Raw genomic sequence first — 109,859 nt, 5'->3', positions numbered from 1 at the left:
AGTAACTTTTAATACATTTATTAATTAAGCAAAACTTCTACGTTTGCAAAATTGGGAATCTTATTCGGAAAAAACAAATCTATTTTTTCTTGTTTTTTTCATGCGAACAATAATGTGTTTACTTTCAATGACTTATGTATTTGTTGTCGGACACAGTCTGCTTACCCTCTCTTGCAATTTTATAAGTATTTGTATATTAATGTTTTACGTGCTTGAAATTAGCAATTTTCTCATCTTTGTACGTTTGTACGGGAATATTATTTCGGTTTATAGATAGACATTTGAAGAGCAATCTACTTTCTTTTGAAAGCTCCTTGTTATTTAGATAAAATCTATATAACAAGAATTTGCTACTTATCTTTCTTGCCGAATAATGAGAAGTGAACGTATCGTTTCGGATGCTCTTTCAGGTCCTCTAATAAGCTGGCTGCATTTTCTGTTGTAGCGTTCAGATTATTGTATAAAGTCGGGTCGTTGAAGAGCAGACCGAGCGTGTTATCTTTGCTGTTTAATTTTTCTGTAAGTATTTTTACGTTAGCCAGTGTTTCGTCTATTTTTTTGAAAGTGGCTGCATAATCTATCTCTTTCAAATTTCCGCTGATGACCACAAAGTTGTCTCCGATGGTATTCAGTTTACTTGTGAGTTGGGGAATATCGTTGCTCATTAGTCCTTTCACCTGTGAACTGACTACTGCCAGGTTGGCGGTTGTTTTTTCTATTGAGTGCAGTGTAGCAGGAATGCTCTTGTCACCTAAGATATTGTTCAGGGAGATGAGGATAGAGTCCAGCTTAGGCAGCATCTCTTCCACTTTCGGTATCAGTTGTGCTGCGCTTTCCATCATTCCGTTGTTTAGTGTGCCGGGAATGGTATCTCCTATGGCATATTTTTCACGTGGGTTGTTTGCCAGGAGAATATTCATACGTACGCCTCCCATAAGTTCGGATACGAGTTCGGCGGTACTTCCTTTAGGAATTCGCAGCTCGGTGTCCAGTTCTACTTCAACAATCACATTTCCGGGTTTGACATAATCATAATAGATGTCACGTACAATACCTACACGGACACCGTCGGCAAATACCGGGCTTGATTTAGTGAGTCCGTTTACGTTTTCAAATTTGGCATAGAAATAGCTGGAAGGCTGAAACATGTGTATACCTTTCAGCCAGTTGATTCCATATATAAGCACACATAGTGCAACGATACCTGCAATACCTATTCTGACTTCTTTTGTAATGTACTTCATTTTATCTTTTTATTTATTTTTTCTTTTCTTGAATTCGGCAATCGCTTCATTGATGTTCATTTTCTCTCCATTTCGGAAAGCGATGATGAAGGCATCCTTGAATTGTGCCGTAATGGTGCGCTTCGTACGCAACACCTTGTTGTAATCGGCGGAGGATCCATACGTGTATTTGTATATTCCCCCTTCCTTATAATAATCTACGTCTTTCAGTCCTTTCAGCCGTTTGTCGTTTTTGGCGAGAGGCTTGGAAGAAGTGAGTATCTGTATCTTGAACGTAATTTCACTGTCATTGGTTGCGCTTTCTGCTACAATTGGGCGCTTCGGTGCTGTTTTTGCTGTTGCGGCAGGTTTGGTTTTTGCTTCGGCTAGTAATTCTTGCTGTTGAGGAGCTGTGTTTACGCTTTCAGTATCCTTTTGGGCAATTTTCGGGGCGTTGTCTTCTTCCTGCTCGGTTGGGATAATCGTTTTGCTGACTCCCGTAAGGCGTAACTCATGTTCTCGTTTGTAATTCAGGAAAGCCCGGTAAATACCTTTGGCCATACTTCCGGCCCCTTCTTCGGAATTCAGATAGCGTTCTTCTTCCGGAGTAGAAATAAATCCCAATTCTATTAGAATGCTTGGCATCGCACTTGCTTTTAAGACGAGGAATCCTGCTTGATGCACTCCCCGGTCTGCCCGTTTACAGGTTTGGCGGAACTGTTTTTGCATCAGCGAGGCCAAGTGTACGCTCTGTTCCATATATTTGTCCTGCATGAACTCAAATATAATATATGATTCGGCAGAGTTCGGATTGAAACCGGCATATCTTGTTTTATAATCACTTTCGTAGAGGATAACGGAGTTCTCCCGCTTGGCAACTTCCAGGTTAGCGTCTGATTTGGCCAAACCTAGCGTCCAGGTTGAAGCCCCTTTGGCTGTACGGTTGTTTGCCAGTGCGTTGGTGTGAATGGAAATAAAGAGATCCGCCTTTGCGTTGTTTGCAATTTCTGCCCGCCGGTCCAAAGGAATAAATACATCTTTGCTACGGGTGTAGATCACTTTGACGTCGTCGCAGTTTCTCTTGATTAGATTTCCCACTTTCAGGGCAACGTTCAGATTGATGTTTTTCTCTTTCGAGATTTTGCCTATAGCACCAGGGTCATGTCCACCATGTCCGGCATCGATAACTACTACGAAATCTTTCCCCCATAAGTGGTTGGTACATGAGGGTAGAAAAAGTAGCCAGAGGCAAATGAATATGTATAATATGTACGGTCTATTCAGTTTCATATCTATAATACGGTGCAAATGTAGTAGAAATTTGTAGAAAACTCATGATTTGCCATTAAGTTTTGTGTTTTTTTCGGTTTAATGATAGCTTTTTTCCCGAAATCTCCGTTACTTTGTGCTTCGAAGTTAAAATGTACGACGATGCTTAAGTTTTTGAAGAATTGGACGTTACCTATTGCTATGCTGGTAGGTGCTGCAGGTTATCCGCTGTTTATCAGTCTTTCTTTTCTGACTCCCTATCTTATTTTTACAATGTTGCTATTGACCTTCTGCAAGGTATCTCCTCGTGATTTGAAGCCTAAACCTCTCCATATGTGGTTGTTGTTGATTCAGATTGGCGGGGCGTTGGCTGCTTATCTTTTGCTTTATCGCTTTGATAAAATAGTAGCAGAGGGAGTGATGGTTTGTATAATTTGTCCGACGGCTACAGCTGCTGCGGTGATTACTTCCAAGTTGGGAGGGAGTGCAGCCAGTCTGACCACTTATACATTGATAGCAAATATTGGAGCGGCTATTGCTGTGCCTATTCTATTTCCTTTGGTGGAGGTGCATCCTGATGTCACTTTTTGGGAAGCGTTTCTTGTTATTTTGGGTAAGGTGTTTCCGTTGTTGATTTGTCCTTTTTTGGCTGCCTGGTTGTTGAGCAAGTGTTTGCCGAAAGTACATCAGAAGTTATTGGGTTATCATGAACTTGCTTTTTATTTGTGGGCTGTATCTTTAGCTATCGTAACTGCGCAAACATTGTATTCCTTGCTCAATGACCCGGCGGATGGTTTTACGGAAATCATGATTGCTGTCGGTGCACTGATTGCCTGTTGTTTGCAGTTCTTTTTGGGGAAGACAATCGGCTCGATTTATAATGACCGTATCAGTGGTGGGCAAGCACTTGGGCAAAAGAATACAATTCTGGCTATTTGGATGGCGCATACTTATTTGAATCCATTGTCTTCTGTGGCTCCCGGTTCGTATGTGTTATGGCAGAATATAATCAATTCGTGGCAGTTGTGGAAAAAGAGAAAGAAAGAGATAAAATAGTGAATAATTAGGGATTATATGATTACTATAAGGGTAGCTTTAAATACGGATATAGAGGAAATTCAGTCTCTATATCGAAACACAGTGTTAGTGATAAACAGGCGTGACTATTCACAGGCAGAGGTTGAAGATTGGGCATCGTGCGGAGATGATCTTTCTAAAATAGAGGATATGATAAAGACTCACTATTTTATTGTAGCTGTTAATCAACGGTCACAAATCGTTGGTTTTTCATCTATTACGTCTCAAGGCTATTTACATTCTATGTTTGTTCACAAGGATTTTCAAGGTAAGGGTATTGCCACGATGCTTTTGGAAGAAATAGAACGGTATGCAATTACAGCCGGCATTGTGCGGATTACATCCGAAGTGAGTTTAACAGCTCGTCCTTTCTTTGAAAAAAAAGGTTATGTAGTAGAGGGAGAACAAAAGCGCAAAGCGAATCAGCTTTCTCTTACTAATTTTAGAATGGCAAGGGAGGTGGCTAAAATTAAGTTATGATGGTCGTATTCCTGCTTGTGGTGTCTTTTGTGGGGGGGGCCATATATACGAGGGAAAAAAGACTTTGCAGAGGAGTCGAGCTAAATAGTTCTCGCTGTGAAAAATGCAAAACATTTATAATAAAAAGATTACAGGTTGAGTTTAGTACGTTCCTTTGTTTATATATCCAAAACGGACTAAACTTCTTTGTCCTGACAGCAAGATAGGTGCTGGTGAAAAGAAAAAATACCTTTGTTTTCTTTTCGCTAGCATTATTTTTGTACTTTTGTCGCATATAACAAAGCGCAAATGGGTATAAATCAGAATTATAGAGAAGCAGTAAAGACCATAAAAGAAGCTATCCTACGCAGCCAGTACCGTGCAGCCGCATCGGTGAACAAGGAACAGCTATCTCTTTATTACGGCATCGGACGTTACGTGTCGGAAAATTCTCGTACAGGCTTCTGGGGGAAAGGTGCGATTGAACAAATATCTTCTCTGTTGCAAAAAGAATTGCCGGGGCTAAGGGGATTTTCAGCAACAAGCATAAGAAATATGCGTATTTTTTATGAGGAGTGGGATAAGGTTTTAAATCATCCGCCGTTGGCTGATGATTTGGTGTTGAATGAAAAATTGCTTCTTGTAGAAATTCATCAGCCACTGGCTGATGAATTTAACTGGTCAGACTTCCTTTCAATCGGCTTTAGTCATCATACCGAAATAATATCCAAAGCTAAGACTTTGGAAGCAAGGCTGTTTTATATACATGAGTGCGCCACTCGCTATTGGAGTAAGTACACTTTAAGGGATTACTTAAAAGCAGACCTGTACAGCCATCGGGGAACTTTGCCTAACAATTTCGCACAAACATTGCCTGATACTAAGCAAGCTTTAAAAGCTGTTTGTTCATTTAAAGATGAATACTTGCTTGATTTCATCAATGTGGAGGAACTGAATGAGCAAGAAGAGGATTTGGACGAAAAGATAGTGGAAAAGGCAATTGTCGCCAATGTGAAGAAGTTCATCATGACCTTTGGGCAAGATTTCAGTTTTATAGGCAATCAATATCGCATGGAGGTTGCAGGTGAAGAAATGTTCATTGATTTGCTCTTTTTCAATCGGGAGCTTAATTCCCTGGTCGCGGTCGAACTTAAATCCGGAAAATTCCGTACATCTTATTTGGGGCAGTTGAATACTTATCTATCCGCCTTAGATACATATATCAGAAAGCCGCATGAAAATCCCTCTATAGGAATAATTCTTTGCAGGGAAATGAATCAAACCTTTGTAGAGTTTGCAGTTCGTGATTATAACAAACCGATGGGAGTTGCTACATACCGTGCGTCCAAGGATATGCCGGAGCGACTTCGTAACGCTCTGCCGGACATTGAGGATTTGAAAAAGCTATTGTAAGGAAAAAGTCTTATTTATTTTTTGGGCAGGTAATTGCCTTTTGTTACTTTTGCACACGAAGCCCACCACTAAACGAATTTCTTCGTTTTTTTGTTATTATTTTGTTACCCACTGTTAGTAATAGGTGGGCTTTTATTTTGATAATCAGGTTTGTATGCTATTATATATAATGTGGAAGAATATTATTAATTCGTGGCAGTTGTGGAAAAAGAGAAAGAAAGAGACTGAGATTTCTGCATAATACTAAAAAAACTGGGATTGAAATTAAGGGCAAATGTGATGGAGCAAAAGATATTTGAAATAGAAGACTTAAAAGAACTGGAAGAATTTTTGCAATCCCAATCAGAAATAGAACAGTTGCGCGAACGCTTGTTTGCCAAGTTTCTGAAATATGCGGATTATAAAAATGCCGGAGAATGGAATAAAGCCGTTCGTCTTTGCGAGAGCCTGGCTATTATCGGCTGGGGAAATCACGAACCTGTCGAAGCATTGAGAGGGCAATTCTTTAATGGAAACCCCGCGACTTGTTTTCAAAATAAATTTGGAGAAACTCGTTTTGTCGATGCCATTTGGTCGAAAAGAGTCAACGGTTTTACTATGGAGCAGGGAAGAACAAGCTATTGTTCGAGTCCTGACGACCCGAATCAAAAGCAATCTGTGTCTTGGAAATATGAGATAAAGGAAGATATACAAGATATAAGACTTGAAAGCCAGCGAAACTGGATTCCTAAAAATCCGGTTTGGATAAGGAGGACAATTGATAACTGTTATGAAAACTCCAAAGCAGTAATCGAGAGTGTTGATAAAGAATTGAAACCGGAGTTGGATAGAAGGATGCGCCCAGAGATGTACGGACGTACTATTAATCGAATTATAATTAATTGTTCGTATAGCTATTATGATCATGACCATTGTAAAACAAACTATATCATTGCTGATGAAAAGTTGAAATTGAAACAAAAAGATTTCTATCGGACATTGCTCACTATGTTTACCAGGCAAGAAATAGAGAAGAATGGATATTATCTTCGCAATCGTTTTGAATTTGGACCATTCAGGGCAGATACCGGGAAAATTAGAATCGGACTATGCCTTGAGAAAGAATTCAGTGAATTGAGTCATGCCAAACAGAAATCGAAGCTAAGCGAATATATTCTGCTTGCTCTGAACCATGTTACCAACAAGCTGAAAAAGAAGAAGCTGGATTATGACTTTGACTTGATGCTTGAAGATTTTAATTCAATACTGGCTGAGTGGAAAGCATGAAAGATATTATAGAGTTATTATGCTTTGATGATATTATAATAACATGGAAGTAATCTTTTGTGTCAGTTATATTTTAGAATTGGTTTTGTTATCTTTGCGCCGAAATATTGTAACATACAAGAAAACAAAACATGAAAAATAAAGCTGTTGTAGTCGTTGTTTTCTGCAAGAAAAATATGACGAACAAGGTCGGTCAATTGACGAGCGACCGGGATTTGAAATACTCTATAAAGATTTTCAGGACTACGAATATGATGCGAATGGCAACTGGATTGAAACAAAGAATTTCAAAGATTATGTTGATTCAGGCACAGGACTCGGGCATATACTGAAACCTTATGTGGAGCGTGTCTTTACTTATTACGAAGAATAAAAACTTTAAATAGTTAGAGTTAAGGATTACCCCTAGAGTAGAAAACAACTATCATAACTCTCATTCTTTTTGCTAATATAGTTATTATCTGATGAATAAGAATGATAGATGTTTCTGAAATTTTGTATCTATCATATTTTCTTCATGAAATATGGGTATCTATCATTCTTATTCCACTGTTTTTGCTGTTTAATCTTTCATGGCATTAACCCGCACATAAATTTTATGACTGCCGCTTCCAATGGTGTCAAGTACTCCTTCCTTCACCCATCCGTTCAATTCATTCAGTGCTTTGTTCTTTAGTAGTCCCGTTAGTTGCGTATACTCTTTGCGTCGTATCATCGGTCGTTCATCCAGAAATTTCTCCAGCCTGCGCCGGCGTTCTTCCACCGGAACTTCGGCGGAATGTGCAAATCCCGACTTCGCTTTTTCCACAAATCCGCGAACCTTCTTTCGGAAAGAAGATGATGGACGAAAATTTACATTATCGAAATAAATGGACTGTGCATGTATCTCTTTGGCATCCATCACCGGGCGTGCTTTTAACTTGGCTGAAAAATATCCAAGGTTCCCCAACTGGACGTGGTGTCCGCTGACTAAATATTCGGATATTTTATTTTCAATAGCTAGCTGAACTCCTTCAATGTCTGCCGGTGTAAAACTGGAAGCTTGAGCGATCTCTTTTACAATTTGTTGAAAGTCGATGGTTCCGTTCGATACGATGCGGGGATATAACGGCTGTTCGTCTTCGTCTTCTTTCGAAGACGGCTTTTTGCGAAAATCATACTTTGCGTACATGTCTTTTCTATTATGGGTTAATGTAGCTAAAATGCCTTTTGAAAGGCATTTTAAATCTTGTTTTGCAGCAAGATAACCTACAATTGCAGCTTGGATAATCAACTTGAATCAGTCGCTTTTCTTAGGCACACATTCGTGGGCTGTAGAGCCCACAGATGTAAACTGTACAGCCCGCATAGGTGGGCTGTACGGCACACTTATGCGGGCTGAAGTCTTACTGCCTGCAAAGATACATTATCCTGCCTTTATTCGCAAATTTAGTAAGCATTATTTCTATAAAATAAAGTCGTGTGGCGTGGCAAATAAAAGCGGTGAAATTTGTTTGGGCGAAGAGCATGTTGTATCTTTGTATGGCTGTAGTGCAGCTTTCCTTTTACTGGAAATAATAATAAAAAAAGATGAGAATAACATTAGTCAGAGACGATGGCAAGGTAAAAACCTTACGGACGTTGAAAATGGAGCTCCTTTTGGAGCAGATGAAAACGGAAGTCAAGGCGCAGCCCGTCTCAAAGATGAGGGAAATATTGCGGTATACTCTTCCGGGAAATTCGATTGAAGAGGTGCGTAAAGTTCCCAAAGTGATGCCTGCCGCAGCTTTTGTCCGTAAAGAAGGGGTAATGACCCTGAATGAATATAACGGCATAGTGATGATGGAGGTCAATGATCTTTCGGGAAGAGCGGAAGCAGACGAAATAAAGGAACTGGTCAAAGAGTTTCCGCAAACATACCTTGCTTTCACCGGCTCTTCTGGCAAATCAGTAAAGATATGGGTACGGTTCACCTATCCGGACGACTGCTTGCCGACTTTACGTGAGCAAGCGGAACTTTTTCACGCGCATGCTTATCAGACGGCTGTGAAATATTATCAGCCACAACTTCCTTTTGATATCGAACTGAAAGAACCGTCGCTCGAGCAATATTGTCGGTTGACATACGATCCCGGACTTTATTTCAATCCGAAAGCAATGCCTATTTATATGAAGCAGCCCGTCGGTCTTCCGTCCGAAGCGACTTTTATCAAACGAACGCGAGAAACCGATTCTCCTTTGCAGCGAATGGCACCCGGATATGAAAATTATGAAGCATTATCAGTACTTTTCTCCGCTGCATTCAACAGGGCGCTCGAAGAACTGAACGGATATCGGGAGGGAGACGATCTGCAACCGTTACTGGTGTGTTTGGCAGAGCATTGTTTTCGGGCAGGTATTCCCGAAGAAGATACTGTGCGGTGGACAAGGGCGCATTATCGGCTCCCCTCGGATGAGTTGCTGATTCGCGAAACTGTGAAAAGTGTCTATCGTTCCGCAAAGGGATTCGGCAAGAAGAGTAGTCTGACGACCGAACAGCTCTTCGCCATGCAGATGGACGAGTTTATGAAGCGTCGTTATGAATTTCGATACAATACGTTGACCACGGAAGTGGAATATCGCGAACGAAATAGTTTTAATTTCTATTTTCGTCCGGTAGACAAGCGGGTGCTGGCGAGTATCACGATGAATGCCATGTATGAAGGGGTGAAAATGTGGGATAGGGACGTAATCCGCTATTTGGATTCCGATCATGTGCCTGTTTATCAGCCGGTGGAGGCTTTTTTGTATCATCTGCCTCACTGGGATGGTAAAGACCGGATTTTGGAACTGGCTAACCGCGTTCCCTGTGATAATCCGCATTGGGCGCCGTTGTTCCGTCGGTGGTTTTTGAATATGGTTGCCCATTGGAGGGGAATGGATAAGAAACACGCCAACAGTACGTCACCTTTGCTGATTGGCCCGCAGGCATATCGGAAATCGACTTTTTGCAGAATGCTTCTTCCTCCTGCTTTACAGGCGTACTATACGGATAGCATTGATTTCAGTCGGAAGCGGGACGCGGAGTTGTATCTGAATCGCTTTCTACTTATTAATATGGATGAATTCGACCAGATTAGTCCTAGCCAGCAGGCTTTTCTGAAACATATTCTGCAAAAACCGGTGGTGAACACACGTCGTCCGAATGCTTCGGCGGTGGAAGAGCTTCGCCGGTATGCATCGTTCATTGCTACGAGCAATCATCGGGATCTGTTGACGGATACTTCCGGTAGTCGTCGTTTCATCGGTATTTATATGACGGGAGCTATAGATGTGTCGCGTCCTATTGATTATGAACAGCTTTATGCACAGGCGTTGGAGCTGCTTTATCATAATGAACGTTATTGGTTTGATTCCGAAGAAGAGGCTATCATGACGGAAAACAACCGGGAGTTTGAACAATCACCTGCTATCGAACAATTATTTATGGTTTATTATCGCGGGGCGGAAGAAGAGGAGGAAGGAGAATGGCTGCTGGCTATCGACATTCTGCGGCGGATTCAGAAAGCGAGTAAGATGACATTTTCTGCCAGGCAGGCTTCTTATTTCGGGCGTATCTTGCAGCGGCTCGGAGTGAAATCTAAACGGAAAACGTATGGTACGTATTATCATGTTATACCTTTGGAGGTAGAATAATCAAGTATGATAGATACCTCGTTTTTGATGGTCTAAGTATGATAGATACCGGAAATAATAGTTGTCTATCATACTTATTCTTTTAATTATAAGTGGTTTATAAAAATGAATGAGAGTATGATACTAGTTTTTTTACTTATAGAGAAGATATTTTTTTCTAATCTCTTTGTAATCCTGTAATTCTTTTTGCCAACTATTCCGGATAGCCTCTTCCGATTCCCCTTTGAGGATAGCCTTGCGTACGCTGTCAGTTCCCATCAGCAAATCAAACCATCGGGCACGGGAGAAGAAGGCTGCGTTTTCACCGGATAAGCGATAAAAGTTCAAGAAGTAGCGAAGCGTAAATCCATTCACATCGGTTACATTCCGGAGATCTTCCCCATAACAGGTGATACCTTTGTGCATTGGATTTTTGTCAAAACCGGGTAAGGAGCGGGGAGTAAAAGTGAAACTTCCGTATTTCTTATTAGGTGCGCCCAATACCTGGAAAGGAAAAGTTGTTCCTCGTCCCACGCTGATACGGGTGGCTTCAAAAGGACAGAGTGAGGCGTACAATCGGATAGACTGGTCGTTCGGGAGGTTGGGTGACGGTTTGATGGGAGGTGAATAAGGTTCTCCATGTTTCCACCCGATCATTGGAATTACCTTTAATGAACAAGGATTTTTCTTGTTGGCAATCCATCCTTCTCCGTTTATCATCTGTGCCAGTTCGCCGATAGTACATCCGTGAAGTACAGGAATGGGAAGCATGCCGACAAAGCTCCGGTAGGCAGGTTTGAGTATCGGACCATCCACATAGTCGCACGGATTAGGGCGATCCAGTACAATCATTTCTTTCTTGTTCTCTGCGCAAGCTTCCATCACGTAATACATCGTGCTTATATAGGTATAAAAGCGTGCTCCTACATCCTGAATGTCGAATAAGATCACGTCAACATCTTTTAGTTGGGTGGCAGACGGCTTTTTGTTATCACCATAAAGCGATACGATAGGAATACCGGTGCGGGAATCTTTTCCGTCTTTCACCGTTTCACCCGCATCTGCATTACCTCGGAAACCATGTTCGGGGGCAAATACTTTGACGATTTGAACATTTCTTTTTAATAAGACGTCGAGAAGATGAGTTTGCTTTGCCCCTACAACGGAAGTGTGGTTGACTACCATTCCGACGCGTTTTCCTTTCAACAACGGTAGGTATTGATCCATCTGTTCTGCTCCCGTGACAATTTGACTGTTTACACGCATTGGAAACAGCATAATGAACAGAAATATAAGAATGAAGAAAACTCTAGTTTGCATATCGGTGATTTTTTTTGTAATATTGCACAAAAATATTAATTTCTCGTCAAGAGAGCAAAAAATAAAGCACATGAATCCATACGAAATCATTGATAAATATTATCCGGAGAATACGCAGCAGAGACAAATATTAGTAATACACAGTTTGGCAGTGTCCGGAAAAGCAATGAAAATGCTGGATGCTCATCCCGAGCTACGTTTGAACCGGAGCTTTGTGAAAGAAGCTGCTCTGTTGCATGATATTGGTATTTTTCAGACCGATGCTCCAACCATTCAGTGTTTTGGTCCCAATCCTTATATCGCTCACGGATATTTGGGAGCAGAAATCTTGCGGGCGGAAGGTTTCCCCCAACACGCATTGGTGTGTGAACGTCATACGGGAGCCGGACTTTCATTGGAAGATATCATTGCCCAGCAACTTCCCGTTCCTCATCGTGAGATGTTACCCGTCACTTTGGAAGAACAATTAATTTGTTTTGCGGATAAATTCTTTTCTAAAACCCATCTGGATGAAGAGAAAACAGTGGAGAAAGCCCGGCAAAGTATTGCAAAATATGGTGAAGAGGGTCTAAGTCGCTTTGATAGATGGTGTTCTCTCTTTTTTATAGCACTAAAAAATAATTAAATAACGAAGATTCTGACTCATATTTGATGAAGTTTGCGTACTTTTGCCACTTCAAGCGTAAACTATTAGTTAATGGCGCCATTGAAAGCAAAAATACTTATATCATTCATACTGCTGATTGTCTTACTGATGCTTCCCGATGAGGCTACGTCTCAGCGTCGAAGAAGAGGAATGATTGCCTCCAATACCGCACAAACGGATTCCCTTCAGGGAAATGATTCGTTGAGAGCAGATACGGTAACGGTACGCATTGATTCCATCGCACCGGTAAAGAAGAAACAACCACTCGATGCACCGGTTGTTTATGAATCCAACGACTCCACTGTCTTTACTTTGGGAGGAGCTGCTACACTTTATGGTAGCGGAAAAGTTAATTATCAGAACATCGAACTCGCTGCGGAAGTTATTTCGATGAATCTGGATAGTAGTACTGTGCATGCATACGGTATCAAGGATACTACCGGAGTGGAAAAAGGTAAACCGGTATTTAAAGAAGGAGATACCTCCTATGATACGGAAACCATCCGATATAATTTCAAAACCAAGAAAGCGGGAATTACCGATATCGTCACCCAGCAGGGAGAAGGATATGTGACCGGAAGCAAGGCGAAGAAAGGAGCTAATGATGAAATTTTCATGGAGCATGGGCGTTATACAACCTGCGATCATCATGACCATCCTCACTTCTATATGCAGTTGACGAGAGCTAAAGTGCGTCCTAAAAAGAATGTGGTGACAGGACCTGCCTATCTGGTAGTGGAAGATGTGCCTTTGCCGTTGGCCGTACCGTTCTTTTTCTTCCCATTCTCCAGCAGTTATTCTTCCGGTTTCATTATGCCGACTTATATGGACGACTCCAGTCGTGGTTTCGGTCTGGCAGAAGGAGGATATTATTTTGCCATCAGTGATATTATGGACTTGAAGATGACGGGTGATATCTTCACGAAAGGCTCATGGAGATTATCCGGATTGACAAATTATAATAAACGCTATAAATATTCCGGTACGCTGCAAGCGGACTATCAGGTCACTAAGACGGGAGATAAGGGTATGCCGGACTATACAGTTGCTAAGGACTTTAAGGTAGTATGGAATCATCGCCAGGATGCTAAAGCCAGTCCGAACAGCACATTCTCCGCTAGTGTAAACTTCTCAACCAGTAGTTACGAACGTTCCAATATCAACAACCTTTATAATTCGCAGTTGTTGACTCAAAATACCAAAACATCAAGTATCAGTTATTCTCGTAGTTTCCCTGATATCGGTCTGACCTTATCCGGAACCACCAATATCGCACAGACGATGCGTGACTCTTCGGTTGCAGTCACTTTGCCTGACTTGAATATTACATTAAGCCGTCTGTTTCCGTTCAAACGCAAGAAGGCGGCAGGAGCTGAACGCTGGTACGAAAAGATTTCCATTAGTTATACGGGACGTCTGACAAACAGTATCCGTACAAATGATAATCATCTGTTTAAAGCCGGAATAAGTTCATGGGAAAATGCGATGAATCATAACATTCCTATCAGTGCTACTTTTACGTTATTCAAATATTTGCAGGTTTCTCCTTCGGTCAATTATACAGAGCGTTGGTATACTCGTAAGATCAATCAGCAATATAATGAGGTCGATCATAAGTTGGAGGCATTGCCGGGTGATACCCTGAACGGTTTCTACCGGGTATCCAATTACTCGGCAAGTTTGAGCTTGAGTACGAAAGTGTATGGTATGTACAAACCTCTTTTTGCTAAAAAGAAAGAGATACAGATTCGTCATGTAGTTACGCCGCAAGTAAGTCTTAGCGGTGCTCCGGGATTCAGCAAGTATTGGGAAGAGTATACCGATTATAATGGCAATACGCAATATTATTCTCCTTTCACCGGTCAACCTTATGGTGTACCTTCGCGGGAAGGATCGGGAACAGTCAGCTTCTCTATTTCTAATAACTTAGAGATGAAGTACTACGATGCAAAGAAAGATACACTTAAAAAGGTTAGTCTGATTGATGAATTGGGAGCAAGTATGTCTTATAATATGGCTGCCAAAGAGAGGCCTTGGAGTGATTTAAGCATGAACCTACGTTTGAAACTGACTAAGAATTATACGTTCAACATGAACGCATCGTTCGCTACGTATGCTTATACATTCGATAAAAGTGGTAATGTAGTAACCAGTAACCGTACAGAATGGTCGTATGGTCGTTTTGGACGTTTCCAGGGATATGGTTCTTCTTTCAATTATACCTTCAATAATGACACATGGAAGAAATGGTTCGGTCCGAAAGAGGGGGATGAAAAAGGGAAAGATAAGAATAAGTCGGAGGATAGCGATGATGAGGAATCCGATGGAATGGAAGGAGATGGCACTACGCCTAAGAAAGTAGAGAAAGCACAGGCTGACCCGGATGGTTATCAGGTATTTAAGATGCCTTGGTCATTGAGTCTTAGCTATTCGTTTAATATCCGTGAAGACAGATCGAAGCCTATCAACCGTTATTCCATGCGATATCCTTATACGTATACGCATAATATCAATGCAAACGGAAATATAAAGATTTCTAATAACTGGTCGCTCTCGTTCAACTCGGGCTATGATTTTCAAGCTAAAGAGATTACCCAGACTTCTTGTACAATATCCCGTGACTTGCACTGTTTCAACTTGTCCGCCAGTCTTTCTCCTTTCGGACGTTGGAAATATTACAATGTAACAATTCGTGCGAATGCAAGTATTCTGCAAGACTTGAAGTATGAGCAGAGAAGTCAGACGCAAAGTAACGTTCAGTGGTACTAGGATAAATTGAGAGTTGAGAATTGAGAATTAAAAAATAAGAATAAAGTGCAGGGTATTAAATTCGGGTGCTTTAATGAGATTGAAAAAGGGACTGTCTGGCAAGTTGAAGACAGTCCCTTTTTTATGTTTGAGCCTCAATGTTTATTTACCAATTGATTTCCGTTTCTCCGTGTGCTTTCAGATAATCGTTTGTACGGCTGAAATGTTTGTTTCCAAAGAAGCCGTTGTAAGCAGAAAGAGGAGAGGGATGGGCGGAAGTGAGTACCAGGTGTTTGTTACGGTCGATAAACGCTCCTTTCTTTTGAGCGTATGATCCCCACAGGATAAATACCAGATTTTCTTTTTCTTCTGCCAAAGCACGGATTGCAGCATCAGTAAATGTTTCCCAGCCACGGTTCTGGTGTGAACCAGCTTGGTGAGCACGTACGGTCAGCGTAGCGTTGAGCAACAATACTCCCTGTTCTGCCCAGCGAGTCAGATTTCCCGTAGCAGGGGCATCAGTGCCAATGTCGGCTTTAATTTCTTTAAATATGTTCACTAATGAAGGAGGGAAAGGCACCCCGTCGTTTACAGAGAAACAAAGGCCATGTGCTTGTCCCGGTCCATGATAGGGATCCTGCCCTATAATCACAACTTTCACTTTATCAAAAGGACAAAGGTTGAAAGCATTGAAGATCAGTTTTCCCGGAGGGAAAATCTGATACTGGCTATATTCGCTTTTGACGAAATCGGTCAGCGTGCGAAAGTAGTCTTTGTCGAATTCTGGTTCTAAATGAGCTTTCCAGCTTTCTTCAATCTGTACGTTCATAGTCTATTATATAAGGTGTATATCAAGTTCTTCACATTCTTTGCGCATATCTTCGGGCCAGATACTGGCTTGTATTTCTCCGATGTGAGCTTTGCGAAGGTAGAACATACACAGGCGGGACTGTCCGATACCTCCTCCGATAGATAGAGGGAGAGTGTCATTCATCAATCGCTTGTGAAAATAAAGTTCCAGCCTTTTTTTCTTCTTTTTCTTCTTTCAACTGACGTTGCAAAGCTTCTTTATCTACACGGATTCCCATGGATGACAATTCGATGGAGCGTTGCAGTACATCGTCCCACAGTAAAAGGTCACCATTCAGTCCGGGCAGATCGTTCAGTCCTTTGGTGGTGTAGTCATCGTAGTCTGGTGCACGTCCGTCGTGCTTCTTGCCATCACCAAGTTGACAGCCTATTCCTATGATAAACACAGCTCCGTATTTCTGACAGATGGCGTGCTCGCGGCATTTAGGTTCCAGGTTCGGATAAAGCTGGCGCAATTCCTCTGAATGAATGAAATGTAGCTTTTGTGGCAGGCAAGGTTTGATTTGCGGATACATTTCATATACCATATATTCTGTGCGGATCATAGCCGCATAAATACGGTTGACGATTTCCTTTAGGAAGTTCACAGTCCGGTCTTCATTGGTGATGACACGTTCCCAGTCCCATTGGTCTACGTAGAGAGAATGCAGGTTGCCCAGTTCTTCGTCCGATCGGATTGCATTCATATCCGTATAAATACCATATCCCGGTTCAATGTGATAGTCAGCTAAGGTCAACCTTTTCCATTTAGCCAATGAATGAACCACTTCGGCTTGCGCATCGCCCAGATCTTTGATTGGGAAAGAAACAGGTCGTTCTATTCCGTTCAAATCATCATTGATACCCATTCCTTTCAATACGAAAAGAGGGGCAGTCACACGTCTAAGGCGCAGTTCGGATGACAAGTTTAATTGGAAGAACTCTTTTATTTGCTTGATTCCCAGCTCGGTCTGTTTGAGGTCGAGTAGCGGCTTATAGTTCTTAGGTTTTATCAAGTAACTCATAGGTTTGTTAAATGTTAATTGTCGGCAAAGATAGGAATAAAATTGATATATGTAATGGGTATTGTCTAAAAGATTGTCAATTTGATAAAGTAAATGCTCTAAAGCATTTCAAAATAACAGTCTCCTAATATAGGGAAGTACCTTAAGAACTATAAAAAAAGGAGAATCATTAGGAAGATGAGAAGATTTTTTATACTTTTGTCCTCGCATTTAGAAAGAATGGCCCCGTAGCTTAGTGAATAGAGCGTCAGATTCCGGTTCTGAAGGTCGTGCGTTTGAATCGCACCGGGGTCACAGAAAAATCCCTTGATAATCAGTTGATTATTGAGGGATTACTGTTTTCTTATACCTTGGATAATTAGAACTAGATGCAGGATTTAGCCCTTGTAATTGATTTTTGTTGGTCTATTGTTGTTCCCAATAATTCAATATAACATGCTGACTATCAAAGCAGAAGTCTTAAAATCTAAGCAAAAAGTTGATAAAACCTATAACGTAAAGATTAGGCTAACCTACAACAGAGAGGTTAAGAGGTTGGCTACTCATATCTTTGTAAGAGCAGAAGACCTGACTAAGGACTTCAAGTTAAAGAACCCTAAGTATATCAAGGAAGCTGACAGATTGGTCAGATACTATGAAGACTTATGTATGGGGCTTCCATTGGAGGCTTCCAATTTAACCTTAAGTGATGTACTTGATTATATCCAGAAAGAGAAGGAGAAGAATACTCCTATTGACTTTATCCAGTTCTGCAAAGACTGGTTAACAACTACAGAGGTCAAAGGTAAGAGGAATTATCAAACTACCCTTAATACCTTCATTGCCTTCTTAGGAAAGGATAAACTGAATACCAACCAAGTTACCAAGTTGTTAATGATGGAGTTCATGGAATACCTTCACAAGAAAAGGGCTAAACAAGTAGCAGAACTTCAGAAAAAAGGAAAGAGAATACCCTCTAACAGAATGGTATCACTGTATACTAGTAGCATCAGACATCTATTCAATGAAGCTAAGAAGAAGTATAATGATTATGACAGGAATCTCATTAGGATACCTAACTCACCTTTTGAGAACTTGGTGATACCAAAGCAGGAAGCAACTAGGAAGAGAGCATTATCAGCAGAGTTAATTAAGAAGATATGGGAGTTACCCTATATCATTAATGCTAATGGCAGGGAAAGGTTATGCCCTTTTAACCTAGCTAAAGATTGCTTTATCCTTTCTTTCTGTCTTATAGGAATGAACTCTGCTGACTTGTATAACTGTAGTGAACTGGAAGATGGTTCAATTACCTATTACAGGACTAAGACCACAGACAGGAGACTTGACAAGGCTAAGATGAAGGTAGATGTTCTTCCTATCCTGTTACCTTTAATGAAGAAGTATGAAGACTACACCCAGAAGAAGGTGTTTTGCTTCTATCACCTCTATTCTACTTTCAAGAACTTCAACAGAGCCATCAATCTTGGGTTAAAGCAAATTGGCAAAATACTGAAAGTGGATGATTTGGAATACTATGCTGCAAGGCACTCATGGGCTACATTAGCTGTTAATAAAGTAGGTATAGATAAGTATACAGTTCATGCTGCCTTAAATCATATTGATGAGGCTATGAAAGTCACTGACATCTATATTGAAAGAGACTTCAAGATAGAGAATGAAGCTAACAAGAAGGTGGTTGAATATGTGTTTGGTAATTATAGTGAGCTGCCTAGTCCAGAAGTGAAGTAAGTTTAACATAAAAGAGCCTCTGTAGTTGATTGAATTATGGAGGTTCTTTAGTATATTTGTCTCACTTACTATCTATAATTAACATTAAACAAAGTGAGACATGAGCATGAAAGACAAGTAACCAAAGGAGGTGACAGAACTAGACAATAGTGATGAGCTAGTTAAAACTGACGATAAGGCTAATCAATCAGAAGCTATAATCCTAGTAGATGTTACCCCTGCACCTAAAAAGGAACCTAAAGAAGATCAGCCTTCAATAGTTGAAAGTCAACCGGAAGAAGTAGTACTAAATACCTATGGTGACTTGCATGATACACCTGTAGAATATAGGGAATTGTTATCCTCTACAGAAGTAAGCGAAGTTAAAAGCATACCTCAAGATACAGTATAACCAGCTTGGATAACTTACTGTTTGGCAGAGCACCAGAAGTAATAAGAGAAGAGGTTGGTGACTCCTTCTGGAATCTGGCTGACTTCATAGCTAAGATGCCTCATGGTATAGTCGATAAAAAGATACCCGGCATTGGAGCTACTACCCTTGAGATAAACTCAAAGAGAAACTCAATCATAGTCTTTCCTACTAAGGCTCTGGCTTATGGTAAGCACTCCAAGCATCCTAATACATTATATGTAGGAAGTGAAATCAAAGGAGAAAGCAAGAAGATCACCAACCAACAGATTGAAGAATACCTGACTAAAGATGGATATAAGAAATTATTAGTAGTAGCAGACAGCCTAGGTAGGCTATTAAGCATCATAGGAGAAAAGAACTACAAAGACTATTTCCTCATGGTTGATGAGATTGATGTTCTCCAGACTGACAATAACTTCAGACCCCAACTGGAGAATGTGATTGACTACTATTTCAGCTTCCCTGTAAAGAACAGATGTATGGTAACAGCTACCATGAAGGAGTTCAGTAATCCACGCTTAAAGGGTGAATGTAGATTTCCTATAACATGGCAATATAACACCCGTAGAGATGTGACTTTATTACATACAAATAATATCACACAAGTTATTATTGAAGAGGTGATCTCTCACCCAAAAGGGAAAGTACTTATTGCCTATAATTCCATACTCCAAATAAGAAATGTTATATCAGGACTGGATGAAGAGACTCGAAAGGAATGTGCAATATTATGTAGTGAGGCGTCTATAAAGGAAGCAGGAGAATACTTTGCACCTAAGCTAGGCGAGAATGATACCTTACCTGCTAGAATTAACTTTGCTACCTGTTGCTACTTCACAGGTATAGACATAAAGGATAAATACCATTTAATCACGGTGTCAGATGTAAGAAGAAACCACTCTATGTTGACGACAGACAGGATGACACAGATACATGGTAGATGTAGAACAGAGAATGGAGTACTAAGTGAAACTATCATATATAACACCGTAGGGTATGTATTAATAATGGAAAGCATGGAAAGTTACTCTGCCGCCCTTATAAATAAAGCCAAAAAAGTAATCAAAGTGCTAGAGTCAGCAGATGACATAGCACAAGGTGATTATACACTAACTGACCTGTTCTCAATAGTTAAAGAAGCCATAAGAGAGAAGGCACAAGAAAGAATTGCAGGGAATGAGCTAATCAATTTGACTAGAAAGGATGTATTTGGAAAGGATGTACCTGCCTACCTCAACATAGACTACATCATTGAAAGAACCGAATTGTATGCCTCATACTTTATGCCTGAAACACTGAAAGAAGTGCTAAGTAAACAGGTTAATATCATTAGCTATAACTCCCTCACTTATGATGTCTCTCCGGAGCAAAACAGCATAGAAAAGATTAATAAGGATGCACAGGAGAAATTAACAGACAGTTATATTCAAGAAGCCATAAATAACATCAAAGTATTATCAACCACAGGGCAGCTAAATGATAATATCATAAGCCATGAGATTAGGCATAGCAGAAGCAAGGTGAAGATATTCTATGAGAGATTTAGTAGGTTATACAAGTATGTTGACCTTGATAGCCTGCTGCATCAACTATGGGAGATTAGAACAAGTAACAGTGTAGCTTTCAAGAACCTTAATAATGCAGTCATATACTGGGCACTAGATGAAGACCACCCATTCAAGGTTGTTATAAAAAGAGGCTTTACCCTTAATAGAAGTTATTCAGCAAATGAGATACAAGAGATATTAATTCCTATAGTCCAGTATCATCTACATAAGGTACTGAAACCTAGAAAGTATGTAGCTTTATTGAAAAGTATATATGCCACAGACAGGACATCTAGGAACAAGTATATTATCAGAGAAGAGAATCCAAGAGGCTTTAGAGAGCATACTGGCAGGATAGCTGCCAAGGAGAATGATTTGTTAAATTTATTTATTTTATAAATTTCCCATCATAATGGAAATAATTCTTATATTTGTAGACTTATATAAATGTTATGGATAATCTATTTAGTTTTAGTATATTAAGTGGCATAAGAGTTTCTCCTAGAAGAAGAGCCAGTGTTGCCTTTATGGCTCTTGCAGGTAAAGGGCACAGAAGAAATATAGTATTACCTGTAGGTTTTGACCTTGATACTCATCTGACCCAGTATCCTCCAGAGGAATATGGATTTAAATCCAGTTTAAGATTCACTAGGGACAAAATATACTACTTTCTTGCTTTACTGGCTACTATACCTGCAAGGAATAAAGACTTAATAGATGAAGATGGTTGGGTTCCTATCACTATCGGTTATATCAAAGATAATATTAGAGATATTATTGCTTATAAGGATTACTTAGTTAGTACTGGTATTCTTGAATGTTATCCCCAATATATACCCGGAGTAAAATCTAGACAGTATAGATGGAATGAACTATATATTCAGTCAGGTTTTCATATTTGTAATGTAATCTGTAGTCATGAGGAAGATGCTTACTTTATTCAAGAAGAGAATGATGAAAAGCTTATTGAGCTACCTTACTTATATCATTGGTATGAAGAGAAAAGATTATCTATTAACCCTATAGTGAATCAGTATTCAGATGGCATTTTGCAATATAAGATGGAAGACAAAGAGAGGTGGAATAAGAACAAGAATACTAATAAGCTAAAACATCCCCTTGTGCAGTATATGGCAGCTCTAATAAACATAAATAAAATGGAGAACCATAGATATGAAGTACATATAGACAGCACAGTCCATAGACTACATTCTGTAATCACCAATATTGAAAAGGACTATAGGAATTTCCTCACATATAATGAACAAGAACTAGTCAGCATTGATATAAGTAATAGCCAGCCTTACTTAGCCTGTGTATTACTTAAACCTGAATTCTGGAGTATAAGAAATGAACTCTCATTAAGTCTATATTCATTGCCAGAGGACATTCAGAGAACCATTACTACTGTTGCTATACCTTTGAAAGTAGAAAAATTCTTCCAAACATGCAGTGAAGAAGACTTTGAACAGTACCTTGATATAGCTTCTAGTGGCAAAATGTATGAAACAGTAGCAGAAGTATGTCAACATAGCCTACAGAAGTCCATTAGCAGAGAAGAGGCTAAAGTGCTCATGTTTTACTTATTCTTTTCCAATAATCAAGGGCAGAGTGATGATACAACAATTAATCAAATGAAGAAGATATTCAGTACAGAGTTATTCCCCAAAGTAGCAGAACTGTTCAAGATTATCAAGCATAGATATAAGGATGTTACTATTGATAAACAGCATAATAGATTAGCCTGCCTATTGCAATCAATAGAGAGTGAAATCATTCTCCACAGATGTTGTAAGAGGATATGGGAAGAGGGTAATCATCAAGTTCCAGTGTTTACTATCCATGACTCCATTGCTACAACAGTTGAACATGTAGAATGGGTGAAAAGTATCATGCAAGAGGAACTAACTAATGCAATAGGAGTATCACCAAGCTTAACTGTTGAACATTGGAACTTAAGTAAAGTGAAGCATCCTAATATACTTCAAAGAGTAGTACAAAAGTAATCATAAAAGTGAAGAAATACTCAATACCCCCTTGTTTTCACACCAGAAGGCAAGGGGATCATTGTATCTTACATATATAAATAATGACTGTTTTTACTGTCCTTGCCTACCATATAGCTTAATTTTTTTTTTTGATTTTTTTCTTCAACTTGACTTCCATGAGTGCACCTTAAGTCACTTAAACACCCTCCCCTTACCTTAAGAGTGGGATATTCCCCCTCTGCAACAATGATAAAATAACAATTATGGAAAAGCTAAAATTCTTAGAGACAATGACAGTCAATGAGTTCAAGGCTCAAAAGGGGGTTAACAAGATTGAAGTAAAACAGAACCCTCACACAGGTAAGTGCTTCTTTGCCTATGGCTGTGAAACTGGTGCAGTAAGTGACAAGTTCCTTAATGGAGAAGTAACCAATCCTGTAATCTCTCAAGTATGTTCACCAGATACAGGTGATATGTTCTATATGTTGCACCAAAGAGGTGAAGGTGGAGCTATGACGCTAGCTACCCTATGACAGCTACCAGATTAACCATAAGGAGGCAAGCTTATTAGAGCTTGCTTCCTTTTTTCTTTATAGATTGTATACATCAACAATTAACATTATTCAGATATGTTGAACTTACGAGTTTCATCCAAGAAGCAAGCTAAAATTAAGCTTGCATTACAAGGCTGTGCAGGTTCAGGTAAAACCTACTCTGCATTGCTATTAGCTTATGGACTATGTGGTGACTGGACTAAGATAGCCATTATTGATAGTGAACATGGAAGTGCTGACCTTTATGCTCACTTAGGTGCTTATAATGTATTAAGTCTAAGTGATAACTTTACACCTGAAACTTACATGGAAGCCATTGGTATATGTGAAGATGCAGGCATGGAAGTTATCATCATTGATAGCATCTCACAGTGTTGGGATAACTTGCTTGAATATCATGCAGGATTGCAAGGAAACAGCTTCACTAATTGGCAGAAGGTGACACCTAGAATTAATGCTTTCATGCAGAAAGTATTGCAGTCTGGGAGGCATATCATTTGCACTATGAGATGCAAACAGGACTATGTTCTAAGTGAAAAGAATGGTAAGATGATACCAGAGAAAGTAGGACTTAAAGCAGTCATGAGAGATGGCATAGATTATGAGTTTACCATAGTCTTTGATATCAACATGAAACATCAAACTATTGCATCCAAAGATAGAACTAACCTCTTTATCAATAAACCAGACTTCACTATAACACCGACTACAGGACAGATCATATTAGATTGGTGTAATGATGGTGTCAATCTGGAGATGATAAGAAATAAGATTAACAGTAGTAAAACCATTGAAGAATTAACTGCTATCTATCATGCTTACCCAGAATGGTATCAGCAGCTAACATCTGACTTTATGCAAAAGAAAGCAGCACTTCAGGTACAAAAGAATCAACCAACTATTAACTATACCCCGAATTACATTAGATATGGAAATAATGCAGTTGCAGCCAGTCAGAGCTAATCTGATATACCCTAATAGAAATAAGGTAGATAATCCTTATATTCAAACAGTAGAGCCGATGGAAATCATCAACACAGGTATTACATCAACAAATCCTGTAGAAGCTGAACCAATAAGCACCAGAGAAGGTAAGAAGTTACCCTTTATTGAAGCTAATACCAAGGAGGTTACCATGCAGCACCTCAAGGAGGAATGTATTACACCTGTATTCTCTAAAGACAATGAGGTTACTATCTCACACTCCAATTTCATTGAAACTGTGTGGGAGGCAGCTAATAAGGTGTTCTCCAATGAGACCATAGAGGAACCTGCCATCAGGGTAAGCCATGTCATCAAAGGTAGAATACCGGAAGCCATCCATAAGCCTGTGAACCAACTATTAGAGACAGATAAGACCATTTACTATGAGAGAATGATGTTCTGTTTTGAAATACCTACCATACATGAGGACATAGCAGGTAATAGATTGAATCTTACTATTGGTGGTGTAAGAGCCTATAACCATGAGAACCTGTACAGCAGGAAAGGTGCAGAGAAGTTCAAGGTATTCATTGGATTCAAGAATCTGGTCTGCTGTAACATGTGTGTCTCCACTGATGGCTACAAGTCAGAGTTAAAGGTAATGAGCACTGTTGATTTATTCAGCTTAGTGATAAGACTGTTTCAGGAATACAACATAGCCAAGCACTTGTATTACATGTCAGCCTATAAGGACAGCTATATGAGGGAGTCTCAATTTGCCCAGTTCTTAGGTAGATGCAGATTATATCAGTTCCTTCCTATGGACCTAAAGAAGAAGCTACCACAGATGTTAATGACTGATACCCAGATAGGATTAGTTGCCAAAGCATATTACAATGATGATAACTTTAGTACTCTTCTGGATAGCAGGGAAATCAGTATGTGGAATGTATACAACTTACTAACTGGAGCCAATAAGAGTAGTTATATTGACAACTTCTTGGACAGGTCACTTAATGCCACCCAATTGGCAGAAGGACTTAATAAGGCTTTATATGGTGAGAATGAATATAGTTGGTTCATTAATTAGTGCATCTTATGGACAGTATAATGAATGTAGCAGAGGTGCAATTGAGCTATAAAAGCAATGTCAAATCATCAACTAGATACAAGATAAATAGCTCACAAGATGCCTATGAACTATTGGTAAAGTACTTCCCTGATGATACAATAGAATACAAGGAAAGCTTTAAAGTAGTGCTACTTAATCAGTCTAACAAAGTACTAGGTATAGTATCTATTTCAGAAGGTGGAATATCTGCAACCTATGTAGATGTAAGGCTAATACTACAAGCTGCATTGCTGGCTAATGCAACACAAGTAGTACTGGCACATAATCATCCTTCTGGTAGCATAAAACCTAGTACTCTGGATGATGTCCTGACTGAAAAGGTAAGGAAGGCAGCAGAACTCATGGAGATTCACATAATGGATCACATAATCTTAAGCCCAGAGGAGAAATACTACTCATACCACGATGAAAGGAGGTTATAACAACCAACCTTCTTCTTTCGGTTAATACTCCCTACCATTTTATACCATTATGATGGGAAATTTACCCGATCTCACTTTCTTATATATAATATATAAGAAGTAAGTGAGCATCAATGGCACTTAATAATATGGTATAACTGCAAATGTAAGCTGTGTTTCATTGCATCTGTTAAGGGGAATTAGTTGCAAAGTGAAGGAAGGCTATTAAATAACTTCACCCTTGAGGTGTGACAAAGTAAGTGAATATGAATCCCATCCAAAGTGAGTATGTTGATATACATAAGTCCACAATAGTTTGTGATATTCTTTATTATTACAAGTATGATACTTAAAGACTAGGAGGTTAACACCTCTTACATTGTGTTTTATTGTTGTTGATAGCTCTGGTTCTTTATGAACTAGGGCTTTCAATTAACATGTACAATATAACAGTAACCACATTAATAACAACCAACCTTTATTTATCAACAAGGTATATAGAAAGTGAACAATTAGCCCTACCTTTGCACATAAGGATATAGCTCACACCTATGGTTCTAATATGATTTTAAAGCTATTAAATTATGGCTGTCAGATGATGATTTATTACTGAAAAGTTATAACTTTGCAGTTGTATTAATTCAATGAATGCTAATGAAATAGAAGTTAAACTAAGACATATTAGAAAAGAAGTGTTTGCTTCTTACTTGTGATAGTCCTAAAATTACCACCTTGAAGACTAACAATCACAGCAGTAAGGAAGTGGATACTCATACCATATGGTGTGGGCTTCCCTTATATTGTGTGATTGTAGGTGTGTGGTAATACCTTGGACTCCCAATAAGGTTAGGCTCACACCTTCTTTTTGTAGTATGGCTACAAAAGGAAATACCATGAAATATTACTATGTACTATTACTACTATTAATTGCTGTCTCTTGTAACAGTAACCAGCACCAGTCTTCTACAGATCAAGATTCATTGCCCAAAGGTTGGTATGATGATACACTTACCCCCTATACAGGCAAAGATAAAGCTGAAAAGAATATGATCAGCCAAATGAATACCTACAATCAAGCCTTGTTTAGAGGAGATATAGACAATGCTTCTCTATACATATATCCTGATGTTATTAAGTACTGTAAGAAGTACTATCCAGAATTATCTGATAGAGCTATTATACGAACCTTATATAAGGATATGTCAGAAATATATCACACTTTAAAGACCACTTATGATGAGAAAGGCATTGATTACAACATCATAGTTAGTAACATAACTAACAGGGTGACAGATAAGGAGTATATGATTATCACATTTGAAGTAGTAGGTATACTTACACAAGGAGAAAAGTGTCTCCATGACACCCCAGAAACTAATATAGGTATATCATATAATAAAGGTAAGAATTGGACTTTCTTAGCTCTCAATGATGATGTTCCCAATATACTAAGAATGAAGTTTAATGAAGAGATAATTAACAAAATAATGAACTACTAAAATTTAAGATTATGGAACTAATGGATTTATTTAGGAAGCAATCCAGAGAGGAAGCTTTGAGAAGTAAGATTAGACAAGGATTTGAAGATTCAGTCATGGATGTTATCAGAGAGGGAGCAGCAGATTCTCCTATGGGAGGACTAATTGTCAAGACAGCCATTGCCAACTTCTATCAGAGAATGAAGTCTAGTGAACTTAGGGACATCTGCCTAGAGACTAGAGTTAATTTTCAGGATATACTTGATGAAGAATATCAGAATGCACTCCGTAAATATCTGGAGGAATAAGTTATGTGGTGGATAATAGTTATAGGAATAGTAGTCATTATGTTAATTAGATTTGCAAATGACTCCAATAAACAAGCTAATGCAGTGATAAAACAAGGGGGGATGAGGGTCAAATATAAGACTTTGGTCAATTATCTTTTAAAACAAGACCCAAATGCTAAAATAACCCAAGAGACTAACACACTTATTACTATAGGTCTATATGGAATAAGTGGTTCAACTGTATTCATTATTAGTCAAGCTTATGGACAAGTTCATATTCAATGGAAAGCAAATAGTAATGTATTTGGCAACCATCAGCTAGAATGGTATTTTAATGAGTTTCTTGATCAAACTAAGATGATAGAAAAGATAACAACTGACTTAACAACGTATCAAACTAATATGATGCAGAAATTTAAATAACATGAAGTTCCTCAAGAAGCTAGTAGGTAATAGCAAAGATTATGCTAAGATGGCAAATGCCGTTGGAAATGTAAAAGCTATATTAGATAATATTGAACAAAGTTACACTGCAGATAAAGAAGTCTTTCTCATAGCAGCATGGATTTGTAGAGTAGGCATTATAGATATTATAGAAAAGAATAACTGGACAATGAATTATAAGTTACTTGTTCGGATTAATGGCTGTAATGTTAGCATTACTTTTCATGAAGCATATTTGATGACTATTGGTAGACTATCTATAAAGGCAGAAGAGCAAAATAACGAAATTAAAGAATGTGTATTGAGTGTGCTTGAAAAAAGAGATTGGTTCTATCAAATAGATGCCATAATTCCCGATGAACAAAGGAAGTTATTTCAATAATACAATGAGCTATCCCCTATCATTTGGGATAATGAACATAGGACTTCCTGTGATTCCTGTAAAGGTAAAGGACAAATACCTTAGCTTTATTTTGGATACGGGAAGTACTTGTAACCTAATAGACAGTAATGTAGTAGAATATTTCAAGGATATAGTAGAACCTGTTGGTGACTACTATATAAGTGGAATAGAAGGAACTAAGCACAAGGTAGACATTATTACTCTACCTTTCACTTTTGAAGGTCAGACATATAAGCCTAAGTTCTGTGTTAAACCATTACTTGATGCTTTCAAAGGTATTGAGGATGATAGCGGAATACAAGTGCAAGGTTTACTAGGTACTGACTTCTTACTGGAGAACAAATGGAGTCTCAACTTTGATAAACTAGAAATAACATATTAACAAAAGTATTATGAGTAAAGTTTTTTTATTTGCAGTTATAATCCTACTAAGTATAGGATGTAGTAAAAATGATGAGAATGAACCATTAACAGATTATCCTCAAATGTCTGATCCAGATGATGTTTGTTCAGCAATGGATGATATAGAGTTTATGAGGTACTGTTATGAGAACTTTGATGTTAATAAAGATGGTAAGGTATCACCTATTGAAGCTCAAGCTGTGACAACTATCAGCTTTGGAAATAACAACACTGATGGTATAGTAACCAAAGTCAAATCTCTAAAAGGAATACAATACTTTACTAATCTGACCACATTAGAATGCAATATGTGTATTCTAAAATCACTAGATACCTCAAAGAATACGAAGCTAACTTCACTAAAATGTATGAATTGTGCTTTAACAGAATTGGATCTTTCTCAAAATAAAGCCTTAATTCATTTAGAGTGTGGTAACGATTACATAATAAATGAAGAAACATTGCTAGAGAGCCTAAATACAATTCAGGAGTTAAATTTATCAAACAACAGTAACTTACAACAGTTAAATTGTAAACTCTTAATATACCTCACTAATCTCAATATATACAATAATAAGGACTTAAAGATATTGAATTGTAGTAGTACATCTCTTTCTGAATTAGATATATCCAATAATAAGGACTTAAAGATATTGAATTGTAGTAGTACATCTCTTTCTGAATTAGATATATCTAATAATTCAATATTGGAAGAATTAGATTTCAGTTCTAGCATAAAACTTTTAAAAATTACCAACAATATTGAACTAAAAAGAATATACTGTCATGATTCAGAACTTACCAACTTAGATATATCTAATGCTCCCAAATTGGAAGAGGTATATTGTTTTAATACCAAGCTTACTCAATTAAGTATATCTAATGTTCCTAAATTGAAAAAGTTAAATTGTTCTTTTTCAGAACTTACCAACTTAGATATATCTAATGCTCCTAATTTGGAAGAATTAAGTTGTTTTCATACCAAGCTCACCAGCTTAGATATATCCAAATGTGCTAACTTGAGGAGTGTGAATTGTTATTCCTGCCCCTTATCAAGCATAATAGTCAGGAGAGGACAAGATCTCTATACAATATTCGGCAGCACACTGGGGGGAGTAAATATTCAATATGTTGAATGAAAGACACTCGTAGCTATCAATAGATTAAGTACTCTAGGGTAATTACACTCATACCCTATTAGTTCTAACATATATCAGTATGGCATAGAGCAATATACCTACCTCCATTAAAATAAGAAAGGTATTTGATGAACCAAATAGATTTGCTACATTTGCATTAACCACTTTAAATGATTAAAGCATGGAAAGAACCTATATTAATGAATTCCACAAGCAATGGATAGAGAGTACTCTCAAGTCAATAGCCTCTTGGCAGAAGCAGCCAATCTCATTAGAAGAGAAAAAGAAGCAGCAGGAAATGTTGAACCAACAGAAGGCTATAAGAGAAGGCAAGTTGAAGAGCTAAAGCTATTTGCTACTCAACATGACTTATGGATTAACATTAACTCTCTCCCTTTATCTTACCTTAGTAAAGGTGGAGAAAATGAAGTATTCACAGGTCATGAAGATGTTGTATTCAAGTTAAACAACTTTGAGTATGCAGGTGAAGACATTGAGAACTTCTTTATCAGAATAGAAGCACATAATCTATTCTTTAGCAATGTCACCTATCAGATGATTGGCTTTGCTTATAACAGTCAGCATGAGTTTTGTGCCGTGTTAGTTCAACCTTATGTCAGAGCTAAAAGAGAAGCTACAGAGGAAGAAATAGCAGAACATATGCAAGCATTAGGTTTCGAGATGGTTTATGAAGATGAATTCCACAATGCAGAGTATGAGGTCTTTGATGCAGTGCCTAACAATGTACTGTATGGTATTGATGATAAGCTCTATTTCATTGATACTCAAATCAGACTAAGACCTATTGAGATAACATTTTAAATAAATTTAGTTATGAAACAGAAGCAGGAAACTTAGCACCTCTAAGTGCTATTGGTAGTATGGTACTAGCATACTAGTAATGCTACCATTGTTGGTCTATAGTTGTTCTATAGGCTGTTAAGAGAAAGTATAAACAAACTAACAACTATTAAAGATAAGGGTGTTACTATGCCTGATTCCGGTTCTGAAGGTCGTGCGTTTGAATCGCACCGGGGTCACAGAAAAATCCCTTGATAATCAGTTGATTATTGAGGGATTTCTGTTTCTACTCCTGTGTGAATAAGGCTGGAAAACTAGCTTAAAGTCCATTGAAATGGATCGTTGTTGGCTAATTGTTGGTGTAAATGAAGACCTAACATGCTGACATTCAGGCTGGAAAATAGAAAGAGTAAAATGAAAAGCTTAGTACACATATCTGTATAACTTTTGAGGGCATTTCATTCTTAGTATTCTTTCTTTTATCTCGTAAGAGGTTCTGTTATTAGTCTTTCTTTGTATAAGAGTTACAAACTAATCGTCTATTTGGGTCATCCGGAAAATCCGGATTAGTTATTTGATTATAAAATTCCCAGTCTCTTTCAAGTCTTTGGGCTACATCTATATTGGCCGTATGGCAGATGTATTTTTTATTTGCTACATCCAGAATACCATAGGTAAGAATATCCTTTTCCTTTCCCTCCTTATTTTTATATACGCTTTTGACCAATAATATCTTATATTTTCCGTCTTCCCGAGTACAGTATTCTTTATTGGTTTCAAGAGTATATGTACCGGAGACATCTGTAAAATCATTGGAAGCCATTTCTACGATAATCTGTTTGGGCTCTCCTGTTTCCGGAGTGTCTGTTGAGTCATCGTTGCATGCGGATAGCAAGATGACGGATAAGAATAATAGTTTAAGTAATTTCATCTTTATATTTTATTTGTTTTTGATCCTTTTTTTAGTCCAGTATATTTAATTGAAATTATTTATAGTGCAAATGTACAGTTTTTGTATGATATAAAAGCGGTAATGGATAAAATAAATATGTTTCATATTCTTGATATTTAGATTAATAATCCTTGGATAGTCAGTTGTGTATTTTACTTTGCATTTTCTCAAACACAGTTAGTTATTATTGTATGTAGTTGTATAATTTAGCCTAAATAGAAAGAAAAAGTTGATTTAAATAAAATATTTCTTGTGAGAAATGCTAACTTTGTAGATATGAAAAAGTGAAGAACAATATTCTGTAGTAGTATGTTCATAGCTTTCCAGATGTAGACATTTGACGATAAATTATATTAATCCCAATAAATATAAATAAGAATGGAAGAAGCTAGAAAAAAGAAATGGGCTAGTATTGCACTGGTTATCGGAGCTATTGGTTTTATCATTATTGTGATTTACTTTACAGTTATTTCAAGTCTCAACATGTAAAACAGATCATTATGGCATTGAAAAATTAAAGCTTGGACATTTCGTTTGAATCTGTCCAAGCTTGTTTTTTTATGATTCCGGATGATTGACCGGCCTTATGGTAACGCTTTCTCTTTAGCTTCTTGAAACCTGAAGTCCCTTATCAGAAAGAGTCATTTCTACAAAACGAGCACGAGGATTAGGGGCTTGTTCCGTTAGTATCCGTCGGATTTGTCCGGCTGCTTGCGGGTCTTTTGCTACCATATATAAATAACCGCCGCCACCTGCACCGGGGAGTTTGTATCCCAGGGTGTAATCCTTGATTTTCTCAATAATGGCTGCTACTGCCGGTGGATTGGTTCCGCAATCTAATGCCTGATTCTGTATCCAGGTTTTGCCGACCAAACGACCGAAACTTTCGAAATTACTACGTAAAATAGCTTCACTCATATCCATTGCATGAGCTTTCATTTCGGCCAGCAAACTTAGATGCGGACCGGAATTGAGGAACATGGAACTGACAATCTCTGCCAAAATACTTTTAGCAGTACGAGTAATTCCCGTATAATATAACAGATGACAGTCGCGGTAATCAGGATGAACAAAGAGCTGATCGGGTAACCAGCGTACTAACGGATTCTGTTCGAAACCTGCTTCAGATTGAAGCAACTTAATACCGGAAAAGACACCGCCATATTGGTCTTGCCAACCTCCCCCTGTGGTCAGGAGCTGTTCTAATACTAATGTGTAACTGCATATATCATTTTTATCCCAAGCCAGTCCGCAGAAATCATTGATTGCTCCGAGCACGGTAGATGCCAGTATGGAACTGGTTCCCAAGCCAGAGCCTGCGGGAATAGCAGCCAGTAGAGTAATTTCGATTCCTGAACCGAAATCTTCCAGCTGTTTAGCTAAAGAAGGATAAGATTCCGTAGAGAATGCCGGTGCAAAGCCCGCCAATGTAAGGGCGGCTTTCGGGATGGAGAATGGAGAACCTACCTTTTTATAATCTTGCAGTTCCTCGTAATTCCTTATCACTTCCATTGCACCCATGTCGATAGAGCGAAGAGTGATGTGATATTCCTTGCAAGGTTTCACATATACTTGTAGCGGCGGTTGGCCGTTCAGCTCGATAGCAAGATTTACAACACTTCCTCCTGAATAAAGAGAGTAGGGAGGTGTGTCTGTCCATCCTCCGGCCACATCAATACGCACAGGACTGCGTCCCCATACGATTTGGTCGGAATAAACATTGAGTATGGGATGACTTTTACGTTCGCTCATTATCCCCAATAAACCGTCGCGAAGCAGTTGAAAAGCTGCCTGTTCCTCTTTGGCACAATCCTTGTTTTCACGTAGTTTCATGATACGTGCACGAAGCATCCGGTTGTGTATCCGTAACATGGGGGCGGCATCTTCTTTCAATACGTCAGGCATATCTAAATTGAAACGTACAAATTCATTTGCGGCATCCAGCAAATCGAGTTGATAGAACACACTCTTCTCATAATTGGCTGCCAGTCCTTTCCAGTTCTCCTTGCGGAAAGCATTGCGCTGTTCGTAAAGACGCTTGAGGTTGGCGCTTGCGGATATTTCGTCTGCAGAAACTTTCTCTGCTTTCAACCAAAGTTTTTTCCCTTCTTCCAGTCGTGGTTCCGAGGTCATCCAGCGTACTAATATGCCTAAATCTTCCACAGAAGCTACTTTAGGGAAGATAGATGCCGATTGTAAATCATCTGTACGCCCTTTTATATCCTCCCAGGTAATTCCTCTATCTTCCATCCAACGGGTAAAAGGAATATTAAGATAAGTAGTCGTTATTTTGTCCAACGCTCCTTTGAATACATCATCCAATCCATACGGACGCGCAACAAACTCATTCTCACCGATAGGAATAATGTCGATGCAAACCCCATCCGGCAAATTGATGCTCCACTGATTTTCAGGAACTCCTGTAATGATCTGGCGGGAACCTAATTTCCATTCCTTTCCCACATGGCTATTCTCAATCCATAAATTGGCGTTGTCGGCAGAAAGAGAAATTTGTGTGATGGAATTCTGTATAAAGATAGCCGGATTCGGCTTTACTTTCCGGTGCATGATTCTTCTTTGGTCCCGTACCTTATCCTGTATGGCTAAAGTAGAAGAAATCAGTTCGTGACTTGTGCCGTAATGATAGAATTCTCCACCCGGCAACGGCAATATAGCTACGGACAACTGATTGATTTCTTCATCTTCCGTTTTAGGATGCTCTCCCAAAGCCAAACCATAGTCCGAGTATAAGTCATAATAAGTAATATCCTTCGTACCTTCTTTCAACGACCGTTTCATCAATACTTCTATGGCGCGGTCACTCAAAATCCAAATGCCGATATCCATCAGGAAAAGATGAGTTTTCGACAATCCTTCCAACTCTTCCAGAGAAGGTTTCTGCAACATGAAGTCGAGCACCTCCGGTTTTTTCCGGTCGGAAACAAACACGCCATGATGAGTTGCCAATGACGGATTCACCCACAGCCCGTAGCACACTACGTCTGCGTTCGGAATATCCTGAAGCGGTTTTTCCGAACGGATATATACATCTCCGCTAGCAATCAGCGTATTCAGACCGGCCGGAGCCTGATTCATAATCCTTTCATAGAGCGGGAGCTGCAATGACAACAGATTCTGTCCCAGCTTTTGTCCTCTTTCCCAACTGAAGATCGGGATAGGAGTTAATATTTTGCCGGAAGGACCGTAGCTGGGTAGCCGACGGCTTTGTCCGCCTGCATGGAGCAATATTCTTTTTTCATGTCCTATCCAGTTGCTGAAAGACTCTTGTGGAGCGAATGCCTGATGGCAAGCTTGCAATAACCATGTAGTTCCGCCGCCGGAGCCTAGTTTGCTCCCTATGGGGTCTGATGTACAAAACCAATCGGTATGGTTAACTTCTTCCAGTTCGTGGAAGCAATGGATCAAATTGGGTGGTAAAGATAATAACTTTTGCATAGTAGAATCTGCGTTGGCTTAGATAGAATCTAAGCGAATTAAACTCCCGTAAAAATACTATTTATATTCCTGCTTTTCAATATTTTTCTCCTGTTTTGAAGAATAAATTTTCTTTTCAGCTTTTAGATGTCATTTTCAGTCATCATGTCCCAGGTGTCATTAAGTGCCTGCATGGATGGAAATAATAAATCAGCCCCGGCATCCAGCAACACTTGCCCGTTCAAAGGACCCGTATTGACTGCTATGGTGAAAATACCCGCGTTGTGTCCGGCTTCCACTCCTAACGGAGCGTTTTCTACAACAACCGCTTCATCCGCTTTAATCCCTCCTTTTTTCAAAGCCATCAGATACGGTTCGGGATTGGGTTTGCCATATTTTACATCGAACGCTGTAACCATCAGTTCTTTGTGAAACATTCCCGGATAGTGGTGTTCCAACCGTTCGAGCAGGGATAACTGACCGGAACCGGTGACCACCATCGGAATCAGACCGTCCTTCTTCACTTTTTGCAGCAACTCCCATGCACCGGGCATAGGCTTTGCTTCAGGATATGAATTGAACAAAACACTTTTCTCCTGATAGATGCTTTCTATTTCCTCCTGTGTGGCTTCTCTACCCAATTCACGTTGAAAAACAATATTGATTGTAGAGGCTCCTGTCCGTCCTTCATGCATATATGCTTCTTCGCGACTAAGAGTGAGCCCATGAGATTTCATTACTTTGTGCCAGGCTTCCGAATGGTAAGGCATAGAGTCAAAAAGTACGCCGTCCATGTCAAACAGGACGGCTTTCAGTTTCTTTTTCATACTTTGTACGTTGCGGAATCTTTTTAAGATAATATTTTATTTTTCTATAATCATTTTCTTTAGATCGGACTGGGGGATAATCACATCATATTGTTTTCCGGAATCCTTACCGATATATCTGTAAGCAATGTTTTTATTGTTCTCCACACAGGTTTTTATGAATATCTGGGTGGCAGGATCGGTCTGACTTGCCAGCGTTGACACAATACCCTCTTTCACTTCTGCTGCGTTTTCTTCAATCTGGCTGATAGGACACAACTTTTCGTCCACACTGCATATATAAACAACCGATTCACCTATGACTTCGATCTTTTCGACAATGACCTCTTCACTGGCCTGCATTGGAAATTGCAGATTCGCCATTTTCAGTTGCGCTTCAAGCTTTGTCTGTCCGCTTTGTGCCGGGTCGGCATTTGTGTTGATCACCTCTTTCAATTCTTCGGCAGTAAGTTCGCAAACCGCTTGCTCGCCCGACTTATTTCCTACAAATATCATGTGTAATCCGGAATTACACTGAGCCATCAACTTCAGCATTTCCTTTACATCAGCAGCCGGATTCTGAAACATCATTTTGATCGATGATTTCATGCTTTCCGGATTATCTTTCAATATCTTAATATTGGTAATTTCCTCGTTCATGTTGAGAGTGTACACTACGTTATCTCCGTCGTAGATGATGCTGGTAATCTTGCCGACTTCCCCCATGTCCAGCGGGCACTGTTTGTTGGCTATCCCGATCACAGTTTTGAGTTTGGCTTCCTGACAACCGGTCATGACTATCATTAGCAATGATATGCTACATAGTAGCATGAGTCCATTGGACTTCTTTAATAAATTTCCTGCCATTCTATTTGTTTTTTAAGTTTGATTCGCTTCATCTACAACTGTATACGAGGCAAAGATAACGATAAAAAATGAGAGATAAATTAGAAAAGGAAGATAGTTGTAAATGATGCTCCCAAGCGATTAACTATATAATTATTTGCTGTTTAGAGGAATATGTGTATTTTTGTAACGTTATAAACTCGACGATAGCATGAAAAAGAGAGTATTATTGTTGCTACCATTGTTTTTAGGTGCCTGCTCTGATAGTGGAGAAAGTCCTGTTATCAAGATAGAAAAGCTTTATGCAAAGATCGAATCGGACGGTGAAAATACCAGTTCCGGTGAAAAGGACTATGCGAATCAGAGGGAGGAGTTGCCGGCCTTGAAAGTGGGAGATGAAGTGAAAGCCTTTCTGCTTTTGGATGGAAATGGGGCAGAACTGAAAACCTTTAAACTTCAGAATGACGATGAAGTGGATACTAAACTCTTTTATGAGCAAACAGAAGTATCTACGGAGGGAAACTTGACGGATGTGGAGAAAGGACAGCTCCGTTTTAAGGATGGGGTGTCAAAGGCCAGAATTATGGTTATGGCGACCATTAAACAAGTCGATAAGAACGGTGATGTAAAATTAGAGTTCTATCTTTCTTCCAAAGCCGAATGTGAAGGAGCACAGGAAGAAATCGGCTTGAAGACGAAAGCCGAAGATGATAAATAAGAGTAATAATAAATAATGAACGGTGAACAAATCCATGCATATAGCATAGTTGTTCACCGTTCATTGTTTATAGTTTACCGTTTATAAAACGTTCTTGATTTATAGTTTTGCACGGATTGCTTTGGATTCCTCTTCATAACCCGGTTTGTCCAGCAAGGCAAACATATTCTTTTTGTATGCTTCCACACCCGGTTGGTTGAATGGGTTCACGCCCAGCAAATAACCGCTGATACCACAAGCCTTTTCGAAGAAATAGAGCAGACCACCGATGTTGTATTCGCTCAATTCCGGAAGTACGATGCGCATATTAGGTACACCACCGTCTACGTGAGCCAGTTGTGTTCCCAGTTCGGCCATCTTGTTTACTTCGTCCACACGTTTGCCGGCTAAGAAATTCAAGCCGTCCAGATTTGCTTCGTCAGAAGGAACTTCCAGTTTGTGGTTAACCTTCTCTACTGAAATCACAGTTTCGAAGATAGAACGTTCGCCTTCCTGAATCCATTGACCCATAGAATGAAGATCTGTCGAGAAATCTACCGATGCGGGGAAGATACCCTTATTATCTTTTCCTTCCGATTCTCCGTAAAGCTGTTTCCACCATTCGCTTACATAGTGCAGTTTCGGGCAGAAGTTAACGAGGATTTCGATCTTCTTGCCATTTCTGTACAACTCATTGCGGGTAGCAGCATAAATAGCAGCCGGGTTTTCAGCAAATGCAACGTCCGATCCGCATACTTTTTCCATATCGGCAGCACCGGCAACCAGTTTGTCGATATCGAATCCGGCTACTGCGATAGGCAGCAAGCCAACCGGAGTCAGTACAGAGAAACGTCCGCCTACGTTGTCAGGGATGATAAATGTTTTGTATCCTTCTTTGTCAGCTGTAACACGGGCAGCACCTTTTTTAGCGTCCGTCACAGCAACGATTACTTTCTTTGCAGTTTCCTTGCCGCGCTGATCTTCACATTGCTTTTTCAGCAAACGGAAAGCAAGAGCAGTTTCGGTAGTAGTTCCTGATTTAGAAATATTGATGACACCGAATTTCTTATCTTTCAGATATTCAGTCAGTTCATACAGATAATCTTCGCTGATATTGTGTCCTGCATAGATCATGACAGGAGCCGTTTTCTTTTCCTGTAGCCAAGTGAAGCTGTTAGACAAAGCTTCGATTACGGCACGGGCACCCAGATAGCTGCCACCGATGCCGGCAACGATTACTACTTCACAGTTATCTCTTAATACTTTTGCTGTAGCGTTCAGGTCGGCCAAGTGTTCTTTAGTGATAGAAGAAGGCAAATGCAACCATCCTAAAAAGTCATTACCTTTGCCTGTACCTTTTTCAAGCATTTCCTGTGCGGCTTTTACTTCAGCTTCGTAAGCAAAAACCTTTTCTTTGGAGATAAATCCAAATGTCTTTTCAATGTTTAAACTAATCATATCGTTCTTGTTTAAAGATTATCTAAAAGAGTCAGTCAGCAATTTAATCTCGATCATTGGTGAGATACGTTCGTACAGGATGTTGTACACGGCGTCCAGTATCGGCATATTGACATGATGATGCTTATTGATTTCTTTGATACATTTCGTACCATAGTAACCCTCTGCAATCATTTCCATTTCAATTTGCGCACTCTTCACGGAATACCCTTTACCTATCATCGTTCCGAAAGTCCGGTTACGGCTGAAGTTGGAGTAACCGGTCACCAATAAATCCCCCAGATAAACAGATTCATCCACGTTTCTGTTCAACGGATGCACCGTGTTCAGGAAACGGTTCATCTCCTGAATGGCGTTAGAGATCAATACAGCTTGGAAGTTATCGCCATATTTCAGTCCGCTACAGATACCGGCAGCAATGGCATACACGTTTTTGAGTACCGAACTGTATTCGATACCCGCCACGTCATCACTGACAGATGTTTTGATGAAGCTGCTTCCCAGACGACGTGCGAAGATACGTGCTTTGTCTTTATCAGGGCAGGCGATAGTCAGGTAGGAGAGGCGTTCCAAAGCCACTTCTTCTGCGTGGCAGGGACCTGCAAGGACTGCTATGTTTTCTGGTGGCACACCATATTCTTTTGTGAAGTATTCCGATACAATAACGTTGTCATCGGGTACGATTCCTTTGATAGCGGTGATAATGAACTTATCCTTAATCTTCATTTTCAGCTTTTTCAGATGTGCTTTCAGATAAGGCGAGGGGGTGACAAAAATCAGTGTATCGGATTCTTTCACAATATCATTGATATTGGAACTGAAGTTGATACGCTTTGTGTCGAATTTCACCCCTGTCAAATAGGCCGGATTATGTCCTAATCGTTTAAAATCGGCGATGCGGTCGTCTCGTCGCATATACCAATTAATAGAATCTTCCTGCGCCAGACACATCTTTGCGATGGCTGTGGCCCAGCTTCCTCCGCCCATTATCGCTATCTTACCGGGTAGTTTCATTTGTTTAATTAAAAATTAAGAATGAAGAATGAAGAATTATGAATGAAAAGCCGAAACGATTCTCCATTCTTAATTCTTCATTCTTAATTTATTTAAGTTTATTTATCCACTCGGTCACGTCGTTTACGGACGGATTGGTCAGTTCTAATTTATATTTCTTGTTAATGCCGCAGATATCCTGGTGTAGCTTCTGCGGATTAACATCTTTCATGTCGGCAACTGTGTTGTAACCGGCTTTTTGAATCACCGGAACCCAGTCTTCTGCGATTCCCAATTCCACATATTTGGCAGCAGCGTCTTTTTTCACTACTTTTTCCGGGCGCATTTGCGGGAAGAACAATACTTCCTGAATGGTAGTCTGTCCGGTCATTAACATCACCAGACGGTCGATACCGATACCGATACCCGATGTAGGAGGCATACCATATTGTAAAGCGCGCAGGAAGTCCTGATCGATAATCATCGCTTCGTCGTCTCCCTTGTCGGCCAAACGCATTTGTTCTTTGAAACGTTCTTCCTGATCCAGCGGATCGTTCAATTCCGAGTAGGCATTAGCCAGCTCTTTACCGTTCACCATCAGTTCAAAACGTTCGGTCAGTCCCGGTTTAGAGCGGTGCATCTTGGTCAGCGGAGACATTTCAACCGGATAATCGGTGATGAAAGTCGGCTGGATATATGTGCCTTCGCAGAATTCTCCGAAGATTTCATCAATCAGCTTGCCTTTACCCATCGTCTCGTCGATTTCTTCCATTTTCAGTTCCTTGCAGACTTGGCGGATTTCCTCTTCGCTCTTGCCGTTCAGGTCATATCCTGTCTTCTCTTTGATAGCGTCCAGAATAGGCAGACGGCGGTAAGGAGCTTTGAAGTTGATGGTTTTTCCGTCAACCACTGTTTCTGTGCTACCGTTCACTGCGATACAAATACGTTCCAACAACTTTTCGGTGAAATTCATCATCCAGTTGTAATCCTTATATTGTACGTAGAGTTCCATACAAGTGAACTCCGGGTTATGGGTTTTGTCCATACCCTCGTTACGGAAGTTTTTACCTATTTCATATACACCTTCAAAACCACCTACAATCAGTCTCTTCAGATAAAGTTCTGTTGCGATACGTAGGTAAAGATCCATATCCAGTGAGTTATGGTGAGTGATGAACGGGCGTGCGCTTGCTCCACCGGCAATAGATTGCAGGATGGGAGTTTCCACTTCCGTATAACCGGCTTCGTCCAAAGCATTGCGCAATGTTTTCACCACAGTGGCACGTTTCAGGAATGTTTCTTTGATACCGTCGTTCACTACCAGGTCCACATAGCGTTGGCGATAACGGAGTTCGGGATCTTCAAAAGAGTCATAAGCTACCCCGTCTTTGTACTTAACGATAGGCAACGGTTTGATAGACTTTGCAAGTACAGTCAGCTTCTTAGCATGGATACTGATTTCACCCATCTGCGTGCGGAACACGAAACCTTCGATACCGATAAAGTCACCTAAGTCGAGCAGGCGTTTGAATACAGAGTTGTACAGTTCCTTGTCTTCTCCCGGGCAGATATCATCGCGGGTGATGTACACCTGAATGCGACCTTTAGAGTCTTGCAATTCAACGAAAGATGCTTTACCCATCACGCGGCGGCTCATGATACGACCGGCTACGGAAACTTGGCGTGGCTCCTCATCGTCTTTAAATTCAGCTTTAATATCTGTAGAGAAAGCATTGGTTACATACTCTGCTGCTGGGTACGGATCAATACCCATCGCACGAAGCTCATTCAGGCTGTTGCGTCGAATGATTTCCTGTTCACTTAGTTCTAATATATTCATTTCGTTACGTATTAACTCAATTTTGGAGGCAAAAATACGAAACTTTTCTCATATATCCTGTAATCCATCTCTTTTTTGTATCTTTGCCGCCTCAAACTAATAGGTATGACAGGACAAAAGACACCCACTGCGTTGGGTACGGAAAAGATTGGGAAGCTTTTAATGCAGTATGCCATTCCGGCAATTATCGCCATGACGGCGTCTTCTCTTTACAATATGGTAGATAGTATTTTCATCGGTCACGGGGTGGGTGCGATGGCTATTTCCGGGTTGGCGTTAACTTTCCCGCTAATGAATCTTGCCGCGGCTTTCGGCTCACTGGTCGGTGTCGGTGCGGCTACATTGATTTCGGTGAAGCTGGGACAGAAAGATTATGATACCGCACAGCGGGTTTTGGGAAATGTGTTTGTATTAAACCTTATTATAGGTATTTCTTTTACGGTAATTGTTCTTCCTTTCCTCGATCCGATACTTTACTTTTTCGGGGGAAGCGATGAAACGGTGAAATATGCCCGTGAATTTATGCAGGTTATCTTGCTCGGAAATGTGGTTACTCATTTATATCTGGGACTGAATGCAGTGCTCCGTGCTTCGGGCCATCCGCAGAAAGCGATGATGGCAACAATAACGACAGTGATAATCAATATATTGCTTGCGCCATTGTTTATTTTTGTATTTGACTGGGGAATCCGTGGGGCGGCTACGGCTACGGTTTGTGCACAGTTGATCGCATTGGTCTGGCAGCTTCATTTGTTCTGCCGTAAAGACGAGCTGATACGGTTGAAAAAAGGTATTTTCCGTTTGAAACGGAAAATCGTGCTGGATTCATTGGCTATCGGTATGTCTCCCTTCCTGATGAATATGGCTTCTTGTTTTATTGTGATTCTGATTAATCAGGGATTGAAAGAATATGGAGGTGATTTGGCAATCGGTGCATTCGGTATTGTCAATCGCATCGTCTTTGTCTTTATTATGATTGTGTTGGGATTGAATCAGGGGATGCAGCCTATTGCGGGATATAATTTTGGTGCGAAGCTCTATCCCCGTGTGACGAAAGTGCTGAAAGCAACCATTTGCTGTGCTACTGTAGTGACGACGATTGGTTTCCTGATAGGTATGTTCATTCCGGAAATCGTATCTTCCATCTTTACTTCGGACGAAGAATTAATCAATATTGCTTCTAAAGGTTTTCGTATTGTGGTATTTTTCTACCCGATTGTTGGTTTTCAGATGGTAGCTTCCAACTTCTTCCAGAGTATCGGAATGGCAAGTAAAGCCATTTTCTTGTCGCTGACGCGGCAGATGTTATTTCTGGTTCCCTGTTTGTTGATTTTGCCTCATTATTATGGACAAATAGGCGTTTGGGCCAGTATGCCTGTGGCAGATTTGGCGGCTAGTCTTATATCCGGAGGTATGTTGTGGTGGCAGTTCCAGCAGTTTAAGAAAGTAGCTTAATACATAGGATAGTAAAAGCCGGTTATTGAAAAAATCACTCAATAACCGGCTTTTACTATTGATACATTGTTCACATTTAGTAAGCACCTGACAATTTATATAATTCGCTTCCTGCCAATAAGAAAGCACCTACGCCATATACATCTGTTGCATCGAATCCGGCAGCTTTGGGTGCGGCACCAACAGGTTGTATATATCCCAACTTTCCATCAGAATGAACAGCTTTTACCAATGATTGCCAACCTTTTTCAAGTACAGGTTTGTAGGTTCGTTGGGGCAGGTAGCCATTACGGATTCCCCAGGCAATGCCAAAACACATAAAGGCAGAGCAACTATTTTCGGGCATATTATACGAATCAGGATCTAGTAAGCTGGTACGCCAGTCCCCGTCTTTGCATTGAGTTTTACGAACTGCTTCCGCCATTTCAGTAAATAGCCGGATATAGTAGTCACGTGAAGAACAGTTGAGAGGCAAATTGTCAACAATAAGAGGAAGTCCGGCAAATACCCAACCGTTACCTCTTCCCCAGAATTGTTTACTACCATTTTTCTCACGGAGGGGAATTCGTTTATTATCTCTATAAAAAAGATGTTCTTTCTTGTCATATAGTGAGTCTACACACTCTCTATATTCACTGTCCATATAATTCAGAAAGATTTTATCTCCGGTTATCGTGTATAGAGCCGCATAAACCGGAGGCGCCATAAACAAGGCGTCCGACCATGACCAACGTTCCGTTGTTCCCACGGCATCTGTCTTTTGTAGCGGAGCTTTCGAAGGATGGGAAGCCACATAATAAGCGCGTTCCATTACCGGTTGTAGCATACGCTTATCATCAAATCTGCGATACATCTCGATGAAAGCCTGCCCTACACAAATGTCGTCGGCATGATATACACGGTTCCACATATCCCAGTTATGTCTTTCACCAATAGTGCGGATAAAATCATAGCAGGACTGATTTCCGGAGACTTTTCCCCATTCAGTCATTCCGCGATATAAAGCGCCGTTTGTCCAGTCTAGTGGATTATGTTTTACTTCGTTGTGATGGCTAATTTGCCACTCGGATACGGCATTACAAACTTTAGTAATATCTTCTTTTTCCATCTTTGATGAAAAAAGCTGTTGAGCATTCAGGGTGCAATTTATTGATACTAAAAATAAGGCAAGAATCTTTTTCATTTATCATCTATTTTATCGGGGTTCTATAATTTTATTGCTTTATCCAATTTTACATCCGGATTACCTGACCAAATCTTTTTCCCTGTCCATTCCGCATAAGGGGCACTCCAGAATTCATCAGTGGCGGGAAGTCCCAATGCTGTGAATACAGTAGAGCATAAATACAGGCTACCAGTAGAAATGTATCTTTCAGCGATTGAAGGTTGATGTCCGGCAAACCCTAAAGTCAGCCATCCATGTTCGTCGAAATTTCCTTTTATAGCCAGATGTCTTTTTATGACAGCTGTTAGTCCGCATCGGACTTGTGCTTTAGTAATGGTAGTTGGCAGCAAATCATTTAGGGCTGCCAGTGAAAGTATATGGAAAGTTCCAAAACGATATGCTATAGAGCGTCCGGTTACAGGATATGCTCCATCCGGAGAGATCATTCTTTCCTGTTGTTCCGCATATCGGGAGAAACGTTGCCGTTCTTTTCTATAGAAGTCGACTTCGCCTTTACTGTGTTTTTGCATGATTTCCAGAACGTCTAAAAGCATTGGATGAATGACAAAACTATTATAGTAGTCTATATGTAGATTTGCTCCGTCACCATACCAGGCATCGCCTTTGTACCATTCCTTGAATCGCATGACAGCATACTCAATAGGATGCATATTGCATTTACCTGTTAATTCCAGCAAAGTAGCTTCGACCATAGCAGAAAAGAGTAACCAGTTGCTTTCTACCGGTTTAATCTTACTTACCTGTTGTAAGGCGTTTAGGATATTCTTTTGGGTTTCAGATGATAGTTTACTCCATATTTGTTTCGGAGAACGCAATAGTCCCTGACAAAAGAATGCAGTATCTACCAGAGGTTGCCGAGTGACTGTAAAATTCAGATAATCCGGAGATTGGGGATTGAATCCGTGATTGATGGACTCAGTCATCAGGCGGATATATTTCTCACGTATTTGTCCTTCTTGTGTATTGTCCGGGCCGAGTTCCAGCCAAGGGGCCATTCCTACAAATAAGCGTCCTAAAGCTTCCAAATGAGTGGTACGCGCATTGGATGGATTAGGCATACCGGAGATAGTCTCTACAGGCATGTTCTTTTTTAGTTCTCCTTTACTCATATTATTTAATAATGGGTCTGCAATTTGAGATAACATGTTGACCCAATATGCCCTGTCTTCCTGTCCTGAAGTTGTTTGTGAATAACCTGTGAAGTTAAACATCAGAAAGGCAATAATCAAAATACTATATCTCATGATTTTATTTTATGGTTTAATAAACTTGTCTATTGGAAAATCTATACCACCAAATGCTTTTATACTTGTCCATGGTTCAACCGGGTTGCACCAAAAAGGGTTATTGGCAGGGAGTCCTAAGGGCAGGAAACCTAATGCACATAGATAAACACAAGGAGTAGACAGATAAATATCTCCTAGTTCTGGTTGTTCGCCACAAACTCCGATCGTCAGCCAACCTTCTTTATCGAAAGTTCCCGGCTGCTCAAAAAGACGCTTAAGCATGGCTGTCATGGCTCCACGTACTTGTCCGGGCTTCAATGATTCCGGGAGTTTTTCGAATAAAGCACATGCCCCCAACACTTGGAATGCTGCTGAACGGTAACTGACTGAACGGCCTAGTATCGGATAGCTGCCGTCGGGAGCTATCATGCGCTCTTGAATTTCGGCGTAACGAATAAATCGTATCCATTCTTCATTCAGAAATGACTGGAAAGATGGCCTCTGTTTTACTGTCACTTTCAGGATTTGCAGTAACAAAGGATGGATAACATAGCTATTATAATAATCTAAATGAAAATCTGCTCCATCTCCATAAACTCCATCTCCTTTATACCATTCTCTATGAGAAGTCAAGGCTCTTTCTACTGTCGGAAAATTCCATTCTCCGGAAAATTCTTTTAATCCGCACTCCACCATAGCAGAAAATAACAACCAATTATTATTTCCCGGTTTCATGGTGCGGGTCGATTTCCACTGTTCAATGAGTCTCTTGCGGGTGGTGTCATCCAGATTTCCCCATAACTGTGTAGGTGCTTGCAATAAACCCTGTATTAAGAATGCGCTGTTTACTAATATCTGACGGGTAGCTGTGCTGTTGAAATAATCATTTGATTTCGGGTTTACAGAGTTTGCCAGAGCCTTGCACGTCATTTTAATATATTTTTCACGTAGCTTGCCTTCTGGAGTATTGTCTGGTCCAAGTTCCAACCAAGGTGCTATTCCTGCGATGGTTCTGCCTACAGCCTCCATATGAGTGATAAACTCCCGACTGCTGGCTAAAGCTGATGACGAACGCCCGACAGGAATATTTTTTTTCAGTTGGTCTTTGCTAAGATTGCTTATCACCGGATCAGCTATTTTCACGAGTGTCTGAATCCAATATTGTCTGTCATCATTAAGCGTATCACGTACTTGTGCATATGGCATAGTAGAAGTTGATTGATACTTTTTCATCACTTCCTGCAGCTCTTTCACTTTGTCCGGATACTGTAGATGAAGATTATTCGATTCTCCGATATCCTGTTTTAGATTAAACAATTCGGGAACATCTCCTTTTTTAAACTTACTATTACCAGTTTTAGGCAAATAGACCCAATCACCTTTGCGTATACCGTGAACTTCACCACCTTTTACATAAACATATTCGTCACGTAATCGTAGAGAAGGATTTTTGAGAAAAGATGAAATATTTATACCATCAATCTTTTGTTTGAAGGATTGGCAACCTGCATAGTGCATGATTGTAGGGAAAAGGTCGATGCTGGCAACTATTGCGTCACTAGTTACACCGGTAGGTATACTCCCTTTCCAACGGATGATACAAGGAACTCTGACGCCTCCTTCATAATAAGAGAACTTACCGCCTCGTAACGGCTCAGCGGAACCTCCGTCTTCTTTGAAAGACAACCACGGTCCGTTATCCGATGCGAAAATAACTAAAGTGTTTTCTGCTAATTTCTTTTTGTCCAAGTAATCGAGTAAACGACCTACATTCCAATCAATTTCTTCTACAACATCACCGTAGAGTCCCCGTTTGCTTTTACCTTTAAATTGCTCGGAGGCAAATAACGGCACATGAGGCATTGATGGGGTGATATAGACGAAGAAAGGTTGCTCCGGATTATTTTCTATAAAATCTATGGCATGATCAAAATAACGTCGGGTGGTAGTAGACTGGTCGCAGGGATACTCAATAATTTTATCTCCTTCAAATAGTGGAGAAGCGTTGTTCAACCTTTTTTTTATATCTGCTCTACTGGAAGTCCTCACAAATTCTTGGTCTTCTTTAGCTTTTGACAGATTATAACCTTCCCTGAAAGTAACATTGGAGGCGAACTGCTGGGAGGGACCGATATACATATCATTGCTGTATGGGATGCCATAGTAGTAATCAAATCCTTGATCTGTAGGTAGATGCCCTTTCAAATCGCCTAAATGCCATTTACCGAAGCAACCGGTTGCATAGCCTTGCTCTTTCAACGCTTCGGCCAAAGTGATTTCCTCTGCAGGCATCCCTTCAGATTCGGGGAAAAATACCCCTTTTACTCCATTCCGTGTATTTAATCTGCCGGTCAGAAGTCCTGCACGCGAAGCACTTGATACGGAAGACGATACATAAAAGTCGGTCAACTTTATGCCTTCCTTTGCCATGCGGTCAATAGAGGGAGTCTGTATCAATGGCGAATCATAACAACCAAGGTCCTGGTAACCCTGATCGTCTGTAAAGATAATCACAACATTAGGTTTCTGCCGGGCTTGCAATAGCCCGGCAGAAAAGAGTAGAGGATAAATAAGCAGTCTTTTGTTCATATCTTTTTATTCAGAGATAACGATGCCTTCTGTAATTCCACTGTCATTATAGCTGTCAACGCGGTAATGATACTGTACGCCTTTGGTAAGGATATGGAGCAGTAAACCGGTTGTCTCTTTATCTTTGACCTGGATACATTGATTAAGAAAATCAGGCTGATAACCAAAACGAACAAGATAACCATCAGCATTGGATACTTTATTCCAGCTAAGCGAAGCATATCTTTCATCGTCTTTGTTTCTTTTTACTGACAGTTCTTTAACAATTTCCGGTTTGTCCGAATAGCCAAAACCGAACACACGCAAATCCAATAAGGCAAACTTGCCTTCTTTGGGAGTATGGACATTTTCTATTTTAACAAAAGAAGTTTCTATCGGTTTCGGAAATTCTACATATTCATGTGGTATGGCAACCATGTTCCTTGATTTATCCACTATTAGTTTCCAATCCCTTCCATTGTCGGATACGTACAGTTTATAAGCGTGATAATCCGTTTCTTTGGGAGCATCAGGGTTAATGTCTTGTTCTGCAAAGTTTATCTGAATGGAATTCATACGTACTTTTTTACCTAAGTTTATTACGAAATATTCACCTACTTTGCCACTTGTAGCCGACCACCAGGTGCGAACATTTTCATCCACTGCCTTTTCCGGTTCGAAACCCGGTAATGAAGAAGACGCTGTACTCTTTTTATGATATGATTGGAGCATCCAGCCAAAAGCGGAAATATCTTGAGGATTGAATTTCTTTTGCGGTAGTGATATGGGATAATCCCCTAATACAGTATGGGTTCTCATTCTTCCTTTATCATCAAAAGAAACAGGAAATAAACCAATTCTTCTTTCAAATTCGTCATGATTACCCACCCACATGGAGGTGACTTGCCACCAATTTTCGTATTTGTCTTTAAATACACAACTATGTCCGGCTCCTCCGATAAAACCACCGACTTTTAGAGATACAGGATTATAAGGTTGTTCTACAAAACCACCATTTACACTATCACTCTCCAGAACCACATCACAATACCAATTGCAGATAGTACCTGGAGTGGCATATTGCAGGTAATATTTATTTTTGTTCTTCACAATCCATGCACCTTCAGGACATGGTACTTTGGAAAAATTTCCCTGCCAGGCAGAGGCATCAATTTCATCATACAATTCTCTACGTCCAAAATGATAGCCTGATTTACACTGATTGATGTCTGTTACATATTCTCTCAAGACCTTTTTTGAGCCTTCTATTTCTTTGAATGTGGCAGGATCTACTTCGAAGAAAGTAGTAGATTGAGTTCCACCTAAACCATAATAGAAAAAGAAGCGTCCATTGTCAATAAATAAACAAGGATCGGCCATACGTCTTACTTCACCACATTTTTCCCATTTTCCATTTTCCGGATCGGATGAGCGAATGACATCTACCGTTTTCTTGGTACGGTCTCTGGTGAAATTAATGAAGTATACATAGTTTTCATCGGCTGCCACAGCGGGTGCCACATAATGATCGACATCAAGGGCGGATGTCTCCACTTCCGGATTGAAATATACATTTTTCCATGTAATTAAATCATCGGATACTCGATAGCCGCCAATGTCCATTGTGGTAAATAAATAGTATTTGTTTTTAAATAATACGATAACAGGGTCGGCTGCGGAACGGGCTTTCTTTTCTCTTATTTGAAAGTTTCCCCAACCATAATCCAGATTCATTGGATTACAAAAAGTCGTCTGTTTTTCAACAGCTTTGTTCTCCGAACAGGAAAACAAAGTTAGTGAAGCGAATAAAATAAATAGTATATTTTTCATGAGCATACTTCTTTCATTCTATTTTTTCAAGGCTTTATCCACATTCAAATCAACACCTGCCCAACCTTTTTTACAAGTCCAATCAGCAGAAGGAGAAGACCAAAACTCATCAGAATCCGGTAAACCAAGCGCGATAAATACGGCTGTACACAGATACAGACTACCTGTTGATATATATGTCTCACCGATATGAGGTTGATAACCGGCAAAACCTACTCGTAGCCAGCCTTCAGGGTTAAACGTTCCGGGCGCATTAATCTGACGATTGATTATAGCGGATAGAGCGGACCTTACTTGAGCAGGTTTTACTCTGTCCGGAAGTAATTTTCGATAAGCAACATCAGATAATGCATGAAATGCACCGAATCGATAAGCCAATGAACGGCCCACTATCGGGAATGTACCTTCAGGTGATATCAGTCTTTCTTGTTGTTCGGCATAGCGTGCATATCGTTCGACTTCAAGATCATAGGGTATGGAACTCTCTATACCGTTTTTCTTCATTATTTCCAGCACCTCGACCATCATAGGATGTATGACGAAGCTATTGTAATAATCCAGATGAAAATCAGCACCGTCACCATACCATCCGTCACCTTTATACCATTGTGCAAAACGATCGCAAGCGTACTTTACACGTTCATATTCCCATTCGCCGGTAAACTCTTTCAAGGCGGCCTCTACCATTGCTGCGAAAAACAGCCAATTGGTTTCAGAAGGTTTTATTGCTCTTGATGATTTAAGTTCCTTGATTACCCGTTCTTGAGTTGTCTTATCAAGCTTGTCCCATAATTGCGTGCGTGCTCTTAATAGGCCGTGAGCAAGGAAGGCGGCATCAACTAATGGCTGGCGTCCGTTATTGAAGTTTAGATAATCAGGAGATTGGGGATTTACTCCATTAGAAATAGATTTCAAGGCTAAATTAATATATTCGGCACGTAGTTTGCCTTCTATCGTATTGTCGGGTCCTAGTTCCAACCAAGTTGAGATACCGGTAATTAGCCTTCCTAAAGCTTCCAGGTGTGTGACTTCTTTTCTTTTTTGCATATCAGCGGCGATAGACTCAACAGGCATATTCTTTCGCAGTTCTCCTTTTGCCATATTCGTTAACAGCGGATAGGAAATTCGATGGAGCGAACTTAGCCAAAGAGAACGATCCGAATTTTCCGAGAAGGCTGTTATTGTTTCAACTACCGGACGATTTTCCAGTAGTTTTTTATATCTGATTAATGCCTCTATAAAATAGTAGTCTGCGTATGTCAGAGGAGCATCAATCTCGTATTGTTTTGCCATGAAACCTGTACTATGTTTGATAATGTAATGATTATTATCACCCACTTTCTTTGCGCGATAACCTGGAGAAGCTAACGACTTTATTTGTTGTTCACCTATCGCGAGGAATTGTTTGCTTAGTTCTCCTTCCACATAAGTGCTTAATTCCACATAGGCTGATGCCATGATAGCACCTGCAGAGGCATCACGGTCTTCTTTGGGAATATTGGGAGCATCAAAGTCCCAATAAGGAATCTTATCCTTGGGCAGGCGCGGATGATTCATAATGAACTTACCAATCTTAATAGCATGGTCCAAATATTCTTTTTTACCAGTCTGCCGATACATCATTGTAAAGCCATATAGTCCCCATGCTTGTCCACGTGACCAGGAGGATTGATCGTTTACCCCTTGATGCGTCACTTGATTCAATACTTTTCCCGTAATCGTGTCATAACTTACCACATGGTATGAACTTCCATCAGGGCGGAAATGATTAATCATTGTCCGGTCTGCATGCGACTTGGCCATATTATAGTAGGTGTTGTCTCCCGTTAGGGAAGAGGCTACATTGAGTAGTTCCAAATTCATCATATTATCAATGATAACAGAGAATTGCCATTTTTTGCTGTTCCAAGAACGGGTGCATCCCGTCACCGGATGAAAACGGGTAGACAAAGATTTTGCGGCAGTCTCTATTACTTCCCTGTATGTTTCATTATGAGTGAGGCGATAACCATTACCAAAACTGCAATTGATAATAAAACCAACATCATGGTTACTGGTTGTGTATTTCTGTTTTTCCACTCGTGAGGTCATCTCTTCTGCGGCGGCTCTTACTTGCGGGTCATTACTATACTCGTAACAGTACCAAAGGGAACCCGGATAAAAACCACTTGTCCACCAAGCAGATTCGCAAGTAATCATCTTGCCATCTTTCGCTGTTCTCGGAAGTATGCCTTTCTGATCTTTCATTTCATTGAACATGGACATTGACTGTTTGACCGAAAATTCAAGAGCTTCATCAACGACTTTCTTCATGTCTTTTGTTACTGCTCCTGCTGAATAGGTAAAACCGGTCAGCAGAGTCAGACCTATAATTAAAACTTTCTTTCCGTTATTCATTATCATCATTTTAAAGAATTGATACTTATGTCTTTTATTATGACCTATTCTAGTTGTCAAAGTATTCAATTAAATTATAGACATTGTAATTTACTTCCTGCATAAATTTGCTTAGGTAAGGATACATTTCATAATGATTATCATACACGCCTTTATTAGCCGGTTTCCCGCTGTTATCCGTCCCATCGTCATCCTGATATTTGAACCAGTGCCATCCCACACAGTTCTTTGCTTCAAGCAGCCCCAGTGTAAAATGCTGATAAGCATATGCACGGTCATTCTGGGTCGGAACCGTGAATCCGGCTCCTGATAAGTTATTCAAATCGGAATCCTGACCTTTTGTATAAAATTCGGTAACCAAAAACGGAGTATCTGCCCATTCTCCCCAATTTTTAACATAGGAGTCCAACTCCGGGCTCCAACGGCTATAGTAATTGATGGAAATGATGTCACAGTATTTGCCTGCAGCAGCCACTACATCCTTCATATATTTGGGAGTGCCATGCAGGCGTGTGCCCAGATACATCATGCCCGGGTCGGCTTCCTTAATGGCATCCTTCACTCCTTTATAATAAATCTCGGCTAGCCGGCCTGCAAATTCACTATTCAGGTTATCTGTCACACTTGTTGCCCCTTTTTCATCCATAAATTTCTTTGCCGCTAGATAGGCCACATTTGTTTTATCCGTAAGTGCCAGAAAACGGTCTAAAATTTTGGAGTTCTGTGATGAGAAGTTGATTTCATTGTCCGAGAAGAAGCCTAATACGTTGGCATCATTCAAATAAGGTGCCAAAGAGGTGTTTATATATGTTTTACAGAAATCTGCCCAGTCATCATAAAGTACCAGCCCCAATTCATTGTCCGATGTATTACCTGGATAGGCATGGCCATTTTGTGTTCTGAATTGTCCCAAAAATCCGAATGAAGGAGTCAACGTTAACGGAGAATTGGGAATGGCAGAGTTGTGAGTCTGAATCTTTCCGTATGTATCCGTACAAAAGGCTCCCGTACCATGGAAACCAATACTAGCCAATTCTGCTTGTGATGTTGCTATCCATTTGGCGTCAGTGCCAAAGCGCTTGTTCCATGCTTCCTTATTGCGTGCCGAAGAACCGTAACGCATGGAAGTGACGCTCCTCTCATAATGCGGATAGCCTTCAGGATCGATAATCCACCAACGGCCGTTTATTTTTTTTACGTAAAAACGCCCTGTGGCTTGTTGTTTGGCTCCTGAAGTGAAACTACCATACTTATTTGTTATGGCCTTGTAGTCACTTTCCGACTTGATAGCAGGTTTGTACTCTCCCATGTAAGCGACAATACGGGTATTACTCTCCGTCCATTTGGTCACTGGTGGAAACTCATTGGAATACTTAACTTTTATCGGACGATAAGGCTTACCTAAAAGTGAGGGGCTATAAGGCTGCATTTCTCCGGGAGTCGGTAGCCCTTCGATGATGTCATTATTACCTGTATCGTCATTAATGACAACATCCGGTGGCATAAAATTAGGATCTTTCACTACATAATCCGTACACGAAGCGAGTGCGATATTGCATATCAACAATGCTATGATATAGAATGAATTAACTTTCATGATTGTCTTCTTTAAAGGGTTTTATTTGGAAATTTTTCGGATACAACGTACATACCGTGCAGGCGATTTGGCATATTTGGCACCAGTTAAACCGGGGTTCCACTGTCCGAAACGCACATAGAATACTTTCGAAGCATCATCCGCTTCCGTACTGGTGAAATAGCTGTCACCAGCGGTATTGTCAGCTTTTTCGTTCATAACATCCCCTCCATTATCAGTGAGAATTTTATCCCAAGCTGCGCGAGCATCTTTTTCTTCCTGCTTAATAGCATCAGGTTTTACCCCGATACTTTGGGAAGGTCCGCCGTTGTATGCAGTAAAGACCGCTTCCATTTCATTTCTAGCAGGTAAATACCAGCCATCTTTACAATATTCCAGAATCGGAATATTAGCAGCTATGGCACTCTCTCTCATCTTTTGAGTATTAGCTTCACCATCTTCCTGATCTGTTAAACCTAATGCATCTATAAATCCTTCGTTAGCCCAATTTATGGCAGTGGCACTACGCTTTAAAGACAGAATTTTAGCATTGTTGCCCTCTACCCAAAATACGATACCGCCTTCAGCCAGTTCTGTATCACCATCCATCTTTACAAAATCTCCTATCTGGAAAGCAGGAGCTTCCGTCTGTCCTTTCTGTTGTCTTATGGTTATTGTCACTGTGGCTTGAGCATCACCGCTGCCAGCTGTTATCGTTACAATGGCTGTACGAACTTCGTCACCGTCATTCTTAGATAAAGCAGTAAATTTGATTTTATCTTCATTCTGTACAGCAGAAAGCCACGTATTACTGTTACCTTCAATGACATATGCAAATGACAGTTTATTTGTGCTAACTGTGACATCTGCTGTAGCCCCTTCTTCACTTGTCAGTTCTACCTGCGTTGGTGAAACAGATAAGGTAGCGGGCTCCTCGGGGAATTTATAGTCACCGATTGCTTTCATGGCACGTACAAAACGGCTCGTACCTGTCTTGGCACCAAAATCCATTCCATATTTCCCGAAACGTACATAGCGTGCTTTCTGGCCGTCTTCATTTTCCGTGCTCGACCAGTAACTTTCTCCGTTACCATTTTCAGCAGCTGCATTTATTACTGCCCCTCCGAGATCGGTTAATTTTTTATCAAATGTAGAACGGGAAGCTTTTTCTGCATCACTGATTTGATCTGGTGTAGCATTGGTAAATCCGTTATCGCGTGCTATGCCATTATAGATATCAAATAAATTCCCTAATTCTTCAGAGGCAGGCAGATACCATCCCTCTCCTAAATTTGTACATAGAGCAGCTGCGTCATTGGTACCGGCATCAGTATACAGAGCTGTATTTTCCATACCATTTACCATCGAGAAAGCATTGTGTAATTTAATGGATGCTTCAAACGGATTACCACCCCAACGCTCTAGTGAAATAGCCTTACCTACTTCTTGATTATCCGGATCAACCCAGAATATCATTCCGAGTCCGTCTTCTGTTAATTGTCCGACTTTTAATGTCTTTACTTCTGACTCGTCCTTCGCCAACTGCTTCACTGTCACTTCCATTGAAAAATCTCCGGCATTTAACTTGACGATGGCAGAGCGCACCTCACCGGTTTCATTAGTAGTAAGGGTTGTATAGATAATCCGTTGCTTGTTAGCATCTACCGAAAGCCAACTGGCATTATAATCTGCAGTAATTTCGTTCGCTGTAGTGGATATTACCACTGTTTTTGAGGAACCTTCGTTTTTATAGAGTTCAATCTCTGTTTCACTATGATTAAATTCCGGCATAATTCTTACTTCACCATACTCTTTACAGGAAGTCAATATCATACTCAGAATCAATGATATCAATGTTAGTCTTTTCATACTATGATTCTTTTACAGATTTATAAATTAAAATCAGTCTCTTTTTATTTCCATGGATCACTTTGCGGAAAGACATTTGTTCCCATCAAGTCAATCTGCGTTTGTGGAATAGGCCATGTTTCATGTTTGCCTATTACGAAGTTCTGGCGGCATTCGGCATAGTCTTTATCCAGATAGGGGTCTTCCAGTACAAGGTCGCCTCCATGTTGACGAACACGTTCGCCCAAGATGCCAAGGCGTTTCAATAGCGACCAGCGCACTCCTTCGAAGTGTAGTTCGCGGGCATATTCATCCAAGAGCATATTGAGGGTTAAAGGACCATTTTCATGAGTGTTACCTGCCCTTTCCCAAGTTTTGTTGTAGTATTCTATAGCTTTAGGACTGTCTCCACCATCACGGTGGAAATAAGCTTCACTACACATTAAGTAAGTTTCAGCCAAGCGATAAACAATCAGATCTTTGAAACTGCTGGTACGGTCAGGTTGCGTAGCATTGGTCCATTGGTCAAAGTGTTTTTTTGACATCGGGTGTAATCTTTCCATATAGCCGGCTGCTTTACCATATAAGTCTTTAGGGATTTCCTGCCCATAATTAGCCTTACTTTGGTCATTGTAGTAAAAAGTGTGGATGAAAAGATCCTTATAACGATTGTCTTTTTCTTGATCATATAGGCTGAATAAATAGGTGTTTGGATAAACACGTCCCCATCCATATCCCCCTTGGGCAGCTTCAAATGTACAATCGGGATTAGCTTGGGAGCGGGTCGTTGTAATGATGGCAGCACGATGTCCCATTAATGGAGTACCGGTTCCGCCTCCACCCATATTTTCAGAGAATTGATAAGACCATAAAACTTCGGCGGAACGCATGTCTGCACTGTTGAATACGTCCCCTGTTTTGGCCATCATAGAGTACATTGTTCCATCTCTAAATATATCCTCGCATTCTTCAATCGCCTTATCATAATCCTTCTCCCACATGGCAACCTGTGCTCTCACGTGCTTGGCAGTCGCTTTGGTAACACGGCCATAGTCATTATTGGGTATTCCCCAATCGAGTGCATTGATAGCATCATCCAAATCGTTTTTGACTTGAGTGAATATCTGTTCTGAAGTAACAGGGTGGAAATCACGTTCCAGATTATTTACTGTAGTAGGAATCGTATTCAGATAAAGACGTTCAAAACGTTTCCATAGTTCAAAATATGCACGTCCACGGAAAAATTTAGCTTCACCCCATGCGCGGGTAGTTACAGGATCGTCAAATCCCAGTTGCTCCGCTCCGGTAATAATCTCATTAGCTTTACCGATAATGAAATAATAGTGTTGCCAGAATGATTCCACATCACTATTATTGGGCATGAAATTCTGTAGTTTCGCAATGGCAGTACTTGTTCCTGCACGGAAAGCCATAATATCAGTGCTGTAATCACACATCGTCACAATATAGAGGTTGCTACCACCACTTCCGTCTCCTTTTGCGAGTTCTCTGTCCAAACTGTATAATCCTATCGCTGCACGATACAATCCGTCAGGGGAAGTGGTCAGATAATCTGTAGTAATATCCGTTTTTGATTTGAGGTTCAGAAAATCTTCACAAGAAGATAAGAACGCAATGGAAGATATTGCCAGAGCTGTTATATATAATTTATTTTTCATATTCTGTGGGATTTTATTAGAATGAAACATTAATTCCAAATACATACTGTTTTGATTCAGGATATGCACCCGGTGTCAACTCCGGACTATAAGACAAAAAGTCTGTAAATGTCAGAAGATTGGTTGCTGTAGCGTATACTCTAAGTTTTTGAAGTTGAAGTTTCTTTATCCAAGTTACGGGGAAGGTGTAACCCAGTTGCAAAGTGCGCAAGCGAATGTAAGAAGCGTCTTGAATCGCTAAAGAACCATGATAAGTCACATTTGTGTTATGACTAGGTCGCGGGAATTCATTAGAGGGGTTGAATGGAGTCCAATAATTTACCTTCACGCCATTTAGTTTCCCTTGTAAAGAACCGCCACTATTGGATTCGGAGAGATATCCATTTCTAATTTTACGACCGGATACACCATACCAATCCATATATAAATCAAAACCTTTCCATTTGAGAGTTGTATTTAGGGAAAGTGTGAAATCTGGATCTCTTGAGATAGGTGTACGGTCATCGGCATTTATTTTTCCATCGCCATTTACATCCTTTATTTTAACAGATCCCGGAGCGACATTATCCTCGCGTGTCAATGCTTTATCAGCTATACCATCGCCGTCAGTATCAATTGTCGGTTTCAATGTGTATTCCAATTTGCCGTAAGCATTTCTTTTTATATCGAAATCTTCATACTGGTAGATGCCATCCGGTAAATAGTCATAATAAACATTTATGGGTTTACCTACAAACCAGCTATTACCCGGTTGACTCAATGGCTTGCCGTTTTCATCGACTTGATTGTCAATTTTTACGATCTCATTAGCATACTGGCTGAAATTGGCTCCCAGACTCCATGTAAAATTCCTTGTACGGAAGACGTCGCCGTTGATACTGATATCAATGCCGTGTGATTTAGTTTCTCCCAAATTATCAAGCATTTGTTCATAGCCTAAAACTGAGTTTAATTCGCGCTTGACGATCAGATCTGTTGTTCTAGTATTATAGTACTCGATCGTACCTGACAAACGATTGTTGAAGAAACCAAAGTCAACACCAACATTGGCTGTACGTGATTGCTCCCACTTTAAATTGGGGTTTGAGAGTTCTTTTCCGGGGAGATACCCCATATAGGAGTTGTCACCAAACTCATAACGTTCCTGATCTGTCAAGCCAAGCGTTGTATAGTTACCAATTCCATTCTGGTTACCTACAATGCCATAACTCAAACGGAGTTTTAAATTATCAATCCAGGACACATTGCGCAGGAAACTTTCTTCGTTTGCACGCCATGCCAGAGCCACAGAAGGGAATGTACCCCATTTGTTGTTTTTTCCGAATCGGCTTGAACCATCCCGTCTGATAGCCACATTCATAATATATCTATCCATAAATATATAAGAAGCGCGGCCCATGAATGATACCAGATTATTTTCAGAGAATGTTCTAGTAGGTGTGCCGGAGAATTGGCCATTGGATATAAAATCCCAGTCCATATCTACAGGTAAGTCACTGGTCGAATATCCTAGTCCTTTAGTTTGAGAGTGGTCTACTGACTGTACGGCAGTAAGGGTCAGTTTATGTTGCTGTTTTTTGATTGGAACTTCATAAGTGAAGATGTTTTCTATCAGATAATTTCTCTGTTCATTATTTGTCAATTTGGCGGTAGCTCCTCCACCGGGATAATTGACACCTTTCACTTCTCCATCTTCTTGTTGTCTGTTATAGAAAGAAGTATTTAAACGATAATTAAACCCTTTGAAAGGTTTTAATTCCAGAAAAATATTGACGCGGTAACTGTTGTTCGTTATTTCGCGTGCATAATTTTGTGCTCTATAAAGCGGATTAACATCGTTGGCAGTGTCGATATATTTAGTATAACTACCATCCGCATTGTATACTTTAGCTAACGGAGTGCGGGTAATGAACTCCGTAAAATTTCCATCTTCACGTTCACTTTTGGATAATGCGTAGGAAGTATTCACACCAAAACTTGCCCATTTGTTTACTTTGTAGTCCACGTTCAGACGGAAAGCTGCTTTTTTATATCCCGAACCGGTAGTCACCATACCGTCTTGATCAAAGTAATTGAGACCTGCTGATACACGGAGTTTGTCAGTTCCGCCACGTACAGTTAAATCATGGTTTTGGTAAAGAGCATTCTTTAACATTAGATCTTCCCAGTTGACAAACTGACCGTTTGCCCAGACTTCACTCATAATTTCGTCACTCAAAGCTTCTGCAACAGAGATTTCGCGGGCGTCAATAATGCCTTTGTCGTTTGCCATTGCTTCACGTCGCAGCATCATATACTCTTGTGGAGAGTAAAAATCGAAGTTACGCCACAAGGACTGAATACCTACATAGCCGTTATAACTCACTTCCATTTTACCTTGCATACCACGTTTGGTAGTTACAAGAATTACACCGTCACTGGCACGTGCGCCATAAATGGCTTGAGAAGCTGCATCTTTCAGGATTTCGATAGACTCAATGCTTTCTGCGCTTAAAGTACTGAATTCCTCACTGCTTGATACAGAACCGTCAATAACGTACAACGGAGTATTTTGCGCACTGATAGAACGGTTTCCACGGATGGTAATGGTAGGAGCGGCCCCTGGTCTGCCGGATGAGCTTGTTACATTAACTCCCGCTACACGTCCACGGAGCATGTCACCCACATTTCCTGCCGGAAAACTTTTCATTTCATCAGTTTTGACGGAAGCAACGGAAGTAGCGATATCGCTTTTCTTTTGATAACCATAGCCTACTACCACAATTTCTTCCAGCAATTTGGAATCTTCGGACATGGTTACATCAATAACTTTCCGATTCCCGACTTTATGCTCCTGATCTGCATAACCTATATAAGAGAATACGAGTGTAGTATTAGAAGATACCTCGATGGAATATTTACCATTCATATCGGTAATCACACCGGTTGTACCTCCTTTCACATGAACGTTCACTCCAATCAATGGGCCTTGTGTATCAGACACAATACCTGTCACTCGTACATTTTGCGCATGTATGCCTACCATAATCATTAGAAATATAGCCAGCAAGATTGTTTTTAATTGATTGTTTTTCATTTATACATAAGATTTAATTATTGAATATGCTGAACAAAAATCATCAAAAAAAGAAATATAACATAAAAGGATTGTACGAAAAGAAAGCAATATTATACGAATGCTTATTTCATGTCACCAAATAGATAATACAGGCTTATTATTAGATTCCTTCGTATCAAAATAGCAGCTTCTTTCATTGTCCGAGTCATCGCCCAATTGTCTGAGTTCCCTTATCAACGCAAAAGTGATCTCTTTCTGCTTGCACTTACGGACCAATCCGGTAACATCGAGCTGATGATATGAAGCATTTTTATCGACTACGATTTCTCCCGCTACATGTGCGGTGTTTCCTACCTGGGTTATGCGCATTTGTTCCCTATCTAAATTAGGAGCATTATTCCAATTTAAGGACATTTCATTCCAATCGCAGTTGTCTAAGGCGTAGACATGGAAACGATATGAATGCTTGTCCGACGAATTACCATAAATCTGCAGTAGTGCCGCATTTATATTATCTACTTTGGACAAGTCGAATTTGATGTAGCTGACCTGATTGTGATTAATCTGTGAAGCGTTCATTTCTACACTCATCTTTTTTATTTTGCCAAAGTTCTTTTCGCTATTACTGCCACTCTTTATAGTAGCGTCTGCTGTAGCAATCAAAGTGCAAGGCGTACTTTGGCAAGCAGGGATGGTAAGAAGCATCACACTTTGAGCCGGTAGTTCGAACGATAGTTGTCCGTTTTCAGAAATTTCTTTTGACCACACCACTTCGCCATAAGCATCCGCACTTACTTCTTCGGCAAATACCTTTGTACCGGTGGGGAGGTTTAATGATTTTAAATTCAAAGTCAGCGTGTTTGGCGAGAGTTTACGTTGTACAAGCCATATATAATATCGCATTTCTTCCGGGTTGTAAGAGGTTAATGCATCTACCTCATTATCGGGGACTGATTTCACCGTTTCCAATAGCGGCCGTTCGTCCTTAAAACCTTTTGCAAAAAGCCGGACTACCTGTCCCGTCCGCTGAATGCCACTGATGTCATAAGATTCCGGGATGTTTTTTACTGATTCTTCATCAAACAATTTTATCTCCCTCACCTTGATACTGCCCTTATCGGTAGCAATAAAACGAATTCTCGAACTTGTCACAGGAGTCTTAAATAGAAAGAATGATTGTGTGTAGCGGGCATTCTCTTCAATCGTTTCTTCAATGTCTTTCCAACCGGTACCCTCCCAATATTGCAACCGGAAATTCTTCACGCGGTCCGGACCTGTGTAGACTCCGTATTCCGAGCCTGTATAAATCACAGCTGCACCCAAAGAATAACTCTTTCCCAAATCTATTTCGAGGCATTTCTTTTCGTCTGTATTCACAGATGTCCACATGGAGACATCGGTCTTGTTGCCGTCGGTGATCACTTTCACTTGTGCAGGATGTGAAGAAGTCAAATCAATGACTTTCTTCCCCAATGCTACGTTATTGTAAGCATCTTCCACGATTCTCTTGCCTTGCCAGATAAAATGATGTCCCGATTTAATGCCACGCGGATAGGTGTTGCTGGTTGTGTTGGCAAATTTGAAGGCCCACATACCATACCCCTGGTTAAGGGTATTGTTTGTATATTCACCTGCCCATTCGGTAAATAGGGAAGGGGAGTCCATCGTCTCGTATTTGTCAATAAGATAGGCATTCATCCAACGCCCGGTTTCAGTATACACTATCGGAAGAGAGCGGTTTAAAGGATGATTATCTACTATGATCTTCCGTATGTCCGAAACCTTGGATACATATCCTGCTGCCGGAAGATTATAAGAGTGTGTCGAGAATATGTCCAGCAAGTCTCTGTCGGAAGGTAATCCCCGATAATCAATACGCAGGCTTTTCACAACCTCCGCCCACCAGTTAGCGTTGGAGCCTGCCGTAACAGGACTTACAAAACGTGATTTCAGATGTTTTCCATAGAGTTTGTTTACATCCTGTATAGCACAATATATAGCATCTGACACAACTTTCATGGCATCTACATATTGTGTGATTTTCATCGGACCGGAATGTCGGTGATTAGGTTCGTTCTGCATGGCGAACATTGTCACGTCACCCGTTTTGGCTGCATAAAATGCCAGGGCATAAAAACGTTGCCATTGTTTCCATTTATTGCTCCATGTATTGTCAAAGTCTGTTGAATTCATCTGTAGGACTACATCTATGTTCAAACGTTTCAATTCTAGTAAAGCATATTCAAATACCATTGAATTGGTTGAGAATTGTTGTTTGCGACATCTTTCCAAAATTGGTTTCCATTTGATGAAGTTATTTTTTTCGGGATTGCTTCGTAATTCATGTTTGTACGATTCAAACTCTTCTAGTGTATTCAGGTTCTTTTGATAATTCACAGCTTCTTCGGGTACATAATCATTCATAGATGTCCATACGCGTAAACTGTTTACATTGGAATATTCAAGCCAACCTGATATGTTGCTGCCGGGCATATAATATCCTTGATTGTAAGCCACGTATTTCATGGTATTTCCTACTACATTTTTATTGACTGTTACAAGCATGTCCTTAGGAAATTCTTTATGAACTCTGTCTGGCAGTTCATTCTGAATAACAGGAGCAATCATATTTTTCTTTTCTTTGCCATATACTTCAAACTCATTGATGGTAACAGGTTCCCCATCAGTAGAGATTAGTCGAAGCTGGAAAGTAGTAAGTTGTGGAGTAAATGTGAATTCTATTTTGTCCAGCCTGTTTTCTGTACATTCCGTATTGGGTAAGTCTGTCCAGTTTGCGTCGTCCCAATATTGAATCTTGAAATTCTTCATTGCCCAGAAGCCGGGAGCTTTTCCCTTCTCCTGTTCTGTCTTTTCCGATTCAGGGATTCCTGTGTGGATAACTACCCTGTCAATATCATAATATCTCTGCAAATTGACATCAAGAATATGCGGAGCACGGGCATTTGGGTCACTTATCCAGGAAGATTTACGTGAAATGACTCCGTCAGTCACATTTGATGCTGGAAACTCTTTTTGTTGTGAGGATGCTATTACCGGTTTATGTAATGCTACATTCACATTGTCAGCTGATATACTTGTAAAAGGTATAGTCATGGCTCCATAAACTAAAACCAAACATTTTCTAAGGTACATAAATCTTTTGTATTTTATGGTATGTATTTATTTTCCGGAGTAACAAGCATTATAGGTAGCTTCTGCATATCTGCGTCCCAGAATGATCTGGCTGTCTGCGCTGAAATGAGGGTCACTTTCATTAATCAGAGGAACTAATTCTTTGGATGACACGCAATAAGAATAAGGAATGTGTTTTGGAACCGTGCGTAACATTTCATTGAATGTTTCCGATGTTCCATTCTTTCTCCATTCTGCCAGTTCGCCTACAATAAATGGGAGTTTTTCATTATTTAGGTCTTTCCGTAAATTGGCTATCAGTTCTTGTAGTTTCGGCATATATGTTGCCGGGTCATTACTGTCGCTTTCTCCTTGATGCCAGATGATGGCTTTTAGTGTACCGAACTTCATCGCTTGACGTATACGTGACAGGGTTTCATCATAATAATTATCTTTTGCTCCCTTCATCCATGAGTTGATTGAACTGCCTCCACGGGCATTGACTACCAGTCCTAGTGGACGTCCGGTTCTTTCTGTGATTGATTTTGCAAATGAATAGGCAGGTCCTACTCCTTGTAAACCCAATCGTTTGCGGATCGTAGAATATTTATTCAGAGGATTGCGTGCCGGTTCCATACTGCCGGTGGGAGTAAGCAGATATGTGTTTTTAATATAACCTTTATAGTTATCTGTGATATATCCTCTTCCGGCCATATTGGACTGACCGATAAAAAGAAACAAATCAAGGTCAGGAATTTTTGGTTCAGGATTAATATGGACACCTTCTGTCATCAACTGATATTTGTCTGTACGGAAAGGAACTGCCGGAAAACCCTCTTCATTAAATAAGTTCATATCGGTACTATTCACCCAGAGGTAACGGACATCTACGGGATTTGTCACCAGATTATTTTTCACTTTTACTTGATTTTTGCCTACGATTATTGCTTCAGCGGGATAAAACTTGCCGTCTTTACCCGCAACAGTGAAGCCTGAAAGTGTTGCTGCTTTGTCTTTGCTAACGAGTCCTGTACCGGTATTGGCAAAATCAAGTAGCAAAGAGCCATCGGCAGTTTTCGTCATCTTTTTGAACTCCGGTCCTTGGCAAACCACTTTTTTACCGTAAACTTTTCCTAGTGCTAATTGAGACAACCGCCAGCCTACCGTGTCTTTCACTATGGGATGAATATCTTTCGGATTACCCTGATCGAAAGCGACAACCATTGCTGTATTTTTTACATGGAGTGAGGTGAGGTATTGCGCTTCACGTAGTTCATACCAATAGCGTGTTTTCGTTTCGAATCTGGGTAACTGAATAAAGAGAAAAGGAATATCTCCCTGTCCCCAAGCAGTTCTCCATTCCTTTATCATGGCAGGGAACAGTTTGCGGTACTGCGCTCCGCGGGCTGTGTTCGACTCTCCCTGATAAAAGAGGAAACCTTTCAATGTGTAAGGGATAACAGTGTTTAGCATTGTCTCGGACAACCCTATCGGCCTATGGAAATTCTTTCTTCCCATAGGTTCTACCGGTTTGTCTATATATTTCTTTTGTTCTTCGCTCAGCTGGTGATATTCTGTCAGGCTTGAAACATAACGGTTGTATAATTTCTCGTACCCGTCCGGTCCGTAAGAATTCACCATACTGTCATAATGCTGTACTATCGGCTGGAAGTCTTTGTCCGACATCAGCAGTGTCCTGCTTGTCCAGGCCTCCACCGTGGTTCCTCCTACCGGAGTCTGAATGATACCGATAGGAACATTCAACTCTTTATGTATGTTTCTGGAAAAATAATAAGCGATAGCAGAAAACTCCGGTGCTGTCTGCGGTGAACATACCCTCCATGATGCTTTGGACACTTCCTGTTCCGGGTAGAATTTTCTCGGTACTTTATAATAACGTATTTGTGGATAGTCTGCCAAACTAATTTCCGTTTGAGCATCTTTTACCCTGCGTAAAGCGAATTCCATGTTCGACTGACCACCCGCCAACCATACGTCACCTATTAAAACATCTTGAAAACTAACCTTATTATTACCGTTTATAACTTCTAATTTATAGGGTCCTCCGGCTTCTCCGGTCTTCAATGTCACTTGCCATTTTCCCTGAATGGCTTTTACTTTCTGAAGCTGCCCTGCAAACCGGACCTCAACCAGTGAGCCGTTTTGAGCTTCTCCCCATATCTTTATTATGGCATTTCGCTGCAACACCATATGGTCCGTAAAGACATCTGCTACCGTAAATCCGTCTGTTGCAAAAGTCAGTATTGCTATCAGAGATAAATACAAAGAGAATAATATGCGTTTCATAGTTTGCCTGATTAAAATTCATTGGCAAATATCCTGCTTTTGTACATTATAAGATATAAAAATCGTTCTTTTAAGAAGTAACATCGTACGGAAGTTAACTTTTCGATTTGCTTATTATCGTCTTTAACAATATGGTACGCCTGTCTCCTTTCAGCATCACCTTCATACTGTCTTTTAAATGAGAGATATTTGTTCTGATAACCAACTGCTGTTTAGGTTGAATAACATACTCTTTCCATTCTCCTTCTGCAACCGAAAGACTGATATTAAGAGGTTCTTCTACCGGGTTCTCCAATACGGTAATCATAGTCTTCGCTTTTCGGGGAAGTGCCAGATAAAAGTAACCTTCTCCAATAGTGGACGACTTATCGATTATAGGGCTTCCACCACGCGAGAATTTGAATGGGGCCATCGGGCGTCTGCCATAAGGAACGTATTGTACTCCCGGTTTCGAATTCCAGCCTCCGTAGGAACCTGCATACTGATAGCCATATTCGTCAATCTGCACTTTATACTTAGGCAGTTCTTCCTGTCCCTTAGGAATGATAGGAACCGTGTTTACCATCAGGCCGTTGCAGGGAGCATTGACGATTCCTCGTTCGGAGGCATAGTCTCCCCAGATAATGGAATCGTTTACGGCTACATATCGTTCGTGCTTCTTATCGACAGCCATGTATTGAATCATGTTGGACAAAAGTTTGTCAGCTACTGGATCTGTTCCGCAGTGGTCTATCAAGTCAAATCCGGATAAAAGGATGGAACCTTTACCTATAAATATTTCGGATAATGCCGTAGCAGCCAGAGCACGGCTATAATTGGCAAGAACAGCTACATCCTTCATGGAGGGTGATTGCAGGTCATAACCGGCTTTTACAGGGTAGATGGCCGGAAAACCATTCTTCGACTCATCATAGGATGTATAGTCAGACCATAGCCTGAACATACGGGGATTTAATCCTTTGAAAATCGGATGATAGGGACGTTCCAGGTTAATATTCATTCCGTCTTTATATGCCAGAGAAGGTGACAGATAGACCGGGTCGTTATTACTGTGCTGCAGAAATTCAATCTTTATAGGTGACCAGGATTGGTTGAAGTCTGTTTTATCCTGCTCCAAACAAATTATGCGGCCACCCTTATTGATATATGCTTTCAGTTCTCCGGTCTGCCTGTCAAAATTATCATTCCATGAGTTTTTGCCGATGACAAGCGTGGAGTTTTGGGTGAGTTCTGTTATTGAACGTACTGGTTTCACCGAATATCCGTTTCTTTTCAAACAATTCAAAGTCTGTTGTTCCGGTGTGGTGTCATATACGGAAATCGTAGCTGTTGCATCAACTGCGCTGTTCCAGTCCTTTCCGGCTATAAATAATTCGCTTTCATTATATGACACTTTTTTGCCTTTGGAATAAATCTCTCCTTTTAATAAATAATCTCCCGTAAGCAAATTGGGGGGGATATTGATAGTCAGAGGCAATTTACCGGTTCCGTAATAAGGTACAAACGGAAATTCATTTTCTCCCGATATCACTTTCCTGCCTTCCTGTTCAATCCACCAATGCAGGCGGACATCACTCAATGCATTGCAGTAATCGTCATCATTTACCACATGAGCCACCACTGAAAGTTTGTTTCCTGCATATATCTGTGATTGCCAGTTTTCCCAGCTCAATAATATGGGCTGATAACTAAGTTGATATTGTCCGGCAACCGGTTTTGGCTTCATTTCGGCAAAAGATTTCACTCCATCCCAATTATGAAATACAATTGTGAAGGGCATGGTGCCTGCCAGACAATCGTTTTGGCTTCTCAAACGCCGGAATAGTTCCGTGGCATTTTTCAGGACAAACGCCTGATAGGCCATGGCTGCTTCTGCCTGTTCCGTATCAGGCAAATGCCCTGTCCAGCATTTTTGAGAACCGGGTTGTTTGGTTCTTGAACAGAGGTTAAAGCGTCCGTCTATACCGGTATAATTGCCAACACATTCCGTAAAGGTGATCGGCTGTACTTTGCCCGGATTCTGCCACATATCCTTATCGCGCATATTCAGGTAAGTAAGAAAAGAGTTGTAATACCATCCCCAATATCTGTGCACGTCATAAATGTCTGCAGATTTCCCCAGACCATAGCCTGCATTACATATATACAGGCGGGTATTATCCCATTTTTTGAGTTCCTGATACATTCGGGTGAGAAAATCTCTGTATAAATCACCCGCCTTTCCTTCGTAAGGCATTTCGTTGGATAAGATATAAATCACAACAGAAGGATGGGAGGCGAACGGGCCTAAATCTATTTCCTTATAAGTTTTGAGCGATAGTTCAAAATCTTTCGGGGGAGCTGTTTGGGTTGCATGTTTGGGGCGACCGTACCGGCCGGCGAATATCATCATTCCTTCTTCGTCGCATACGTCCATCCAATTTTGGTTATCAGGGATACGGATGATATTTATATGGAGGCTTTTCATATATCGCACATAGTCACGGGCAAACTCTTTACTTTGTTCCAGTTGTTCCGGTATGCCACGTTCCGGTGGATTTATGGCATTGCCTCTCAGGTAGATCGGGTTGTCATTTAAATAGAAGATACCGTTATGCATCTCGAACTTTCTGAATCCGATTTTCTTCTGAAAAGTCTGCTCCCCGGCTTTTAGTGTCAGATCATAGAGTACAGGTGAAACCGGACTCCACAATTTAGGAGTCAGTTGGCCTGTCTCCAGTACTACTGTCGTATCGGTTTTATGAGTAAAGAGATATTCTTTGGAAAAGCTGCATAGTTTCTCTTTATTCTGTGAACCGACAATGGTAGCATCAAATAATAACCGTTCACCTGCCTCTGCTGATAATGCTACTTCTATCTTGACACTCTTATCAGAGGTGACAGGAGTTATTCTTTGAATATTGGCTGCTGTCAATAATAATGGGAATAACAGGCCAAAAGCACCTAATAGCTTTGTTTTCATAGTATGATTATTGTATTTAAAATGGATAATAAATTTATTCCACGTATTGATAAATTCAGATAAAGCACCGCTAATCTGGAAAGTGCTTATTCGGGAGTCTTTTTTTCTTCTCCTTTCTGGAACTGCGCCGGTGTCATTCCAAACAATTCCCTGAATCGTTTAATGAAATAGCTTGGAGAGTTGAAACCTACTTCATAAGCTATTTCTGAAATTGTTTTAGTGTCAGACTGGATCAGCAGCATTTGTGCTTTTTTCAGTCTGACGTTCAAAATAAAATCATTCGGTGTCTGTCCTGTTATTCCTTTCAGTTTCAGGAATAACTTAGTGCGTCCGATGTTTAAAGCCTGTGCAAACATATTCACGTCAAAATCGGGATTATCGATGTTCTGTTCGATACAGGTCACACATTGTTCCATAAATTGCTGGTCTGCCCCATTGGTTGCCAGAATATCTATATTATTATCCATTTGTTTAGCATATTTTTTCTGTAACAGCTTTCTGCCGTTCACCAGGTTATTACAACGCATAAACAAATGTTTCACATTAAAAGGTTTGGTGATATAGTCATCCGCCCCCATTTTTAACCCTTGTATAGTAAATTCTTCCGCAGTCTGTGCTGTGAGCAGTATTACAGGAATGTGTGACGTTTCAAAATTACTCTTAATCATCCGGCACATTTCTATACCGGACATTTTGGGCATCATGATGTCACTAAGCACAATATCGGGTTGCACTTCTTTGGTTTTTTCAAAACCTTCTTCACCGTCTTGTGCTTCATAAACCGAATATACTTTGGAGAATAACCGTACTAGCAGTTCTCTTAACTCTTCGTTATCTTCGACAATCAGTATTTTATTCGACGGTTCTTCCTTACTGTCGGAGTTGTCGTCATCCGGCAGTTCCTCCGGCATCTTTTCATCATCCATCTTCAGTAACGAGATGCAGTATGAATCAATATCAGGAGTCTCTATCTTTTGTGAAGCCGATATGTGGCTGTCTCCCAAAGGCAACTCGACGACAAATGTCGTTCCTTTTCCCTCCCGGCTTCGGGCGCCGATTTTACCTTGGTGAGCTTCGATAATACTTTTTGCAAGAGCCAGCCCGATGCCCGTACCTTTCTGGTTATCCAAGCTGTCGACTTGATAGAAGCGGTCGAATATCTTGTCCAAATTTTCTTCGGCAATGCCGATTCCCGTATCTGAAATAAGTATCATAACGCTGTTTTCATACTCTTGTACTGACAACGAAACCGTACCTCCGAGAGGTGTATATTTAAAGGCATTGGACAATAAATTATAAATAACCTTTTCCAGTTGCACCACATCAAACCATACATCTAATGAACGGTCTTTGTTGAAGTATTCGAAAATAATCTGTTTGCCTCTGGCATATTCCTTGAAGGATAGATAAATTTCATCCAGAAACGAATAGATATTCTGTTTGCTATATTTAAACTTTTCGAATCCCTGCTCTTGTTTCCTGAAGTCAAGCAATTCGGTTATCAAACGTTTCATGCGCAGTGTGTTTCTATGGATGCCTATCAGTCTGCCATATACTAGCGGTTGAATATCATTCCGTTCCATCAACATTTCCAGCTGACTCACAATCAGAGTAAGCGGAGTACGGAATTCATGTGATATATTAGTGAAAAATCGGAGTTTGGACTGGTTCAATTCTTCTATCTGCTTTTTTTCTTTCTTCTCATATTCAAGTGAGGCCCTCAATTTCAACTTGGAAGAGTAGAAACTCACTATTATATAGAGAGAAATAATCATGATAACGACATAAGAACAGTACGCCCATGTCGATTTATAGAAAGGCGGTTTTACAATAATGTCTATTTCTTTGCAAATGCTTTCCCTTCCGGAATATTCTTCGGAGCTTTTTATCATTAGCTTGTAGTTACCCGGATTCAGGTTCGTATAAGTGATACCTTTGCGATAACCGGCACTCATCCATTCTTTATCAAAGCCCTCCAGTTTATAGTAAATCCGATTTCTTAGTACTGATACATAATTTGATAATGAGAAATTAACAGTGAGTATGGAATGGTTGTGGTTCAGAGTGATTTGCGGTTGATATAAGATAGACTCGGAAAGGATACCGGAACCATCATTAGGCAATATGAGTTTATTGTTCACCTCCAATGAAGTAAAGTTCAGTTGATAAGGTTTAACGTAAGAATTCAGTTCCTTTTCAAAGAAAGATATCATCATCTTAGGACCGGATAGGAAGATCTCATTATCATGGGCAACAAACAATCCGTAAGGATTCAACGCTGTCATCGGGAAACCATTTTGTTTGTTATAGTTATAAAACCGCTCGTTTTCCATGTCAAAACGAGAAAAGCCCTGGTTGCTTGCTATCAGAAGGTAACCGGAAAGAGATTCGTTTATATCCAGGATATAATCGTTAATCAAGTCTGAATTTTGTGAGTTAAACGACTTGAATGTATTAGTATCAGGTTGGTATAGAAATATCCCGTCTCCGGAAGAACCTGCCCATATGTTTCCTTTTTTATCTTCAAAGAGTACATTTATAAGGTTGCTTCCTATGACTCTTCCGGAGGTGTTGGGAACAAAGTATTCATCCCGTTTATGGGTTTCAATATTATACTTTACCAGCCCCCGGTAATAGGAAAACCATAGATTGTCATGCTTGTCGAGATGCATATCGATGATCTGCCTGTTGTTGAGTTTGCTGTCCATTAATAGTTTGGTACATTCTCCGGTTTGCGGATTAAATAAACCGATACCGTCGTGGGTGGCCAGCAACAAGTTTCCTTTATACGGAATAATTTTCCGGACTATATCGTTAATCAATGTATTCTCCTTGCCGGGAATATGTCTGTAGTTGGTGAATTTCTGTGTTTTCAAATCCAGCTTGTCCAATCCTCCCTTTAGCGTTCCTATCCATAGGAGCTGGTTCTTCTCATCCAGATATAGAGCTTGGATTGCATTGGATGTAAGAGAATTACTATTATTACTATGTTTATATTCGATGAAGTTTTTTGTTTTTCTATCGAGATAATTCACTCCTCCGCCTTCTGTTGCGATCCAAATGCCGCCTTTGGAGTCTTCTTTCATTCTTCCGGCGAAAGGAGAAGTCAATTTTCCTTTCTGCGATTCATCCGGATAATAATAGGTATAGATTTCATAATCCGGATTAAATAGGTTGATTCCTCCATAGTAGGTACCTATCCAGAAGGTCCCTTGCTGATCTTTCATCATACAAATGATAGAAGAGTTGCTTAGGCTATAAGGCTTGTTGTCTTCACTGTAATGAGTAATATTGGTGGAGACATCCAGCTTGTCCAGCCCTTTAAAAGTCCCTATCCAGTAATTCCCCCAGCTGTCTTCCATAATGCAACGGATATAATTACTGGAAAGCCTGTTTTTATAAGGTCCGTCCTTGTAGTTGGTTTGTACACCGTTTCTGTCTAGCCGGAAAAGTCCGTCATCCTTAGTCCCTATCCAGATGTTTTTCTTGGAATCTTCATAAATACAGGTTATATCTTTATCGGGAAGATAATTAAGCCATTTCTTGTTGCTGTCTATCATGTACAAGCCTTTATTCATGGTTCCTACATACAGGTTGCCTTCATGATCTTCAGTGACGCATGATATGCGTGCGCTGTCCAGGTGGTAATAATATGCTAATTTATCTTCTGTGCGGTTGTAGGTGAACAATGAATCTCTCGTGCAAACCCATAACTGGGAGTTGCCGTAGTCAATGGCCTGGATATTGTTATTACGGATAGTATGGAAGGTGTTTTTTCTAATATCATATTCTACTACGGCGTATTTGCACCGGATATAAATATGACCGTTTTTATCACCGCAGATGGTACCGATGTTATTATTGTACAAGCTGTTTTTATCGTTCTCTATCGGACGGAATATATGGAAGTCAGTGCCGTTATATCGGTTCAGGCCATCTTTGGTCCCTATCCAGATAATACCGAACTCGTCTTGATAAATAGATGTGATTGTGGGTTGTGAAATACCATTTTCTACTCCGAGTGCCTGAAAATGTATATTTTGTCCAAACGAAAGAGTAGAAATAAATAATAAAAGAAAAGGGATATACTTCTTATACATACAATGGACTCCTTTAATACAAAACAAACTTATGAATTATTTTCGAAGTATACCAAGTAAAACGGCTTGTTTAACTAATACAATCTTCCGAAAATAATCGGTTGGTAACAAAGGTAGTGTTGGGTAGCTGTTTTTAATATAAGAATAGGACGATTATATATCAATATTGTACGCAATCGGTGAATAATCCTTTTTTATTGATTATATTCCAATTCAGATTATTGTAATATCAAAAAAGAATAGAATTTTGTTTTGCTGACTCACGAAGGCAACAGTCCTATCTTCTTGTTCTGATATTCTTTAGGAGATGTACCGACATACTGTGAATTATGTGGCTTATTTGAAAGCGGCGGGACAACTGCAATGATAAAACCAGTATTCTGGACATCCTTATGGAATGTCCAGAATACTGGTTATGATTTGTACCTGTCGGGGAGTAAAAGTTCGTGTACGCGGATGATAACCTGTGGCAGTCAATAACCGGAGCAGTTCTTTATTTATTTTAATCCATTTGGTGAATATGCGTATGGCGCAACGGGGTGTAATGTTCGGATTGTACATACAAGCCAATTCCTTTTTCTTATAAGTTTTAATGCGAAACGGAATTTCTTCCTCTTCTGATGGCAATTCTTTCATGTTGATAGTTTAATGTTTTAAGATGTTGTAAAGGTACAAAATAAAAAAGGCGTTGTCAAGTCTTTTATAAGAATACTTTGGAAAACAGTACCCGCCTACGGACGGGTACTGTTTTCCTGCTTTTAAAGGCTGATAATTAATCTTATGCTGCCGGGTCCGGTGCTTCTCCTTTGCCGTCATCCGGATTGGGATTCGGGTTGGAATCCGGTTGTTCCGGGCTGATGGAGCCATCATCGGAAGCCACCGCTTTTTGAACACTGACTTTACTAAGCATCTCTTTGAATTTGTAGCCCGGAGTGAAAATAATTTTCACTCTGCGTATCGTATCGCTATCTACCTCTTTTTCAGTATCCTGACTTTCGCAATTCATACCTGGACGGAAGCATCCGAAATCTCCTAATTGAACAGAAATACCTTTTCTAAGGTTGAGATTTAATGTATCGATCAAAGCATCGAGTACAAATTTTACCGCTCCACTGGGAACCATTCCGACTTTAGTGATTTCCTCGCACAAATCTCTGAAATCCACCGTATTGGTGATTACATTTTGTGCTACATACTTTTCAGCTTTAGTTTTGTCAAAGCCGAATGTTCTTTTTTTAATGACGTATCTAAGTGCCATAGTTTTTTGTTTTTTTAATTAGTTACTTTAGTTATCAATTCTCTTTGTGATCACGATGCAAAGATACTATGGGCACTTTCCGGGGAGGTGCTTTAACGGTCCTAGATGTACGTACTTTGATTCACTTTTATTTATTTTGTTTGTATACTTCTGATTTATAGATTCTTATATTTTCTACTTTAATAGCCATTTCCAAATAGGGAGTATTTCAATTAGTTTTCCTTCTATTTCAATAGTCCGTTCTTCAGAATATGTAATTATCATCAGTTGGGAACAGTCGAGGACTCTGGATAGCTTAATGAGAGCTCCCACTTCACGGTCGTATGTTCCGTCACTGTTGTCTAAGGAGTAACATACCTGAATGGCTGTGGTGCTATCCGGAAGATAAAAGTCAACCTCTATGCCTTTATTATAGAAAAAAACAGTATCTTTGTGTCCATAGCGTCTAAGTAGGGTTATGGCAACTAAATTTTCCAATAAAGATGTTTGTCCGTCAAGTAAAAAGAGATTTAGAATCCCGTTGTCATTAAAATAATATTTAGGCGTACTTTCCTTGTCGGCTAATTTACCGGCAATATTATGAATAGATGAAATGAGCCATGCGTCTTTAGCATATTCCATGTAGTTTATAACAGTGGTTACACCCACTTTGGCGCCAGTTGATGAAACTATATTGGCGATGCGATTAAAGGATATGGGTTGTTTGACGCTTTCGGCTATTTTCTTAAACAATACTCTAAGAGCAAATGTATTGTCAATCGAATGACGCGTAGCTATATCTCCCAGATAGATTTTTTGATATATACTGGTCAGATAATCCCGTTTTGCATTAAGTGTGGCACCTTCCGGAAATCCGCCAAAGAAAAAATAATCGTTGAATTTGCGCAATATTTCGGCTTTCTTCTCCGTAGCTATAAGGGACATAGGGGTTAGTTCGATGTTATTGGCTGTAAGATATTCTTTGAAATTGTAAGGGTATACGTCTACGGTTATATATCGTCCACCGAGAGTAGTCTGTACATCTCCGCTAAGCATTTTTGCATTACTGCCGGTGATGTATACTCTATGTTTAGTGTCTGCCATACGACGTGCAAACTTATCCCAACCTGTGATATTCTGTATTTCATCAAGAAATAGTATAGGTCTTTTGCCATACATCTCAAGATGAATTTCAAGCAGCAAGTTTAAATCATTCACGCACATTCCAACAAGCCGTTCATCTTCAAAATTGATATAAAGCATCTCATCCCAACCCATTCCTAGTGAAAGGAGTTGTTGCATCCGTTGATAAAGCAAAAATGATTTTCCGGCACGTCTTATGCCGACAAACACATAATTCCCAAATTCCTCGAAGTTGAAATTTCTTGGAATCACTTTATATTTAGGGACTTCAAGTTGGTTGTCCGCAATTACAGATTTTAGAATTGTTCTATTCATCATAATGTATATATCTTATTGATAATACAAATATAAGCATTTTTATCCTACAGACAAGATAATATATCTATTATTTTGTCTTGTAGATAAGATAAAGGATAAATAAGCAATTCTACTTGTGCCAAGAGTTTTTGTGATGTTTATACCTTTATATATACAGTCAACTTTCCAATCCCTTCTTTCCTTATTATTCCGTCAGTGATAAAGGATTTTAATTCTTCAATAGCCACTTTTTTATTTCGTCCTGTCAGATGGCTATAATCTGTCCGGCTGATGAATAGGTGATTTTCCAAGTATGTGTTGAGGCGGTCGCGACACGTCTCACGGGAGATACTATTTTTCTTAGGGCGTGTGATAGATTCTCCTCGTTGCAGCCTCATTTTATCGCCTACTTCTTTCTTGAATGGACGGCTTGCGCGGAAATTAATATTTTTCATTTGGACAGACGCTGCCCGAATTTCTTTTTTATCTTTAATTGGCGGACATTGCAGCGAGGTAGAGAAGAATCCGAAGTTCCCTATTTCTACATTCCAGCCGTCGGCTAGTAAATCCCGTGCTTCATTGGCAAAGGCTTCCATGGCTCCTGCCAATAAACTTCTGCTGATACCGGTAAACTTGTGGACACGATCCAGAAACTCTTCTTTACCTACGGTTCCTTTGGAGACAATACGGGCGTGTAGCGGTTGTTTCTCTTCTTTGTTTGGACTAGGAGTCTCAAATAGGTCATATATTGCACTCATATACTAATGTTTAGTGATTTTATAGTTACTATTAATTCGTTCTACAACTGTTGACTTTTAGTTCTACAGTTGTTTCCCTTTAGTTCCACATCTGTTATTGTTTCGTTCCATATTTGTGGAACGAATTGATATGTGCTACAAAAGTAGCTACTTTATGCAAGAGAGAGGTGCTTTAATTGTAGAGTAGTTTTTTATATGAATAAGATAACTTCGTAATAACTTGCACTTCCTGATTTATTCAATTACTTTTGTAGCGTATAAACCAAAAGAAAGGAGTTGTATAAGTATGGCAAGACCAATTAAGGAAACTCCGATACTTTTCGGAGAAGATGCTCGGCGATTTGAAGAACGGATGAAAGAGAAGCGTAGTGAAACGCCGGAGCAGCGGGAAAAAAGGTTGAAAGACTATGAACTGGCAATGAAAATCTTTAAAAAATAAAAAATGAATCGTCAGTTGATAGAGGAAGCGTATGAGATGCGTAAATTAAATATCTCAGAAAAAATAAAATCGTTCGATTGTGGAGATACCGATCTGAACGATTTTATTTTAAATGAATCTTTTCTTTATCGGGAAGCTTTGTTAGCTGTAAGTTATGTACTTGAAAATAAAATGGGACAACAAACAGTCGCATATTTTAGCCTTGCTAATGATCGTATTTCTTTGTCTGATTTTGAGAATAAAACAGAATTTAATCGTTTTCGAAAGCATCGGTTTGTGAATGAGAAACGTTTAAAAAGTTATCCTGCCGCTAAAATTTGTCGTTTAGGAGTCGATTTATCTGTGAAAGGTCAATCAATAGGCTCATTCCTGTTGAATTTTATCAAAAGTTACTTTGTTATTGAAAATAAAACGGGTTGTCGCTTTTTAACTGTAGATGCGTATGCGGCAGCTGTTCCTTTTTATGAGAAAAATGGATTTATTCCTTTGAATAATGAAGATGTGGATTCTGCTACACGTTTGCTTTATTTTGACTTGAATGATATTGTGAAATAGATTAGAGCAGCTTTATCAAATATTTTGTTTTGTATACAAAACAAAATGATGTACCTTTTATTCTATATATGAAACGAAAACCTTTTATTGAAGTCTGCCTTTTTGTATACATACGCCTGATCCAATCTTTTTCTTATCAACCAATCATATAATAAATAATAAATCTTATCTTTGTATATTATATGATAGATTACGATTATGACAAAGAGTACGATGGGAACTAAACTTCCTCGCAAGTTGATTTCGAAAATGCAGATTGTAGGCGAACAAATAAAATTGGCTCGTTTGAGACGGAATTTGAGTATTGCGCAGGTAGCAGAACGCGCTACTTGTTCGGAACTTACGGTCTCACGGGTGGAAAAGGGATTGCCTACTGTTTCTATTGGTATTTATTTGAGAGTACTCTATGCTTTGCAGCTGGATGGTGATATTCTTTTATTGGCAAAAGAGGATAAAATGGGCAAAGCATTGCAGGACTTGAGCTTGAAGCAACGGGAGAGAGCGTCTAAAAAGAAAACTAGTCAATGAAAAAGATAGAAGTATATGCCGATTTTGATTGGCTGAAAGATATAGAATTGATTGGTGAATTGAGCTATGAAGTGCTTCGTGGTTCAGAAACGTATGGATTTCAGTTTAGTAATGATTGGCTGAAAAAATATGGGGACTTGTTTTTAAGTGAAGATTTGAATAACTATCCTGGAATACAATATACCCAACAAGGCAAAGGTATCTTTGGATGTTTTTCTGATGCTTTACCCGATCGCTGGGGACGAGCTTTACTGAACAGACGTGAGCAGTTGTTGGCAGCAGAAGAAAAACGTGCTGTACGTCGACTGACTTCATTTGATTATCTAGTGGGCATTGATGACTTTTCTCGGATGGGTGGTTTTCGTTTTAAAGAGAATCCTAACGGTGATTTTATCAATATCAGTAATAAATTGCGAATACCTCCACTTACGGCTGTCCGGGAACTGATGTATGCCAGTCAGGAGATTGAGAAAAGTGAAGAACAGAATCTTTTGCCAGATAAAAAATGGCTGATTCAGCTAATTCAACCCGGTACCTCTCTTGGAGGTGCACGGCCAAAAGCGAGTGTGACTGATGAACAGGAAATATTGTATATCGCTAAATTTCCATCCCGGAAAGATGATTATGATGTCGGTCTATGGGAACATTTTTGTCATCTTCTGGCAGCGAAAGCTGGAATCAGGGTAGCTTCAACCGGAGTACTTGCTACAGAAAGTAAATATCATACCTTTTTATCCAAGCGGTTTGATCGGAGAGATGATGGAAAGCGCATTCATTTTGCTTCCGCTATGACTCTGCTTGGATTGATGGATGGAGCTAATGCTGGTACAGGGAATGGTTATCTGGATATTGTTGACTTTATGATACAGGGTTGTACGAATGTGGAAGTTAATCTTCAAGAGCTTTATCGTAGAGTAGCATTCAATATCTGTGTGGGTAATACGGATGATCATTTTCGTAATCATGGCTTTCTATTAACTCCCAAAGGGTGGACTCTTTCTCCGGCGTATGATATGAACCCGACTTTGAATGAACAGCAAAGTTTGCTAATCTCCAGTTCTTCTTGTGAGTCGGATTTGACGATTTTGTTGGATGCTTGTGAGGATTATATGCTTAGCAAAGACATGGCTGTAAAAATAATTTCCGAAGTAGTTGACACTATGAAAGGTTGGCGTCAATTGGCTATGAGGCTCCAAATTTCGAAGCGTGAGATAGATTTATTTGCCCACCGTTTTGATAGATACAGTTCCTTTGTTTTCTCTGCTGTTTGAATGGGCTGTAGTGTTATCAGGACAATAAAATTCAACCTCCTTTTCCCTGATGGTAAATTCTACTCTCGCTCCATTAATGAGCGGCAGGTTATGAGTCACGTGTCCTACCGGAAAATTGAAATAGACCGGATGATCTCTTCTGCAATAATACACGAAAAAAAATGATGCCGGATATGTTTCCTCATTAAAACAGGATTGTGTAAACTTTAAAACGATTCGAATAACCGGCTTTTTTTAATACAATATTCTGTCTTTGATTTTCACTAAACATTTGCGGCTTTCTTTTGTTGTTTTCCGAAAAGTATTTGTACCTTTGTCATTGGAACGTAGTATGCCTTTGTGGTATGCGATTGTGCGTTTCCTCGGCTAACAGGAAATTGTAACGGATTTTTTAACTCACGCCGGGAAGACGCCTGTACTTCTATGACTTCTCATAGGGTACGGGCTGTCTGCCCGTGTGCGTTGGGTAGCCGTTACTACCTCCTGTTAGCGGGATTGTGACAGCTCCGTACTTTTTTATAATAAAAGGTACGGAACTAGTTAATATTATTAATCTAGTTCCGTTTTTTTATGGCAAATTGGCTCACAACAAAACAGATGTCCGAAAGACACGACATCCAAGAGGCTATTTTAAAGAATTGGGCAAATCTTGGATACATTACGAGTTCCCGAATCAACGATCAGTTGTTTTTGGATGATGAGAGTTTGGATGCTTATCTGGAAGCTCACAAAAGACTTGGTTTAGAAGCAGATTACCTTTCTAAAATCGTAGAAGAAAAGAAATTGGAACGTGACTTTATCATTTCCAGATACGATGATCTACTATATGTATTGAGAACACAGAAGACCTGTAAACCGCTATATGAAATAATCATTCGTGAACTGGCAGCATTGATTCTTCACCCTGTTGCCCGCAATATTTTCTATTCTATTTCTACAGGAGAATCAGTAGAAAAAGTGGCTGGTCGGCATCGAATTACCTATCAAAAGACATTGCAAATTTATAACTCTATACTTAAAGGATTGAAACTGAAGAAAGATATATTGGCTACTTATCGAAAACGTGCTATCAATGCTCGTTTTTTATCTTTGGCAGACAATAATAAGAATATAAATGTTGAGCAGGAAGAGTGGATACTTCAATTACCTGTTTGCAAAGTAGCTGATACCCGGTTGGGTAATGTTTTGTATAATCAAGATGTTCGAACGGTAAAAGATTTACTGGAAATCGTATCGGGAAGAGGTTGGAAAAGTCTGTTAAGAATAGAAGGAGTAGGAAAAACTTCCTACTATCATTTATTATCCAAACTTCAGATGATAGGTGTTGTGGATGAAAGTCTGGACAGGATTCTTGCCGGGCGCTCTATTGGTAAGTTTAATAATAAATGATAGATGATGGATAAAGCATAATGCAAAGAAATGGAATGCAAAAAGACTATTTTAAAAGAAGATAAGAGTTCCGGTCTTTAAAATAGTCTTTCTATGTTGTGTATGTATGAACATACTCTTCATCTTTCCGCCTCTATTGTATAAGTAAAACTGTCTGCGCGGTAGTATCCGATGTTGTATTCAATCGGCATTCCGTTCACATCATAAACAAATCTTTTCCTTATTAATATAGGATCACTGGATTTTATTTCCAGCTTTTCTGCGATAAATTCCCCTGCAAGTCTGGCTGAAATCTCCTCTTTGCTGGTTTTTACCACTATATTATATTGAGTTTCCAGCATTTCGTATAATGGGCGTGTGTAGTCTTCTTCTCCAGTCAATGGAATGTTAGGGTTGAAATAAGAGATAAAGTAGACAAACGGGTATTCCTTTTTTCCTCTGACGCGCTCCATTACTACGCAGCGGGCATCAGGATTAGAACCTAAATTAAAGAATATGCCGATTTCTTCAGTCGGACGTTTCAAGCTGATATGTAGTTCGAAATTACGTATTTCGATACCTAACATCTTCATTTCCTGCGAGAAACTAAGCCAGTTCTTCACTCCGCCTACGATACCTTTCTTTACCACCTTCGTTCCGTATCCTTTCTTTCGTACCAGAAGTCCCTCAAACACGAGTTTGTTGATAGCTTGTCTTAATGTGTTCCTTGAAATATGTAATTGTTCAGACAATTCGACTTCGTTAGGAAATAGCTTTCCGTTTTTGTACTCTTCAGATTCTATGAGCCTTCTAAGTATCTCTTCTGCCTGAATGTGGAGGGGTTTATCGCTGCTATGGTCTATTTTCATATCTATCCGGATTGGTTTATTTCCAGCAAATATAAGATTTATCAAAAAATAATCCAAGTTTTGTTTGGAATAAAAATAAAATCTATAAATTTGCACAATTTAAAATATGTATGAACATATAAGATTGAAAACAACTATAAATATGAGAAAAGCTAATTATGATAAATTTCCTTCAACGAAGTTGACGGGGATGCTTGTTCAGGGTTGGGATGCTGTCATTTCTGTGTTAAAAAAGCGAATGGATACAAAAAAAGTGCTGGCAGTGGATTTATATACTGGAGTATATGAAGAAGAAGTGCTGGATGCTTTTTCAAAAGAATTTTCCGGAAAGGTGATGAATGTACGTGATTTGATGAAACCGGAACAAGAGATCCAAACTTTGACGGAACGCTTCATGACAGAAGATGTGTTGTTTGGCTATGTGACCAATTTGAAACTGGAAGATTATTTGGATGCGGATAAATTGGCTGCTGCCCAAAAGCAAATTAGTGAAGCGGAGGATACTATTGTAATAATAGGTACGGGAGCTGCCATGGTGGCTCCGCAGGATGCGATGATTGTATATGCGGATATGGCACGTTGGGAAATTCAACAACGTTTCCGTCGGCATGAGGTAAAAGCTTTAGGGATAGACAATCGGAAAGATGCCGTTTCTTTGCAATACAAGAGAGGCTATTTCAATGATTGGAGAGTATGTGATAGGTATAAGGAAAGATTGTTTGACAGGGTAGAATTCTGGATTGACACCCATGTGGCCGGAACACCGAAGATGATTGATAAGGATACTTTCTTTAAAGGGGTAGAGGCAACGGTGAACACGCCGTTCCGGGTAGTTCCTTTCTTCGATCCGGCTCCCTGGGGTGGTCAATGGATGAAAGAAGTTTGCGATTTGGATCGTGAACGCGAAAATTTTGGTTGGTGCTTTGACTGTGTGCCCGAAGAAAACAGCCTCTATTTTGAGGTGAACGGAGTGCGCTTCGAACTTCCTTCGGTCGATTTGGTGTTGCTGAAAAGTAAAGAGTTGCTTGGCGAACCGGTGGAAGCACGCTTTGGAAAAGACTTCCCCATCCGTTTCGACTTTTTGGATACGATAGGTGGAGGTAATTTGAGTTTGCAGGTGCATCCTACCACTCAATTTATCCGTGATAGTTTCGGTATGTATTATACACAGGATGAAAGCTACTACATGGTAGATGCGGAAGAAGATGCCGTAGTTTATCTGGGAGTGAAAACGGGTGTTGATAAAGAAGCGATGATCGACGATTTGCGTAAGGCACAAAAAGGTGAATTGGTGTTCGACGCAGAAAAGTATGTCAACAAGATTCCGACAAAGAAACACGATCACTTTCTGATTCCGGGAGGAACGATTCATTGTTCCGGTGCGAATAGCATGGTGCTTGAAATCAGTTCGACTCCGAACCTCTTTACTTTCAAACTATGGGACTGGCAACGTCTGGGACTGGATGGAAAACCACGCCCAATCAATGTGGAACGTGGTAAATGCGTAATCAACTGGAACCGGGATACGGAATATGTAAATGAACATCTTCGCAATCAGTTTAAGGAAGTGGCTTCCGGAGATGGGTGGATGGAGGAACGTACCGGATTGCATCCGAATGAATTTATCGAAACCCGCCGTCACCGTTTCTCGTCACCGGTGCTGCATCACACAAACGACAGTGTAAATGTGCTGAATTTGCTGGAGGGAGAAGAGGCCGTCGTTGAGAGTCCTACTCACGCCTTTGAACCTTTCGTGGTGCATTATGCGGAAACATTTATCATTCCTGCTGCGGTGAAAGAGTACACCATTGCCCCGTATGGTAAATCGGCAGGAAAAGAATGTGTAACGATAAAAGCCTACGTACGCTTTTAATAATGAAATAATTCAATTATCTAATATCTTGAAAACTATGTATGAACATGATGAACGAATCGTAATGACGCTTGATGCGGGAGGCACTAATTTTGTGTTTTCAGCCATACAGGGCTGTAAGCAAATAATATGTCCAGTTTGTAAGGCAGCTGTAACTGACAATTTGGAACGATGTTTGGATGTATTGGTAAAAGGATTTGAGGAGGTGATGAAACGACTGACTCGGAAGCCTGTAGCAATCAGTTTTGCTTTTCCTGGACCGGCAGATTATAAGAATGGTGTTATTGGTGATCTGCCTAACTTTCTAGCTTTTCGGGGTGGTATTGCTTTAGGAGAATATTTAAAACAAAAATTCCATTTACCGGTTTTTATTAACAATGATGGTAATCTTTTTGCTTATGGAGAGGCGCTTGCAGGAGTCTTGCCTGCAATAAATAAAATGTTGGAAACTTCAGGAAGTAAAAAACGATATAGAAATTTGTTGGGTATTACCATAGGTACAGGCTTTGGTGGTGGGGTTGTTATTAATAATGAGTTGTTATCTGGCGATAATGGCTGTGGCGGTGACCTTTGGATATTTAGAAATTATTTTTACGAAGATAAAATAGCGGAAGAGAGTGTCAGTATTCGTGCTGTAAATAGAGTTTATAAAGAAATATCAGGGGATGAAAGATGTCTGACCCCCAAAGATATTTATGAGATTGCTGAAGGAAAAATGATGGGTAATCAGGTAGCGGCCATTGGTAGTTTTTCTTCTCTGGGAAAGGCTGCAGGAGATGCGGTTGCCTATGCTTTAACGGTTATTGATGGAATAGTTGTGATTGGTGGGGGGCTATCCGGAGCCTCTAAATATATAATGCCTTCATTTCTGGAAGTGTTGAGAGGTAAACTTACTACTTTTTCTGGTCGTTTCTTATCCAGATTACAGATGGAAGTTTTTGATTTGGACGATTCTGAAGATTTGTCCCGTTTTTTATCGCAAAAGTTGACGGAAATTCCAGTTCCGGAATATGGAACTTTGGTATCATGTGATTTGAATAAATATGTAGGAGTAATGAAAACTAAGCTAACTACTAATGTCGCTATTTCTGTAGGAGCCTATGTGTTTGCATTAAATGAATTGGATAAATATTTATAGTATCTATATTAATATGTAATAATCAACAGCTTGCAATATTCACTATCGCGTATTAGGGGCATAAAGAATATATAATTTTAATAATGTGACATATGAAACGACTTTTTTTTTCTTTTTTGTTGATAATTTTTGTAGTCTTATATGTTAGAGCCGATAAAACATTATGGGAAATAGGTGAGAAAAATAACTCTTCGGCTGAATTTGCATTAGGACCTTCAGGATATACAAAATTTCTGGCTAATGATTTCGGATATGAAGATCGTTATTTTTTAATTGGAGGTTCAGATGTAAGTAAGGACTTTCCATATGTGTTACCGGGACCTGCAGATCAGTGGGGAGGTACGGGAGGAACTTCTGGATGGCGGACGCATGATGCGACCATTCTTTTTGATTTGGCAAATGTTCCCAAATCTAAGGATTGGAAATTGGTTGTAGATTTATTGGGGGCGAGTCCTATAGGGGCAGTGGTAAAGATTAGAATAAACTCTGTTGACAAAAGATTTGTTGTAGACGGGGGAGTGAAAGAAGTTTTAGAAGGTGATTTACGGAATGCTAAAAATAGTGCATTAATATTTCCTATTCCTGCTGATGAATTAAAAAAGGGGGAAACACTGTTGTTATTTCAGTTTTAGAAGGTGGATGGATTGTATTTGACCAGATACGATTAGTGGGGCCTGAAAAGGCGGGCTTGGGTAAATTAAACAAAAAAGTATTTTTACGTGGTGTTTCTCCAGCTCCTTATGAAATAGAGGAAAATGGACGAAGATATCAGCCTTTGTTAATTGACGCAGAACATTTGGCAGGAAATCCTAAACTAAGGGTAGAATTGGACGGACTAGAAATCTTTTCTGCTGATATGGATACGGCTCGTTATCAATTTGAGGCTCTTATGCCTGCTGTTTATGGACGTCAGAAAAGCATGTATAAAGTTTGGGCTGATAATGATCTGCTATATTCGGATATAGTGGTTCGTAATCCTCAACAATTGCAATCGTGTGCCGATTACGTGGACACAAAGATAGGGACAGGACATTCTCGTTGGATGATTGCTCCGGGACCATGGATGCCTTTTAGTATGGTTAAGCTGAGTCCTGATAATCAAAATGCAGGATGGCAATCAGGCTATCAACCTACTTTTGAAACTATCGGCTGTTTTAGTCATATACATGAATGGACGATGGGAGGGCTTGGCATGATGCCGACAAATGGCGAACTTCAAATAAGGGTAGGGGATGAACTAAGACCGGATGAGGGTTATCGATCTCGTATAGATAAAAAAACAGAAGAGGCACCATTGGGGTATTATAAGGTGTATATGACTGATACGAAGATATGGGTGGAGAATACGGCTACCACTAGGGCATCTTTTCAAAGGTATACTTTCCCTAAAGATAAGGATGGGCGTGTAATGATTGATCTTCAGATTCCTACTGAATATGATTATAAACTGATGGATGTAGAAATAAAAAAAATCAGTGATTATCGAATTGAGGGATACAGTCATCAGTTATCTCCTCGACCTAATGTCTGGAGTGGAGATGCTGATCAGGAATATGTTGTAAATTTTGTCATAGAATTTGATACCCCTATTAAAAATGTAGGAGGATGGGTGGAAGATAAGGTGTTGAATAGGGACCATATTGAAGGCAAAGACTTGAAATATGCTGGTTTGTATGTAGAATTTGATACTAAACAAACACCGGTTGTTCAAGTTCGTACAGGTATTTCTTTGGTTAGTATCGCTAACGCATCGGAAAATCTGGAAGAAGAAATTTCCAGGAAATTTGGTTGGGATTTTGCTTCTATTGTACAAAACCAGAAACAAACATGGAATGAGATTTTGGGTCGTGTACAAATCACTTCCAATGATCGTCTGGAAAAGGTACGCTTTTATACAAATATGTATCGTTCTTATTGTCGGAATATTTGGAGTGATGTGAATGGTGAATGGATGTCGGCAGATAAAAAGGTGCAAAAACTGGCAGATCCGAATCATAGGGCATTAGGTTGTGATGCTTTTTGGAATACATTTTGGAATTTAAATCAAGTGTGGAATTTGGTAACTCCGGAGTGGGCTTCCAGATGGGTTAATTCTCAATTAGCTTTATATGAAACAAATGGATGGTTGGCTAAAGGACCTGCTGGTATGAAGTATATTCCGGTTATGGTAGCCGAACATGAGATTCCGTTGATAGTTTCTACTTATCAGATGGGGATTCGGGATTATGACGTAAATAAGGCTTTTAGGGCTGTAAAGAAGATGCAAACTACTCCTGCTACACATGTTGCTGGCGGATTTGCGGGAAACAGAGATCTTATACCTTATTTACAGTATCATTATGTACCTATTGAGAAAGGGAGATTCTCCAATTCTTTGGAGTACTCTTATGATGATTGGACAGTTGCTCAGTTTGCAAAATCATTAGGAAAATATGAAGATTATAAGATGTTCAGCCAGCGAGGTTCATGGTGGAAAAATGCTATTAATCCAAAAAATGGATATGTTCATATGAGGGATACACTAGGAAATTTTGTAGAAAAATTTGATCCCTTTAGATCTGGATGTAATATACATTATGTGGAAGGAAATGCTTGGCAACTTAGTTTCTTTGTTCCGCAGGATATACCTGGCCTGATTGATATAATTGGGAAAAATAAGTTTGTGAATCGGCTGAATTGGGGATTTTCTGCTAGTGAACCATGGCGTTATAATGCTCCTAATGATCAATATTGGGATTTTCCTGTAGTTCAAGGTAATCAGCAGTCTATGCATTTTGCTTTTTTATTTAATTGGGCAGGGCAGCCTTGGTTGACACAGAAATGGGTCCGTTCGGTGATTGATAGATATTATGGTTATGGAATTGCTAATGCATATTTAGGTGATGAAGATCAAGGACAGATGAGTGCATGGTTTGTGATGGCTGCTATAGGTTTGTTCCAGACAGATGGAGGATGTAAAATGGATCCCGTATATGAGATAGCAAGTCCTTTATATGAAAAAACTGTCATTAAATTGGGAAGACTTTACAATCGGGGGGGAACAGTTCATGATTGTTGCTAAAAATGTTTCAAGAAAGAATAAATATATTCAAAGTGCAGTGTTAAACGGGGAGAAACTTGATCATTTTTATTTTCCGGCATCAGAATTACTAAAAGGAGGTGAATTGATATTGGAAATGGGAGATACACCTAATAAAGCTTGGGGAGTCGTTAAATGAAAACACAAAAATCTATATATGCCGCCCTTCCCGTTCTTTTCGGGTTCTTTGTTATGGGCTTCTGTGATATAGTCGGCATTTCTTCCGATTATGTTCAACGTACTTTCAATTGGTCTCCTGCGATGACCGGATTTGTTCCTTCGTTAGTTTTTATCTGGTTCCTGTTTTTGGGTATTCCTATTGGAAATCAGATGAACAAATGGGGGCGTAAGAATACGGTCTTGCTTAGTATGGGAATAACGGTGGTAGGTATGCTTCTGCCTTTGGTTATTTATGATAGCATGACTTGTATGATTGCGTATGCGTTGTTAGGTATAGGTAACGCTATTCTGCAAGTTTCACTGAATCCGTTACTGAGTAATGTAGTAACTGGTCAACGATTATTAACCAGTAGTCTGACGGCAGGACAGGTAATCAAAGCAGTATCTTCTCTTGTCGGACCAGAGATTGTATTGCTGGCTGTAGCACACTTTGGAGACGACAAATGGTATTATTGCTTCCCTATATTAGGGTTCATCACGTTATTATCCGCTGTTTGGCTGATGGCTACTCCTGTTAAACGGGAAGATTCTAGTGCCGCGACCCAACAACTTTCTATCAGTGATACTTTTTCTCTTTTGAAAGATAAAACGATTCTGCTGTTATTTTTGGGTATCTTCTTTATTGTCGGTGTAGATGTTGCTACCAATTTTATCAGCTCCAAACTGATGGCGGAACGATTTGACTGGACGGCAGAACAAGTGAAGTTTGCTCCACAGGTTTATTTCTTAAGCCGTACGGTAGGTGCTTTGCTGGGTGCTTTCTTGTTAGCCCGTATTGCTGAAATGAAATATTTCCGTGTGAATATTATTGCCTGTATGATCTCTTTGCTTATTCTGGCCTTTGTGAAAGATGATATGATAAATCTGATTTGTATCGGTGCTGTCGGTTTTTTTGCTTCATCGGTATTCTCTATCATTTATTCGATGGCTTTACAGGCAAGGCCGGAAAAAGCAAACCAGATTTCAGGGCTGATGATTACTGCTGTTGCCGGAGGTGGAGTAGTTACTCCGGTGATTGGATTTGCGATTGGAACAGTAGGTATTATTGGAGGCGTTTTTGTCACTTTAGCTTGTGTGGGTTATTTGACTTATTGTGCTTTTGGGGTGAAGACCGCGAAAGCATAGTATTATTGCGGAGAAGATGCTATCTTCGCCCGAATCCTACTTAGCGACTGCGGAGTTATCCACAAGTAAGACGCAATATGTTTTAAAGGTACATATTGCAATAATTCCGGAGTCTCTTTGATAAGGTTGAGATAGCGTTCTTTAGCCCGTGGGCTTCCCGAACTGATAAGCCAGTTCTCCTGTTGAAGAAACTGATGATCCATGAGGCGGAGCCCCAAATTAGCGAGTCCGATGGATGAGGCGAATAGCTGATTCAGAGCTGTTCGGGAAATACAATAGGCCACACTGTCACACATGACCTCAATATTTATTAATGAGTAGGCATTATCTACATAACCCCAGACGGAGAAAGCAGCTTCTCCGTCTGAAGCAAACCAGATGGTAGTGTCCACTCCGTCTTTATGATAATAGGCTCGCCATATTCCTGTCTTGATAAAATAAAGATTACAGTTCTTTGTCCCCTCGCGTACTATTAAATCTCTCTTTTTGAAATGCACCTCTTCCATACAGTTCAGTAGAGACTGTACATCGGTTTTTGATACCTTGTATCTATCGCAAAGTTTTTCAATGAATGTTCTCATATTGCAAAGATACTTATCGTCGGCAGACAATGAAACGATCTTTCAAATAAATTCCGAAAATATAGAAAGTGGTTAATAACTCTGCCAATGGTACGGCTAGCCAGATACCCGGTGTACCCAATACCGGAGGGAGCGCAAAGAATCCGATCAACATAAACACTACTCCCCGGAGAAGAGTGATAATTGTTGCCCGCTGACCTCTTTCGACACTCTGGTAATAACCAATGCCAATCATGTTGACGGCAAAGAAGATGAATCCTGCTCCAAAATAAGGAAGCCCGTTTACTGCTATATCGAATGCAGCGTAACTGCGGTCAATAAATAATGAAACGATGTCTTGGCAGCATAGTACGGTAAGAATGAAAAAGCTGATACCGCAGATTAAAGCGGTCCGAATGGCGAGATGCAGTGTCTTTCGTACACGTTCGGGCTGTCCGGCTCCGAAGTTATAACTGATAATCGGTTGTGCGGATTGTGCAATGGCATTATAGACCATGAAGATGATAGGGAAGAAGTAACAGGCAATACTGAATGCTGCCACTCCGTCTTCACCGAGATGGTGGATGAAAACGTAGTTTCCCAGAAACATCATACAGGCAATGGAGGCTTCACTGATAAAAGCAGAACTTCCCAGTTTAATCATATAGCCGATGTTGCGAAGAGTCAGTAACAGACTTTTGATACTTAATTTTATCCGGCATAGATGGAGGGTACGAGAGAAACGGAGGAGGTAAATCAGTGTCATCAGCCCTCCTACAACAGTCCCCAGACTGGTGGCAAAAGCTGCTCCCATCATTCCCCAACCAAATTCGAAGATAAATATATAATCCAGTATGATATTGAGTATGGCTGCAACCGCATTACACATCATGGCATAGGTGGGCGAACCATCCAGGCGGATGCAGAACATTCCTATATTTAATACTTCGTAGAATACGAGAAAAGGGATGTACCATGCCATATATTCTATGGCTAACGGTAATAACCGGTCCGAACTACCCAATAATCTGGCTAATGGCTCTATAAAATAAAGACACAGAGCAGACAGGATAAGTATGAGCAATGCGGAAAAAGCAATTGCCTGAGTGATATTAATACTTGCCACTTTGCGTTTTCCCTGAGATAAATGAATGGAAGCCACCACCGAAGCTCCCACTCCGAACATCAGTCCAATCCCTGCTGCAATCATAAAAAGCGGTGCAGTGATATTTACTGCTGCCAGTGCGTCACTGCCAATTCCTTTTCCTACAAATATACCGTCCGTAATAACGAACAGAGCCGAGAATACCATCCCAAGTACTGTAGGAATTAGTAACTTACGGAACAACGTGGAGATGTTCATACTGCCGAAATCAATACTATCTTTCATAACTTTCTACCTTTGTCATTGAAAATGGCGACAAAGGTAGGGTTATGAGAGGAGATAAAAATTACCAAATGGTAATTTTTGCTATATAGTAATGAGATAAGAAGAGGCACTTTGTTGATTCGTATGCTGATATGCAAGAAGTAGGGTATTATTATCCCAACGACAGAATCAATATTTGTGCCGTCAATACTCGCAGAAACATGGTGAGCGGATAGACCGTAGCGTAACCAACGGCAGGAGCATCACAAGAGGTCAGGTCATTGGAGTAAGCCAATGCCGGCGGATTGGTGGTAGAACCTGCCAGAACACCGATAAGCGTGAAATAATTCAGCTTGCAATAATATCGTCCTATCAATCCTGTAATCAGAAGTGGCAGGATGGTTATAATGACTCCGTAGCCTACCCATACATATCCTCCGCCATGAATGACTGTGTCTACAAAGCCTTCGCCTGCTCCCAAACCTACGCAGGCGAGGAAGATGGAAATACCGATTTCACGAAGCATCAGGTTGGCACTCATGGTGGTATAAGTAATCAACTTGTATTTCGGACCGAAACGGCTAATCAGGATAGAAACGATGAGCGGACCGCCTGCCAGTCCTAGTTTCACAGGTTGCGGGATTCCGGGAAATGCGAAAGGAAGACTTCCCAGGATACATCCTAAAGCGATACCTATAAAGATAGGAATCAGGTTCGGGTGATTCAAGCGTTTCATGGAGTTGCCAAGTACTTTCTCTGCATGAGCAACAGCCAGTTCGGAACCTACAATGGTGACACGGTCTCCCATTTGTAACTGTAATTGTGGAGAAGCTACCAAGTCTACTCCCGAACGATTGACGCGGGTGATGTTTGCTCCGAAGTTATTTCTGATTTTAAGTTGTGAGAGTGTTTTCCCGTTCAATTCCGGTTTAGTAATCAGGATACGGCGTGAAATGAGTTCTTTGTTCAGTTGTTCCCATTCCATTTTGATTTCCTTTCCGAAGAATACAGTGATTGCTTCCACGTCAATCGGGGTAGAGATCACTAATATGATATCCCCTACATGTAGGGTTGTCTCGGAATTAACCAATTCGGTTTCTCCACCTTCGCGGTGTTTGATGCGGGAAATGACAAATTTACGGTTCAGTAACGGGCGGAGTTCTTTAATCTTGATACCGTCTACCGATTCGTTTCTCACCTCGATGGAGATAGGGCGTACAGTAAGTTCTTGAAGATGTCCCAGACCGACTTCTGCATCTTTTTCTTCTTGAGCAGTATTGATGCGCAGGAGATATTTCAAAGCAAGCAGTGAGAGGATGATACCTACTACACCCAGCGGATAACTGACAGCATATCCTAAAGCAATTTCGGGAGCGTCTATACCATTCAAATCACTGTTGGCCTGTTGTGCGGCTCCCAGTCCCGGAGTGTTGGTGACGGCTCCGGACAGAATACCTACCATTGTGGTAATCGGAGTTCCGGTGGTGAAGTGCAGGATGATAGTAATGGTTACTCCTAATACTACTACTAGCATGGCCAGCATATTCAAGGTGAAGCCACCCTTTTTGAATGCCGAAAAAAAGCCGGGCCCCACTTGCAGGCCAATTGAGTAAACAAACAGAATCAATCCGAATTCTTTCAGAAAGTGGAGCAGGTGTTCGTCCAGATTCATGTTGAAATGACCGAATACGATTCCGACAAAGAGTATCCAGGTAACTCCCAGAGATACTCCCCGCACTTTGATTTTTGCAAGGATGATTCCAAACGCTATGGTTAGTGACAGAATCAGTACGGAGTGTGCTACTCCGCCGCCCCAAAGATTGGGGTAACCTTCAAATAAATTTCTTAGAACTTCCATTGTGATTATTATATGATGATATTTAGTTTGGCTAAAAAGTACCCCCGGAGAAATCACTTCTGCGGGGATACGCACACATTGAGCATGACGGTTTAATGCCGTCCTTTTGATATTTTAGCTAGAGAGAATTTATCCTCCTTCAATCATTTCCGATGTCATGACTACCCGATTATTTTTTTTACAGTCTGCCGTTTTCCTATCCCACGAGTAAAAACAGCTATTAAGGTATGAATGGCAGGTCTTCTGACTGACTCCCTTCCTGATTCCTTCCCGACCTTGACTATCTATCATACCCGGTCAGTGGTAAAAGTAAATATCAAGAAGTTGAATAGAGTTTCACAGCAGCGGGACTGTCCGGGATTTACACCCGATTCCCTTTTAATTCAGATAGTTGATATGGCTATCTGAAACCAATTCGGGGGCAAAGATAGCGAATTTATATAGAACCCAAATGAATGCTACCTATTTATTTTATACACAGTCTGATTCTTGTCGGATATCTGTTTGTTTATTTGATGCGTACTCTCATCTCCTGCGCATCGAACGTGACTGATTCATTGCGGAAAAGTCTTTCTATATGTCCGCTGGTCACCATTTCCTGAGTAGGTAGTGTGTACATTTGCGGATTATCTATGAGCATGATGGAGTCGCAGAGCGATAAGGCGATGTCGAGGTCATGAGTGGAGAACAAGATGCATTTGCCCTCGTCCTGTGCCAGTTTCTTTAAAAGTAAACAGAGCTCGTAGCGGTTGGGTAAGTCCAGGAAGGCGGTCGGCTCATCAAGCAGGATGACGGGAGTATCCTGTGCAAGGGCACGGGCAATCATGATTCGCTGACATTCGCCATCGGACATTTTGTCCATTGTCTTTTCTGCATAACCGGACATACCGACTAGCTGCATAGCGTCGTCCACTCGCTTTTGGTCTTCCGGTTGCAGTTGACCGATCCAGTTGGTGTAGGGAGCACGTCCTAAAGCTACTACATCTTTACAGCGGAGATTGGCGATGCGTACTTTATCGGTGGTGACAAAGCTGATATTCCGGGCTAATTTTTCCGGTTTCAATGAAGCTATGTTTTTTCCTTGCAGAGTAATTTCTCCTGATTGAGGCTTTTCCAATCCCATCATAGCACGGAGCAGGGTACTTTTTCCCGTCCCGTTACGTCCCAGCAGGGCGACGAGTTGTCCGCCCGTGATTCGGGTATTTACGGTTTCCAACAGCGTGCGCTGTCCATATCCTAATGTCAGTTCTTTAAGCTCTATCATTTGAATCTACGCAAGTTTTTGGTGATTACCCATAAAATAACCGGAACACCTAGCAAGGCGGTGATGCAGTTAACCGGAAGCTGGAATTTCTTGGCGATGATGTCGCAGAGAAGCATACTGATAAGTCCTGTCAGCATGGTGCCGGGGACAAGTATCCGGTGGTCGGCATTGTTGAACAGCAGTCGTGTGACGTGCGGTACTGCCAGACCGATAAATCCTACCGGACCACAGAAAGCGGTGACCGTTCCTGTCAGCAGTGCGGTAGAAACAAAGATGAACGTGCGTGAACGTTTTATGTTCATTCCCATCGTTCGTGCATAGTTTTCACCGAGCAGTAGCAGGTTCAGCGATTTGATACAGGCTACGGAAATCAGTAAGCCGATACATAGCATAGGTAGCATAATTCCCAGTTGGGTGGCTGTGATATGGCTAAGAGAACCCATTGACCAGAGTGTGAACATTTTCAGTTGTTCGGCAGAACTTAGGTATTGCAGAATCTGGATAATGGCGCCTGCCACATAACCTATCATAACTCCCATAATCAGTACACCGAGAATGTTCTTCACTTTCCGGCTGATAATGGCTACTCCCAATAAGATTACAGCAGTTCCTATCCAGCCCGAACCAACGATACCCAGTGACTGAAGAATTGGAAACTCCGCCCATCCAAGTAATGGAGCACCTAGTATGAACAGAGCTACGCCCAGTCCTGCACCGGAACTTACTCCCAGCAGGTAGGGGTCTGCCAACGGATTCTGGAATACTGTTTGCATCTGTAAACCACTAACGGAGAGTGCTATTCCTATCAAAGCCGCTACCACTACCCGTATGAAACGGATAGAAAGGAGAATATTACGTGTCATTTCATCACATTCGCCTCCTGTGAGTACAGTCCATACCTTGGTGATTGGAATATATGTATCTCCCGTTGCCATGTCTATCAGTAATAACAGTATGGCAACTATACCCAGTGTAATGAATAAAAAGGGAGTACGTTTATCAGGTTGTTTCATTCCAGATGTCTGTAATAGTAAAGTGAATCGGATACGAGTTCGGGGTGAAAGATATGAATCAGGTCACGCAATACGATGTCGGGACGTACCACTGCAGATTCCCAGTAGTCATTGCCTCCTGTCGGCGTTGTTCGTAAATTGTTGTTGTAAACAGTTTTTTCGCGTACTGCCTTGGCATCTGCGAATTTAGGATTGACCGTCTTTAGTTCATCCAACGTAGAAGCCATGCCTACATTAATCCAGTAGTCGGCCTTTTGTATCAGTTTGTAAGCCGTTTCCAGTCCGATGGGAGTGGAACTGTTAGAAGTGTTTTCTTTGTAGATGTAATCCGCACCTGCATCAGTTACCAATTGTGCCATGTAACTTTGTGTGGAAGGCATCACCCAACTGTCGTTCCACGGAGTATTGAACATAACGGTAGGACGTTGCTTGACGGAGTCTGTAAGTGTTTTTAGTGCATAATAGCGTTTGGGGATTTCTCTGAATATTTCCATTCCTTCCTCCCGCTTGTCCGTCAGCTCCGAAAGAACAAGCATCCATTCGGCTTTGCCGAGTGGTGATTCTTCCAGATACTCTCCCATATACAAATAGGGTATAGAGAGTTCTTTTAGTTTATCCGTCACAGCGGTTTGGGCATCACCTATTCCATATAATAATACCACATCAGGCTTTAGGCTGATCAATAGCTCGTAATTCATTTCCGGTCCCAGGTCCTTGATCGAATCTTTGTGGGCAAGAATATAAGGATTGGCAATGTAATCGATACCTGACACTCCGACAATTCTGTTTATTTCTCCCAACGCGTCGAGCATGGCAATGTAAGAAGAAGACATGCATACGATTTGTTTCGCTCCGGCAGGAATTATAGGTCCATTGAATCCGGCGGGCGCTTGTTCACCGTTGCGTGAAACGAAATAGGACATTGTTATGTCTTTAGCCCCTTGCCATGGATTCGTTATCTGTATAAGGGTGCTGGCAAAATTCTCTGCGCCTAGAATCTTGAATCCTGAAGCATATTCGGGGATATATATATTTTGCTTAAATACCTCCAGAGATGTTTTATTACGAGATATGCAGCTTGCCAAAAAGAAGAGGCATAGTAATGCGATAGTTGAGATTGGAGATTTCACTTTTATACGGCTTTTAATTAGAAAAAATAATAGTGGATGCTCTCGGGGGCAAAGATAGGACTTATTATTAGTTTGTTTTTATTTTAATTCGAATTTTCTTCTGATTTATTTCTATTTAGTGTATATTTGCCACAGAAATTTTGGTGTCACTCGTCCGATGCTACGGAAGAGTGGTGAAAAGGGAATCAGGTGTAAATCCTGAACAGACCCGCTGCTGTAAGCTCCGCCAATAGTTTTCCTACAATACTCAAATCCACTGTCTCACTTTGGAGAGATGGGAAGGGCGTTAGGAAAATGGAGTAAGTCAGAAGACCTGCCAAAGTTGAATTCTTGAAACTTTCTGGGATTAGAGTTTGAAGAGTGCAGTTTTTTTATTCAAAATACATCTTTATTGATGATGTGAAGTTCCGGAAGGAAATAATATGCCTTTTTGAATGTGCCATTATACGGGAAAGAAGTACGTATATGTGTTTGAGTGTGTGGAAAATTGCATCCTTGCTGTAACCCTATGAAAGTTTATTATTTTAATTAATAAACAGGAGGATTATGTTCGGGCAGATTCATTTTAGGATATTTTGGATAGGATGCTTTTTGAGTATGGTTTCATGGTTGTCAGCACAAAGCAAGCTGGACAGTTTACATCATCTTAATGAAGTAGTAGTCACTGCTAAAATTAATAAGGAAGTGATTCCTGTTCAATCTTTATCAGGAGATAAGTTAGAAAAGTTGGCGGTACATTCAGTTGCAGATGCCATACGTTATTTTTCAGGAGTGCAAATAAAAGATTATGGTGGAATAGGTGGTTTGAAGACCGTTAATATTCGAAGTATGGGGACGAATCATGTCGGAGTGTTCTATGATGGCATTGAATTGGGGAATGCTCAGAATGGAGTTATTGATTTGGGGCGCTTTTCTTTGGATAACATGGAAGCTGTCACTTTATATAATGGTCAGAAAAGTGCAATTTTTCAGCCGGCAAAAGATTTCGGCTCTGCGGGATCTATCTATCTGCAGTCGAGGACGCCTGTGTTTCAAGGAAATAGAAACTATCATGTAAGAGCGACCTTTAAAACGGGATCTTTCGGAGTTGCCAATCCCTCTTTGCTTTGGGAACAAAAACTGAGTGAGAATGTGGGTGCATCACTTAGTACCGAATATATGTATACAACCGGAAAGTATAAATTTACTTATGCTGTAGCCGGGGGATATGATACTACGGCAGTCCGTCGCAATGGAGATGTGAATGCTTTACGTGCCGAAGGAGGCTTATATGGTAAAATGAAAGGTGGATACTGGCGTACGAAAGCTTATTTTTATAATTCGGAGCGTGGATATCCTGGTGCTGTTGTTCGGAATCGTTTCTCACATGAAGATCGCCAGTGGGATAAAAATTTCTTTTTTCAGTCTTCTTTCAAGAAAGATTTCGGTGGAGTATATAGTTTGTTGTTGAACACCAAGTATGCGTATGATTATTTGCACTATTTGGCAGATCCCAGAAAAGAGGAGGCTACTATGTATGTGGACAATACATATCGTCAACAGGAAGTTTATTTGTCAATGGCTAATAGGGTAACTCTTCTTCCTTTTTGGGATGTGAATCTTTCAGCGGACTATCAATGGAATAAGTTGGATGCTAATCTGACTGATTTTCCTTATCCCCAGCGGAATACGACATTAGTAGCAGCAGCTACTTCTTTACATTTTGAGCGTTTTAAGTTGCAAGCTAGTGTTTTAGGAACTTTCGTACAGGAAAATGTTGCTTCGGATACTACTTCAGCCGGGAATAAAATGGAATTTACTCCTACTTTCATGGCTTCCTATAAGCCTTTCAAGAATATTGATTTTAATTTACGTGCTTTTTATAAACGGATATTTCGTATGCCGACATTAAATGATTTGTATTATACATTCATAGGAAATATAAAATTAAAACCTGAATATACGAATCAATATAATGTAGGGTTTACTTATCAGAAATTATTTGCTGGAACGTGGCTGCAAGCTTTAAATGTTCAACTGGATGCATATTATAATGAGGTGGAAAATAAAATAATAGCAACTCCTACCAATAATTTCTTTCGTTGGACAATGGTTAACTTGGGGCTTGTCAAAATAAAAGGGGTGGATGTCGTTTTGCAGGGAAATTGGAAATTGGGTGATGATTGGATGTTTGATAGCCGATTGTCATATACTTACCAAAAAGCACAGGATTTTACTGATAAGCTGGATAAAGATACGTATGGAGGGCAAATAGCGTATATACCCTGGCATAGTGGTTCGGCCATACTGAATGCTGAATACAAATCATGGGAGTTGAACTATAGTTTTATATATACGGGAGAACGTTATGATGTCTCTGCCAATACTCCGGAAAATTATCACCTTCCTTGGTATACAAGTGATTTATCTTTTGCAAAGAATTTCAATTGGAAAAAGTATGATTTCAAGTTGGCTTTGGAAGTGAATAATATTTTTAATCAACAATATGAAGTCGTAAGGTCTTATCCGATGCCCGGAACTAACTTTAAATTCATTTTATATTTAACTATATGATGGTGAAGAATATTCTTTTGCATGTCTTGTTTGGAATAGTAACAAGTTGCTGTTTGTTTGCTTGTCGGGGAGAACTGCCGGTTTTACCTTCTGATGAGATAGAAGTTGGTAAGGATCCGATGGGGGGGATCCGTATCAAAGGAATGTATCTTCTTAATGAAGGAAACATGGGGAGCAATAAATGTACGCTTGATTTTTATGATTGTACTACCGGTAAGTATCATCGCAATATTTATGCTGAACGAAATCCGTCTGTGGTAAAAGAATTGGGAGATGTTGGAAATGATTTGCAGATTTATGGGGATAAATTGTATGCTGTAATTAATTGCTCAAACTTTATAGAAGTGATGGATGTGGAAACAGCGCAACACTTGGGGCAAATAGATGTAACGAATTGCCGGTATATCACTTTTAGCGATGGAAAGGCGTATGTTAGTTCTTATGCAGGGCCTGTCGGAATAGACCCTAATGCACGCCCGGGAAAAATAGTTGAAGTAGATACGACTAATTTGGCTATAACCCGTGAAGTGGTGGTCGGTTATCAGCCCGAAGAAATGGTAATAAAAGATGGAAAACTCTATGTCGCCAATTCCGGCGGTTACCGTTTCCCGGATTATGACCGGACTGTATCAGTCATTGATTTGAAGACCTTTAAAGTTATTAAAACTATTGACGTGGCTATCAATCTTCACCGTATGAAGTTGGATCGTTACGGGCGTATATATGTGAGTTCGAGGGGGGATTATTATGGAACCGGGTCAGATGTTTTTATTATAGATACTCAAACGGATCGTGTGACAGGGAGTTTGGGACTTGCTGCCAGTGAGATGTGTATGAGTGGAGATTCTATCTATATGACAAGTGTGGAATGGAGTTACGTTACGGAAAGTAATACTATCACTTATACTCTTTATGACGTGAGACAAAATAAAATAGTTTCTCACAATTTTATTACTGATGGAACAGAAACAGAGATTGCAATTCCATATGGGGTGGCCGTAAACCCAGAGACAAAAGAAATTTTTGTAACAGATGCAAAAAGTTATGTAGTGCCCGGATATCTTTATTGCTTTAGTCCTGAAGGAAAGAAAAGATGGAAAGTCAGGGCAGGAGATATACCGGCTCATTTTGCTTTTACAACGAAAACATTTCAATAACTAACTGATAATTAATAAAAATGGAAAGGAAGATTTTAAGACTAACATGGGGCATTGCAGTTTTTTTATGTTGGGGAACTGTATTCACAGGGTGTGGTGATGAAGAAGATACTTTTGAAAATATAGAACCTACTCCTGAAGGGGCTACGGCTTATATCACTAAAGTTTTTGATTTTGTTCCGGCCGTAGGACAATTTACTAATTCGTTGCCGGAATATGAGGAAGGTGATACACAAGAGGCAATGAATGAGAAAGTGTTGGCTGCTATTGGTAATAATAAAAAAGGAATGATTTCGTTAGGAGGATTCGGGGGATATGTTGTGGTAGGTTTTGATCATACGATCGCCAATGTTGTTGGAAAACGTGATTTCCGAGTGCTTGGCAATGCTTTTTATTCTGCGGATAATCCTGATATCAATGCACCGGAGGGAGGAAGTTGTGAGCCGGGAGTGATCATGGTGGCTTATGATAAAAATCAGAATGGTGTGCCGGATGATGAGTGGTATGAAATTGCTGGTAGTGCTCACGAAAACCCTGCATTAGAATTATGGTATGATAAGGCTGTAACTGCTGGAAATGATGTGAAGACTTATCGAAACTATGAAATTACATACTATCGTCCGGAAAAAGAGCCGACCACTTCGGAAGGAAGGGAGAAATATATCTGGTGGGAAGATAATCAGGGAAACTCCGGATATAAAGTGAAGAATACATTTCACAAGCAATGTTATTATCCGGAATGGATAAAAGAAGATAAAATAACTTTTAAGGGAACTTGTTTACCTCAAAATGCTGTTGACGAAAGTGGGCAAGGTAGTTATTTTGTATTGTATAAATTCCGTTATGGTTATGCTGATAATGAATTGAATACAAAAGACGAGTCTGCTATTGATATAGATTGGGCAGTAAATTCAAAAGGTCAAAAGGTGCATTTACCCGGGGTTGATTTCATAAAGATATATACTGGAGTCAATCAGGGAAATGGGTGGTTGGGGGAATGCTCCACTGAAATATCAGGAGTTGAGGACTTACATATTTTAGGAGTTGATATTGATACACGTAAATAAGTAAAAAATAATTTATAATAATGAAGATAAAAATGAGAAAGTATTTAGTATTGGCAACTGTTGCCTTGAGTTTAGCTTTTGCAGCTTGTGATGATGAGAATAATGTGAACTCATCTGTATTGATTGGGAACGGATCGGGAAGTAATGTGTTAGCGCAGCTGGATACATTATACTTAGATGCTCGGATTGAAAATCTGTCAGGAACAATGAAATATCTGTGGACAGTAGATGGAAAAGAAGTGTCAACCGCTTCAACATATAAATTCTCACAACCTAAGACTGGAGAGTATGTTATAGGCTTGACTGTATCAGACAGTAACGGCGAGACCTTTCAAACGAATATGACTGCCAAGGTGGAAGGACGGTTTGGTAATGGCGCTTTTGTTTTGAATGAAGGAAATATGAGTAATGAGACAGGAACTCTGACCTTTATTGATTCAAAAGGAATAGCGGTAGATAGTGCGTATTATCGGGTAAATCAGACTTTGCTCGGTAATGTCTGTCAGGACTTGTTTATTAGTGATAACCGAATTTATATACTTTCTCAGAATGGCGCAAAGAATGGGGGTGAAGGATTATTGACTATTGCTGATGCAGATAATTTGGAGAAAGTGAGAGTGTATAATAATACGACCTTATCTTGGCCGACTAACTTGGCTGTGGTAGGAGAAAATCTCTATATTCGTGATAACAAAGGAGTTTATATGTTAAATACTTCTACAGATGTTTTGACTTTAGTTGAAGGCACTAGCGGAGCTTTGAAAAATCGTATGGCTGTGGTTGGAGAAAAAACTTTTGTAATGGGTAGTAAAAAGCTTTTTGTGATTCAGAATGGAGTTGTTGTACATACGATTTCATTCGAAGGTGCTTTATCCGGCGTCGCTAAGGCGTTTGATGAAAATTTGTGGGTATCGTGTACAAGTCCGGCAAGTATTATAAAAATTAATCCGGTTGATTATACAATAATTGATTCTCATCAATTAGATGTCAGCATCGGTGCTGGCTGGGGAGTTGCTCCTGCCTTTTCTGCGAAAGATGATATTATTTATTTTAGCAATGCCGGCTTTAAGTTATATCGGCATATTTTCTCTCAAGATAAGACAGAAGAGGTTGCTAATATAAAAGATTATGTGGAAGATGCCGGCATATATTATAATAGTTTGGGAGTTGATCCAGTAAGCGGAGAAGTCTATTTTGCGACTTTAAAAGGATATGCAGAGTATAAAACAAATGATATTGCTATTTTGGATTTTACTAAGTCGCCGGTTTTGCAGACTGATATTAAAAATAAAAATAGTTTTCCTGCAGGAGTTTTCTTCACGGAAAATTTTAAGTAAAAAATATAGTTTATAATCTATTACGTTGAATGATAGAGACTTCCTTGTCCGAGAAAAGAATGTCCTTTTAAGAAGTATATTTTTTGATTGGTAAGGAAGTCTTCTTTTTGTTTGGATATATTGTGACCTTGTGTGATTGGAATGTAATTAGTTTTAATAAAATGGATAAAGTAGTATGCTTTCAAGAAAACTCCTTAATTTTGTGTCATAATTTCGACAGAATTAAATATTAGACTTGACTACTATTGATATGAAAATTAGCAGACTATGCGGGGGCTTTTTATTAATCTTTTGCATGCATACAATAATGTATGCTCAACAAGTGAGAACTGTGCGAGGAAGAGTGCAGACTGTGGAAGCCGGCAGTAATGAGAAGCGGGCATTGCCATCTGCCAGCATTGTTATTTTGGCGAAGAGCGATTCTGCCTTTATCAAGGGGATAACAAGTGAGAAGAATGGGCGTTTCGTTCTTAATTATCAACCGCAGAAGAAAAAGAAATACCTGTTGAAAGTCTCTTTTATGGGAATGCAATCTGTATACCGGACGCTGGAAGACTCTGTATCGGTGAATATCGGTACAGTGGTATTGAAAGATGATGATATTCAGATTAGTGAAGTGACGATAACGGGAAAATTGCAGGAAGTAGTGATGGAGGGAGATACTACGGTTATCAATGCTGCCGCTTTTAAGACTCGTGAAGGAGCTTATCTGGAAGATTTGGTGAAGCGTGTTCCCGGATTGGTATATAATAAGAAAGATAATTCGTTGACATACAACGGACAGCCCATCAGTGAAATCAATGTAAATGGCGAAGCTTTTTTCTCCGGAGATAAAAAGACGGCACTCGAAAATCTTCCGGCAGACCTGATTAGTAAGTTGAAAGTATATGATAAGAAATCGAAAGAAGAGGAGTTCACCGGAATTAGTTCAGGAGAAAAGAAATATGTACTCGACTTGCAGACTAAGGATGAATTGAATAAAACCTGGCTGACAAATGCAACAGTAGGATACGGGAATAACCAGAAGAAGGATTTCGAGGGGCAAGTGAATTATTTTAGTAAAGACGGAGATAATCTTTCTTTTATCGCACAGTCTACCAACAGATACCAAAATAGTACTTACAAGGATAATATCAACAATTCGGTAGGAATGAATATGACTCATAAATTCGGTAAGAAATTCTCCCTGACCGGAAGTGTGAACTATAATCTGAACCGGAACGGAAATCTTTCTTCCATTTATCAGGAACAGTATTTACCGGCAGGTAATCAATATTCTGCGTCTACTAACGAGAGTAACTCTAAGGGACGGTCGATTAGTTCTAACTTCATGGGAAGTTGGGAAGTGGATAAGCGTACACGCATACATTTCACCGGTAATGTAGGAATCTCTCCCAACAGGAATGAAAACAGTAGCCAGAATGCATCCTTTGATGCTCCTCCCGGCATAAGTCATGAGAGCTTGTTTGATGACTTTGAATCTATTCCTCGGAATATAAAAGTGAATCGTAGTGAGAACCGGTCGCGTTCGGAGAATCAGTCGAACCGTTATAGCTGGATGATGGGTATTATGAGGCGTCTGAATGAAAAAGGTACAACGCTGGCATTGAATATCCTGAACTCGGATTCGTGGGGGAGATAATGAAAGCTTTTCGCTTTCCAAAACTACTTATTTCCGTCTCGAAGATAAATTGGGAAATGATTCGGTGCTTTATCGTAACCAGTATTTGAAGTCGCCTCAAAAAAATAATTCATGGAGAGTCGGGATTACCTTTGCCCAGCCTATTGGTAAGAAGATGCATTTCCGGGTAGCATATAACTGGGATACTAACTATGAGCGTGATAATCGTGATACGTATGAATTATCTTCTCTGACGAAGTCGGAAGTTTTTGGTGAGCTGCCTCCCGACTATGAAGCAGGATATGTGGATAGTTTGAGCAATCGGAGTCATAGTCGTACGAATGGACATAACTTGGATGTAGGGCTCAATTACTCCGATGATACCTGGATGTTTAATGCCTCATTGGGAATGACCCCGCAAAAACGTGCCATTGAACGGAAAATGGGAAAGCTCTATGCGGACACTACCATGCATACTATCGACTTCCAGCCTATGATATGGGTGAATTGGAAAAAGAAAGAGGCACGGATCACTTTCAATTATAGCGGTAGAACCCGGCAACCCTCTTTATCTGATTTAATGCCGCTGACGGATAACAGTAATCCGTTGTATATCACCCGGGGAAATCCGGATTTGAAACAGATGTTTTCTCATAGTGTCCGTGTGGGCTTTCAACACTCAAAAAAAGGTATATCTGCGAATATCGGCGGGCAAATGGAACAGAATAGCGTGACGCAGGTAGTGCTATATGATGCACAAACCGGTGGACGTGAGACATCTCCTATTAATATTAACGGAAACTGGAATGTATATGGAAGTGCCAACTGGTGGAAGCGTCTGGGACATTTTTCCTTGCGGTTGGATATGAACGGTAATCATAGCAATCGTGTCAGTATGATTAATGAAGACAAGAGCCTCGAACCGAAGAAAAGTACGACACGTGATACCGGATTGGGGTGTGACGCGAATGTATCTTATCAGCCCACGTGGGGAGGCATTGATTTCTCTACTTCCTGGAATTATCAGTATTCGCTTAATTCTATCAATGATAACGATACCTATACACGTAATTATAGTTTCCGTCTTGAGGGATACGTTGACCTTCCTTTTGGTTTGCAATTACGGACTGACGGGGCTTATTCTTTCCGTAATGGTACGAATATCCGTAAAGGCGAAGATGACCAAATGTTGTGGAATGCAAGTGCTAGCTGGCGGTTTTTGAAAAAGAAAGAAGCGGAATTATCTGCCTATTGGGCGGATATTCTCGGAAAGAGGAAGAGTTTCGGGCGTACGACTACTTCTGATGGTTTTTATGAGTTCCGTAACCAAGAAATAAAAGGATATTTCATAGTCACTTTTAAATATAACTTTCGTTTGATGATGTGATTTTTAGAAAAAAGTCGTATGTTTGCTACAGAACCATAAAACAAAATGTACTATGAGCGGTAATTACGTTATCAATATCGGCCGTCAGTTAGGTAGCGGTGGAAAAGAAATAGGAGAGAAGTTGGCTGCCCGTTTGGGGATCAACTTCTACGACAAGGAACTGATCAATCTGGCTTCAGAGGAAAGCGGATTGTGTAAGGAGTTTTTTGAAAAGGCTGATGAAAAAGCTTCGCAAGGTATTATTGGCGGACTGTTCGGTATGCGTTTTCCTTTTATCAGTGAGGGAGCTATGCCATGTAACAACTGCTTGAGCAATGATGCCTTGTTCAAAGTACAGAGTGATGTGATCCGTCATCTGGCAGCAGAAAGATCTTGTGTCTTTGTAGGACGTTGCGCAGATTATATTCTGCGGGAACATCCTCGTTGTGCGAATGTTTTTATTTCAGCCTCTAAAGAAGATCGCATAGCACGGTTGTGTAGTATGCATCATATTGATGCGGAAGCTGCAGAAGAAATGATGGAAAAGGCGGATAAGAGACGTTCGGAATACTATAATTATTATAGCTATAAAACGTGGGGAGCAGCAGCTACTTATCATTTGTGTATCGATTCTTCTTCTTTGGGAATTGAAGAGACAGTGCGGTTCATTGAAGAATTTGTGGTAAAGAAATTGCAGCTTGTATGATAGGGTGATAGAAAAGTAGATTGAAAAAATAAATAAAGCCGGCATATTTCATTAGGATATAGCCGGCTTTATTCTTTATGTGCTAAATTTGATTTACATCATTGTTAATAATATCATCTGTCCTGTCAGAATACGGAGGAACATCGATAACGGATAAACTGTAGAATAACCCACTGCCGGAGCATCTCCGGAGGTTGTTTGATTGGCGTAAGCCAATGCGGGGGGATCGGTATTGCTACCGGCTATCAATCCCATTAGGGTGAAGTAGTTTACCTTATAATATAATCTTGCGATAGCACCGATAATAAGTAGCGGGATGACGGTGATCAGGAAACCACAGCCTACATAAAGCAGACCGTCACCTTCAACTACCGTTTGCACGAAATTGGCACCGGCATCTATACCTACACTGGCAAGGAAGAGTACAATACCGATTTCGCGAAGCATCAGGTTGGCACTCATGGTTGTATAGGTTACTAAATGTAGCTTATGACCAAAACGTCCGATAAGAATAGCCACTACCAGCGGTCCACCTGCCAAGCCTAATTTTAAAGGAGTCGGCATACCCGGAAATGCAATCGGAAGACTACCCAGAAGGATACCTAAGAAGATACCAACGAAAATTGTGACAATGTTCGGTGTATCCAAGCGTTTCAATTGATTACCCAGTACACCGGCTACGCGTTCTACTGCATCTTGCTGTCCTACTACCATTACGCGGTCACCTACTTGAAGTATCAGGTTCGGATCGGCAAATAAATCCATACCGGAACGGTTGATACGGGTAATATTCACCCCATACATGCTACGGAAGTGCATAGAACCTAATGTTTTACCATTGATTTCCGGTTTAGTGACCAGAATACGGCGGGAAACCATTGGAAGATCTTGTTTCTCCCAGTCGAGTTCCACTTCTTTTCCGATAAATACAACAATTGCCGGAGCATCTTCTTCCGAGCAGACGATAAATAACTGGTCGCCTACATTAAACACTGTTTCATGGTCGGGAATACTTACATGACCATCATGGCGGATTCGAGAGCAAACGAAGTTACGACCCAAGAACTGCTTGATTTCAATCAGGTTTTTTCCACTGATTGATTCGTTCCGAACTTCCAGGCTCATCATGTGAGGTTTGTGGTGTGCATCACCGCTTTGAGTCTTTAAGTTCTCTTCCTCTTTGGTCATGTTGACACGGAAGATGTAACGGATAGCGATGATAGAACCGATGATACCTACCACACCAAGCGGATAGGCACAAGCATATCCCAATGCAATCTGTGGACCAGTATAATTTAGCTGGTTCAAGGCTTCATTGGCAGCACCAAGTCCCGGAGTGTTTGTGACAGCTCCATAGAGGATACCTACCATCATCGGCAGTTCTACCCGGCCGTTCCAGAGGTAATAGAGTCCCAGTGCAACAGCAATATTTAACACTACGATGCCTACAGCCAACAGGTTCAATGTCATTCCTCCTTTTTTGAAAGAGGAAAAGAAAGATGGCCCCACCTGAAGACCGATACAGAATACGAACAAGATCAATCCGAACTCACGGATGAAATGTAGGATGTGTGTATCGGCCGTGAAGCCGAAATGTCCCATTAGGATGCCGGCAAACAAAACAAATGTGACGCCCAAAGATACTCCGAATATCTTTATTTTACCAAGATACACGCCGACAGCCACTACAAATGCGTAGAGGAGCACGATGTGAGCTACGGAGCTGGGGTCCCACAATAAACTTTGTAACCAATCCATAATATAGCAGTTTTTATAATGTTTTTCTAAAAACGGGTGCAAAATTACTCATAACATCGGAGCAAATCAAATAAATGAAGAACTAAAAATGAAGAATTTCTATGCAGATTGTATACATTCGACGAATCGGGACGCCCTGTGCGAATTTTCCCTAAAAAAGAGATTCGTTTTAACTTATTGGTTATATTTGCAAGTCGAACGACGGATGTTTAGAAAGAGATAGATAAAAATAAAGACAATATTAATCTTGTTTTAATTTTAAATAAACTATGGCAGACAAAAAAGAAAAACTCTTCTCAGACTTTTCTCCTGTCTCTACCGAACAATGGATGGAGAAGGTTACAGCCGATTTGAAAGGTGCTGATTTTGAGAAGAAGCTCGTTTGGAAAACAAACGAAGGGTTTAAGGTGAAACCTTTTTACCGGATGGAAGATCTGGAGGATTTAAAAACTACTGATGCGCTTCCTGGGGAGTTCCCTTATTTAAGAGGAACTAAAAAAGATAACAATGCGTGGTTGGTTCGCCAGGAAATTAGAGTGGAATGTCCGAAAGACGCCAATGCGAAAGCACTGGATATCTTAAATAAGGGTGTTGACTCACTTTCTTTTCATGTGAAAGCAAAAGAACTCAATGCGGAATATATTGAAACACTGTTAAGTGATATTCAGGCGGAGTGTGTTGAACTGAATTTCTCAACCTGTCAGGGGCATGTGGTTGAGTTGGCTAATCTGCTGGTAGCTTATTTCCGGAAGAAAGATTATGATGTGAAGAAACTGAAAGGTTCTATCAACTATGATTTCTTCAACAAGATGCTGACTCGTGGCAAGGAGAAAGGTGATATGGTGCAAACAGCCAAATCCTTGATTGAAGCCATTCAGCCGCTTCCTTTCTATCGTGTGCTGAATGTAAATGCTTTATCATTGAATAATGCAGGTGCTTATATTTCTCAGGAATTGGGTTATGCTCTGGCTTGGGGAAATGAATATATGAGTCAATTGACTGATGCCGGTATTCCTGCTGCTATAGTAGCCAAGAAAATCAAGTTTAATTTTGGTATCAGTTCCAATTACTTCCTTGAAATAGCAAAATTCCGTGCGGCACGTTTACTTTGGGCAAATATTGTAGCTTCTTACAATCCCGAATGTGTGCGTGATTGCGAGAATAAAGGTCCTAACGGAGAATGTCGTTGCGCAGCAAAAATGGCGGTTCATGCCGAAACCTCTACTTTCAATCTTACTTTGTTTGATGCACATGTGAATCTGCTTCGTACACAAACAGAAGCAATGAGTGCTGCATTAGGAGGCGTAGACTCAATGACGGTAACTCCGTTTGATAAGACTTATGAGACTCCGGACGAGTTCTCGGAACGTTTGGCTCGTAACCAACAACTGTTGTTGAAAGAAGAATCTCATTTTGATAAAGTGATCGACCCTGCTGCCGGTTCTTATTATATCGAGAATCTGACTGTGTCTATTGCAAAACAGGCTTGGGAACTCTTCCTTACTGTAGAAGAAGCAGGTGGCTTCTATGCGGCATTGAAAGCAGGAACTGTTCAGGCTGCTGTGAATGAAAGCAACAAGGCTCGCCACAAGGCAGTTGCACAGCGTCGTGAAGTGTTGTTGGGTACAAATCAATTCCCGAATTTCAATGAAAAGGCTGGTGATAAGCAACCTGTTGAAGGTAAGTGCTGCTGCGGAGGTGACTCTCATACTTGTGAGAAAGATGTATCCACATTAGTGTTCGATCGTGCTGCTAGTGAGTTTGAAGCGTTGCGTCTTGAAACAGAAGCGTCGGGTAAACGTCCGAAAGCGTTTATGTTGACTATTGGTAATCTGGCAATGCGTCAGGCACGTGCTCAATATTCTTGTAACTTCTTGGCTTGTGCCGGTTATGAAGTAGTCGATAATCTGGGATTTGAAACTGTAGAAGCAGGAGTAGAGGCAGCTATGGCTGCAAAAGCTGATATTGTTGTTATCTGTTCCAGTGATGATGAATATGCTGAATATGCAATTCCAGCTTTCAAAGCACTGAATGGTCGTGCTATGTTTATCGTTGCCGGTGCTCCGGCTTGTATGGACGACTTGAAAGCCGCAGGTATCGAAAATTTCATCCATGTCCGTGTCAATGTATTGGATACCTTGAAAGAGTTTAACACTAAACTATTGAAGTAAGATGAGAAAAGATTTTAAAAACATCGATATATATGCCGCATTTCAGCCGACGAATGGTGCTGAATGGCAAAAGGCTAACGGTATCTCCGCTGACTGGAAAACACCGGAACACATTGAAGTGAAGCCTGTCTATACAAAAGAAGA

Annotated in this window: 77 protein-coding genes, 1 tRNA gene, 6 pseudogenes and 2 riboswitches (1 of these 86 only partly in view); of the genes and pseudogenes, 44 read left to right on the top strand and 40 right to left on the bottom strand. The window is 40.2% G+C overall.

All coding sequences use genetic code 11. The features are described from left to right. Window positions 1–350 precede the first annotated feature (350 nt). Together NXV01_RS25565 and NXV01_RS25560 are read right to left on the bottom strand one after the other, a co-directional pair. Window positions 351–1,244 (bottom strand): MlaD family protein, encoded by an 894-nt coding sequence (locus tag NXV01_RS25565; RefSeq protein WP_074638127.1) that lies wholly within the window; start codon window positions 1,242–1,244, stop codon window positions 351–353. A 9-nt stretch (window positions 1,245–1,253) separates the two neighbouring features. Continuing rightward, the gene (locus NXV01_RS25560) at window positions 1,254–2,513 is read right to left on the bottom strand and encodes an N-acetylmuramoyl-L-alanine amidase (RefSeq protein WP_148365217.1); all 1,260 of its coding nucleotides are present in this window, start codon (window positions 2,511–2,513) and stop codon (window positions 1,254–1,256) included. An 81-nt stretch (window positions 2,514–2,594) separates the two neighbouring features. Between NXV01_RS25560 and NXV01_RS25555 the strand changes: the two genes are divergently transcribed. From NXV01_RS25555 to NXV01_RS25535, 5 genes are all read left to right on the top strand, one after another. Further along, a complete protein-coding gene (locus NXV01_RS25555) occupies window positions 2,595–3,548 on the top strand; it encodes a bile acid:sodium symporter family protein (RefSeq protein ID WP_259023406.1) in 954 nt (317 codons plus the stop codon). Between the two features lie 18 nt (window positions 3,549–3,566). Further along, entirely contained in the window at window positions 3,567–4,049 is a 483-nt protein-coding gene (locus tag NXV01_RS25550) for a GNAT family N-acetyltransferase (RefSeq protein WP_148365215.1), read from the top strand. 288 nt (window positions 4,050–4,337) lie between these two features. After that, window positions 4,338–5,441, top strand: a complete 1,104-nt coding sequence (locus NXV01_RS25545; protein WP_148365214.1) for a YhcG family protein — start codon at window positions 4,338–4,340, stop codon at window positions 5,439–5,441. A 279-nt stretch (window positions 5,442–5,720) separates the two neighbouring features. Continuing rightward, window positions 5,721–6,707 (top strand): hypothetical protein, encoded by a 987-nt coding sequence (locus NXV01_RS25540; protein ID WP_195649188.1) that lies wholly within the window; start codon window positions 5,721–5,723, stop codon window positions 6,705–6,707. Between the two features lie 131 nt (window positions 6,708–6,838). Further along, a complete protein-coding gene (locus tag NXV01_RS25535; protein WP_195649130.1) occupies window positions 6,839–7,039 on the top strand; it encodes a hypothetical protein in 201 nt (66 codons plus the stop codon). A gap of 230 nt (window positions 7,040–7,269) precedes the next feature. Here the strand turns inward: NXV01_RS25535 and NXV01_RS25530 are convergent, their stop codons facing one another. Beyond that, a complete protein-coding gene (locus NXV01_RS25530) occupies window positions 7,270–7,878 on the bottom strand; it encodes an HU family DNA-binding protein (protein ID WP_004306640.1) in 609 nt (202 codons plus the stop codon). 398 nt (window positions 7,879–8,276) lie between these two features. Between NXV01_RS25530 and NXV01_RS25525 the strand changes: the two genes are divergently transcribed. Next, window positions 8,277–10,361, top strand: coding sequence for a BT4734/BF3469 family protein (locus tag NXV01_RS25525; RefSeq protein ID WP_234132443.1), 2,085 nt, complete (start codon window positions 8,277–8,279; stop codon window positions 10,359–10,361). 132 nt (window positions 10,362–10,493) lie between these two features. Here the strand turns inward: NXV01_RS25525 and NXV01_RS25520 are convergent, their stop codons facing one another. Beyond that, window positions 10,494–11,660, bottom strand: coding sequence for a DUF1343 domain-containing protein (locus NXV01_RS25520; RefSeq protein ID WP_259023404.1), 1,167 nt, complete (start codon window positions 11,658–11,660; stop codon window positions 10,494–10,496). Between the two features lie 70 nt (window positions 11,661–11,730). Here NXV01_RS25520 and NXV01_RS25515 point away from each other — a divergent pair, with 70 nt between their 5' ends. After that, complete coding sequence (locus NXV01_RS25515; RefSeq protein WP_259023403.1) at window positions 11,731–12,285, top strand: HDIG domain-containing metalloprotein; 555 nt, start codon at window positions 11,731–11,733, stop codon at window positions 12,283–12,285. A gap of 72 nt (window positions 12,286–12,357) precedes the next feature. Further along, the gene (locus tag NXV01_RS25510) at window positions 12,358–15,075 is read left to right on the top strand and encodes a putative LPS assembly protein LptD (protein ID WP_259023402.1); all 2,718 of its coding nucleotides are present in this window, start codon (window positions 12,358–12,360) and stop codon (window positions 15,073–15,075) included. 145 nt (window positions 15,076–15,220) lie between these two features. Here NXV01_RS25510 and ung read toward each other — a convergent pair whose 3' ends face one another. Both ung and asnA read right to left on the bottom strand, forming a co-directional pair. Then, complete coding sequence (ung, locus tag NXV01_RS25505; protein WP_074638686.1) at window positions 15,221–15,883, bottom strand: uracil-DNA glycosylase; 663 nt, start codon at window positions 15,881–15,883, stop codon at window positions 15,221–15,223. 6 nt (window positions 15,884–15,889) lie between these two features. Continuing rightward, a pseudogene (gene asnA / locus NXV01_RS25500) lies at window positions 15,890–16,928 on the bottom strand (aspartate--ammonia ligase). Window positions 16,929–17,149: 221 nt separating this feature from the next. Here asnA and NXV01_RS25495 point away from each other — a divergent pair. From NXV01_RS25495 to NXV01_RS25420, 15 genes and pseudogenes are all read left to right on the top strand, one after another. Next, window positions 17,150–17,222: transfer RNA gene (locus NXV01_RS25495), tRNA-Arg, on the top strand. 141 nt (window positions 17,223–17,363) lie between these two features. After that, a complete protein-coding gene (locus NXV01_RS25490) occupies window positions 17,364–18,659 on the top strand; it encodes a site-specific integrase (RefSeq protein WP_259023401.1) in 1,296 nt (431 codons plus the stop codon). Between the two features lie 256 nt (window positions 18,660–18,915). After that, window positions 18,916–21,017, top strand: a pseudogene (locus NXV01_RS25480) (DEAD/DEAH box helicase). A gap of 53 nt (window positions 21,018–21,070) precedes the next feature. Continuing rightward, entirely contained in the window at window positions 21,071–22,624 is a 1,554-nt protein-coding gene (locus NXV01_RS25475; RefSeq protein ID WP_259023398.1) for a hypothetical protein, read from the top strand. Between the two features lie 245 nt (window positions 22,625–22,869). After that, window positions 22,870–23,139, top strand: a complete 270-nt coding sequence (locus NXV01_RS25470; protein ID WP_259023397.1) for a hypothetical protein — start codon at window positions 22,870–22,872, stop codon at window positions 23,137–23,139. Window positions 23,140–23,235: 96 nt separating this feature from the next. Beyond that, the gene (locus NXV01_RS25465) at window positions 23,236–24,123 is read left to right on the top strand and encodes an ATP-binding protein (RefSeq protein ID WP_259023396.1); all 888 of its coding nucleotides are present in this window, start codon (window positions 23,236–23,238) and stop codon (window positions 24,121–24,123) included. Further along, window positions 24,089–25,174 (top strand): DUF3871 family protein, encoded by a 1,086-nt coding sequence (locus tag NXV01_RS25460; protein WP_259023395.1) that lies wholly within the window; start codon window positions 24,089–24,091, stop codon window positions 25,172–25,174. The genes NXV01_RS25465 and NXV01_RS25460 overlap by 35 nt, the downstream gene beginning before the upstream one ends. Window positions 25,175–25,182: 8 nt before the next feature. After that, window positions 25,183–25,638: a JAB domain-containing protein gene (locus NXV01_RS25455; RefSeq protein ID WP_259023394.1), complete on the top strand. Its 456-nt coding sequence runs from the start codon at window positions 25,183–25,185 to the stop codon at window positions 25,636–25,638. Between the two features lie 872 nt (window positions 25,639–26,510). After that, window positions 26,511–27,116 carry a hypothetical protein gene (locus tag NXV01_RS25450; protein WP_259023393.1) on the top strand — a complete coding sequence of 202 codons (606 nt, stop codon included), beginning with the start codon at window positions 26,511–26,513 and terminating at the stop codon, window positions 27,114–27,116. Window positions 27,117–27,136: 20 nt separating this feature from the next. Next, a complete protein-coding gene (locus tag NXV01_RS25445; protein ID WP_259023392.1) occupies window positions 27,137–27,403 on the top strand; it encodes a hypothetical protein in 267 nt (88 codons plus the stop codon). A gap of 3 nt (window positions 27,404–27,406) precedes the next feature. After that, the gene (locus tag NXV01_RS25440) at window positions 27,407–27,808 is read left to right on the top strand and encodes a hypothetical protein (RefSeq protein WP_259023391.1); all 402 of its coding nucleotides are present in this window, start codon (window positions 27,407–27,409) and stop codon (window positions 27,806–27,808) included. A 1-nt stretch (window position 27,809) separates the two neighbouring features. Continuing rightward, entirely contained in the window at window positions 27,810–28,211 is a 402-nt protein-coding gene (locus NXV01_RS25435; RefSeq protein WP_259023390.1) for a hypothetical protein, read from the top strand. Window positions 28,212–28,215: 4 nt separating this feature from the next. Further along, complete coding sequence (locus tag NXV01_RS25430; protein ID WP_259023389.1) at window positions 28,216–28,614, top strand: aspartyl protease family protein; 399 nt, start codon at window positions 28,216–28,218, stop codon at window positions 28,612–28,614. Window positions 28,615–28,624: 10 nt separating this feature from the next. Then, on the top strand, window positions 28,625–29,773 hold the full coding sequence (locus tag NXV01_RS25425) for a leucine-rich repeat domain-containing protein (RefSeq protein ID WP_259023388.1): 1,149 nt from the start codon (window positions 28,625–28,627) through the stop codon (window positions 29,771–29,773). 216 nt (window positions 29,774–29,989) lie between these two features. After that, window positions 29,990–30,595 (top strand): hypothetical protein, encoded by a 606-nt coding sequence (locus NXV01_RS25420; RefSeq protein ID WP_259023387.1) that lies wholly within the window; start codon window positions 29,990–29,992, stop codon window positions 30,593–30,595. A 481-nt stretch (window positions 30,596–31,076) separates the two neighbouring features. On the opposite strand, the gene NXV01_RS25415 is transcribed toward NXV01_RS25420, so the two are convergent. The 4 genes and pseudogenes from NXV01_RS25415 to NXV01_RS25400 form a co-directional block, all read right to left on the bottom strand. Then, window positions 31,077–31,505, bottom strand: a complete 429-nt coding sequence (locus NXV01_RS25415) for a hypothetical protein (protein ID WP_234132445.1) — start codon at window positions 31,503–31,505, stop codon at window positions 31,077–31,079. Between the two features lie 624 nt (window positions 31,506–32,129). Next, window positions 32,130–34,985: pseudogene (locus NXV01_RS25410) on the bottom strand (bifunctional fucokinase/fucose-1-phosphate guanylyltransferase); the annotation flags it as partial. 119 nt (window positions 34,986–35,104) lie between these two features. Further along, the gene (locus NXV01_RS25405; protein WP_004312359.1) at window positions 35,105–35,788 is read right to left on the bottom strand and encodes an HAD family hydrolase; all 684 of its coding nucleotides are present in this window, start codon (window positions 35,786–35,788) and stop codon (window positions 35,105–35,107) included. 36 nt (window positions 35,789–35,824) lie between these two features. Further along, on the bottom strand, window positions 35,825–36,634 hold the full coding sequence (locus tag NXV01_RS25400; RefSeq protein WP_259023385.1) for a hypothetical protein: 810 nt from the start codon (window positions 36,632–36,634) through the stop codon (window positions 35,825–35,827). 190 nt (window positions 36,635–36,824) lie between these two features. Between NXV01_RS25400 and NXV01_RS25395 the strand changes: the two genes are divergently transcribed. Further along, on the top strand, window positions 36,825–37,331 hold the full coding sequence (locus NXV01_RS25395; RefSeq protein WP_195649124.1) for a DUF5035 domain-containing protein: 507 nt from the start codon (window positions 36,825–36,827) through the stop codon (window positions 37,329–37,331). A 99-nt stretch (window positions 37,332–37,430) separates the two neighbouring features. Here the strand turns inward: NXV01_RS25395 and NXV01_RS25390 are convergent, their stop codons facing one another. The 3 genes from NXV01_RS25390 to lysS form a co-directional block, all read right to left on the bottom strand. Next, complete coding sequence (locus tag NXV01_RS25390; protein ID WP_004299377.1) at window positions 37,431–38,768, bottom strand: glucose-6-phosphate isomerase; 1,338 nt, start codon at window positions 38,766–38,768, stop codon at window positions 37,431–37,433. Between the two features lie 18 nt (window positions 38,769–38,786). Continuing rightward, complete coding sequence (locus NXV01_RS25385) at window positions 38,787–39,782, bottom strand: NAD(P)H-dependent glycerol-3-phosphate dehydrogenase (RefSeq protein WP_148365204.1); 996 nt, start codon at window positions 39,780–39,782, stop codon at window positions 38,787–38,789. Window positions 39,783–39,870: 88 nt separating this feature from the next. Beyond that, entirely contained in the window at window positions 39,871–41,601 is a 1,731-nt protein-coding gene (gene lysS, locus NXV01_RS25380; protein ID WP_258981789.1) for a lysine--tRNA ligase, read from the bottom strand. Window positions 41,602–41,706: 105 nt separating this feature from the next. Between lysS and NXV01_RS25375 the strand changes: the two genes are divergently transcribed. Continuing rightward, entirely contained in the window at window positions 41,707–43,056 is a 1,350-nt protein-coding gene (locus NXV01_RS25375; protein WP_259023384.1) for an MATE family efflux transporter, read from the top strand. 76 nt (window positions 43,057–43,132) lie between these two features. On the opposite strand, the gene NXV01_RS25370 is transcribed toward NXV01_RS25375, so the two are convergent. The 18 genes and pseudogenes from NXV01_RS25370 to NXV01_RS25290 all read right to left on the bottom strand — a co-directional run bounded on the left by NXV01_RS25370 (window position 43,133) and on the right by NXV01_RS25290 (window position 76,360). Then, window positions 43,133–44,239 (bottom strand): glycoside hydrolase family 105 protein, encoded by a 1,107-nt coding sequence (locus tag NXV01_RS25370; RefSeq protein ID WP_259023383.1) that lies wholly within the window; start codon window positions 44,237–44,239, stop codon window positions 43,133–43,135. A gap of 23 nt (window positions 44,240–44,262) precedes the next feature. Beyond that, a complete protein-coding gene (locus NXV01_RS25365) occupies window positions 44,263–45,486 on the bottom strand; it encodes a DUF2264 domain-containing protein (protein ID WP_259023382.1) in 1,224 nt (407 codons plus the stop codon). 9 nt (window positions 45,487–45,495) lie between these two features. Further along, the gene (locus tag NXV01_RS25960; protein ID WP_308167054.1) at window positions 45,496–46,674 is read right to left on the bottom strand and encodes a DUF2264 domain-containing protein; all 1,179 of its coding nucleotides are present in this window, start codon (window positions 46,672–46,674) and stop codon (window positions 45,496–45,498) included. Window positions 46,675–46,752: 78 nt separating this feature from the next. Further along, window positions 46,753–48,057, bottom strand: a pseudogene (locus tag NXV01_RS25955) (sulfatase); the annotation flags it as partial. A 6-nt stretch (window positions 48,058–48,063) separates the two neighbouring features. Continuing rightward, window positions 48,064–49,866 carry a family 43 glycosylhydrolase gene (locus NXV01_RS25355; RefSeq protein ID WP_148365198.1) on the bottom strand — a complete coding sequence of 601 codons (1,803 nt, stop codon included), beginning with the start codon at window positions 49,864–49,866 and terminating at the stop codon, window positions 48,064–48,066. A gap of 18 nt (window positions 49,867–49,884) precedes the next feature. Next, window positions 49,885–52,269, bottom strand: coding sequence for a DUF2264 domain-containing protein (locus NXV01_RS25350; protein ID WP_148365390.1), 2,385 nt, complete (start codon window positions 52,267–52,269; stop codon window positions 49,885–49,887). A gap of 43 nt (window positions 52,270–52,312) precedes the next feature. Then, window positions 52,313–53,860: a hypothetical protein gene (locus tag NXV01_RS25345; RefSeq protein ID WP_148365197.1), complete on the bottom strand. Its 1,548-nt coding sequence runs from the start codon at window positions 53,858–53,860 to the stop codon at window positions 52,313–52,315. Window positions 53,861–53,881: 21 nt separating this feature from the next. Beyond that, window positions 53,882–55,708 carry a BACON domain-containing protein gene (locus tag NXV01_RS25340; protein ID WP_148365196.1) on the bottom strand — a complete coding sequence of 609 codons (1,827 nt, stop codon included), beginning with the start codon at window positions 55,706–55,708 and terminating at the stop codon, window positions 53,882–53,884. 44 nt (window positions 55,709–55,752) lie between these two features. Continuing rightward, window positions 55,753–57,366, bottom strand: coding sequence for a RagB/SusD family nutrient uptake outer membrane protein (locus NXV01_RS25335; protein ID WP_148365195.1), 1,614 nt, complete (start codon window positions 57,364–57,366; stop codon window positions 55,753–55,755). A 16-nt stretch (window positions 57,367–57,382) separates the two neighbouring features. Then, window positions 57,383–60,442 (bottom strand): TonB-dependent receptor, encoded by a 3,060-nt coding sequence (locus tag NXV01_RS25330; RefSeq protein WP_148365194.1) that lies wholly within the window; start codon window positions 60,440–60,442, stop codon window positions 57,383–57,385. 114 nt (window positions 60,443–60,556) lie between these two features. After that, complete coding sequence (locus NXV01_RS25325) at window positions 60,557–63,577, bottom strand: DNRLRE domain-containing protein (RefSeq protein WP_195649116.1); 3,021 nt, start codon at window positions 63,575–63,577, stop codon at window positions 60,557–60,559. A gap of 27 nt (window positions 63,578–63,604) precedes the next feature. Further along, entirely contained in the window at window positions 63,605–65,863 is a 2,259-nt protein-coding gene (locus NXV01_RS25320; RefSeq protein ID WP_259023379.1) for a sialate O-acetylesterase, read from the bottom strand. 94 nt (window positions 65,864–65,957) lie between these two features. Next, window positions 65,958–68,825 carry a glycoside hydrolase family 2 TIM barrel-domain containing protein gene (locus NXV01_RS25315; RefSeq protein WP_259023378.1) on the bottom strand — a complete coding sequence of 956 codons (2,868 nt, stop codon included), beginning with the start codon at window positions 68,823–68,825 and terminating at the stop codon, window positions 65,958–65,960. Between the two features lie 86 nt (window positions 68,826–68,911). Next, window positions 68,912–72,925: a two-component regulator propeller domain-containing protein gene (locus tag NXV01_RS25310; RefSeq protein WP_217721236.1), complete on the bottom strand. Its 4,014-nt coding sequence runs from the start codon at window positions 72,923–72,925 to the stop codon at window positions 68,912–68,914. 390 nt (window positions 72,926–73,315) lie between these two features. Further along, on the bottom strand, window positions 73,316–73,561 hold the full coding sequence (locus tag NXV01_RS25305; RefSeq protein WP_004299385.1) for a DUF4248 domain-containing protein: 246 nt from the start codon (window positions 73,559–73,561) through the stop codon (window positions 73,316–73,318). Between the two features lie 142 nt (window positions 73,562–73,703). Beyond that, window positions 73,704–74,183, bottom strand: coding sequence for an HU family DNA-binding protein (locus NXV01_RS25300; protein ID WP_259023377.1), 480 nt, complete (start codon window positions 74,181–74,183; stop codon window positions 73,704–73,706). A 174-nt stretch (window positions 74,184–74,357) separates the two neighbouring features. Beyond that, window positions 74,358–75,623, bottom strand: a complete 1,266-nt coding sequence (locus NXV01_RS25295) for an ATP-binding protein (RefSeq protein ID WP_217721235.1) — start codon at window positions 75,621–75,623, stop codon at window positions 74,358–74,360. A 137-nt stretch (window positions 75,624–75,760) separates the two neighbouring features. After that, window positions 75,761–76,360 carry a DNA-binding protein gene (locus tag NXV01_RS25290; protein ID WP_217721234.1) on the bottom strand — a complete coding sequence of 200 codons (600 nt, stop codon included), beginning with the start codon at window positions 76,358–76,360 and terminating at the stop codon, window positions 75,761–75,763. 286 nt (window positions 76,361–76,646) lie between these two features. On the opposite strand from NXV01_RS25290, the gene NXV01_RS25285 reads away from it, so the two are divergent. The 4 genes from NXV01_RS25285 to NXV01_RS25270 all read left to right on the top strand — a co-directional run bounded on the left by NXV01_RS25285 (window position 76,647) and on the right by NXV01_RS25270 (window position 79,153). After that, entirely contained in the window at window positions 76,647–76,799 is a 153-nt protein-coding gene (locus NXV01_RS25285) for a hypothetical protein (RefSeq protein ID WP_004326181.1), read from the top strand. A 3-nt stretch (window positions 76,800–76,802) separates the two neighbouring features. Next, window positions 76,803–77,354 (top strand): GNAT family N-acetyltransferase, encoded by a 552-nt coding sequence (locus NXV01_RS25280; protein WP_217721233.1) that lies wholly within the window; start codon window positions 76,803–76,805, stop codon window positions 77,352–77,354. A gap of 198 nt (window positions 77,355–77,552) precedes the next feature. Further along, the gene (locus NXV01_RS25275) at window positions 77,553–77,882 is read left to right on the top strand and encodes a helix-turn-helix domain-containing protein (RefSeq protein WP_074559463.1); all 330 of its coding nucleotides are present in this window, start codon (window positions 77,553–77,555) and stop codon (window positions 77,880–77,882) included. Then, window positions 77,879–79,153 carry a type II toxin-antitoxin system HipA family toxin gene (locus NXV01_RS25270; RefSeq protein ID WP_074559462.1) on the top strand — a complete coding sequence of 425 codons (1,275 nt, stop codon included), beginning with the start codon at window positions 77,879–77,881 and terminating at the stop codon, window positions 79,151–79,153. The genes NXV01_RS25275 and NXV01_RS25270 overlap by 4 nt, the downstream gene beginning before the upstream one ends. 21 nt (window positions 79,154–79,174) lie before the next feature. Here the strand turns inward: NXV01_RS25270 and NXV01_RS25265 are convergent. Beyond that, window positions 79,175–79,288 (bottom strand): annotated as a pseudogene (locus tag NXV01_RS25265) (LD-carboxypeptidase); the annotation flags it as partial. Between the two features lie 462 nt (window positions 79,289–79,750). Between NXV01_RS25265 and NXV01_RS25260 the strand changes: the two are divergent. After that, complete coding sequence (locus tag NXV01_RS25260; protein ID WP_148365188.1) at window positions 79,751–80,542, top strand: hypothetical protein; 792 nt, start codon at window positions 79,751–79,753, stop codon at window positions 80,540–80,542. A gap of 119 nt (window positions 80,543–80,661) precedes the next feature. On the opposite strand, the gene NXV01_RS25255 is transcribed toward NXV01_RS25260, so the two are convergent. Next, window positions 80,662–81,390: a GntR family transcriptional regulator gene (locus NXV01_RS25255; protein ID WP_258981765.1), complete on the bottom strand. Its 729-nt coding sequence runs from the start codon at window positions 81,388–81,390 to the stop codon at window positions 80,662–80,664. Between the two features lie 142 nt (window positions 81,391–81,532). On the opposite strand from NXV01_RS25255, the gene NXV01_RS25250 reads away from it, so the two are divergent. The 6 genes from NXV01_RS25250 (at window position 81,533) to NXV01_RS25225 (ending at window position 88,785) form a co-directional block, all read left to right on the top strand. Beyond that, window positions 81,533–83,263 (top strand): class I mannose-6-phosphate isomerase, encoded by a 1,731-nt coding sequence (locus tag NXV01_RS25250; protein ID WP_259023376.1) that lies wholly within the window; start codon window positions 81,533–81,535, stop codon window positions 83,261–83,263. A 37-nt stretch (window positions 83,264–83,300) separates the two neighbouring features. Continuing rightward, the gene (locus NXV01_RS25245) at window positions 83,301–84,401 is read left to right on the top strand and encodes an ROK family protein (RefSeq protein WP_258981761.1); all 1,101 of its coding nucleotides are present in this window, start codon (window positions 83,301–83,303) and stop codon (window positions 84,399–84,401) included. Window positions 84,402–84,493: 92 nt separating this feature from the next. Continuing rightward, the gene (locus NXV01_RS25240) at window positions 84,494–85,033 is read left to right on the top strand and encodes a polysaccharide lyase family protein (protein WP_259011590.1); all 540 of its coding nucleotides are present in this window, start codon (window positions 84,494–84,496) and stop codon (window positions 85,031–85,033) included. Between the two features lie 56 nt (window positions 85,034–85,089). Next, window positions 85,090–87,462, top strand: coding sequence for a GH92 family glycosyl hydrolase (locus tag NXV01_RS25235; RefSeq protein ID WP_259023375.1), 2,373 nt, complete (start codon window positions 85,090–85,092; stop codon window positions 87,460–87,462). Then, complete coding sequence (locus NXV01_RS25230) at window positions 87,449–87,619, top strand: glycoside hydrolase family 92 protein (protein ID WP_259023374.1); 171 nt, start codon at window positions 87,449–87,451, stop codon at window positions 87,617–87,619. The genes NXV01_RS25235 and NXV01_RS25230 overlap by 14 nt, the downstream gene beginning before the upstream one ends. Further along, the gene (locus NXV01_RS25225) at window positions 87,616–88,785 is read left to right on the top strand and encodes a sugar MFS transporter (protein ID WP_259023373.1); all 1,170 of its coding nucleotides are present in this window, start codon (window positions 87,616–87,618) and stop codon (window positions 88,783–88,785) included. The genes NXV01_RS25230 and NXV01_RS25225 overlap by 4 nt, the downstream gene beginning before the upstream one ends. A gap of 2 nt (window positions 88,786–88,787) precedes the next feature. Here the strand turns inward: NXV01_RS25225 and NXV01_RS25220 are convergent, their stop codons facing one another. The 6 genes from NXV01_RS25220 to NXV01_RS25195 all read right to left on the bottom strand — a co-directional run bounded on the left by NXV01_RS25220 (window position 88,788) and on the right by NXV01_RS25195 (window position 95,979). Beyond that, window positions 88,788–89,366, bottom strand: coding sequence for a Crp/Fnr family transcriptional regulator (locus tag NXV01_RS25220; protein ID WP_074637578.1), 579 nt, complete (start codon window positions 89,364–89,366; stop codon window positions 88,788–88,790). A 13-nt stretch (window positions 89,367–89,379) separates the two neighbouring features. Next, window positions 89,380–90,735 carry an MATE family efflux transporter gene (locus NXV01_RS25215; RefSeq protein ID WP_074637523.1) on the bottom strand — a complete coding sequence of 452 codons (1,356 nt, stop codon included), beginning with the start codon at window positions 90,733–90,735 and terminating at the stop codon, window positions 89,380–89,382. A 151-nt stretch (window positions 90,736–90,886) separates the two neighbouring features. After that, the gene (locus NXV01_RS25210) at window positions 90,887–92,572 is read right to left on the bottom strand and encodes a putative transporter (protein WP_217723646.1); all 1,686 of its coding nucleotides are present in this window, start codon (window positions 92,570–92,572) and stop codon (window positions 90,887–90,889) included. Between the two features lie 215 nt (window positions 92,573–92,787). After that, window positions 92,788–93,002, bottom strand: a riboswitch (cobalamin riboswitch). Between the two features lie 78 nt (window positions 93,003–93,080). Beyond that, window positions 93,081–93,836, bottom strand: a complete 756-nt coding sequence (locus NXV01_RS25205; protein WP_148365171.1) for an ABC transporter ATP-binding protein — start codon at window positions 93,834–93,836, stop codon at window positions 93,081–93,083. Continuing rightward, the gene (locus NXV01_RS25200; protein WP_074637528.1) at window positions 93,833–94,849 is read right to left on the bottom strand and encodes an iron ABC transporter permease; all 1,017 of its coding nucleotides are present in this window, start codon (window positions 94,847–94,849) and stop codon (window positions 93,833–93,835) included. The genes NXV01_RS25205 and NXV01_RS25200 overlap by 4 nt, the downstream gene beginning before the upstream one ends. Beyond that, complete coding sequence (locus NXV01_RS25195; protein ID WP_195649108.1) at window positions 94,846–95,979, bottom strand: ABC transporter substrate-binding protein; 1,134 nt, start codon at window positions 95,977–95,979, stop codon at window positions 94,846–94,848. Before NXV01_RS25195 ends, NXV01_RS25200 begins: the two co-directional genes overlap by 4 nt. Window positions 95,980–96,103: 124 nt before the next feature. Next, window positions 96,104–96,315, top strand: a riboswitch (cobalamin riboswitch). A gap of 210 nt (window positions 96,316–96,525) precedes the next feature. On the opposite strand from NXV01_RS25195, the gene NXV01_RS25190 reads away from it, so the two are divergent. The 6 genes and pseudogenes from NXV01_RS25190 (at window position 96,526) to NXV01_RS25165 (ending at window position 105,786) form a co-directional block, all read left to right on the top strand. Next, window positions 96,526–98,532 (top strand): TonB-dependent siderophore receptor, encoded by a 2,007-nt coding sequence (locus tag NXV01_RS25190; RefSeq protein WP_259023372.1) that lies wholly within the window; start codon window positions 96,526–96,528, stop codon window positions 98,530–98,532. Then, complete coding sequence (locus tag NXV01_RS25185; protein ID WP_195649106.1) at window positions 98,529–99,689, top strand: DUF5074 domain-containing protein; 1,161 nt, start codon at window positions 98,529–98,531, stop codon at window positions 99,687–99,689. The genes NXV01_RS25190 and NXV01_RS25185 overlap by 4 nt, the downstream gene beginning before the upstream one ends. Before the next feature lie 20 nt (window positions 99,690–99,709). Next, entirely contained in the window at window positions 99,710–100,756 is a 1,047-nt protein-coding gene (locus NXV01_RS25180) for a hypothetical protein (protein WP_259023371.1), read from the top strand. A 32-nt stretch (window positions 100,757–100,788) separates the two neighbouring features. Continuing rightward, window positions 100,789–102,093: a DUF5074 domain-containing protein gene (locus tag NXV01_RS25175; protein WP_259023370.1), complete on the top strand. Its 1,305-nt coding sequence runs from the start codon at window positions 100,789–100,791 to the stop codon at window positions 102,091–102,093. 250 nt (window positions 102,094–102,343) lie between these two features. Next, a pseudogene (locus NXV01_RS25170) lies at window positions 102,344–105,101 on the top strand (outer membrane beta-barrel protein). Between the two features lie 52 nt (window positions 105,102–105,153). Beyond that, window positions 105,154–105,786, top strand: coding sequence for an AAA family ATPase (locus NXV01_RS25165; protein WP_138274543.1), 633 nt, complete (start codon window positions 105,154–105,156; stop codon window positions 105,784–105,786). A 93-nt stretch (window positions 105,787–105,879) separates the two neighbouring features. Here the strand turns inward: NXV01_RS25165 and NXV01_RS25160 are convergent, their stop codons facing one another. Continuing rightward, the gene (locus tag NXV01_RS25160; protein ID WP_259023369.1) at window positions 105,880–107,544 is read right to left on the bottom strand and encodes a putative transporter; all 1,665 of its coding nucleotides are present in this window, start codon (window positions 107,542–107,544) and stop codon (window positions 105,880–105,882) included. A 269-nt stretch (window positions 107,545–107,813) separates the two neighbouring features. Here NXV01_RS25160 and mutA point away from each other — a divergent pair, with 269 nt between their 5' ends. After that, window positions 107,814–109,715, top strand: coding sequence for a methylmalonyl-CoA mutase small subunit (gene mutA, locus NXV01_RS25155; protein ID WP_148365150.1), 1,902 nt, complete (start codon window positions 107,814–107,816; stop codon window positions 109,713–109,715). A gap of 1 nt (window position 109,716) precedes the next feature. Beyond that, window positions 109,717–109,859: the start of a methylmalonyl-CoA mutase gene (gene scpA / locus NXV01_RS25150; RefSeq protein ID WP_148365149.1), read on the top strand. Its footprint extends 2,005 nt past the window's final position; 143 of the gene's 2,148 nt are visible here — the first part of the coding sequence; it begins with the start codon at window positions 109,717–109,719; its stop codon lies beyond the right edge, outside the window.

Source organism: Bacteroides sp. BFG-606 (assembly GCF_024788145.1).
In the GTDB taxonomy this organism is placed as follows: domain Bacteria; phylum Bacteroidota; class Bacteroidia; order Bacteroidales; family Bacteroidaceae; genus Bacteroides; species Bacteroides vicugnae.
The sequence above is the reverse complement of the archived record's forward strand: the minus strand, read 5'-3'. Positions and strand labels throughout refer to the sequence as shown.

Excerpts from the sequence above, each read along its gene's own strand:
- NXV01_RS25270 (WP_074559462.1), top strand. The coding sequence starts at position 77,879 with ATGAAAAAGATAGAAGTATATGCCGATTTTGATTGGCTGAAAGATATA.
- NXV01_RS25510 (WP_259023402.1), top strand. The coding sequence starts at position 12,358 with ATGGCGCCATTGAAAGCAAAAATACTTATATCATTCATACTGCTGATT.
- NXV01_RS25205 (WP_148365171.1), bottom strand. The coding sequence starts at position 93,836 with ATGATAGAGCTTAAAGAACTGACATTAGGATATGGACAGCGCACGCTG.
- NXV01_RS25565 (WP_074638127.1), bottom strand. The coding sequence starts at position 1,244 with ATGAAGTACATTACAAAAGAAGTCAGAATAGGTATTGCAGGTATCGTT.
- NXV01_RS25200 (WP_074637528.1), bottom strand. The coding sequence starts at position 94,849 with ATGAAACAACCTGATAAACGTACTCCCTTTTTATTCATTACACTGGGT.
- NXV01_RS25440 (WP_259023391.1), top strand. The coding sequence starts at position 27,407 with ATGTGGTGGATAATAGTTATAGGAATAGTAGTCATTATGTTAATTAGA.
- NXV01_RS25345 (WP_148365197.1), bottom strand. The coding sequence starts at position 53,860 with ATGAAAGTTAATTCATTCTATATCATAGCATTGTTGATATGCAATATC.
- NXV01_RS25250 (WP_259023376.1), top strand. The coding sequence starts at position 81,533 with ATGAGAAAAGCTAATTATGATAAATTTCCTTCAACGAAGTTGACGGGG.
- NXV01_RS25400 (WP_259023385.1), bottom strand. The coding sequence starts at position 36,634 with ATGGCAGGAAATTTATTAAAGAAGTCCAATGGACTCATGCTACTATGT.
- NXV01_RS25210 (WP_217723646.1), bottom strand. The coding sequence starts at position 92,572 with ATGGAAGTTCTAAGAAATTTATTTGAAGGTTACCCCAATCTTTGGGGC.
- NXV01_RS25330 (WP_148365194.1), bottom strand. The coding sequence starts at position 60,442 with ATGAAAAACAATCAATTAAAAACAATCTTGCTGGCTATATTTCTAATG.
- NXV01_RS25405 (WP_004312359.1), bottom strand. The coding sequence starts at position 35,788 with ATGAAAAAGAAACTGAAAGCCGTCCTGTTTGACATGGACGGCGTACTT.
- NXV01_RS25465 (WP_259023396.1), top strand. The coding sequence starts at position 23,236 with ATGTTGAACTTACGAGTTTCATCCAAGAAGCAAGCTAAAATTAAGCTT.
- NXV01_RS25425 (WP_259023388.1), top strand. The coding sequence starts at position 28,625 with ATGAGTAAAGTTTTTTTATTTGCAGTTATAATCCTACTAAGTATAGGA.
- NXV01_RS25275 (WP_074559463.1), top strand. The coding sequence starts at position 77,553 with ATGACAAAGAGTACGATGGGAACTAAACTTCCTCGCAAGTTGATTTCG.
- NXV01_RS25435 (WP_259023390.1), top strand. The coding sequence starts at position 27,810 with ATGAAGTTCCTCAAGAAGCTAGTAGGTAATAGCAAAGATTATGCTAAG.
- NXV01_RS25450 (WP_259023393.1), top strand. The coding sequence starts at position 26,511 with ATGAAATATTACTATGTACTATTACTACTATTAATTGCTGTCTCTTGT.
- NXV01_RS25395 (WP_195649124.1), top strand. The coding sequence starts at position 36,825 with ATGAAAAAGAGAGTATTATTGTTGCTACCATTGTTTTTAGGTGCCTGC.
- NXV01_RS25375 (WP_259023384.1), top strand. The coding sequence starts at position 41,707 with ATGACAGGACAAAAGACACCCACTGCGTTGGGTACGGAAAAGATTGGG.
- NXV01_RS25430 (WP_259023389.1), top strand. The coding sequence starts at position 28,216 with ATGAGCTATCCCCTATCATTTGGGATAATGAACATAGGACTTCCTGTG.
- NXV01_RS25455 (WP_259023394.1), top strand. The coding sequence starts at position 25,183 with ATGGACAGTATAATGAATGTAGCAGAGGTGCAATTGAGCTATAAAAGC.
- NXV01_RS25240 (WP_259011590.1), top strand. The coding sequence starts at position 84,494 with ATGAAACGACTTTTTTTTTCTTTTTTGTTGATAATTTTTGTAGTCTTA.
- NXV01_RS25555 (WP_259023406.1), top strand. The coding sequence starts at position 2,595 with ATGATAGCTTTTTTCCCGAAATCTCCGTTACTTTGTGCTTCGAAGTTA.
- NXV01_RS25220 (WP_074637578.1), bottom strand. The coding sequence starts at position 89,366 with ATGAGAACATTCATTGAAAAACTTTGCGATAGATACAAGGTATCAAAA.
- NXV01_RS25310 (WP_217721236.1), bottom strand. The coding sequence starts at position 72,925 with ATGTATAAGAAGTATATCCCTTTTCTTTTATTATTTATTTCTACTCTT.
- NXV01_RS25475 (WP_259023398.1), top strand. The coding sequence starts at position 21,071 with ATGGATAATCTATTTAGTTTTAGTATATTAAGTGGCATAAGAGTTTCT.
- NXV01_RS25545 (WP_148365214.1), top strand. The coding sequence starts at position 4,338 with ATGGGTATAAATCAGAATTATAGAGAAGCAGTAAAGACCATAAAAGAA.
- NXV01_RS25190 (WP_259023372.1), top strand. The coding sequence starts at position 96,526 with ATGTTCGGGCAGATTCATTTTAGGATATTTTGGATAGGATGCTTTTTG.
- NXV01_RS25180 (WP_259023371.1), top strand. The coding sequence starts at position 99,710 with ATGGAAAGGAAGATTTTAAGACTAACATGGGGCATTGCAGTTTTTTTA.
- NXV01_RS25370 (WP_259023383.1), bottom strand. The coding sequence starts at position 44,239 with ATGAAAAAGATTCTTGCCTTATTTTTAGTATCAATAAATTGCACCCTG.
- NXV01_RS25470 (WP_259023397.1), top strand. The coding sequence starts at position 22,870 with ATGGAAAAGCTAAAATTCTTAGAGACAATGACAGTCAATGAGTTCAAG.
- NXV01_RS25535 (WP_195649130.1), top strand. The coding sequence starts at position 6,839 with ATGAAAAATAAAGCTGTTGTAGTCGTTGTTTTCTGCAAGAAAAATATG.
- ung (WP_074638686.1), bottom strand. The coding sequence starts at position 15,883 with ATGAACGTACAGATTGAAGAAAGCTGGAAAGCTCATTTAGAACCAGAA.
- NXV01_RS25960 (WP_308167054.1), bottom strand. The coding sequence starts at position 46,674 with ATGCCATATGCACAAGTACGTGATACGCTTAATGATGACAGACAATAT.
- NXV01_RS25560 (WP_148365217.1), bottom strand. The coding sequence starts at position 2,513 with ATGAAACTGAATAGACCGTACATATTATACATATTCATTTGCCTCTGG.
- NXV01_RS25280 (WP_217721233.1), top strand. The coding sequence starts at position 76,803 with ATGAATCGTCAGTTGATAGAGGAAGCGTATGAGATGCGTAAATTAAAT.
- NXV01_RS25255 (WP_258981765.1), bottom strand. The coding sequence starts at position 81,390 with ATGAAAATAGACCATAGCAGCGATAAACCCCTCCACATTCAGGCAGAA.
- NXV01_RS25390 (WP_004299377.1), bottom strand. The coding sequence starts at position 38,768 with ATGATTAGTTTAAACATTGAAAAGACATTTGGATTTATCTCCAAAGAA.
- NXV01_RS25540 (WP_195649188.1), top strand. The coding sequence starts at position 5,721 with ATGGAGCAAAAGATATTTGAAATAGAAGACTTAAAAGAACTGGAAGAA.
- NXV01_RS25340 (WP_148365196.1), bottom strand. The coding sequence starts at position 55,708 with ATGAAAAGACTAACATTGATATCATTGATTCTGAGTATGATATTGACT.
- NXV01_RS25300 (WP_259023377.1), bottom strand. The coding sequence starts at position 74,183 with ATGGCACTTAGATACGTCATTAAAAAAAGAACATTCGGCTTTGACAAA.
- NXV01_RS25160 (WP_259023369.1), bottom strand. The coding sequence starts at position 107,544 with ATGGATTGGTTACAAAGTTTATTGTGGGACCCCAGCTCCGTAGCTCAC.
- NXV01_RS25185 (WP_195649106.1), top strand. The coding sequence starts at position 98,529 with ATGATGGTGAAGAATATTCTTTTGCATGTCTTGTTTGGAATAGTAACA.
- NXV01_RS25520 (WP_259023404.1), bottom strand. The coding sequence starts at position 11,660 with ATGCAAACTAGAGTTTTCTTCATTCTTATATTTCTGTTCATTATGCTG.
- NXV01_RS25350 (WP_148365390.1), bottom strand. The coding sequence starts at position 52,269 with ATGATAATGAATAACGGAAAGAAAGTTTTAATTATAGGTCTGACTCTG.
- NXV01_RS25215 (WP_074637523.1), bottom strand. The coding sequence starts at position 90,735 with ATGAAAGATAGTATTGATTTCGGCAGTATGAACATCTCCACGTTGTTC.
- lysS (WP_258981789.1), bottom strand. The coding sequence starts at position 41,601 with ATGAATATATTAGAACTAAGTGAACAGGAAATCATTCGACGCAACAGC.
- NXV01_RS25320 (WP_259023379.1), bottom strand. The coding sequence starts at position 65,863 with ATGAAACGCATATTATTCTCTTTGTATTTATCTCTGATAGCAATACTG.
- NXV01_RS25290 (WP_217721234.1), bottom strand. The coding sequence starts at position 76,360 with ATGAGTGCAATATATGACCTATTTGAGACTCCTAGTCCAAACAAAGAA.
- NXV01_RS25285 (WP_004326181.1), top strand. The coding sequence starts at position 76,647 with ATGGCAAGACCAATTAAGGAAACTCCGATACTTTTCGGAGAAGATGCT.
- NXV01_RS25165 (WP_138274543.1), top strand. The coding sequence starts at position 105,154 with ATGAGCGGTAATTACGTTATCAATATCGGCCGTCAGTTAGGTAGCGGT.
- NXV01_RS25315 (WP_259023378.1), bottom strand. The coding sequence starts at position 68,825 with ATGAAAACAAAGCTATTAGGTGCTTTTGGCCTGTTATTCCCATTATTA.
- NXV01_RS25365 (WP_259023382.1), bottom strand. The coding sequence starts at position 45,486 with ATGAGATATAGTATTTTGATTATTGCCTTTCTGATGTTTAACTTCACA.
- NXV01_RS25295 (WP_217721235.1), bottom strand. The coding sequence starts at position 75,623 with ATGATGAATAGAACAATTCTAAAATCTGTAATTGCGGACAACCAACTT.
- NXV01_RS25420 (WP_259023387.1), top strand. The coding sequence starts at position 29,990 with ATGGATAGAGAGTACTCTCAAGTCAATAGCCTCTTGGCAGAAGCAGCC.
- NXV01_RS25460 (WP_259023395.1), top strand. The coding sequence starts at position 24,089 with ATGGAAATAATGCAGTTGCAGCCAGTCAGAGCTAATCTGATATACCCT.
- NXV01_RS25260 (WP_148365188.1), top strand. The coding sequence starts at position 79,751 with ATGTCCGAAAGACACGACATCCAAGAGGCTATTTTAAAGAATTGGGCA.
- NXV01_RS25415 (WP_234132445.1), bottom strand. The coding sequence starts at position 31,505 with ATGAAATTACTTAAACTATTATTCTTATCCGTCATCTTGCTATCCGCA.
- NXV01_RS25245 (WP_258981761.1), top strand. The coding sequence starts at position 83,301 with ATGTATGAACATGATGAACGAATCGTAATGACGCTTGATGCGGGAGGC.
- NXV01_RS25325 (WP_195649116.1), bottom strand. The coding sequence starts at position 63,577 with ATGTACCTTAGAAAATGTTTGGTTTTAGTTTATGGAGCCATGACTATA.
- NXV01_RS25175 (WP_259023370.1), top strand. The coding sequence starts at position 100,789 with ATGAGAAAGTATTTAGTATTGGCAACTGTTGCCTTGAGTTTAGCTTTT.
- NXV01_RS25335 (WP_148365195.1), bottom strand. The coding sequence starts at position 57,366 with ATGAAAAATAAATTATATATAACAGCTCTGGCAATATCTTCCATTGCG.
- mutA (WP_148365150.1), top strand. The coding sequence starts at position 107,814 with ATGGCAGACAAAAAAGAAAAACTCTTCTCAGACTTTTCTCCTGTCTCT.
- NXV01_RS25515 (WP_259023403.1), top strand. The coding sequence starts at position 11,731 with ATGAATCCATACGAAATCATTGATAAATATTATCCGGAGAATACGCAG.
- NXV01_RS25490 (WP_259023401.1), top strand. The coding sequence starts at position 17,364 with ATGCTGACTATCAAAGCAGAAGTCTTAAAATCTAAGCAAAAAGTTGAT.
- NXV01_RS25355 (WP_148365198.1), bottom strand. The coding sequence starts at position 49,866 with ATGAAAAATATACTATTTATTTTATTCGCTTCACTAACTTTGTTTTCC.
- NXV01_RS25225 (WP_259023373.1), top strand. The coding sequence starts at position 87,616 with ATGAAAACACAAAAATCTATATATGCCGCCCTTCCCGTTCTTTTCGGG.
- NXV01_RS25530 (WP_004306640.1), bottom strand. The coding sequence starts at position 7,878 with ATGTACGCAAAGTATGATTTTCGCAAAAAGCCGTCTTCGAAAGAAGAC.
- NXV01_RS25525 (WP_234132443.1), top strand. The coding sequence starts at position 8,277 with ATGAGAATAACATTAGTCAGAGACGATGGCAAGGTAAAAACCTTACGG.
- NXV01_RS25230 (WP_259023374.1), top strand. The coding sequence starts at position 87,449 with ATGATTGTTGCTAAAAATGTTTCAAGAAAGAATAAATATATTCAAAGT.
- NXV01_RS25385 (WP_148365204.1), bottom strand. The coding sequence starts at position 39,782 with ATGAAACTACCCGGTAAGATAGCGATAATGGGCGGAGGAAGCTGGGCC.
- NXV01_RS25305 (WP_004299385.1), bottom strand. The coding sequence starts at position 73,561 with ATGAAAGAATTGCCATCAGAAGAGGAAGAAATTCCGTTTCGCATTAAA.
- NXV01_RS25550 (WP_148365215.1), top strand. The coding sequence starts at position 3,567 with ATGATTACTATAAGGGTAGCTTTAAATACGGATATAGAGGAAATTCAG.
- NXV01_RS25445 (WP_259023392.1), top strand. The coding sequence starts at position 27,137 with ATGGATTTATTTAGGAAGCAATCCAGAGAGGAAGCTTTGAGAAGTAAG.